Annotated in this window: 104 protein-coding genes, 7 tRNA genes and 2 pseudogenes; 44 read left to right on the forward strand and 69 right to left on the reverse strand. The window is 53.4% G+C overall.

Translation table 11 applies throughout. The annotated features are described in order from the left end of the window. Positions 1–512: 512 nt before the first annotated feature. Positions 513–758: a hypothetical protein gene (locus tag ACH0VJ_RS15565; protein ID WP_001537327.1), complete on the reverse strand. Its 246-nt coding sequence runs from the start codon at positions 756–758 to the stop codon at positions 513–515. Between the two features lie 199 nt (positions 759–957). Further along, positions 958–1,332, reverse strand: a pseudogene (locus tag ACH0VJ_RS15570) (ATP-binding protein); the annotation flags it as partial. 3 nt (positions 1,333–1,335) lie between these two features. On the opposite strand from ACH0VJ_RS15570, the pseudogene ACH0VJ_RS15575 reads away from it, so the two are divergent. Then, a pseudogene (locus tag ACH0VJ_RS15575) lies at positions 1,336–1,575 on the forward strand (efflux RND transporter permease subunit); the annotation flags it as partial. Between the two features lie 50 nt (positions 1,576–1,625). Here the strand turns inward: ACH0VJ_RS15575 and rclR are convergent. Beyond that, positions 1,626–2,480: a reactive chlorine-specific transcriptional regulator RclR gene (gene rclR, locus ACH0VJ_RS15580; RefSeq protein WP_000339622.1), complete on the reverse strand. Its 855-nt coding sequence runs from the start codon at positions 2,478–2,480 to the stop codon at positions 1,626–1,628. A gap of 215 nt (positions 2,481–2,695) precedes the next feature. Here rclR and rclA point away from each other — a divergent pair, with 215 nt between their 5' ends. The 3 genes from rclA (at position 2,696) to rclC (ending at position 4,987) form a co-directional block, all read left to right on the forward strand. Further along, positions 2,696–4,021 carry a reactive chlorine resistance oxidoreductase RclA gene (gene rclA / locus ACH0VJ_RS15585; RefSeq protein ID WP_000195930.1) on the forward strand — a complete coding sequence of 442 codons (1,326 nt, stop codon included), beginning with the start codon at positions 2,696–2,698 and terminating at the stop codon, positions 4,019–4,021. Positions 4,022–4,177: 156 nt separating this feature from the next. Then, positions 4,178–4,414, forward strand: coding sequence for a reactive chlorine resistance periplasmic protein RclB (gene rclB / locus ACH0VJ_RS15590; protein WP_000913122.1), 237 nt, complete (start codon positions 4,178–4,180; stop codon positions 4,412–4,414). Positions 4,415–4,426: 12 nt separating this feature from the next. After that, on the forward strand, positions 4,427–4,987 hold the full coding sequence (gene rclC, locus ACH0VJ_RS15595; RefSeq protein ID WP_000362180.1) for a reactive chlorine resistance membrane protein RclC: 561 nt from the start codon (positions 4,427–4,429) through the stop codon (positions 4,985–4,987). 78 nt (positions 4,988–5,065) lie between these two features. Here rclC and ACH0VJ_RS15600 read toward each other — a convergent pair whose 3' ends face one another. After that, the gene (locus ACH0VJ_RS15600; protein ID WP_001033455.1) at positions 5,066–6,241 is read right to left on the reverse strand and encodes a DnaJ family molecular chaperone; all 1,176 of its coding nucleotides are present in this window, start codon (positions 6,239–6,241) and stop codon (positions 5,066–5,068) included. A 325-nt stretch (positions 6,242–6,566) separates the two neighbouring features. On the opposite strand from ACH0VJ_RS15600, the gene pheP reads away from it, so the two are divergent. Further along, positions 6,567–7,961: a phenylalanine transporter gene (pheP, locus tag ACH0VJ_RS15605; RefSeq protein WP_000786288.1), complete on the forward strand. Its 1,395-nt coding sequence runs from the start codon at positions 6,567–6,569 to the stop codon at positions 7,959–7,961. A 41-nt stretch (positions 7,962–8,002) separates the two neighbouring features. Here pheP and ACH0VJ_RS15610 read toward each other — a convergent pair whose 3' ends face one another. Next, complete coding sequence (locus ACH0VJ_RS15610; RefSeq protein ID WP_001156973.1) at positions 8,003–9,250, reverse strand: mechanosensitive ion channel family protein; 1,248 nt, start codon at positions 9,248–9,250, stop codon at positions 8,003–8,005. Between the two features lie 310 nt (positions 9,251–9,560). Here ACH0VJ_RS15610 and ACH0VJ_RS15615 point away from each other — a divergent pair, with 310 nt between their 5' ends. Next, positions 9,561–11,531 carry an autotransporter domain-containing esterase gene (locus ACH0VJ_RS15615; RefSeq protein WP_000192427.1) on the forward strand — a complete coding sequence of 657 codons (1,971 nt, stop codon included), beginning with the start codon at positions 9,561–9,563 and terminating at the stop codon, positions 11,529–11,531. 265 nt (positions 11,532–11,796) lie between these two features. Here the strand turns inward: ACH0VJ_RS15615 and nfsB are convergent, their stop codons facing one another. The 3 genes from nfsB to ACH0VJ_RS15630 all read right to left on the reverse strand — a co-directional run bounded on the left by nfsB (position 11,797) and on the right by ACH0VJ_RS15630 (position 13,496). Further along, positions 11,797–12,450, reverse strand: coding sequence for an oxygen-insensitive NAD(P)H nitroreductase (gene nfsB / locus ACH0VJ_RS15620; protein ID WP_050948046.1), 654 nt, complete (start codon positions 12,448–12,450; stop codon positions 11,797–11,799). Positions 12,451–12,546: 96 nt separating this feature from the next. Further along, positions 12,547–12,915 carry an MmcQ/YjbR family DNA-binding protein gene (locus ACH0VJ_RS15625; protein ID WP_000348989.1) on the reverse strand — a complete coding sequence of 123 codons (369 nt, stop codon included), beginning with the start codon at positions 12,913–12,915 and terminating at the stop codon, positions 12,547–12,549. Beyond that, the gene (locus ACH0VJ_RS15630) at positions 12,915–13,496 is read right to left on the reverse strand and encodes a TetR/AcrR family transcriptional regulator (protein ID WP_000113609.1); all 582 of its coding nucleotides are present in this window, start codon (positions 13,494–13,496) and stop codon (positions 12,915–12,917) included. The genes ACH0VJ_RS15625 and ACH0VJ_RS15630 overlap by 1 nt, the downstream gene beginning before the upstream one ends. A gap of 288 nt (positions 13,497–13,784) precedes the next feature. On the opposite strand from ACH0VJ_RS15630, the gene ACH0VJ_RS15635 reads away from it, so the two are divergent. Continuing rightward, positions 13,785–14,126, forward strand: a complete 342-nt coding sequence (locus tag ACH0VJ_RS15635) for a RamA family antibiotic efflux transcriptional regulator (protein WP_000155633.1) — start codon at positions 13,785–13,787, stop codon at positions 14,124–14,126. 5 nt (positions 14,127–14,131) lie between these two features. Here the strand turns inward: ACH0VJ_RS15635 and ACH0VJ_RS15640 are convergent, their stop codons facing one another. From ACH0VJ_RS15640 to ACH0VJ_RS15655, 4 genes are all read right to left on the reverse strand, one after another. Then, positions 14,132–14,380 (reverse strand): DUF1158 family protein, encoded by a 249-nt coding sequence (locus tag ACH0VJ_RS15640; RefSeq protein ID WP_000682497.1) that lies wholly within the window; start codon positions 14,378–14,380, stop codon positions 14,132–14,134. A 66-nt stretch (positions 14,381–14,446) separates the two neighbouring features. Then, positions 14,447–15,565, reverse strand: a complete 1,119-nt coding sequence (locus ACH0VJ_RS15645; RefSeq protein ID WP_001196910.1) for a YbdK family carboxylate-amine ligase — start codon at positions 15,563–15,565, stop codon at positions 14,447–14,449. A gap of 11 nt (positions 15,566–15,576) precedes the next feature. Next, positions 15,577–16,281 (reverse strand): enterobactin synthase subunit EntD, encoded by a 705-nt coding sequence (entD, locus tag ACH0VJ_RS15650; RefSeq protein WP_023196645.1) that lies wholly within the window; start codon positions 16,279–16,281, stop codon positions 15,577–15,579. Between the two features lie 45 nt (positions 16,282–16,326). Continuing rightward, positions 16,327–18,582, reverse strand: a complete 2,256-nt coding sequence (locus tag ACH0VJ_RS15655) for a TonB-dependent siderophore receptor (protein WP_079833539.1) — start codon at positions 18,580–18,582, stop codon at positions 16,327–16,329. 188 nt (positions 18,583–18,770) lie between these two features. Here ACH0VJ_RS15655 and fes point away from each other — a divergent pair, with 188 nt between their 5' ends. From fes to wzz(fepE), 4 genes are all read left to right on the forward strand, one after another. Next, positions 18,771–19,985, forward strand: a complete 1,215-nt coding sequence (gene fes, locus ACH0VJ_RS15660; protein WP_000656599.1) for an enterochelin esterase — start codon at positions 18,771–18,773, stop codon at positions 19,983–19,985. A gap of 30 nt (positions 19,986–20,015) precedes the next feature. Continuing rightward, positions 20,016–20,234 (forward strand): MbtH family protein, encoded by a 219-nt coding sequence (locus ACH0VJ_RS15665; protein ID WP_000396006.1) that lies wholly within the window; start codon positions 20,016–20,018, stop codon positions 20,232–20,234. Next, positions 20,231–24,115: an enterobactin non-ribosomal peptide synthetase EntF gene (gene entF / locus ACH0VJ_RS15670; protein WP_000194141.1), complete on the forward strand. Its 3,885-nt coding sequence runs from the start codon at positions 20,231–20,233 to the stop codon at positions 24,113–24,115. Before ACH0VJ_RS15665 ends, entF begins: the two co-directional genes overlap by 4 nt. Positions 24,116–24,364: 249 nt before the next feature. After that, positions 24,365–25,501: an LPS O-antigen length regulator Wzz(fepE) gene (gene wzz(fepE) / locus ACH0VJ_RS15675; RefSeq protein ID WP_001139585.1), complete on the forward strand. Its 1,137-nt coding sequence runs from the start codon at positions 24,365–24,367 to the stop codon at positions 25,499–25,501. A gap of 53 nt (positions 25,502–25,554) precedes the next feature. Here the strand turns inward: wzz(fepE) and fepC are convergent, their stop codons facing one another. From fepC to fepD, 3 genes are read right to left on the reverse strand one after another with little or no spacing between them, the layout of a single operon-like run. After that, positions 25,555–26,349 (reverse strand): iron-enterobactin ABC transporter ATP-binding protein, encoded by a 795-nt coding sequence (fepC, locus tag ACH0VJ_RS15680; RefSeq protein WP_000140622.1) that lies wholly within the window; start codon positions 26,347–26,349, stop codon positions 25,555–25,557. Continuing rightward, positions 26,346–27,335, reverse strand: coding sequence for an iron-enterobactin ABC transporter permease (fepG, locus tag ACH0VJ_RS15685; RefSeq protein WP_000480064.1), 990 nt, complete (start codon positions 27,333–27,335; stop codon positions 26,346–26,348). Before fepG ends, fepC begins: the two co-directional genes overlap by 4 nt. Next, positions 27,335–28,342 carry a Fe(3+)-siderophore ABC transporter permease gene (fepD, locus tag ACH0VJ_RS15690; RefSeq protein WP_001277871.1) on the reverse strand — a complete coding sequence of 336 codons (1,008 nt, stop codon included), beginning with the start codon at positions 28,340–28,342 and terminating at the stop codon, positions 27,335–27,337. Before fepD ends, fepG begins: the two co-directional genes overlap by 1 nt. A gap of 110 nt (positions 28,343–28,452) precedes the next feature. Between fepD and entS the strand changes: the two genes are divergently transcribed. Beyond that, entirely contained in the window at positions 28,453–29,697 is a 1,245-nt protein-coding gene (entS, locus tag ACH0VJ_RS15695) for an enterobactin transporter EntS (protein ID WP_001081676.1), read from the forward strand. 62 nt (positions 29,698–29,759) lie between these two features. On the opposite strand, the gene fepB is transcribed toward entS, so the two are convergent. Continuing rightward, on the reverse strand, positions 29,760–30,716 hold the full coding sequence (fepB, locus tag ACH0VJ_RS15700) for a Fe2+-enterobactin ABC transporter substrate-binding protein (protein ID WP_001238993.1): 957 nt from the start codon (positions 30,714–30,716) through the stop codon (positions 29,760–29,762). 308 nt (positions 30,717–31,024) lie between these two features. Here fepB and entC point away from each other — a divergent pair, with 308 nt between their 5' ends. The 7 genes from entC (at position 31,025) to ACH0VJ_RS15735 (ending at position 38,411) form a co-directional block, all read left to right on the forward strand. Next, entirely contained in the window at positions 31,025–32,200 is a 1,176-nt protein-coding gene (gene entC / locus ACH0VJ_RS15705) for an isochorismate synthase EntC (protein WP_000367596.1), read from the forward strand. A gap of 9 nt (positions 32,201–32,209) precedes the next feature. Then, positions 32,210–33,820, forward strand: coding sequence for a (2,3-dihydroxybenzoyl)adenylate synthase EntE (entE, locus tag ACH0VJ_RS15710; RefSeq protein WP_001222450.1), 1,611 nt, complete (start codon positions 32,210–32,212; stop codon positions 33,818–33,820). 13 nt (positions 33,821–33,833) lie between these two features. Next, positions 33,834–34,691, forward strand: coding sequence for an isochorismatase (locus tag ACH0VJ_RS15715; RefSeq protein WP_001007166.1), 858 nt, complete (start codon positions 33,834–33,836; stop codon positions 34,689–34,691). Continuing rightward, complete coding sequence (entA, locus tag ACH0VJ_RS15720) at positions 34,691–35,446, forward strand: 2,3-dihydro-2,3-dihydroxybenzoate dehydrogenase EntA (RefSeq protein WP_000145519.1); 756 nt, start codon at positions 34,691–34,693, stop codon at positions 35,444–35,446. The genes ACH0VJ_RS15715 and entA overlap by 1 nt, the downstream gene beginning before the upstream one ends. 2 nt (positions 35,447–35,448) lie before the next feature. Beyond that, on the forward strand, positions 35,449–35,862 hold the full coding sequence (entH, locus tag ACH0VJ_RS15725) for a proofreading thioesterase EntH (RefSeq protein ID WP_000637966.1): 414 nt from the start codon (positions 35,449–35,451) through the stop codon (positions 35,860–35,862). A 182-nt stretch (positions 35,863–36,044) separates the two neighbouring features. Further along, complete coding sequence (gene cstA / locus ACH0VJ_RS15730; protein ID WP_023206869.1) at positions 36,045–38,150, forward strand: pyruvate/proton symporter CstA; 2,106 nt, start codon at positions 36,045–36,047, stop codon at positions 38,148–38,150. A 63-nt stretch (positions 38,151–38,213) separates the two neighbouring features. Then, positions 38,214–38,411, forward strand: coding sequence for a YbdD/YjiX family protein (locus ACH0VJ_RS15735; RefSeq protein WP_000460619.1), 198 nt, complete (start codon positions 38,214–38,216; stop codon positions 38,409–38,411). Positions 38,412–38,446: 35 nt separating this feature from the next. On the opposite strand, the gene ACH0VJ_RS15740 is transcribed toward ACH0VJ_RS15735, so the two are convergent. Further along, positions 38,447–39,535 carry an oxidoreductase gene (locus tag ACH0VJ_RS15740; protein ID WP_001016848.1) on the reverse strand — a complete coding sequence of 363 codons (1,089 nt, stop codon included), beginning with the start codon at positions 39,533–39,535 and terminating at the stop codon, positions 38,447–38,449. A gap of 126 nt (positions 39,536–39,661) precedes the next feature. On the opposite strand from ACH0VJ_RS15740, the gene ACH0VJ_RS15745 reads away from it, so the two are divergent. Beyond that, complete coding sequence (locus ACH0VJ_RS15745) at positions 39,662–40,822, forward strand: pyridoxal phosphate-dependent aminotransferase (protein WP_001245597.1); 1,161 nt, start codon at positions 39,662–39,664, stop codon at positions 40,820–40,822. On the opposite strand, the gene ACH0VJ_RS15750 is transcribed toward ACH0VJ_RS15745, so the two are convergent. The 4 genes from ACH0VJ_RS15750 to dsbG form a co-directional block, all read right to left on the reverse strand. After that, the gene (locus ACH0VJ_RS15750; protein ID WP_001164756.1) at positions 40,823–41,440 is read right to left on the reverse strand and encodes a ParB/RepB/Spo0J family partition protein; all 618 of its coding nucleotides are present in this window, start codon (positions 41,438–41,440) and stop codon (positions 40,823–40,825) included. Then, positions 41,413–42,648 carry a phosphoadenosine phosphosulfate reductase gene (locus ACH0VJ_RS15755; protein ID WP_000118144.1) on the reverse strand — a complete coding sequence of 412 codons (1,236 nt, stop codon included), beginning with the start codon at positions 42,646–42,648 and terminating at the stop codon, positions 41,413–41,415. The genes ACH0VJ_RS15750 and ACH0VJ_RS15755 overlap by 28 nt, the downstream gene beginning before the upstream one ends. Positions 42,649–42,813: 165 nt before the next feature. Further along, positions 42,814–43,716, reverse strand: a complete 903-nt coding sequence (locus ACH0VJ_RS15760; RefSeq protein WP_000002497.1) for a LysR family transcriptional regulator — start codon at positions 43,714–43,716, stop codon at positions 42,814–42,816. Between the two features lie 316 nt (positions 43,717–44,032). Further along, positions 44,033–44,779, reverse strand: a complete 747-nt coding sequence (gene dsbG, locus ACH0VJ_RS15765; protein ID WP_000597131.1) for a thiol:disulfide interchange protein DsbG — start codon at positions 44,777–44,779, stop codon at positions 44,033–44,035. 440 nt (positions 44,780–45,219) lie between these two features. Between dsbG and ahpC the strand changes: the two genes are divergently transcribed. The 6 genes from ahpC to ACH0VJ_RS15795 all read left to right on the forward strand — a co-directional run bounded on the left by ahpC (position 45,220) and on the right by ACH0VJ_RS15795 (position 52,075). Next, positions 45,220–45,783 carry an alkyl hydroperoxide reductase subunit C gene (gene ahpC / locus ACH0VJ_RS15770; protein ID WP_000052802.1) on the forward strand — a complete coding sequence of 188 codons (564 nt, stop codon included), beginning with the start codon at positions 45,220–45,222 and terminating at the stop codon, positions 45,781–45,783. A gap of 241 nt (positions 45,784–46,024) precedes the next feature. Continuing rightward, positions 46,025–47,590, forward strand: coding sequence for an alkyl hydroperoxide reductase subunit F (ahpF, locus tag ACH0VJ_RS15775; RefSeq protein WP_000887643.1), 1,566 nt, complete (start codon positions 46,025–46,027; stop codon positions 47,588–47,590). A 331-nt stretch (positions 47,591–47,921) separates the two neighbouring features. After that, a complete protein-coding gene (locus ACH0VJ_RS15780; RefSeq protein WP_000377433.1) occupies positions 47,922–48,482 on the forward strand; it encodes a molecular chaperone in 561 nt (186 codons plus the stop codon). After that, positions 48,475–50,754: a molybdopterin-dependent oxidoreductase gene (locus tag ACH0VJ_RS15785; protein WP_000064322.1), complete on the forward strand. Its 2,280-nt coding sequence runs from the start codon at positions 48,475–48,477 to the stop codon at positions 50,752–50,754. Before ACH0VJ_RS15780 ends, ACH0VJ_RS15785 begins: the two co-directional genes overlap by 8 nt. Beyond that, positions 50,751–51,308 carry a 4Fe-4S dicluster domain-containing protein gene (locus ACH0VJ_RS15790; protein ID WP_021000051.1) on the forward strand — a complete coding sequence of 186 codons (558 nt, stop codon included), beginning with the start codon at positions 50,751–50,753 and terminating at the stop codon, positions 51,306–51,308. The genes ACH0VJ_RS15785 and ACH0VJ_RS15790 overlap by 4 nt, the downstream gene beginning before the upstream one ends. After that, entirely contained in the window at positions 51,308–52,075 is a 768-nt protein-coding gene (locus tag ACH0VJ_RS15795; RefSeq protein WP_000417096.1) for a dimethyl sulfoxide reductase anchor subunit family protein, read from the forward strand. Before ACH0VJ_RS15790 ends, ACH0VJ_RS15795 begins: the two co-directional genes overlap by 1 nt. A 67-nt stretch (positions 52,076–52,142) precedes the next feature. Here ACH0VJ_RS15795 and uspG read toward each other — a convergent pair whose 3' ends face one another. Continuing rightward, positions 52,143–52,571 carry a universal stress protein UspG gene (gene uspG / locus ACH0VJ_RS15800; RefSeq protein WP_000278499.1) on the reverse strand — a complete coding sequence of 143 codons (429 nt, stop codon included), beginning with the start codon at positions 52,569–52,571 and terminating at the stop codon, positions 52,143–52,145. A gap of 222 nt (positions 52,572–52,793) precedes the next feature. Here uspG and ACH0VJ_RS15805 point away from each other — a divergent pair, with 222 nt between their 5' ends. Then, positions 52,794–54,032 carry a zinc-dependent alcohol dehydrogenase gene (locus ACH0VJ_RS15805; RefSeq protein ID WP_000646119.1) on the forward strand — a complete coding sequence of 413 codons (1,239 nt, stop codon included), beginning with the start codon at positions 52,794–52,796 and terminating at the stop codon, positions 54,030–54,032. Between the two features lie 82 nt (positions 54,033–54,114). On the opposite strand, the gene rnk is transcribed toward ACH0VJ_RS15805, so the two are convergent. The 9 genes from rnk to citC form a co-directional block, all read right to left on the reverse strand. Then, positions 54,115–54,525, reverse strand: coding sequence for a nucleoside diphosphate kinase regulator (rnk, locus tag ACH0VJ_RS15810; protein WP_000089748.1), 411 nt, complete (start codon positions 54,523–54,525; stop codon positions 54,115–54,117). A 234-nt stretch (positions 54,526–54,759) separates the two neighbouring features. Continuing rightward, a complete protein-coding gene (gene rna / locus ACH0VJ_RS15815; RefSeq protein WP_001092585.1) occupies positions 54,760–55,566 on the reverse strand; it encodes a ribonuclease I in 807 nt (268 codons plus the stop codon). A gap of 109 nt (positions 55,567–55,675) precedes the next feature. Further along, entirely contained in the window at positions 55,676–57,139 is a 1,464-nt protein-coding gene (gene citT, locus ACH0VJ_RS15820) for a citrate/succinate antiporter CitT (protein WP_000059028.1), read from the reverse strand. Positions 57,140–57,176: 37 nt separating this feature from the next. Next, on the reverse strand, positions 57,177–58,073 hold the full coding sequence (citG, locus tag ACH0VJ_RS15825; protein WP_000982655.1) for a triphosphoribosyl-dephospho-CoA synthase CitG: 897 nt from the start codon (positions 58,071–58,073) through the stop codon (positions 57,177–57,179). Then, positions 58,045–58,596: a citrate lyase holo-[acyl-carrier protein] synthase gene (citX, locus tag ACH0VJ_RS15830; RefSeq protein WP_001236072.1), complete on the reverse strand. Its 552-nt coding sequence runs from the start codon at positions 58,594–58,596 to the stop codon at positions 58,045–58,047. Before citX ends, citG begins: the two co-directional genes overlap by 29 nt. Before the next feature lie 3 nt (positions 58,597–58,599). Continuing rightward, the gene (gene citF, locus ACH0VJ_RS15835) at positions 58,600–60,129 is read right to left on the reverse strand and encodes a citrate lyase subunit alpha (protein ID WP_000192323.1); all 1,530 of its coding nucleotides are present in this window, start codon (positions 60,127–60,129) and stop codon (positions 58,600–58,602) included. 9 nt (positions 60,130–60,138) lie between these two features. Next, positions 60,139–61,047 carry a citrate (pro-3S)-lyase subunit beta gene (citE, locus tag ACH0VJ_RS15840; protein WP_000622358.1) on the reverse strand — a complete coding sequence of 303 codons (909 nt, stop codon included), beginning with the start codon at positions 61,045–61,047 and terminating at the stop codon, positions 60,139–60,141. Continuing rightward, positions 61,044–61,340, reverse strand: a complete 297-nt coding sequence (citD, locus tag ACH0VJ_RS15845; protein WP_000700679.1) for a citrate lyase acyl carrier protein — start codon at positions 61,338–61,340, stop codon at positions 61,044–61,046. The genes citE and citD overlap by 4 nt, the downstream gene beginning before the upstream one ends. Next, a complete protein-coding gene (gene citC, locus ACH0VJ_RS15850) occupies positions 61,337–62,413 on the reverse strand; it encodes a [citrate (pro-3S)-lyase] ligase (RefSeq protein WP_000467872.1) in 1,077 nt (358 codons plus the stop codon). The genes citD and citC overlap by 4 nt, the downstream gene beginning before the upstream one ends. 384 nt (positions 62,414–62,797) lie before the next feature. Here citC and dpiB point away from each other — a divergent pair, with 384 nt between their 5' ends. Together dpiB and dpiA are read left to right on the forward strand one after the other, a co-directional pair. Continuing rightward, complete coding sequence (gene dpiB / locus ACH0VJ_RS15855; RefSeq protein ID WP_000121817.1) at positions 62,798–64,459, forward strand: sensor histidine kinase DpiB; 1,662 nt, start codon at positions 62,798–62,800, stop codon at positions 64,457–64,459. Further along, complete coding sequence (dpiA, locus tag ACH0VJ_RS15860) at positions 64,428–65,108, forward strand: two-component response regulator DpiA (RefSeq protein ID WP_000138786.1); 681 nt, start codon at positions 64,428–64,430, stop codon at positions 65,106–65,108. Before dpiB ends, dpiA begins: the two co-directional genes overlap by 32 nt. A gap of 42 nt (positions 65,109–65,150) precedes the next feature. On the opposite strand, the gene dcuC is transcribed toward dpiA, so the two are convergent. Beyond that, on the reverse strand, positions 65,151–66,536 hold the full coding sequence (gene dcuC, locus ACH0VJ_RS15865; RefSeq protein WP_000958619.1) for an anaerobic C4-dicarboxylate transporter DcuC: 1,386 nt from the start codon (positions 66,534–66,536) through the stop codon (positions 65,151–65,153). A gap of 378 nt (positions 66,537–66,914) precedes the next feature. Here dcuC and pagP point away from each other — a divergent pair, with 378 nt between their 5' ends. Both pagP and cspE read left to right on the forward strand, forming a co-directional pair. Next, entirely contained in the window at positions 66,915–67,487 is a 573-nt protein-coding gene (gene pagP / locus ACH0VJ_RS15870) for a lipid IV(A) palmitoyltransferase PagP (protein ID WP_000289055.1), read from the forward strand. 187 nt (positions 67,488–67,674) lie between these two features. After that, on the forward strand, positions 67,675–67,884 hold the full coding sequence (gene cspE / locus ACH0VJ_RS15875; RefSeq protein WP_000034826.1) for a transcription antiterminator/RNA stability regulator CspE: 210 nt from the start codon (positions 67,675–67,677) through the stop codon (positions 67,882–67,884). A gap of 57 nt (positions 67,885–67,941) precedes the next feature. On the opposite strand, the gene crcB is transcribed toward cspE, so the two are convergent. Then, positions 67,942–68,325 (reverse strand): fluoride efflux transporter CrcB, encoded by a 384-nt coding sequence (gene crcB / locus ACH0VJ_RS15880; RefSeq protein ID WP_000939753.1) that lies wholly within the window; start codon positions 68,323–68,325, stop codon positions 67,942–67,944. 90 nt (positions 68,326–68,415) lie between these two features. On the opposite strand from crcB, the gene ACH0VJ_RS15885 reads away from it, so the two are divergent. Together ACH0VJ_RS15885 and tatE are read left to right on the forward strand one after the other, a co-directional pair. Further along, positions 68,416–69,204: a deaminated glutathione amidase gene (locus tag ACH0VJ_RS15885; protein ID WP_000495784.1), complete on the forward strand. Its 789-nt coding sequence runs from the start codon at positions 68,416–68,418 to the stop codon at positions 69,202–69,204. A gap of 128 nt (positions 69,205–69,332) precedes the next feature. Next, positions 69,333–69,536, forward strand: a complete 204-nt coding sequence (gene tatE, locus ACH0VJ_RS15890) for a twin-arginine translocase subunit TatE (protein WP_000503938.1) — start codon at positions 69,333–69,335, stop codon at positions 69,534–69,536. Positions 69,537–69,621: 85 nt separating this feature from the next. Here the strand turns inward: tatE and lipA are convergent, their stop codons facing one another. The 11 genes from lipA to ACH0VJ_RS15945 all read right to left on the reverse strand — a co-directional run bounded on the left by lipA (position 69,622) and on the right by ACH0VJ_RS15945 (position 80,427). Then, positions 69,622–70,587 (reverse strand): lipoyl synthase, encoded by a 966-nt coding sequence (gene lipA, locus ACH0VJ_RS15895; RefSeq protein WP_000042640.1) that lies wholly within the window; start codon positions 70,585–70,587, stop codon positions 69,622–69,624. 205 nt (positions 70,588–70,792) lie between these two features. After that, positions 70,793–71,746, reverse strand: a complete 954-nt coding sequence (locus ACH0VJ_RS15900; RefSeq protein WP_001282817.1) for a YbeF family transcriptional regulator — start codon at positions 71,744–71,746, stop codon at positions 70,793–70,795. 301 nt (positions 71,747–72,047) lie between these two features. Then, positions 72,048–72,689, reverse strand: coding sequence for a lipoyl(octanoyl) transferase LipB (lipB, locus tag ACH0VJ_RS15905; protein WP_000284009.1), 642 nt, complete (start codon positions 72,687–72,689; stop codon positions 72,048–72,050). A 99-nt stretch (positions 72,690–72,788) separates the two neighbouring features. After that, positions 72,789–73,052, reverse strand: a complete 264-nt coding sequence (gene ybeD, locus ACH0VJ_RS15910; protein WP_000850547.1) for a DUF493 family protein YbeD — start codon at positions 73,050–73,052, stop codon at positions 72,789–72,791. Between the two features lie 107 nt (positions 73,053–73,159). Further along, the gene (gene dacA / locus ACH0VJ_RS15915) at positions 73,160–74,371 is read right to left on the reverse strand and encodes a D-alanyl-D-alanine carboxypeptidase DacA (RefSeq protein WP_000858711.1); all 1,212 of its coding nucleotides are present in this window, start codon (positions 74,369–74,371) and stop codon (positions 73,160–73,162) included. Between the two features lie 139 nt (positions 74,372–74,510). Next, positions 74,511–75,644: an endolytic peptidoglycan transglycosylase RlpA gene (gene rlpA / locus ACH0VJ_RS15920; protein WP_001231305.1), complete on the reverse strand. Its 1,134-nt coding sequence runs from the start codon at positions 75,642–75,644 to the stop codon at positions 74,511–74,513. A gap of 10 nt (positions 75,645–75,654) precedes the next feature. Next, positions 75,655–76,767, reverse strand: a complete 1,113-nt coding sequence (gene mrdB, locus ACH0VJ_RS15925; protein WP_000131713.1) for a peptidoglycan glycosyltransferase MrdB — start codon at positions 76,765–76,767, stop codon at positions 75,655–75,657. A 2-nt stretch (positions 76,768–76,769) separates the two neighbouring features. Next, positions 76,770–78,671 (reverse strand): peptidoglycan DD-transpeptidase MrdA, encoded by a 1,902-nt coding sequence (mrdA, locus tag ACH0VJ_RS15930; protein ID WP_000828700.1) that lies wholly within the window; start codon positions 78,669–78,671, stop codon positions 76,770–76,772. A 30-nt stretch (positions 78,672–78,701) separates the two neighbouring features. Next, the gene (rlmH, locus tag ACH0VJ_RS15935; protein WP_000776107.1) at positions 78,702–79,169 is read right to left on the reverse strand and encodes a 23S rRNA (pseudouridine(1915)-N(3))-methyltransferase RlmH; all 468 of its coding nucleotides are present in this window, start codon (positions 79,167–79,169) and stop codon (positions 78,702–78,704) included. Between the two features lie 3 nt (positions 79,170–79,172). Further along, positions 79,173–79,490, reverse strand: a complete 318-nt coding sequence (gene rsfS, locus ACH0VJ_RS15940; RefSeq protein WP_001161670.1) for a ribosome silencing factor — start codon at positions 79,488–79,490, stop codon at positions 79,173–79,175. A 328-nt stretch (positions 79,491–79,818) separates the two neighbouring features. Then, positions 79,819–80,427, reverse strand: a complete 609-nt coding sequence (locus tag ACH0VJ_RS15945; protein WP_001241917.1) for an adenosylcobalamin/alpha-ribazole phosphatase — start codon at positions 80,425–80,427, stop codon at positions 79,819–79,821. 96 nt (positions 80,428–80,523) lie between these two features. Between ACH0VJ_RS15945 and cobD the strand changes: the two genes are divergently transcribed. Then, positions 80,524–81,618 (forward strand): threonine-phosphate decarboxylase CobD, encoded by a 1,095-nt coding sequence (gene cobD / locus ACH0VJ_RS15950; protein ID WP_001173254.1) that lies wholly within the window; start codon positions 80,524–80,526, stop codon positions 81,616–81,618. Here cobD and nadD read toward each other — a convergent pair. From nadD to leuS, 4 genes are read right to left on the reverse strand one after another with little or no spacing between them, the layout of a single operon-like run. Continuing rightward, the gene (gene nadD, locus ACH0VJ_RS15955) at positions 81,593–82,234 is read right to left on the reverse strand and encodes a nicotinate-nucleotide adenylyltransferase (protein WP_001537351.1); all 642 of its coding nucleotides are present in this window, start codon (positions 82,232–82,234) and stop codon (positions 81,593–81,595) included. The two genes, cobD and nadD, sit on opposite strands and share 26 nt — an antisense overlap. Position 82,235: 1 nt before the next feature. After that, positions 82,236–83,267, reverse strand: coding sequence for a DNA polymerase III subunit delta (gene holA / locus ACH0VJ_RS15960; RefSeq protein ID WP_000620491.1), 1,032 nt, complete (start codon positions 83,265–83,267; stop codon positions 82,236–82,238). Then, positions 83,267–83,857, reverse strand: coding sequence for an LPS assembly lipoprotein LptE (lptE, locus tag ACH0VJ_RS15965; protein ID WP_001269950.1), 591 nt, complete (start codon positions 83,855–83,857; stop codon positions 83,267–83,269). Before lptE ends, holA begins: the two co-directional genes overlap by 1 nt. Before the next feature lie 14 nt (positions 83,858–83,871). Further along, positions 83,872–86,454, reverse strand: coding sequence for a leucine--tRNA ligase (gene leuS / locus ACH0VJ_RS15970; protein ID WP_086048306.1), 2,583 nt, complete (start codon positions 86,452–86,454; stop codon positions 83,872–83,874). 236 nt (positions 86,455–86,690) lie between these two features. Between leuS and ACH0VJ_RS15975 the strand changes: the two genes are divergently transcribed. The 5 genes from ACH0VJ_RS15975 (at position 86,691) to ACH0VJ_RS15995 (ending at position 91,786) form a co-directional block, all read left to right on the forward strand. After that, on the forward strand, positions 86,691–87,032 hold the full coding sequence (locus tag ACH0VJ_RS15975) for a UxaA family hydrolase (protein ID WP_001574029.1): 342 nt from the start codon (positions 86,691–86,693) through the stop codon (positions 87,030–87,032). A gap of 16 nt (positions 87,033–87,048) precedes the next feature. After that, positions 87,049–88,221: a UxaA family hydrolase gene (locus tag ACH0VJ_RS15980; protein WP_001675440.1), complete on the forward strand. Its 1,173-nt coding sequence runs from the start codon at positions 87,049–87,051 to the stop codon at positions 88,219–88,221. A gap of 49 nt (positions 88,222–88,270) precedes the next feature. After that, a complete protein-coding gene (locus ACH0VJ_RS15985; RefSeq protein ID WP_000694477.1) occupies positions 88,271–89,224 on the forward strand; it encodes a 2-keto-3-deoxygluconate permease in 954 nt (317 codons plus the stop codon). 67 nt (positions 89,225–89,291) lie between these two features. Further along, complete coding sequence (locus tag ACH0VJ_RS15990; protein WP_001044172.1) at positions 89,292–91,220, forward strand: sigma-54-dependent Fis family transcriptional regulator; 1,929 nt, start codon at positions 89,292–89,294, stop codon at positions 91,218–91,220. Positions 91,221–91,312: 92 nt separating this feature from the next. After that, positions 91,313–91,786, forward strand: a complete 474-nt coding sequence (locus ACH0VJ_RS15995) for a zinc ribbon-containing protein (protein WP_001044885.1) — start codon at positions 91,313–91,315, stop codon at positions 91,784–91,786. 38 nt (positions 91,787–91,824) lie between these two features. On the opposite strand, the gene ACH0VJ_RS16000 is transcribed toward ACH0VJ_RS15995, so the two are convergent. Continuing rightward, complete coding sequence (locus tag ACH0VJ_RS16000; protein ID WP_001016638.1) at positions 91,825–92,820, reverse strand: tetratricopeptide repeat protein; 996 nt, start codon at positions 92,818–92,820, stop codon at positions 91,825–91,827. Between the two features lie 124 nt (positions 92,821–92,944). On the opposite strand from ACH0VJ_RS16000, the gene ACH0VJ_RS16005 reads away from it, so the two are divergent. From ACH0VJ_RS16005 to ACH0VJ_RS16020, 4 genes are read left to right on the forward strand one after another with little or no spacing between them, the layout of a single operon-like run. Then, positions 92,945–93,652 carry a DUF1266 domain-containing protein gene (locus ACH0VJ_RS16005; RefSeq protein WP_001531467.1) on the forward strand — a complete coding sequence of 236 codons (708 nt, stop codon included), beginning with the start codon at positions 92,945–92,947 and terminating at the stop codon, positions 93,650–93,652. After that, complete coding sequence (locus ACH0VJ_RS16010) at positions 93,649–95,082, forward strand: J domain-containing protein (protein ID WP_000845209.1); 1,434 nt, start codon at positions 93,649–93,651, stop codon at positions 95,080–95,082. The genes ACH0VJ_RS16005 and ACH0VJ_RS16010 overlap by 4 nt, the downstream gene beginning before the upstream one ends. Before the next feature lie 11 nt (positions 95,083–95,093). Then, entirely contained in the window at positions 95,094–95,789 is a 696-nt protein-coding gene (locus ACH0VJ_RS16015; protein WP_000356624.1) for a DUF1266 domain-containing protein, read from the forward strand. After that, positions 95,786–97,258 carry a J domain-containing protein gene (locus ACH0VJ_RS16020; protein WP_001017755.1) on the forward strand — a complete coding sequence of 491 codons (1,473 nt, stop codon included), beginning with the start codon at positions 95,786–95,788 and terminating at the stop codon, positions 97,256–97,258. Before ACH0VJ_RS16015 ends, ACH0VJ_RS16020 begins: the two co-directional genes overlap by 4 nt. A gap of 21 nt (positions 97,259–97,279) precedes the next feature. Here the strand turns inward: ACH0VJ_RS16020 and ACH0VJ_RS16025 are convergent, their stop codons facing one another. From ACH0VJ_RS16025 to miaB, 12 genes are all read right to left on the reverse strand, one after another. Continuing rightward, a complete protein-coding gene (locus ACH0VJ_RS16025; RefSeq protein ID WP_000368025.1) occupies positions 97,280–98,959 on the reverse strand; it encodes a molecular chaperone HscC in 1,680 nt (559 codons plus the stop codon). Between the two features lie 75 nt (positions 98,960–99,034). Continuing rightward, a complete protein-coding gene (locus ACH0VJ_RS16030; protein WP_000498894.1) occupies positions 99,035–100,273 on the reverse strand; it encodes a hypothetical protein in 1,239 nt (412 codons plus the stop codon). Between the two features lie 31 nt (positions 100,274–100,304). Then, positions 100,305–101,240 carry a pyrimidine-specific ribonucleoside hydrolase RihA gene (rihA, locus tag ACH0VJ_RS16035; RefSeq protein ID WP_001207422.1) on the reverse strand — a complete coding sequence of 312 codons (936 nt, stop codon included), beginning with the start codon at positions 101,238–101,240 and terminating at the stop codon, positions 100,305–100,307. A gap of 116 nt (positions 101,241–101,356) precedes the next feature. After that, positions 101,357–102,082 carry a glutamate/aspartate ABC transporter ATP-binding protein GltL gene (gene gltL / locus ACH0VJ_RS16040; RefSeq protein WP_000631369.1) on the reverse strand — a complete coding sequence of 242 codons (726 nt, stop codon included), beginning with the start codon at positions 102,080–102,082 and terminating at the stop codon, positions 101,357–101,359. Continuing rightward, positions 102,082–102,756 carry a glutamate/aspartate ABC transporter permease GltK gene (gltK, locus tag ACH0VJ_RS16045; protein ID WP_000272794.1) on the reverse strand — a complete coding sequence of 225 codons (675 nt, stop codon included), beginning with the start codon at positions 102,754–102,756 and terminating at the stop codon, positions 102,082–102,084. The genes gltL and gltK overlap by 1 nt, the downstream gene beginning before the upstream one ends. Then, a complete protein-coding gene (gltJ, locus tag ACH0VJ_RS16050; RefSeq protein WP_000020930.1) occupies positions 102,756–103,496 on the reverse strand; it encodes a glutamate/aspartate ABC transporter permease GltJ in 741 nt (246 codons plus the stop codon). Before gltJ ends, gltK begins: the two co-directional genes overlap by 1 nt. Before the next feature lie 159 nt (positions 103,497–103,655). Continuing rightward, complete coding sequence (locus tag ACH0VJ_RS16055) at positions 103,656–104,564, reverse strand: amino acid ABC transporter substrate-binding protein (RefSeq protein WP_001518176.1); 909 nt, start codon at positions 104,562–104,564, stop codon at positions 103,656–103,658. A gap of 354 nt (positions 104,565–104,918) precedes the next feature. Then, entirely contained in the window at positions 104,919–106,457 is a 1,539-nt protein-coding gene (lnt, locus tag ACH0VJ_RS16060) for an apolipoprotein N-acyltransferase (protein WP_001623116.1), read from the reverse strand. A 19-nt stretch (positions 106,458–106,476) separates the two neighbouring features. Further along, complete coding sequence (corC, locus tag ACH0VJ_RS16065; RefSeq protein ID WP_001278615.1) at positions 106,477–107,355, reverse strand: CNNM family magnesium/cobalt transport protein CorC; 879 nt, start codon at positions 107,353–107,355, stop codon at positions 106,477–106,479. Positions 107,356–107,512: 157 nt separating this feature from the next. After that, complete coding sequence (gene ybeY, locus ACH0VJ_RS16070) at positions 107,513–107,986, reverse strand: rRNA maturation RNase YbeY (RefSeq protein WP_000084477.1); 474 nt, start codon at positions 107,984–107,986, stop codon at positions 107,513–107,515. Next, a complete protein-coding gene (locus ACH0VJ_RS16075; RefSeq protein ID WP_001018045.1) occupies positions 107,983–109,029 on the reverse strand; it encodes a PhoH family protein in 1,047 nt (348 codons plus the stop codon). Before ACH0VJ_RS16075 ends, ybeY begins: the two co-directional genes overlap by 4 nt. A gap of 204 nt (positions 109,030–109,233) precedes the next feature. Continuing rightward, positions 109,234–110,658: a tRNA (N6-isopentenyl adenosine(37)-C2)-methylthiotransferase MiaB gene (gene miaB / locus ACH0VJ_RS16080; protein ID WP_001519200.1), complete on the reverse strand. Its 1,425-nt coding sequence runs from the start codon at positions 110,656–110,658 to the stop codon at positions 109,234–109,236. A 143-nt stretch (positions 110,659–110,801) separates the two neighbouring features. Between miaB and ubiF the strand changes: the two genes are divergently transcribed. After that, entirely contained in the window at positions 110,802–111,977 is a 1,176-nt protein-coding gene (gene ubiF / locus ACH0VJ_RS16085) for a 3-demethoxyubiquinol 3-hydroxylase (protein ID WP_000184634.1), read from the forward strand. A gap of 130 nt (positions 111,978–112,107) precedes the next feature. On the opposite strand, the gene ACH0VJ_RS16090 is transcribed toward ubiF, so the two are convergent. The 8 genes from ACH0VJ_RS16090 to asnB form a co-directional block, all read right to left on the reverse strand. After that, a tRNA-Gln gene (locus ACH0VJ_RS16090) sits at positions 112,108–112,182 on the reverse strand. Between the two features lie 43 nt (positions 112,183–112,225). After that, a tRNA-Gln gene (locus ACH0VJ_RS16095) sits at positions 112,226–112,300 on the reverse strand. A gap of 46 nt (positions 112,301–112,346) precedes the next feature. Continuing rightward, a tRNA-Met gene (locus ACH0VJ_RS16100) sits at positions 112,347–112,423 on the reverse strand. 15 nt (positions 112,424–112,438) lie between these two features. Further along, positions 112,439–112,513 (reverse strand) — tRNA-Gln (locus ACH0VJ_RS16105). A gap of 35 nt (positions 112,514–112,548) precedes the next feature. Continuing rightward, positions 112,549–112,623: transfer RNA gene (locus tag ACH0VJ_RS16110), tRNA-Gln, on the reverse strand. 23 nt (positions 112,624–112,646) lie between these two features. Continuing rightward, a tRNA-Leu gene (locus tag ACH0VJ_RS16115) sits at positions 112,647–112,731 on the reverse strand. 8 nt (positions 112,732–112,739) lie between these two features. Then, a tRNA-Met gene (locus ACH0VJ_RS16120) sits at positions 112,740–112,816 on the reverse strand. Between the two features lie 222 nt (positions 112,817–113,038). Next, positions 113,039–114,703, reverse strand: coding sequence for an asparagine synthase B (gene asnB, locus ACH0VJ_RS16125; protein WP_079833541.1), 1,665 nt, complete (start codon positions 114,701–114,703; stop codon positions 113,039–113,041). Between the last annotated feature and the right edge of the window lie 186 nt (positions 114,704–114,889).

Genomic DNA, 114,889 nt, shown 5'->3' on the forward strand with positions numbered 1-114,889 from the left:
AGCGTGTTAAGAACACCGATCGATGTGTACTTAGCGAATAACTTCAACATTATGAAAATCAGCGGATTCGGAAAGGTCTGGAGTGTAGCACTACAAATTGATTTGATCGATAAAGACGATCAATAATGTGATATTTGATAGTTTAAACTTATTGTTATATTATTAATTGATCGTTGTTACCGATCAATTGAGGCTACTGATTGCTGAGTGGGTTGGGACAAAAACGGTACACACAAAGCTTTGCATCGGCTTGCAAAGCTTTGCATGTTTTTCGAAGATGGGGCGAGTGAGCGCCGTGGTAATGGGATAACTTGTTGTTAGCTCAGGTAGTTCCAGGAACATCTAAGCCGTGTGTTGTTAGCTCAGGTAGTTCCAGGAACATCTAAGCCGTGGGTCGCAGGTTCGAATCCTGCAGGGCGCGCCATTTAACCTCTCAAAATTATGTTAATCCGTAAGCTTCTGCGGGGGCGACGTTGTGCCATCCGCAGTACGTGACGCTAATATGCAAATAACTAATTGTGTTTAATCTGTTTATGGTGCTCCTCAGCCTGGATCTCATGGGCGAAAGAATGGGCATTATTCATCGATTGATGGATGACCATTGCTTTTTCATAGTCGTCCATTTCAGAAAAGGGTGTCGCATTTTCCACAGGAGTCGGGGCGCTGGGTTTCTGTGTCTGAGCCATTTGCTGATGCGCGAAGGCGTCACCGTTATTCATCATTTCATGCGCCGTGGCGGATAATTGGTGGGATTCCATTTTCTCTGCGGTGTGTACGCCAGCTGAAATAAAAAAACGACAGCTAAAAGGGATGTAAACTTATTCATCTTATTTCTCCGGTGTGGGTTAAGAAGAGAAATAATAAAACAGTCATTGGGTCTGGCGCGTGACGGGATAATGACGATGATGTCAGATTATTTTGCTGTCTAGTGATAGCGCCTTTCACTATCGCTACAGTTCAACGGAGGTGTTTGGGTAATGTCAAAATAAAACGAGTAGCGCGCGTATCGGAGGTGACAGAAACTTTTCCCTGATGCGCAATGACGATGGATTTTACAATTGCCAGGCCTATACCGCTGCCTTCCCCTTTACGCTGGCGGGAGGGATCAATGCGATAAAAACAATCGAAAAGGCGCGGCAAATGTTCCGGCGCGATTGGCGTACCGGGGTTTTCAACAATAATATGTATCTGGTTGTCCGCTTCTTTTATCCGAAGAGTAATGGTTTTACCTGGCGGCGTATAGCGCATCGCATTAGAGAGCAAATTACTGATCGCTCTGCGCAGCATGATGGGATCGCCGGTGATTCAGCAGGCGCGGCCTTCAAAGCGCAAGCTCCCAACACCTTTTCGGCAGAAACACTCAATGAGGCGCTCTACCACGGGGCGGTGCTCCGGGTGCGGCCAAAAGCCATGACGGTAGCGGTGATTATCGCCGGTCTGCTACCTGTTTTATGGGGGACCGGCGCGGGTTCTGAGGTGATGAGCCGTATTACCGCGCCGTTGCTGTCGCTGTTCATCATTCCGGCAGTCTACAAGCTGATGTGGCTGCGCAGGCATCGTCGCCTTGCGGCATAACGTGTGCACCCCGCCTGCGGCGTCAAACTGCAGGCGGGTTCAGCACACGTTTATCGTCCGAGCGCGCTGACCCGTTTGCGGTACTCGCCTGGTGTACAACCGAATTCACGGACAAACGCTTTGTGAAAAGAAGATTCGCTCGCATAACCTACCGACTCGGCAATCACCATCACCGGCAGCGCTTCACGCGACAGGGTCTGGGCGGCGATTTGCAGACGCAGCGTTGTTAACACGGCTAAGGGCGTTGTAGCGGACACGTCGCGAAATAGCTGGGCGAAACTCGCCCGCGACATGTGTACCCGTTGCGCCAGCGTTTCGACCGTCCAGGGATGCGCCGGTGTTTCCAGCATGTGAAGGATCACGCGGCCCAGCCGGGGATGCAGCAATAAATTGAGCACGCTTTTCGCCGTGCCAGCCTGCGATAGCCAGTCGCGAACGGCGAGGGTAAACAGCGTGGCGCACTGCTGACTGTATAAGACATCAGCGCCGGGTAAATGGTGTTCTGACTCCTGCTGTAACAGCAAAATGGCGGCGTTAAGCCAGATACTGGCGGGGCTATGCGGCGGCGGGGCAAGACATAACACTTCCGGCAACGCGGTAAGGAAATAACGTGACGTCGTGTGCAGACGTAGACTACCGCACACGATATGTGTCGGTGCTTCGCCAGACTGGCGCAAACGGTGGGCGGAGTTTTGCGGCAGAATCACCACCTTTCCCGGCGTAAGCGTCATGGCGTCGCCGGTAGGCATTTCCAGTTGCGCTTCGCCCTGCGTAACGGTATGCCAGCGAATCACCGATAGCTCGCCAGCGGCGTGCGGCAACTGCCAGTCGCCGCCTAACGGGCAATTCTTGTCGATTGAGCCCTGAGGGGCGTTAAGCGTCAATAGCCGACTAAGCGCATCCATATAGACTCCAGAACAGATTCTTTTTCAAAAATAGGGATAACCATTTCTGTCTCTGATCACTATATTTCGGACTCAATGTCATTTCTACTCTTGTTTTTGCTAACCACCAATTTAGACGATAAGACAAAAAATGGCGCGTTGCGGATAACCCTGTCTTTTTTGACGTTATTTATACTTGTCCTGACAAACAGATGGTGATTTGGCGGAGAAAGAAGATGACACAGTATCAGGCGCTCATTATTGGTTTTGGCAAGGCAGGAAAAACGTTGGCGGCAACTCTGGCGAAGACGGGATGGCGCGTGGCGATTATCGAACAGTCCGCCAGTATGTTCGGCGGAACCTGCATCAACATTGGCTGTATTCCAACGAAAACGCTGGTGCATGATGCGGAACGTGAGGGCGATTTTTCTGTCGCCATGCAACGTAAAGCGGCGGTCGTAAATTTTTTACGCGACAAAAATTTTCATAATCTTGCCGACCTGGACAATGTCGATGTGATTGAGGGAAGGGCGGAGTTTATTGATAACCATACCTTACGGGTATTTCAGGCGGACGGCGAGCGGGTGTTACGGGGAGAAAAGATCTTTATTAATACTGGCGCAGAGTCGGTGATCCCGGCTATTACGGGCTTAACAACGACGGCAGGGGTGTTCGATAGCACCGGGCTACTCAGCCTGAGCCAGCGTCCGGCGCGGCTGGGGATTTTAGGCGGTGGTTATATTGGCCTTGAATTTGCCTCAATGTTCGCCAACTTTGGTACGAAGGTCACTATCTTTGAAGCAGCGCCGCAATTCCTGCCTCGTGAAGATCGGGATATCGCGCAGGCAATTACCCGTATTTTACAGGAAAAGGGCGTCGAGCTGATTTTAAACGCCAACGTACAGGCCGTATCCTCAAAGGAGGGCGCGGTACAAGTAGAAACGCCGGAAGGCGCGCATCTTGTGGATGCCCTGCTGGTGGCGTCGGGGCGAAAACCGGCGACGGCTGGCTTACAGTTGCAGAACGCCGGCGTGGCGGTGAACGAACGCGGCGGGATTATCGTGGATGATTACCTGCGTACCACGGCGGACAATATCTGGGCGATGGGCGACGTTACCGGTGGGTTGCAGTTTACCTATATTTCACTGGATGATTTTCGTATTGTACGCGACGGGTTATTGGGAGATGGCAAACGCAGTACCCGCGATCGCCAGAACGTTCCATACTCCGTCTTTATGACGCCGTCGCTCTCTCGTGTCGGGCTGACAGAAGAACAAGCGCGGGCAAGCGGCGCAACGGTGCAGGTGGTGACATTACCGGTGGCGGCGATCCCTCGCGCCCGTGTTATGAACGATACCCGTGGCGTACTAAAAGCGGTAGTGGACGTGAATACGCAGCGTATTGTAGGGGTGTCATTGTTATGCGTTGATTCTCATGAAATGATTAATATCGTTAAAACCGTTATGGATGCAGATTTACCTTATACGGTGTTACGCGACCAGATATTTACCCATCCTACAATGAGTGAGTCTTTAAACGATCTCTTCTCTCTCATTAAGTAAAACATAAATAACGTAGCCCTGTTAATCAGGGCTTTTTTTTGCCTGTCAGGCTATAAAAATACGCCAGAACAAATATGCTGGCGTCTGAAAGAAAAGGCTTTAGTCAGGCATAACGTATTATAACACCATTGAAATAACCCACGACTGGAAATCTCGATGTTAAAAATTACCACACTTATTGCTTCATTATTGGCTGCGCCGCTGGCATTTTCCGCCTCCGCCCAGCCGCTAACTGACGTTGAATATATCAGCGTTTCTGCGGTGTCAGCAACGCCGTCAATGCTTGAAGACGCTATTGCCAGACTGGCGCAAAGTAAACAGGCGTCGTCATGGAAAATTACGTCAATGCGTATTGATAATACGGGTTACGCCACTGCGATATTATATAAATAAGGAGAGCCTGAGATGGATAAATATCTTCGTCTGTTAAGTCAGGGGGATCGGCTGGGATTAACATTAATTCGCCTGAGTATCGCCATCGTTTTTATCTGGATTGGACTACTAAAATTTGTGCCCTATGAGGCAGACAGTATTACCCCGTTTGTGGCGAACAGCCCGTTTATGTCTTTTTTCTATGAACATCCGGAAGAATATCGTCAGCATCTGACTCATGAGGGCGAACTAAAACCGGAGGAACGCGCCTGGCAAACCGCCAATAATACGTATGCGTTTTCGGATGGTCTGGGCGTGGTGGAATTGATTATCGCGGCGCTGGTACTGGCTAACCCTGTCAGCCGTTGGTTAGGGCTGGCGGGCGGCGTGCTGGCATTCCTGACGCCATTTGTCACGCTGTCGTTTTTAATCACCACGCCGGAGGTCTGGGTTATGCCGCTGGGCGATGCGCATTATGGTTTTCCGTATTTATCGGGCGCCGGGCGGCTGGTATTAAAAGATACGTTAATGCTGGCAGGTGCGGTGATGATCATGGCGGACTCCGCCCGTTCGTTACTTTTACAGCGACAGTAGCGACCCTCTTACCCTCTTTATGCCGCGATTCGTCGGGTGGCGCTTGCGCCATCCGACAATGTGTTGATGAATGATGGACTACCCTGACAGAAGTTCCTGTTCCACCTGTTGAACCTGCGCCTCCAGCGTATTGCGAATTTCGGTTAGCGCCCGTTCCTGCTCGGAGAAATAGGCTTCCTTATCCGCAACGGAAGAGGCGAGCCGCCAGGCATTTTCCGTTTCCAGTTGCGTTATCTCTTTCAACAGCGCGTCGATTTGCGTGCGGAGCTGGAGTATTTTATGGCGCAGATGTTCCAGGTTATTGAGCCTGTCGCTTGCCATCATCGGTTCCAGACCGCTTTGCAACTGTGTCAGTAACGCGCGAATTGCCGCCAGATCGGCATTCTGCCGCGCCTGATTAAGCTGTACCATCATCTGGTGCGCTTTTTCTTTTAATTCATCGGCGACCACATCCGGGTGACACAGGCGGCTGGCCTGACGCCACAAACGTTTTAATTCACTGCGTTCGTCTGCCGACAAACGTTGATCGCGGGCGTAGCGGAATTGCGCTTCCTGCTGCTGCTCCCGATACTGGTGATAGTCCTGTTCCGCATTTTCCTGCGCCTGGCGGAATGCGCTGTCGTCCTGATGGGAAAAATCCGCTTCCAGCTCGCGAATTTCCGCCAGCAACGCGGTGATTAACTCCGTCTGCTGCTGGATTCGCTGACGGATGCCCACCGCTTCGCGCGAGGCGGCATTCAATCCTGTCCACTGCTGTTTTAGCGTTGCCAGTTGATCCACGGCCTGGGAAATAAATTGCAGGCAGGATTGATAATCCTTTTCCCGGCGTTTTATTTCGGCTTCTTGCTTACGCTGCATACTCACCGCGAGCTGTTTACGCAACTCCAGAATACGGCTCATCAACGGCCCGAGACGCAGATGATAGAGGTCGTTGAAATCGTCGAGGATTTGTACCCGCGCATTTCGTTTGTCAATCAGATCGCGAAGTTGGGCTTCAAGCGCTTTCAGCTCCAGTTTACTGGCGGCAATAGAGGGATCTTGCCACGTCGAGAGCGCCCGTTGAGCCTGTAGCCAGGCGGCGATCTCTTGCATGGCGTCACTGAATCGACGAGCTTCAATCGCCTGGGCAATCGCGCTGATTACGGCATCCTGCGGCTCATTTTTCAGGTAGATGAGCTGCTGACGGATAATCTCTTCGTCCTCAAGTTCGATGGCGCTTTTGATGATCTCTAAACGTTTGATGATCTTATTCATGACGTTGATGCCTGGCGTGGCTCAAAAACGGATAACAGATACCAGGTCTGATTCACCTTTTTGAAAATACTGAAAAAATACTAAATGTATTCTGTAGGGTGTCGTACTTTTCGTCCAGAGTTATTCACATATTTTATACTCGGCGTCTGTCACCCGTAACGTTCTATATCGGCGCGCACTCTTTTCTTTTTACTCCCCGCGACATCTTTTTTTACACGATAACGTTAACGTCCGGAGTTGAGCCTTGACAAACGATTGCGCCTTGCGGCAGCGAGAGCGAAATGTTAAAAGGTGCCCCTCAATAAAAACGATACAGGGGTAGGACGTGAAAAACGCGTCAACTGCATCCGGCGCCAGCGTGTCGGATGCCGCGTCGAAGAATGAACCGACGCTTCAGCGGGGGTTGCAAAACCGCCATATTCAGCTAATTGCGCTGGGCGGCGCCATTGGCACCGGACTGTTTCTGGGCATCGGCCCGGCGATTCAAATGGCGGGGCCGGCTGTTTTGTTGGGCTATGGCGTTGCCGGGATTATCGCTTTTCTCATTATGCGCCAGTTGGGTGAAATGGTCGTGGAAGAGCCGGTTTCCGGATCGTTTGCCCACTTCGCCTGGAAATATTGGGGGCCGTTTGCGGGCTTTTTGTCGGGCTGGAACTATTGGGTCATGTTTGTGCTGGTCGGGATGGCGGAGCTGACCGCGGCGGGCATCTATATGCAGTACTGGCTGCCTGACGTACCAACATGGGTATGGGCGGCGGCGTTTTTTATTATCATTAATGCCGTGAATCTGGTGAACGTTCGTCTGTATGGCGAAACGGAATTCTGGTTCGCGCTGATTAAAGTGCTGGCGATTATCGGCATGATAGGTTTTGGTCTGTGGCTGCTGTTCTCCGGCCACGGCGGCGAACATGCCAGCATTGATAACCTCTGGCGTTATAACGGTTTCTTCGCTACCGGTTGGCATGGTTTGCTTCTGTCGCTGGCGGTGATTATGTTTTCTTTTGGCGGACTGGAGCTGATCGGCATTACTGCGGCGGAAGCGCGCGATCCGCAAAAAAGCATCCCGAAAGCGGTGAATCAGGTGGTATACCGTATTTTGCTGTTCTACATCGGTTCGCTGGTGGTGTTGCTGGCGCTCTATCCATGGGTAGAGGTGAAATCCAATAGCAGCCCTTTTGTGATGATCTTCCATAACCTGGACAGTAATGTGGTGGCTTCGGCGCTGAATTTCGTTATCCTGGTCGCGTCGCTTTCGGTGTATAACAGCGGCGTTTATTCGAATAGCCGAATGCTGTTCGGCCTGTCCGTACAAGGCAACGCGCCGAAATTTTTAACCCGCGTAAGCCATCGCGGCGTACCGGTGAACTCGCTGATACTTTCCGGAGCGATTACCTCGCTGGTGGTGCTGATCAACTATCTGTTGCCGCAAAAAGCGTTTAGCCTGTTGATGGCGCTGGTTGTCGCGACGCTATTGCTAAACTGGATAATGATCTGTCTCGCGCATTTACGTTTTCGCGCGGCGATGCGTCGTAAAGGGCGCGAGACGCAATTTAAGGCGCTGTTCTATCCCGCCGGAAACTATTTGTGCATTGCGTTTCTGGCGCTGATTCTGGTGTTAATGTGTACGATGGACGATATGCGATTGTCGGCGATTTTGCTGCCGGTATGGATTGTATTTCTGTTTATCGCGTTTACAGTTTTACGCCGTAAGGCTCATTAACTTTTTTGCCCGATCCCATGCTCATGCGATCGGGCAATCCATTAATGCCGCAATGTCCCTGACAGCGCGCGAATATCGCTGCCGGTCGGCGTCTGATGAATACGCAAGCCAAACTCTTCCACCACGGCAAAAATATGGTCGAAAATATCGGCCTGAATGCTCTCATATTCCAGCCACACGACGGTATTGGTAAAGGCGTAGATCTCTATCGGCAAACCATGATCGTCAGGCGCCAGTTGGCGTACCATCAGCGTCATGTCTTTACGGATACGCGGATGGTGGCGTAAATATTCGTTCAGATAGGCGCGAAATGTCCCGATATTGGTCATTCGGCGGTGATTTAAGGCTGATTCCGGCGCATCCAGTTGTTTATTCCATTCATCGATTTCCTGATGACGGCTGGTAAGGTACGGCTTTAACAGTTGCGCGGTTAACAGCCGCTGTTTTTCATCATCATCCAGAAAATGGATACTGGTCGCGTCAATATTAATGCTGCGTTTAATCCGGCGTCCGCCGGACGCAGACATGCCGCTCCAGTTTTTGAATGAGTCGGAAACCAGCGACCAGGTGGGAATGGTGGTGATGGTATTATCCCAGTTGCGTACTTTTACCGTGGTTAAGCCAATATCAATGACCGCGCCATCTGCGCCATATTTCGGCATTTCCAGCCAGTCGCCTAGTTTGAGCATATCGTTGGCGGAAAGCTGGATACCGGCAACCAGGCCAAGAATCGGGTCTTTAAAGACCAGCATTAATACCGCGGCCATCGCGCCCAGCCCGCTGATTAAAATTGCTGGTGACTGGCCAATCAGCAGTGAGATCATCAGAATGCCGACGATAATTGCGCCGATGAGCTTAATACCCTGAAATATTCCTTTTAGCGGTAACTGAGAGGCGGCGGGCCATTTTTGCGATAGATTGAAAATCACGTCCAGCAAGGAAAATAACGACAGCAGGGCGTAGGTCATAATCCATAACTGCGCGCAGGTCGTCAGGATATCCGCTGCCTCACTGCCTTTTTGTAGCCAGAGCGCGGCCTGAATATTGACAATGATGCCTTGCAGCGTAAAAGCCAGACGATGGAATAATTTATTCTGGGTAATAATTTGCAGCCACAGGCGGGAACTGGCGATGGCGCGTTTTTCGAAAGCGCGCAGTACTATCCAGTGCAAAATAATATGCACGACAACTGCTGTCAGAAAAATAATACCAAATATCACCACCAGCGACGTGGTGTGATTCATTTCAATTCCCGCTAAATCTTCTACCCGGGATATCAATTCCTGCATAATCTCTCCTTTATAAACAGCAGCCTATGATGACTGCTGAATGGCATTTATGCAAATCAGGACGCCTGCGCTTCAGGCATAATCAGCAACAGACGGGTAAAAGCGCCTCTGGGGTTATCCATACGCTATATTTTATCCAGCGCCCTGTAAACGTCGTTATTTTACGCGGTTCCCTCTTTTTGAACAGGCGCCAGTCCGTCAACAATGAATGAAAACTTTTTAACCAGAATGTTTAAAACGATTGCAATATCTCTGTCGGATAATGATTAGCACCGTCGTACCTATCAACAATAACATTAAGGAACATCGGATGACCCAAAAGCGTACCCTGCTAAAATACGGCATACTCTCGCTGGCGCTGGCCGCGCCATTATCTGCCTGTGCGTTTGACTCTCTTACGGTGATTGGCGATAGCCTTAGCGATACCGGAAATAACGGTCGCTGGACCTGGGATAGTGGTCAAAATAAGCTCTACGACGAACAGTTGGCCGAACGATATGGGCTGGCATTAAGCCCTTCCAGCAATGGCGGTTCTAATTATGCCGCCGGCGGCGCGACGGCGACCCCGGAATTAAACCCGCAGGATAATACCGCCGATCAGGTACGGCAGTGGCTTGCCAAAACGGGGGGAAAAGCCGACCACAACGGTTTGTATATTCACTGGGTCGGCGGAAACGATCTGGCGGCGGCCATCGCGCAACCAACCATGGCACAGCAAATAGCCGGTAATAGCGCCACTAGCGCGGCGGCGCAGGTAGGGCTGTTACTGGATGCCGGCGCCGGGCTGGTCGTGGTGCCAAACGTACCGGATATTAGTGCGACGCCAATGCTTCTGGAGGCGGTAATCACCGCCGGGCTGGGCGCAGCGGCGCCCCCGGCGCTAAAAGCGGCGTTAGAGGCGCTGGCGGAGGGCGCTACGCCCGATTTCGCCAGTCGGCAACAGGCGATCCGCAAGGCGTTGCTGGCGGCGGCTGCAACGGTAAGCAGCAATCCGTTTATTCAGCAACTGCTCGTTGAACAACTGCTGGCGGGCTATGAAAAGGCGGCAGGGCAGGCGTCAGCTCTGACCGATTATTATAATCAGATGGAAGAGAAGGGGCTGGAGCAACACGGCGGCAATATAGCCCGTGCCGATATCAACGGCCTCTTTAAGGAAATTCTTGCCAACCCGCAGGCGTTTGGTCTGACAAATACCGTAGGTATGGCCTGCCCGCCGGGCGTATCCGCTTCGGCGTGCTCCTCGGCAATGCCAGGATTTAATGCGTCGCAGGACTATCTGTTTGCCGATCATTTACATCCCGGTCCGCAGGTCCATACCATTATTGCGCAATATATTCAGTCGATCATTGCCGCGCCGGTACAGGCGACATACCTGAACCAAAGCATTCAGTCGATGGCGCAAGGCAGTCGTACCACGCTTGACAGCCGTTATCAGCAGCTTCGCCAGGGGGAAAACCCTGTCGGTTCGCTGGGCATGTTCGGCGGATACAGCGGGGGATATCAACGTTATGATAATAATGAGGCCGACGGGAACGGTAATCATAATAATCTGACGGTTGGCGTCGATTATCAGCTTAACGAGCAGGTTCTGCTGGGAGGGCTGATAGCCGGTTCTCTGGATAAGCAACATCCTGACGATAATTATCGTTATGATGCCCGCGGTTTTCAGGCCGCCGTATTCAGCCATTTACGCGCCGGTCAGGCGTGGCTGGATAGCGATTTACACTTTCTGTCCGCTAAATTCAGTAACATTCAGCGCAGTATAACGCTCGGTGCGCTAAGACGGGTGGAAGAGGGCGAAACCAACGGTCGGCTGTGGGGCGCGAGGTTAACCAGCGGTTATGATTTTGTCATGGTGCCGTGGTTAACGACCGGACCGATGCTGCAATATGCATGGGATTACAGCCACGTTAATGGTTATAGCGAGAAGCTCAATACCAGTACATCAATGCGTTTTGGTGACCAAAACGCCCATTCGCAGGTGGGTAGCGCGGGTTGGCGTCTGGATCTTCGCCACAGCATCATTCACTCCTGGGCGCAGATTAATTATCGCCGTCAGTTTGGCGATGATACGTATGTGGCGAACGGCGGCCTTAAATCGACCGCTCTGACGTTTAGCCGCGACGGAAAAACGCAGGATAAAAACTGGGTTGATATCTCGATTGGCGCAGATTTTCCGCTGTCGGCAACGGTGTCCGCTTTCGCCGGGCTGTCGCAAACGGCAGGGTTAAGCGATGGCAATCAAACCCGTTATAACGTTGGGTTTAGCGCCCGATTTTGATGACACGCCAGGGAGGGCCAACTCCGTGGTGACAATATCGCCATCGTAGGCGCAAACCGGTGTCACGCCGTTTTCTCCTTCATCCAGATAGGGGTATCCAGATATGGCAAACGGCGTGCCAGTTTTAAATATTATTTATTTTCAATAGGTTGAGAGAGGGAGTTAACACTAGCGATGTAAAACCTGGCACTTCGCGCTATTAATCATTGGGGAACCTGGCAGAAAGGTGAAAAAAGCCGGACGGGCGTCCGGCTTAGGCAGGGGATTAAACTTCCGTCAGTGTGGTTTCAAGCGGCAGACGTGATTTCGGCAGCCCGGCGTTGAAATCCTCGACGCTATGATGGCCGACCGGCACCACGACCAGACTGGTATAGCCTTTTTCTTTCAGACCAAATTCAGCGTCGAGCACCTCGGCGTCGAAACCTTCAATGGGGACGGCGTCGAGACCCATCGCGGCGACGCCCAGCAGAAAGTTGCCGACGTTCAGATAAACCTGCTTCGCCATCCACTGGTGGTCATCTTTCAGCGAGACGCGGTGCATATCGGCGAAAAAGCGGCGACCTTTATCATTTGCCGCTTTAGCTTCCGGCGTAGCGAAACGGCCATCAGCATCTTCCTGATCGACGACGCGCTCAAGCCATGCGTCATCCATTGCGGTTTTGGCGCAGAAGACCACCACATGGGAGGCGTCCAGCATTTTGCGTTCGTTGAACGTGTAGTTTCCGGCAGCGGATTTTGCTACGCGCGCTTTGCCTTCTTCCGTACTGGCGACAATAAAGTGCCACGGCTGGGAATTGGTGCTGGAGGGGCTGTACTGTAGTAGTGTTTTTATTTTATCCGCTTCTTCGGCGGTCAGTTTTTTGCTGGGATCGAACGCCTTAGTGGAGTAGTGCTGTAAGGCGACAGAAACGATATCCATAAATGCTCCTGGTTGGTTTAGTACCCTTTTGTATCAGCAGGGTACCGGGTTATCGGTAAAAAGATAAGGGAGGAAAATGCGAAAACGGTTATTGCATCAGCGCGGTCGCAGGCGCAGTTGCTCTCTTTTAGGCAGCCCGTCTACGACCAGATTCCATGAGTCATTTATCAAATCGTTGAGTAGCGAGACGGTGATATCCTCGCCCGCATAGACTGAAATCCAGTGTTTCTTATTCATGTGATAGCCTGGCGCAATGCTGGGGTAAATTTGTTGATTTACCAGGGATTTTTGGGGATCCGACTTCAGGTTCACCACTGGACGGCAGTGATGTTCAGTGAACAGCATGAATATTTTGCCGCCGACTTTAAACACATCGTACTGTGGGCCGAAAGGCCAGCAGTGTTCGGTAAAAGGCAGTTCCAGCGCAAAGCGTTTTGCACAGGCGTGCAGTGTTTGACCGTCCATTATTGCTCCTCGCGAGTCAGCGCGCGCCACATGGCTTCGAATCCCAGCGCAATATATTCGCCAGCGCGAGCGGGATCGCGCGCGGCGAAATCCATTGTTGTTTCAGCCAGCGCCAGAAAAAGGCCGTCGCCGAAGGCGCGGTACTCATCCGACATAAATACCATCAAAACGGAACGATGACATAAATCGCGCAATTCGGGGAACATATCGTCGGCCCGTTGTTCCGTCTCTTTGGTGAGCTTTTCGCTGACGGCCAGTTGACGGATCGCCCGATGGCGCGCGGGATGGTTCAGACCCCAACTGATGTAACTGTTCCAGATAAAACGGGTCATCATTTTGGCATCGGTAATGGATCGATCCAGCTCCATTATCATTGACTGGCAGAGATCCTGCTTTAAATGCAAATACAACGTGTTAATCAGCTCATCTTTGGTCGCGAAATAGCGAAACAATGTTCCTTCTGCAACACCTGCGTTACGCGCAATCACCGCCGTTGAGGCGGCGATACCGGATTGCGCTATCGCCTGGGTTGCCGCTTCCAGTAATGCTTGTTTTTTGTCTTCACTCTTCGGACGAGCCACTACACGTTACCCTTATGTCTGGAAAAACATGATTGAATCATGCCCGTTGTCGCGTCGCAACGGTGAATGTCAACCTTTGAAAAGTACCTTGACGGCGTATCTTTGCTTTCTATAATGAGTGCTTACTCACTCATAATCAAGGGCTGCCGCATGAAGTGGTAGAAAAGCATATTGCAGGCTATGCGATAAGCCGTCTCACAATTTATGTGGTTATTACTATGCTTATTGCTGTTGCCGTAAATGTGCGGTGCGGGAGCCGCTGACGAGTTTGATAGAGGGGAGAGCACGATGACCATTTCCGCTCAGGTTATCGACACGATTGTCGAGTGGATTGATGATAATTTGAATCAGCCGTTACGTATTGATGATATTGCCCGTCATGCGGGGTATTCCAAGTGGCACCTGCAGCGCCTTTTTATGCAGTACAAAGGGGAGAGTCTGGGGCGCTACGTGCGTGAACGGAAGCTAAAACTGGCGGCGCGCGACCTGCGCGACACCGACCAGAAGGTGTATGATATTTGTCTCAAGTATGGTTTTGATTCGCAGCAAACCTTTACGCGCATTTTTACCCGCACGTTCAACCTGCCGCCAGGCGCTTATCGTAAAGAAAAGCATGGCCGTACGCATTGAAATGTTTAATCGGCCAGCGAAAACCAGCGCCGCCAGATAAAGCGAATAACATAATATTCCAGCGCGCCGAGCAAAAGAAACCATAAACAAAACAACAAAGTATAAAGCTGGTTGAGATCCATAAGATGAAAGATCCCGACCAGTTTTTGCGCCAGCGCAAGGCCGAGCGACGGGGCGGGCAGCAGCAGGCTGGAGAGCAACGCCATCAGCAAAATACCGGCAGCGGTCATCAATGATTCAAGCGGGTGTTTCATGGCTTTGTTAAACGTAAGTTAAAACGCCATTGTCCGGGATATCGCCTGGTAAGGCAAATATGCTGTCTATTGTCCCGCCCAGATTTCACAATGTTTTTGTACCAGGCCTATCAGCGATCCGCCGTCGGCAATAAACTCCCGCATATATTGCGCTTCGTTACCACCTTTTTTCACCTGCAGACGTAGCGCGTCAATGGCGCTGTCGGCGCCCAGCTTGCGCGCAGAGGGGGTAACGTTGTCCAGCAGACGCAGCGTATCATCTGCCAGGCGACGGCGGTCGCCGGTATAGACATCGGTTAGCACGCCCTCCAGACCATAGCGGCAAGCCTGAAAACGGTTGAATTTATATAACAGATAGTCTTGTTCCTGCGGTTTAAAGGGACGCTCGGTCAGCAGCCAGTGCGCGGTCGCCTGAATCAACCCTGCCATATTGATGGCATGATCAAGGGTGAGCGGCGTATCCATCACCCGAACTTCTACCGTGCCAAAGGCCGGGCTGGGGCGGATATCCCAGTGCAAATCTTTGATGCTGTCGATCATCGTGGTGTAAGACAGACGGCGAAATAGTCCGGCAAACTCTTGCCAGTTACTGACCCACGGCATGGGACCGTTATCGGGAAAAGCGGAAAAAATATTCAGGCGCGCGCAGGCAAAACGGGTGTCAGATCCTTGCATATAGGGAGACGCGGCGGAGAGCGCAATAAAGTGCGGCACAAAATGCGACAGCCCGTGTAAAAGATAAATCGCATCGTCGCCATTCGCGCAGCCGACATGGACATGCTGGCCGAAAACCGTCGCCTGTTGAATTAAGTAGCCGAAATTTTCCAGCGTGCGTTGATAGCGCTCATTATCACAGACCTCCTGACGCTGCCATTTTTGAAAAGGGTGCGTACCGCCGCCGCAAATGCCGAGATGGTGTTCCGACGCCGCCTGTAAAATAACGTGCTGCATGGCAGAAAGTTGGGCCGCCGCCTGGTCAATATCGCGGCAGACGCCCGTGGCCATCTCCAGCATACTTTCGGTGATATCGTGCTTAATTTCTCCCGCAGTAAGTTGGGGCTTAACGGCGTCGATCAGCGTAGAAGAGTCCTGACTTAAATCGTAGCCAGGTGGATTGATCACCTGCATCTCCAGCTCAATACCAAGCGTATAAGGTTCAGAAACGTGAAAATCATTCAGCGCCATAGCGATCTCATTTATCGGGGTATTGCGCTAAGTATAGAAGCGGGAGCGCTCCTGTCGTGGGGAAAGCGCGTTATTGCAGAAACAAGAGTAATAACGCTATTGCCACGTTGAAACCATTCTGTACGGACGGTACGTTCAGCCATCGTGGCGGCAAAGGCTGGCAGCAGATGTAACGAGATGTGCGTGGCGGTAAGCGAGGTAACTTTTGCGCTATCGAATCCCGGGAGCGTGACGCGGTCTGAAAAGGCTTTATAAACGCTCTCTTTGGCGGAGAAGGCCAGCGTCAGGGCAAGCGGAAAAGGGAGCGAGCTCGCCTGGAGAATTTGGCGCTCATCGCTATCAATAATGGACGGCGCCAGCTCTGTCGCCGTGTGCTGACTCATGATTTTTTCTATATCAATGCCAATACGCTGTCGGGATATGACGGCCAGCGCCGTTGTCGCACAGTGGCTGATGCTGCCAAATAGGCCGTCCGGCCATAGCGGCTGTCGCTTGTCGCCAATACCGGGCACTGTCCTGACGCCCACCTCGCGTAGCGCATGAACGGCGGCGATGCGGCCTGCCAGATGTTCAGCTTTACGCTTGCGTCCGACAGACCGGAGCCGATCGTGATGAGGCAGCCATAATAGGTCGTGTTCGTGAAAGCTGCTCGCATCAAAGTCGACGATATGCAGCCTGTGTCCGGCAAAGGGAAGGGGAAAATGAGATGTCAGCATCATTTTTGCCAATTCCCTCCCCGAATGAGGGAGGGAAGGTTGCCATCAGAAATGGGTATTAATGCTCATATACCACGTACGTCCCGGTTCGTTATAGGTGTACGCGCCAGCGCCCGCCATATAAGCGCCAGTTTGAGTATCCCTGACGGTTTGCGCGTTACCTTCACGCCACAGACGTTTGTCAAAGAGGTTATCCACGCCACCGGTCAGGCTGACATTTTTGGTCACGTCCCAGGTCGCGCTCAGGCCAACAATACTGTATGGGCTGACCGCTTGCTTATCTGTTCCGGTAACGGGGTTACCCTGATAATCATATTTCTTCGGCTCTTGTTTGCCGTACCAGGTGAAGGTCGATTGCAGAGAAACGTCCTGACGTACCTGCCAGCTCAGGGTTGAGTTAAGCGTGTACTGTGGAATAATCGACAGGCGTTCGCCGGTCTCTTTGTTTTTACTCTGCAGCATATACGTAACGTTATTCGTCCAGTTGACGGTGTCGCTAACCGGTACGTTTAACGTGCCTTCCAGACCTTCAACGACCGCTTTCGGCGCGTTCTCCCACTGATAAACATCCGTTTTGCCGTTGTTGATACGCTGCAACGGCACCGTACCCGCTTCAATCTTATTGCGGTAATCATTGCGGAACCAGGTGATGCCGGCCAGCCAGCCATCGCGTTTAAATTCCAGACCGATCTCTTTATTGATGCTGGTTTCGGCTTTCAGATCATCGTTACCCATCATATAGCAGCCGATGCCGGTACCCGCGCCAGTCGCGTAGCAACCCTGACCTTTACTGTACAAAATATAGTTTGGGTTAGTCTGGTACAGACTCGGGGCTTTATAAGCGCGGGCGATCCCCATTTTCAGAGTAAAGTCATCCCCCAGACCTTGCGACAGGTTCAGCGACGGGCTCCAGTTATCCCCCACAATACTGTGATGATCGAAACGTAGCCCCGGCGTCAGCATGGTGCTGTCGGTCAGTTCCATGTTGTTTTCAGCAAACAGAGAGAAAATTTCCGCTTTTGAATAGGGGCTACGATTGGTACTGCTGTAACCCGGGATATTTCCCCCCATAAAGGTTTGCGAGTTGGAGAGCTCGTCTTTCATACGCTGTTGGGCCCATTCGGTACCCAGCGTCAGGTTTTGATTTACCAGCAGATCGAAAGGAAGGCTCACTTCGCTGTGTAGGGTGACGTCATTCAAATCGGCATCGGCATATTTTTGCGATGCTTTGGGATCGAAAATTCCTTCGGTGCCGCCTGCCAGGCCTTCCGGCATCCGGGAGTTACGGGTATGTTCGTATTGCACCCAGTTACTGGTGGTTACGCCATTATCCCAGCCGCCGTTCCAGGTCAGAGAGTAGTTCTGCCGATAGAGGCGGTTCGTCTCTTTTCCGTAATTATCTTTCACCAGCTGGTTCGTATTGGTGTTCTGAGTATCGCCGGCATAGAGGTTGCCCTGGCGACTGTAACCGGCCTCCAGTTCCAGAGACTGAAGCGGAGCAAAATCCCAACGAACCACGCCGTTGATATCTTTGTTAATGACCCCCTCGCGTCCTGCCGGTAGCGTGTCGGCGTAACTCCCGGTACGTTCAGACTGATGCCCCTGGTTAATATTACGCGCATCAGCCTGCGTTTTGTCGAGGTTGCCATACAGACGGAAGCTGAAATCCCCGCCCAGCGGGCCGTTCAGGCTAAAGTTAGTACGTTTGGTCGCGCCTTCGTCTTTATGTTCCGGCGCGTTGAAATAGGTATTCCAGGAGCCGTGCCACTCGCTACCGCCTTTTTTGGTAATGATATTGACCACGCCACCCGCCGCGCCGTTACCGTAGCGTGCGGCGGCAGGGCCACGCAGCACTTCAATGCGTTCGATCATCTCCGGCGGCACCCACGCGGTATCGCCGCGGGTATCGCGTTCGCCGCGCCAGCCCAGGCGCACCGAGTTACGGCTGGTAACGGGTTTACCGTCTATCAGGATGAGGGTGTTTTCCGGCCCCATGCCGCGAATATCGATTTGGCGGTTATTCCCGCGCTGACCGCTGGTGGAGTTGCCGGTCAGGTTCACGCCCGGCATGGTGCGGATGATTTCTGACACGTCGCGCGCGGGCGGATTTTTGCGGATCTCATCGGCGGTGATGGTGGATACGCCTGGCGCCTGTAGGTTTTGCTGGGCAGCAGTCACCACGATGGTGTCTTCATTGGTGAGCGCAGCGCTATCGGTTTTGTCTTCCGCCATCACGGGCAGAGCGGCCCCGTAAATCCCTAAATTGACCAGTAAGGTCAGGGAATGAATCTTCTTGTTCATTGTATATCCTGCTTTTCTTTAGCCACATAAGCCAAAGCGCCCGTCAAAGGCATTGGCCGGGTGGTGAAATTGTGTTCGCGCGTCCCATAGCGCGACAATACGCTATTGCAAATGCAAATAGTTATCAATAATATTATCAATATATTTCACCTTTTATATACAAAATTCATAATAAACACAGGGTTATAATGAAAGAGGCGCTGGCAACGGGAAGTGAGGCCTGGTGGAGGACGAAAACCGGGCCGGAATGGATACGGGAAAAAGACGGAAATTATCGGGTCACTTTTTGGTGGCGCGACCCGCAGGGAAACGAAACACACTCCCCGATACGGCGTGTCTGGGTCTACATCACTGGCGTAACCGATCATCATCAAAACGCGCAGCCTCAGACGATGGCGCGTATTGCCGGAACGGATGTCTGGCGCTGGAGTACGGCGCTTAGCGCTAACTGGCGCGGCAGCTACTGTTTTATTCCTACCGAACGCGATGACGTTTTTGCCGCTTTTGCGCCGGGCGAAACGCCCGATCGGAACGCGCTGCGTGAAGGCTGGCGACAGCTATTACCGCAGGCGATTGCCGACCCGCTTAATTCGCGAAGCTGGCGGGGAGGACGTGGTCATGCGGTTTCAGCGCTGGAAATGCCGGGTGCGCCCCTTCAGCCGGGATGGGATCGTCCTGAAACGCCGTACTCGCCGCCTTTGATGATGCAGTGGCATAGCGAACGTCTGGGTAACTCCCGCCGCGTATGGATATTGACGACCGGAGACGAGGCGCCGGAGGAAAGACCGTTGGCTATTCTGCTGGACGGTCAATTCTGGGCGGAAAATATGCCCGTCTGGCCCGCACTCGCCTCGCTGACTCATCAACGCCTGCTTCCCGGTGCCGTCTATCTGCTGATTGACGCGATTGATACTCAACACCGCAGCCAGGAGTTGCCCTGCAATGCCGACTTCTGGCTGGCGGTGCAACAGGAACTGTTGCCGCAAGTCAGAGCCGTGACGCCTTTTAGCGATGATGCCGGGCGAACGGTGGTCGCCGGACAGAGTTTTGGCGGCCTGTCGGCGCTGTATGCCGGCCTGAACTGGCCGACGCGTTTTGGCTGTGTACTAAGCCAGTCAGGATCGTTCTGGTGGCCTCATCGCATCACCCCGCCGGAGGGGGAAGTCATTACCCGGCTGAAAACCGGCGCATTATGCGCGCGCGGACTGCGTATCGTACTGGAAGCCGGCGTGCGTGAGCCGATCGTGTTTCAGGCGAATCAGGCGCTTTATGCCCAACTGAATACTTCGCAGCAGTCCATTTTCTGGCGTCAGGTTGACGGCGGACACGATGCGCTTTGCTGGCGCGGCGGGCTAACGCAAGGGCTGATGCTGCTTTGGCAGCCGCTTATCGACACGCTTTAACCGGGCACATGTCCATGACAGGAGTTGAGTATGGAATTCAGTAATCCCTTCGATAATCCGCAGGGACAGTTTTACATCCTGCAAAATGCGCAGCGTCAATTCAGCCTTTGGCCAGCGGCATGTGCGCTTCCCGCAGGCTGGGACGTGGTATGCGAACCGCAATCGCAGGACGCGTGCCAGCAGTGGCTTAATACGCGCTGGACAACACTGAATCCGGCGCATTATGCCGATAAGCAGGAGGCGAAATGACGCAGCGTTTACCGTTAGTCGCCGCCCAGCCGGGGATCTGGATGGCGGAAAAACTCTCTGATTTACCCTCCGCCTGGAGCGTGGCGCACTATGTGGAACTGAACGGCGAGCTGGATGCCGCCTTGCTGGCAAAAGCGGTAGCGGTAGGGATGCAACAGGCGGATACGCTACGGATGCGTTTTACCGAAGAGAACGGCGAGGTCTGGCAATGGATAGATCCTGAGCACACCTTCGGCGAGCCCCCGCTTGCCGATTTACGCGACCATCCCGATCCGCATCACGCGGCGCTGGCGTTAATGCAGGCGGATTTACGGCAAAACCTGCGCGCAGATAGCGGTAAGCCGCTGGCGTTTCACCAGTTAATCCGCATTGATGATACCCGCTGGTATTGGTATCAGCGCTATCACCATTTGCTGGTGGATGGCTTTAGCTTCCCGGCGATAACTCGCCAGATTGCGGCGATTTATCGCGCCTGGCAGAGCGACGCTCCTACGCCGGAGTCGCCTTTTACCCCCTTTGCGGATGTGGTCGAGGAATATCAGCGCTATCGCCAGAGCGAGGCCTGGCAGCGTGACGGCGCCTTCTGGGCGCAGCAGCGCCGCGAGCTGCCGCCGCCGGCGTCAATGTCTGCCGCGCCGTTGCCGGGGCGGTCGGCGAGCGCGGATATTCTGCGTATGAAATTGAGCGCGCCGGCGGGGGCGTTTCGCCAACTGGCGGCGCACATGCCTGAGATACCGCGAGCGGATCTTGCCCTGGCGCTGGTGACGTTGTGGCTGGGACGATTATGCGGGCGAATGGATTATGCCGCCGGATTTATCTTTATGCGGCGGATGGGATCGGCGGCGTTAACGGCGACCGGGCCTGTCCTTAACGTGTTGCCGCTGGCGGTTAACCTTCATGCGACGGAAGATCTGCCAACGCTGGCGAAGCGTCTTGCGGCGCAGTTAAAGAAGATGCGCCGCCACCAGCGTTACGACGCCGAACAGATTGTACGCGATAGCGGGCGAGCCGCAGGGGAGACGCCGCTATTTGGCCCGGTGCTCAACATAAAAGTATTTGATTATCATCTGGATCTTCCTGGCATACAGGCGCAAACCCATACCCTGGCGACGGGGCCGGTTAACGATCTTGAACTGGCGCTTTTTCCGGATGAAAACGGCGGTCTGGATATTGAATTGCTGGCGAATGCGCAGCGTTACGATGACGCCACGCTCTCCCGCCATGCCTTACGGTTGATGGCGCTTATCACGCAGTTTGCGGATAACCCGGCGCTGCGCTGCGGCGATGCGCAAATGCTGCTGGCGGAAGAACAAACGCAATTAACACACCTTAATAATACGGCGGTAACGATTCCCGCCGCCACGCTTAGCGATTTGGTGGCGCAGCAGGCGCAAAAAACGCCAGAGGCTTCCGCGTTGGCAGATGCGCATTATCACTTTACCTACCGTGAAATGCGCGAACAGGTTGTAGCGCTGGCGTACGCGCTGCGGGAACGCGGCGTTCAGCCTGGCGATAGCGTGGCGGTGGCGTTGCCGCGGTCGGTTTTCCTGACCTTAGCGCTGCATGGCATTGTCGAGGCGGGCGCCGCCTGGCTGCCGCTGGATACCGGTTATCCTGACGATCGGCTGCGAATGATGCTGGAAGATGCGCAGCCGAAACTGTTAATTACGACTCAGGCGCAGCTGGCGCGCTTTCACGATATTCCGGGGATGGAATATTTGTGTTATAGCCAACCGCTACCGGTCAGTGACGCCACTCCGCTGGGGCTGTCGCTACCGCATCATACCGCTTACATCATTTTCACCTCTGGCTCGACGGGCAGGCCGAAAGGAGTGATGGTGGGACAAACGGCGATAGTCAACCGGTTGCTGTGGATGCAGGATCACTATCCGTTGACGGCGGATGATGTAGTAGCGCAAAAAACGCCGTGCAGTTTTGACGTCTCAGTATGGGAGTTTTTCTGGCCGTTTATCGCCGGGGCGAAACTGGTGATGGCTGAACCGGAAGCGCACCGCGACCCGCTCGCGATGCAACGGTTCTTTGCGCAATACGGCGTCACGACCACTCATTTTGTGCCGTCGATGCTGGCGGCCTTTATTGCCTCGCTCACGCCAGCGTCGGTGGGGAAAAGCTGCGCTTCCTTAAAGCGCGTTTTCTGTAGCGGCGAGGCCCTGCCGACGGCGCTGTGCCGCGAATGGGAGACGTTAACCAACGCGCCGCTACACAATCTGTACGGGCCAACGGAGGCCGCGGTGGATGTGAGCTGGTATCCGGCCTGTGGCGATGAGCTGGCGGCTGTTGACGGCAACAGCATCCCGATTGGTTATCCCGTCTGGAATACCGGTTTACGTATTCTTGATGCGCATATGCAGCCGGTGCCGCCGGGCGTGGCTGGCGATCTCTATCTTACCGGTATCCAACTGGCGCAGGGCTATCTGGGGCGTCCGGATCTTACCGCCAGCCGTTTTATCGCCGATCCTTTTGCGCCAGGCGAACGGATGTACCGTACCGGAGATGTGGCGCGCTGGCTGGATTCCGGCGCGGTGGAATACCTGGGGCGCAGCGACGATCAGCTCAAAATTCGGGGTCAACGTATTGAACTGGGCGAGATTGACCGCGTCATGCAAACGCTGCCGGATGTTGAACAGGCGGTAGCACATGCCTGCGTCTTTAATCAGGCGGCGGCGACGGGCGGGGATGCCCGGCAACTGGTCGGCTATCTGGTGTCGCACTCCGGTTTGCCGCTGGATTTACCGGCGCTGCAGGAAAAATTACGCCAAAAACTTCCCGCGCATATGGTGCCGGTTGTGTTGTTGCAACTTGCCGGTTTGCCGCTTAGCGCTAATGGCAAGCTGGATCGTAAAGCCCTGCCGCTGCCGGACCTGACGCCGCGCGTGAAAGGGCGTGCGCCGCAGTCCGCAACGGAGATTGCTGTCGCCGCGGCGTTTTCCCGCCTGCTGGGCTGTGAGATTAACGACGTTGAAAGTGATTTCTTTGCGCTGGGCGGACATTCGCTGCTGGCGATGAAACTGGCCGCGCAGCTAAGTCAGACGTTTAACCGTCAGGTGACGCCGGGGCAGGTGATGGTGGCGTCTGACGTGGCGCAGTTAAGTAAGCTGCTCGATACTGACGATGACGAACGCTCGCGCAATCTGGGGTTCGGGCCGCTGTTGCCGCTGCGTGAAAGCGATGGTCCAACGTTATTTTGTTTCCATCCGGCGTCGGGGTTCGCCTGGCAATTTAGCGTATTATCACGCTATCTCAGCCCGTCGTGGTCGATTATGGGGATTCAGTCGCCGCGCCCCGCTGGCCCTATGCAAACCGCAACCACCCTTGATGAGGTATGTGAACATCATCTGGCGACTTTGCTCGCCCGGCAGCCGCATGGCCCTTATTATTTATTAGGCTATTCGCTGGGCGGGACGCTGGCGCAAGGGATCGCCGCCCGGTTGTGCGCGCGCGGCGAAACCGTGGCGTTTTTGGGGTTACTGGACACCTGGCCGCCGGAAACGCAAAACTGGCGGGAAAAAGAGGCGAATGGCCTCAATCCGGACGTATTGGCGGAAATTGAACGTGAACGCGCTGCGTTTGTCGCCGCGCAGCAGGGAAATGCCTCCGACGCCTTATTTACCGCCATTGAAGGCAATTATGCGGATGCCGTCCGTTTGCTGACGACGGCGCATAGCGTACCGTTTGATGGACATGCTACGCTCTTTGTGGCGGATAAAACGGTGCCGGAAGGCGTATCGCCTGAACAGAGCTGGTCGCCGTGGATAGCTTCTTTGGCTATTTATCGCCAGCCGTGCGCGCATGTAGATATTATTTCTCCCTCCGCTTTTGAAACTATCGGGCCCATCATCAGCGAACTTATTAATAAATAACGGGCGTTGTTTCTGCCTTTAACAAATTAAATCCTGAAACCCATAATAATTACTAATTATTATGGGTTTTTTATTGCAACTATTAATTCTTTTAACATAAGTGATACATGCTACAGGCAAGTTTAATTCCGAATATTTAGCTTTTCGGGCACTGGCGCGTAAAGATTGTTTCGGATAATTCTGACTTGCTGTTAGAATCTCTGACAGGAATGTGTTCTTTCATTGGATAAAGTTTTCAGGTCATACGGCATGCCATCTCTTAATGTAAAACAAGAAAAAAATCAGTCATTTGCAGGTTACTCACTGCCGCCCGCCAACAGTCATGAAATCGATTTGTTTAGCCTTATAGAGGTGTTATGGCAGGCGAAACGTCGTATTCTTGCTACCGTTTTCGCCTTTGCGTGCGTGGGGTTGCTTCTGTCCTTTCTGCTGCCGCAAAAATGGACCAGCCAGGCGATTGTCACACCGGCGGAGTCGGTACAGTGGCAGGGGCTGGAGAGAACGTTGACCGCGCTGCGCGTGTTGGATATGGAGGTAAGCGTTGATCGGGGCAGCGTATTTAATCTGTTTATTAAAAAGTTTAGCTCGCCCTCGCTGCTGGAAGAATATCTTCGTTCTTCTCCGTATGTCATGGATCAATTAAAAGGCGCGCAAATAGACGAGCAGGATCTTCACCGGGCGATTGTCCTGCTGAGCGAAAAAATGAAAGCGGTGGACAGTAATGTCGGCAAGAAAAATGAAACGTCGTTATTCACGTCGTGGACGCTGAGTTTTACCGCGCCGACGCGGGAAGAAGCGCAAAAAGTGCTGGCTGGCTATATTCAGTACATCTCCGATATCGTCGTGAAAGAGACGCTGGAAAATATTCGTAACCAGCTGGAAATCAAAACCCGCTATGAGCAGGAAAAGCTGGCGATGGATCGGGTGCGTCTCAAAAATCAGCTTGATGCCAATATTCAACGTCTTCATTATTCGCTGGAAATCGCCAACGCCGCCGGTATTAAGAGACCGGTTTACAGCAATGGTCAGGCGGTAAAAGATGATCCGGATTTTTCTATTTCTCTCGGCGCGGATGGTATTTCCCGCAAACTGGAAATTGAAAAAGGGGTAACGGACGTGGCCGAGATCGACGGTGATTTGCGTAACCGTCAATACCATGTTGAACAACTGGCGGCAATGAATGTGAGCGACGTGAAGTTTACCCCGTTTAAATATCAACTGTCGCCGTCTCTGCCAGTGAAAAAAGATGGCCCGGGTAAAGCGGTCATTATTATCCTGGCGGCGTTGATTGGCGGTATGATGGCCTGCGGCGGCGTATTACTGCGTCACGCGATGGTCTCGCGTAAAATGGAAAACGCGCTGGCGATAGATGAACGGTTAGTCTGATTTACCCGAAAAGCCGGATAGCGATTATCCGGCTTTGTCATCTGTGTGAACGACTATCGCCGTCCCAGCGGTACTACCAGCGGCGTACCGGCAACCGGATCGTCGATAATCATACAGCGCAGCCCATAGATTTTTTCGATAAGCTCAGCGGTAACAATCTCTTTCGGCGCGCCCTGTGCGACAATGTTACCTTCGCGTAATGCAATCAAATGCGTGGCGTATCGGCAGGCCTGATTCAGGTCATGCAGGACGGCGGCGAGCGTATAGCCTTTTTCGCGGTTGAGATCGCTTAACAACTCCAGCAAATCAATTTGATGGCTAATATCCAGCCACGTTGTCGGCTCATCCAGCAGCATGATGGACGTTTCCTGCGCCAGCACCATGGCTATCCACGCCCGCTGACGTTGGCCGCCGGACAGAGTATCTACGCTTTGCGTCGCCAGTGAGGTGATACCTGTTGCACGCATGGCACTGGCGACGGCGTCGGCATCTTCCTTGCGCCAGCGGGTAAATAACGGCTGATGCGGATAACGCCCTCTGGCGACCAGCTCTTGTACGGTGATATCGCCCGGCGTAGTGGCGTTTTGCGCCAGCAATCCGATGCGCCGCGCCACCTCTTTACTGGCGTAACGCTGTATTTGTTCGCCATCCAGCCAGACATGGCCGTCAACAGGCGTCATCAGACGGCTTAGCGTGCGTAGCAACGTTGACTTGCCGCAGCCGTTAGGGCCGATGATAGCGGTAAAATGGCCGTCCGGAATCGAAACATTAAGGTTTTTTGCGACGGTATAGCTGCCATAACCCAGCGTTAACTGGTCGCCGCGCAAACGGGCTACGGATTCGGTCATTTTTTGCGGGACTCCTGAATTAACAAGACGATAAGGTAAATACCGCCGAGGCTGACGGTGACCACGCCCACTGGAAGCTGATAAGGCATAAACAGTTGCTGCGCGCACGCATCGGCGGCCAGTAGTAATAACGCGCCGCACAGCGCCGACTGGGTTAATCCCCAGCGCGCTGTGCCGCTAAGACGACGGGCGATGTGCGGCGCGACAAGGGCAATAAACGAGATGGGGCCAGCCAGTGCCGTTGCAGCAGCGGTGAGCGACACCGCCACCAGCATCAGCATCAGGCGTGACCGCTCCACGCTAACACCCAGCGCGCAGGCGCTGTCATCGCCCATCTCCAGCAGCCGCATACGACGCACCAGTAGCGCGGCGCCTGTCAGCATCACAATAATCAGCGGCGCCGAAGGCCAGGTTTTTGCCCATGTCAGACCGTTGAGCGACCCGGCGTTCCATAAGCCGGCGGTGAGCGCCGTTTCCAGCGACGCCTGCAACAGAAGCCAGGTATTAAAGGCGACTAACATCGCGCGGATGCCGATACCGATGATAATCAGCCGGAAAGTTTCAATCCCGTTACGCCAGGCGAGCAGCCAGACAATCAATGACGTGACGATACCGCCCGCCATTGCCGCCAGCGCGATCGCGGTAAGATGCTGGCCAAACAGGACCATTGCGACCAGTACGCCGCTCCAGGCGCCGGTATTAAAGCCCATCACATCAGGGCTGCCTAGCGGGTTACGCATCAACGACTGAAAAATCGCGCCACTGACGCCAAGCGCAGCGCCAATCAGTAGCGCCATTAATACGCGCGGTAGTCGCCATTCGGTTACGACAAGGGTGATGTTACGCGGCGCGTCGCCCAGCAGCGCGGCAATAATCTGCCCGGTCTCAAGGGGCACGGCACCGCTTTGCAGGCTCCATAAGCCAATGGCGAAGCAGCCAGCCGCCAGAAGCAGGCAGCTTACGATAAGCCGACGAGAAAGAAACATCACAGGCCGCCTCCGCTCGATTTACGGCGTACCAGAAAGATAAGTACTGGCGCGCCGATAAATGCACTGACGACCGATACCCGGAGTTCGCCCGGCACCAACAGACGACCAATAATATCGGCAAAAAGCAGCAGAGCAGGGGTTGCCAGTAGCGTCACTGGCAGCGACCAGCGGTGGTCTGCGCCCACCAGCCAACGCGCCATATGCGGCATCATCAGACCAATAAAGGCGATAGGGCCGACCAGCGCCGTTGCGCTGCCGCACAAGACGGTAATCGCCAGTAAACCGATAAGTTGGGTGCGCGCCACTTTACTCCCCAGCGCCGTCGCGGTATCGCTGCCGAGGCTCAGGCTGTTCAGCGCTCGGCTCAGAAATAGCGCCACGATCCCAGCGATAACCACGGGCGCGAGCGCGACTTTCAACGTTTGCAGGCTACGAATGTCCAGCGATCCCGCCTGCCAGAAGCGAAGCTGGTCATAGACTTCTGGATTTAACAGCGCGATGCCGCTGGTCAATCCTTCCAGTACCGCGCCAAGCGCCACGCCCGCCAGTGTCAGGCGGACCGGGCTTAACTGGCCGCCGCCCTGACTACCGGTGAAGGCGACAATCAGCGATGCGATAAGCGCGCCGCTAAATGCCATGAAAAGCTGTTCCAGCGGCGTGGAGAAACCAAACAGCGCCGCGCCCAGTACAATGGCGAAGCTGGCGCCGTTGTTAACGCCCAGAATCCCCGGGTCGGCGAGCGGGTTGCGAGTGAGAGTTTGCATGAGCGCCCCGGCGAGACCCAACGCGCCGCCTGCCAGTAATCCGGCCAGCGTACGCGGCAAACGCGCATCCATGACGATGGTGCAATCGGCGCTTTGGCACACGCCGGTGAACGCCTCCAGCACGGCGGCGGCGGGCAGCGGTTTCGCGCCAATGACCAGGCTTAAAACCGCGGCGAGACTCAGTAATAACAACAATCCGGGCACGGCAAACGCGCGCGTCACGGAAAACGAGCATGACATAGTAACTTCCCTGATAATGATAGTAATTATCGTTATCTATCTTATTTGGTTATGTTAGCATGTGCAGCCATTGAATGGATATTTAAAAAAACTCGCATTAAGGCGTTGTAATGAATCGACAATCCTGGCTGCTCAATCTCAGCCTGTTGAAGACGCACCCTGCATTTCGCGCAGTATTTCTGGCCCGTTTTATCTCTATTGTCTCGCTGGGGCTGCTTGGCGTGGCGGTTCCGGTACAGATCCAAATGATGACGCACTCCACCTGGCAGGTAGGACTGTCGGTAACGTTAACCGGCGGCACCATGTTTATTGGCTTAATGGTGGGCGGTGTGCTGGCCGATCGCTACGAACGTAAAAAGGTGATTCTGCTGGCGCGCGGTACTTGCGGTATTGGCTTTATTGGCCTGTGCGTAAACGCGCTGTTGCCGGAACCATCATTGCTGACGATATATCTCCTTGGCCTGTGGGACGGCTTTTTCGCGTCTCTGGGCGTGACCGCGTTACTGGCGGCGACGCCAGCGCTGGTCGGAAGAGAAAATCTGATGCAGGCCGGCGCGATTACCATGCTGACGGTACGTCTGGGATCGGTTATTTCCCCGATGTTGGGGGGCATATTGCTTGCCAGCGGCGGTGTAGCCTGGAACTATGGACTGGCGGCCGCCGGGACGTTTATTACGCTATTGCCGTTACTGACGCTGCCGCGACTGCCTGTTCCTCCGCAGCCGCGGGAAAATCCTTTTATCGCGTTACTGGCGGCATTTCGTTTTTTGCTCGCCAGTCCGCTTATCGGCGGTATTGCGCTGCTTGGCGGTCTGGTGACGATGGCAAGCGCGGTACGCGTCCTCTATCCGGCGCTGGCGATGAGCTGGCAGATGTCGGCGGCGCAAATCGGTTTGCTGTATGCGGCAATTCCGCTGGGGGCGGCCATTGGCGCGCTGACCAGCGGACAACTGGCGCATAGCGTTCGTCCGGGGCTCATTATGCTGGTTTCGACAGTCGGTTCTTTTCTGGCGGTGGGGCTGTTCGCCATCATGCCGGTCTGGATCGCAGGTGTTATCTGTCTGGCGCTGTTTGGCTGGCTTAGCGCCATCAGTTCGTTATTACAATACACCCTGCTGCAAACCCAGACGCCGGAAAATATGCTGGGGCGAATGAACGGCCTGTGGACCGCGCAAAACGTCACGGGAGACGCTATCGGCGCGGCGCTGTTAGGCGGTCTTGGCGCAATGATGACGCCGGTCGCTTCCGCGAGCGTGAGTGGATTCGGGCTGGTGATTATCGGTTTGCTGCTGCTGTTAGTGCTGGGCGAGCTACGTCGTTTTCGCCAGACGCCGCCGGTTAGCGATGCTGGCTGATAAAGAGGCGTTTATCCGACTGACAAAATCGGTCTGGTCAGTCGGATAAGACTCCGATAAGGCTAAAACAGGGCGGCCAGCCGGTTAAGCAACAACGTTGCGCTGTAATAATCCAGACGGAACGTCTCCGTACCCAGGGCATAGACGCGCTTATTTTGCACCGCTGGCAGGTGCGCCAGCAGCGGATTGGCGTAAAGGGCCGCGACATCGTTGTTGTCGCCGGCAAACAGGAAAAGAGATTCGCCGTTTAACCCGGCGGCCAGATTTTCACCGCCAAGCTGAATGATATCGTGGCGCTTACCCTGGCTTTTGCTGGTTTGCAGCCCTCGGGGCAATGTCGCCAGCGTAAAGCCTAACTGCGTCAATAGCTTGCCTTGTGCTGATTCTGGCGTCCACAGATTGGCGCTATGCGCGGCAGGGGTATATACCAGCGCGCTAACCGGCTGCGGCGGCAGGGCGATTCGCTGTTTAACCGTCGTCAGTTGCGCCTCAAATTCCGCTATTCGCGCGGCGGCCTGTTTCTCCTGGCCGGTGATCTCGCCAAGCTGCGTGAGCAAACTCTGCCAGCTTTTATCGTCATAATTGATGACGAGCGTCGGCGCGATAGCGGAGAGCTGATCGTAAAGCGCCAGCGCGGAGTCGCCGCCGGTGGCGCTAATCAAAATGAGATCCGGCATTTGCGCGGCGACCGTTTCGGCATTCGGTTCGCCGATATACAGCCGGGCGACATGGCGAGCCTTTGCTACGTCGCTCCACTGGCGCATGAACCCTTGATCGTCGGCAAAGCGGTTATTCGGCGTAGTGGCTCCGCTGGCGACGACGGGCGCATCAATCGCCAGCAGCGAGCCTGTTAACGTCACGCTGGTAGAGACGATACGCGCGGGTTTGTGGTCCAGAGTATGAACGCCGCGGCTGTCCTGGATTTGCCGGGGCCAACCGGCGTCCTGGGCTAAGGATATTCCTGAAATTGATAAACCAACCACTAAAAGCAGCCAACGATAAAAGGCGGGGAGTCTCACAATAGCGTCCTGTTATTAATAAAGTTAATGCTTCTCATTTTCATGTCAGCGGCAGCGAGATGCAAGCCTTAGTGCCATTTAACTCATGACCAGAGTTGACAGAGCGACGTTTTACTCTTAGGTTAGCGCACTAAAAATAGAAATAATAATCATTATTATACACAAAATCATTCAAGAAGCATCGCAACGGCAAGGGAAGAAATCCCCGCGGGCATAGATAACTGTGTGACCGGGGTTTCTGATCGCAGCCAACAAAGAGGCAGCTTGAAAGATGAAGTGTATATAAGCCTTTATCATTGGAGGATGATATGGATATGTCACTGGCCGAGGACGCTCAGGAGACAATGGCAACGCTTGCTCCCGATCGCTTTTTCTTCATGTCGCCGTATCGCAGTTTTACCACTTCCGGGTGCTTCGCCCGTTATACCGAGCCTGCGGTTGCCGGAGATTCGCCGGATAGCCCTTTCCAGCAGAAATTGCGCCAGCAGTTTGCCGAGGCCAAATCGCAGGGCATCGCCAACCCTATCCTGGTGGGGGCGATTCCCTTTGATACCCGCCAGCCGTCGTCGCTATTTATCCCGATGGCGTGGCAGTCCTTTTCCCGCCAGCAAAAGCAGCGCACGGCGCGTTATTTTACTGACCATCAGCCGCTGACGGTGACGGCACGAAAGGCGATTCCGGAGCAGGATGCTTTTGAAGCGATGGTCGCACGCGCGGCTATGCTGACCGCCACGCCAGACGTCGATAAAGTGGTGCTTTCCCGGCTGATAGATATCACCACTGATGTGGCGGTGGATAGCGGAGCATTGCTGGAGCGGCTGGTTGCGCAGAATCCAGTTAGTTACAACTTCCATGTACCACTGGCGGATGGCGGCGTTCTGCTGGGCGCCAGCCCCGAATTGCTGCTACGCAAGGAGGGCGAGCGGTTTAGTTCGCTGCCGTTAGCAGGCTCGGCACGCCGACAGCCCGATGACGTTCTGGATCGCGAGGCGGGAAACCGACTGCTGGCTTCACAAAAAGATCGGCATGAACATGAGCTGGTGACGCAGGCGATGAAGCAGATCCTGCGCGATCGCAGCACGGAACTGCAATTACCTTCCTCTCCGCAGTTAATCACCACGCCGACGCTATGGCATCTCGGTACGCCGTTTGAGGGTAAGGCCAACGCCGGAGAAAACGCGCTGACGCTGGCCTGTCTGCTGCATCCAACGCCTGCGTTAAGCGGTTTCCCTCATCAGGTCGCGAAAAAGCTGATTGCTGAACTGGAACCGTTCGATCGTGAACTGTTTGGCGGCATTGTCGGCTGGTGCGATGCCGAAGGAAACGGCGAGTGGGTAGTGACGATTCGTTGTGCGAAATTGCACGGTAATCAGGTGCGCCTGTTCGCTGGCGCCGGGATTGTCCCTGCCTCTTCGCCAGTCGGCGAGTGGCGGGAAACCGGCGTCAAGCTCTCTACGATGTTGAACGTTTTTGGACTGCATTAAGGAACGATGATGCGTATACCTTTCACCCGTTGGCCGGATGAATTTGCCCGCCGTTATCGTGAAAAAGGCTACTGGCAAGACGTGCCGTTGACCGATATTCTGACCCGCCACGCTGACAGCGACAAGACGGCGGTCATTGAAGGCGAGCGCGCATTCAGCTATCGCCAGCTCAACCAGGCCGCAGATAATCTGGCCTGCAGTTTACGCCGTCAGGGCATCAAACCTGGCGAAACCGCTCTGGTACAACTGGGGAATGTACCGGAACTGTATATCACCTTTTTCGCCCTGTTGAAGCTTGGCGTAGCGCCCGTTCTGGCGCTGTTTAGCCATCAACGTACCGAACTTAACGCCTATGCGATGCAGATCGCGCCGACGCTGGTGATTGCCGATCGCCAACATACGCTGTTCGCCGGGGAGGACTTTCTCAACACGTTTGTGGCTGAACACCGCTCTGTGCGGGTGGTGTTATTGCGCAACGACGACGGCGATCACAGCCTGGACGCGGCGATGCGGCAGGCGGCGGAAGATTTCACCGCCACGCCATCACCTGCTGACGAAGTGGCCTACTTTCAGCTTTCCGGCGGTACTACCGGCACGCCAAAGCTTATTCCCCGTACCCATAACGACTATTACTACAGCGTGCGCCGCAGCAATGAGATTTGCGGTTTCAACGAGGAGACGCGTTTTCTGTGCGCGATTCCCGCCGCGCATAACTACGCCATGAGTTCGCCGGGCGCGCTGGGCGTCTTTCTTGCCAAAGGAACGGTAGTGCTGGCGACCGATCCCAGCGCCACGCTCTGTTTCCCGCTGATCGAAAAACACCAGATTAATGCCACGGCGCTGGTGCCTCCCGCGGTCAGTCTATGGCTACAGGCTATCCAGGAGTGGGGCGGCAATGCGCCGCTGGCGTCATTAAGGTTATTGCAGGTTGGCGGCGCGCGGCTTTCTGCGACGCTGGCCGCCCGTATTCCGGCTGAAATTGGCTGTCAGTTGCAGCAGGTCTTCGGCATGGCGGAAGGGTTAGTGAACTATACCCGGCTGGACGATAGTCCGGAACGGATTATCAATACCCAGGGAAGACCCATGTGTCCGGACGACGAAGTGTGGGTGGCGGATGCTGACGGGAATCCAGTGCCGCCGGGCGAGATTGGTCGTCTGATGACGCGCGGCCCCTATACTTTTCGCGGCTATTTCAACAGTCCGCAACACAATGCCAGCGCCTTTGACGCCAACGGTTTTTACTGTTCCGGCGATCTGATCTCCATTGATCAAGACGGCTACATCACCGTTCACGGGCGTGAAAAAGATCAGATCAATCGGGGCGGCGAGAAGATAGCCGCCGAAGAGATAGAAAACCTGTTACTGCGCCACCCGGCGGTGATCCATGCGGCGCTGGTCAGCATGGAAGATGAACTGCTGGGGGAAAAAAGTTGCGCATATCTGGTGGTAAAAGAGCCGCTGCGAGCGGTACAGGTACGCCGTTTCCTGCGAGAGCAGGGCGTGGCGGAATTTAAATTACCGGATCGCGTGGAGTGCGTTGCGTCACTGCCGCTGACGCCGGTTGGTAAAGTCGATAAAAAACAATTACGCCAGCGGTTGGCGTCACGTTCACCGCTCTGAAGGAGAAAGAGAGATGGCAATCCCGAAACTACAGTCTTACGCGCTGCCCACCGCACTGGATATCCCGACCAACAAAGTGAACTGGGCATTTGAGCCGGAGCGCGCTGCGCTGCTCATCCACGATATGCAGGATTACTTTGTCAGCTTTTGGGGCCGCAACTGCCCAATGATGGACCAGGTGATTGCCAATATCGCCGCTCTGCGCCAGTACTGTAAGGAACATCATATCCCGGTCTATTACACCGCTCAGCCGAAAGAGCAAAGCGATGAAGATCGCGCGTTACTCAATGATATGTGGGGACCGGGACTGACGCGCTCTCCGGAACAGCAGAAGGTGGTAGAAGCCTTAACGCCGGATGAGGCGGATACGGTGCTGGTGAAGTGGCGCTATAGCGCGTTTCACCGCTCGCCGCTGGAACAGATGTTAAAAGATACCGGACGCAATCAGCTCATCATTACCGGCGTGTATGCGCATATTGGCTGTATGACCACCGCTACCGATGCGTTTATGCGCGACATTAAGCCGTTTATGGTGGCGGATGCGCTGGCGGATTTCAGCCGGGAAGAGCATCTGATGGCGCTGAACTATGTGGCGGGGCGTTCCGGTCGCGTCGTCATGACCGAGTCGCTGCTGCCGACGCCGGTTCCTGCCAGTAAAGCGGCGCTGCGGGCGTTGATTCTGCCGTTGCTGGATGAGACCGACGAGCCGCTGGATGATGAAAACCTGATTGATTATGGCCTGGATTCAGTACGCATGATGGGGCTGGCGGCGCGCTGGCGTAAAGTACACGGCGATATCGACTTCGTGATGCTGGCGAAAAACCCGACCATTGACGCCTGGTGGGCGCTGCTTTCTCGCGGGGTAGAGTAATGACCGGCTTTGATTTTTCAGACAAAACGGTATGGGTGACCGGGGCGGGGAAAGGGATCGGTTACGCGACGGCGCTGGCGTTTGTTGACGCCGGGGCGCGGGTGATCGGCTTCGATCGCGAATTTACGCAAGAGAATTATCCCTTTGCTACCGAAGTCATGGATGTGGCGGATGCCGCACAGGTTGCGCAGGTGTGCCAGCGTGTGTTGCAAAAAACGCCGCGGCTGGATGTGCTGGTCAACGCCGCCGGTATTTTGCGTATGGGAGCGACTGATGCGCTTAGCGTCGACGACTGGCAGCAGACATTTGCGGTCAATGTGGGCGGGGCATTTAACCTGTTTTCCCAGACGATGGCGCAGTTTCGCCGTCAGCAGGGAGGGGCGATTGTCACCGTAGCCTCAGATGCGGCGCATACGCCGCGTATCGGTATGAGCGCTTACGGCGCCTCTAAAGCGGCGCTGAAAAGCCTGGCGCTAACCGTAGGGCTGGAGCTGGCGGGCTGTGGGGTGCGCTGTAATGTGGTGTCGCCGGGCTCGACCAACACCGATATGCAGCGCACTTTATGGGTGAGTGAAGATGCCGAACAGCAGCGTATTCGCGGTTTCGGCGAACAGTTTAAGCTCGGCATACCGCTCGGTAAAATCGCCCGTCCGCAGGAGATAGCCAATACCATTTTGTTTCTTGCCTCCGATCTGGCCAGCCACATTACCTTGCAGGATATCGTGGTGGACGGCGGTTCAACATTGGGAGCCTGACGATGATCTGGAAACGGCATTTAACGCTGGATGAATTGAACGCTACCAGTCAGAACACGCTGGTGGCGCATCTGGGCATTGTTTACACCCGTCTGGGCGATGACGTGCTGGAGGCGGAAATGCCCGTCGATGCCCGCACTCATCAACCGTTTGGTCTGCTACACGGCGGCGCATCGGCAGCGCTGGCGGAGACGTTAGGATCAATGGCGGGTTATCTGATGACCCGCGACGGGCAGTGCGTGGTCGGGACCGAGTTAAACGCCACCCACCACCGCGCCGTCTCGCAGGGGAAAGTACGCGGCGTTTGCCTGCCGCTGCATCTGGGGCGGCAGAATCAAAGCTGGGAAATTACGCTCTTTGACGAGCAGGGGAGGCGCTGCTGCACCTGTCGCCTGGGAACGGCGGTAATGGGATAGTTCTGGCAAAGTAAAATGCAATTGCAGCATTAACGAAGATAAGGAAGTGATCTGGTTAACACTGTAATGTAAAAAATGGGTAACGATACGGTTTTATCATGTTGTTGTGTTGTTAATTACGGTAAAGGTGTTATAGAAACAAAATGTAACATCTCTCTGGAACACCCAAACGGACAACAACTATGAATAAATCAGGGAAATACCTCGTCTGGACAGCGCTCTCAGTATTGGGTGCGTTTGCCCTGGGCTATATTGCGTTAAATCGTGGGGAACAGATCAACGCGCTATGGATCGTGGTGGCGTCGGTCTGTGTCTATCTAATTGCGTATCGTTTTTATGGGCTCTATATCGCCAAAAAAGTGCTGGCGGTTGACCCAACGCGTATGACGCCCGCGGTACGTCATAATGATGGTCTGGATTATGTCCCGACCGATAAGAAAGTGCTGTTCGGTCACCATTTTGCTGCCATTGCTGGCGCAGGTCCGCTGGTCGGGCCGGTACTGGCGGCGCAGATGGGCTATCTGCCGGGGATGATCTGGCTGCTGGCGGGCGTTGTGCTGGCGGGAGCGGTGCAGGACTTTATGGTGCTGTTCGTCTCGACCCGACGCGATGGGCGTTCGCTTGGCGAGCTGGTTAAAGAGGAGATGGGCGCGACGGCAGGGGTGATCGCGCTGGTGGCCTGCTTTATGATCATGGTGATCATTCTGGCCGTCCTGGCGATGATCGTGGTGAAAGCGCTGACCCATAGCCCGTGGGGAACGTACACTGTCGCGTTCACCATTCCACTGGCGATTTTTATGGGCATCTACCTGCGTTATCTGCGTCCGGGGCGCATCGGCGAGGTGTCGGTCATTGGGCTGGTATTCCTTATTTTCGCTATTATTTCCGGCGGATGGGTGGCGGCAAGCCCAACCTGGGCGCCGTACTTTGATTTTACTGGCGTGCAGCTTACCTGGATGCTGGTGGGTTATGGTTTTGTCGCGGCGGTACTGCCGGTCTGGCTGCTGCTCGCGCCGCGTGATTACCTCTCTACCTTCCTGAAAATTGGTACGATTGTCGGTCTGGCGGTCGGGATTCTGATCATGCGTCCGACGCTGACTATGCCGGCGCTGACCAAATTTGTTGATGGTACCGGACCGGTCTGGACGGGCGACCTGTTCCCGTTCCTGTTTATTACCATCGCCTGCGGCGCGGTCTCCGGTTTCCATGCGCTCATCTCCTCCGGCACGACGCCGAAGATGTTGGCCAACGAAGGCCAGGCCTGCTTTATCGGCTACGGCGGGATGTTAATGGAATCTTTCGTCGCCATTATGGCGCTGGTCTCCGCCTGTATTATCGATCCGGGCGTTTACTTTGCGATGAATAGCCCTATGGCGGTACTGGCGCCAGCGGGGACAGCGGATGTCGTAGCTTCTGCCGCGCAGGTGGTCAGTAGTTGGGGGTTTGCTATCACGCCGGATACGTTACACCAGATTGCCAATGAAGTCGGCGAACAATCCATTATCTCCCGCGCAGGCGGTGCGCCAACGCTGGCGGTAGGGATGGCCTACATTTTACATGGCGCGTTGGGCGGCATGATGGATGTGGCGTTCTGGTATCACTTCGCCATTCTGTTTGAAGCGCTGTTTATTCTGACGGCGGTGGATGCGGGTACCCGTGCGGCGCGCTTTATGTTGCAGGATTTGTTGGGCGTAGTGTCGCCAGGGCTGAAACGTACCGATTCGCTGCCAGCGAACCTGCTTGCTACGGCATTGTGCGTGCTGGCGTGGGGGTATTTCCTCCATCAGGGCGTGGTCGATCCGTTGGGCGGTATTAACACCCTGTGGCCGCTGTTTGGCATCGCCAACCAGATGCTGGCGGGTATGGCGCTGATGCTTTGCGCCGTGGTACTGTTCAAAATGAAGCGTCAGCGTTATGCGTGGGTCGCGCTGGTGCCGACGGCCTGGCTGCTGATTTGTACGCTGACGGCGGGCTGGCAGAAAGCGTTTAGTCCGGATGCGAAAATCGGCTTCCTGGCCATTGCCAATAAGTTCCAGTCGATGATCGACAGCGGCAATATTCCGCCGCAGTACACCGAATCGCAGCTCGCGCAGTTGGTATTCAATAACCGTCTGGATGCCGGGCTAACCATCTTCTTTATGGTGGTGGTTGTGGTGCTGGCGGTCTTCTCTATTAAGACGGCGCTGGCCGCTCTGAAGATTGATAAACCGACGGCGAATGAAACGCCGTATGAGCCGATGCCGGAAAATGTGGATGAGATCGTGACGCAGGCGAAAGGCGCGCACTAATCTTTTTACATCAATAGCCCTCTCCAGAATAAGGAGAGGGCATTTGGATGACAGGTGACAACGATGTTCGATACGCTTTCGAAAGCCGGAAAATATCTGGGACAGGCCGCAAAAATGATGATTGGCGTGCCAGACTACGACAACTATGTTGAGCATATGCGCATAACGCATCCGGATCAGACGCCGATGACCTATGAAGAATTTTTCCGCGAGCGGCAGGATGCGCGCTATGGTGGAAAAGGCGGCGCGCGTTGCTGCTGAGGGTTGCCAGGCCTGATAAACGCAATGTCACCAGGCTATATTCTGAAAAATTCAACTTTTTCAAACGCCGCACGCAGGGTGTCTGGCGTTAACGTCACCGGTAAATAGTGGATGGATTCGACCGGGCGCAGGGTATGCGCGATTACCCTATCGATCTCGGCGGTGTTATGAATATCCACGTCCAGTTCGCTAAGCTTGGCCGGCAGATGAAATCGCCGGTACGCTGCAATCAATTGCGCCAGCACGTCATCTTGTCCCAGTAGCGCGCTTTGCACCAGAATGCCATAAGCCACTTTCGTTCCGTGCAGGAATTTTTCCGTTTGCGGCAGGACGGTCAGACCGTTGTGTACCGCATGGGCGGCGGCGACACGGGTATAGCGTTCTCCGAGGCCGCCGACCATACCGCCGCCAGCGATAATCGCATCCACCACGTCGCAAAATGCCTGGGTCAGCCGACGCTGCTGTTTATCCGCTAATGCTTGTTCGCTGCTGGTCAGCAGGAGATCGCGAATAGCGCACGCGCTGTTAATGCCCAGCCTTACGGTCAATGGCAACGTTTCAGGCTGCGGCGCAAGCACAACGGCTTCATACCATTTCGCCAGCGTATCGCCAATGCCAGCTAACAGATAGTCATCGGGCGCCTGCAGAATAATGCGCGGTTCGACCAGCACCAGAAAATTGGCATCATCAAAAATTTCGAACTGTAACGCCTGTCCCGCGTCGTTATACCAGACGGAAAGCGGTGTCCAGGCGGCGCAGGTTGCCGCGATTGTCGGGATAGCGACAAACGGCAGCGCCAGACGGCGGGCGAGCGCTTTGGCGGTATCGAGCAGCGCGCCGCCGCCGACGCCTATCACCACCTGACGATCGTCGTTGCAGGCGTGCGCCAGTTGGGCAACATGGCGTTCGCTACAATGGCCGGTAAACGGCAGATGCTTTGCGCCAGCACGTTCAAACGCTTCCGGCAGGTAAGGCCGGGCGGCGGCAATCGCGCGTTCGCCGTACACCCAAACGGCGTGGGAAAGCTGTTCCGGCGTGAAAAAGTCGGTCAGTCTTTCGAGGCTTCCTGCATGGGAAAAATAATTCGCCGGGCCGGTAACGACGCGGATCTCAGTGTGGTTCATGTTGTGTTGTCCTTAGGGTCTTCTCACCGTTGTTATTATATTTAGACATCTAAACGTCTTGATTGCCAAATACTAACACCCTGTGATAGTGTGTCAACAACCACATCACTGGCGGGTATGAAGATAATGAGAAATAACCCACTGATTCCAAAAAGCAAATTGCCAAATCTTGGTACCACGATTTTTACGCAAATGAGCGCGCTGGCGCAGAAACATCAGGCAATAAATTTATCGCAAGGCTTCCCTGATTTTGATGGTCCTCGTTATTTGCACGAGCGGTTGGCTTATCATGTCGCGCAGGGCGCGAATCAATATGCGCCGATGACGGGGGCGCAGGCGCTGCGGGAGGCCATTGCCGATAAAACGGCGGAAATATATGGTTATCGACCCGATGACGTCAGTGATATCACCGTCACAGCGGGCGCGACAGAAGCGCTGTATGCGGCGATTACCGCGCTGGTGCGGGCAGGGGATGAGGTTATCTGTTTCGATCCCAGTTACGACAGCTATGCCCCAGCCGTGGCGCTCTCCGGCGGCGTGTTAAAACGCATAGCGCTTACGCCGCCGCATTTTCGCGTCGACTGGCAGGCGTTTTCGGCGTTGCTTAGCGAGCGCACGCGACTGGTGATCCTCAATACGCCGCATAATCCCACCGCTACCGTCTGGCGTCAGGCGGATATCGAGGCGCTGTGGCAGGCTATCGGCGAGCGGGAAATTTATGTGTTAAGCGATGAAGTGTACGAACATATTTGTTTTGCCGTCGAAGGTCATGCCAGCGTATTGGCGCACCCTCAGTTACGAGAGCGGGCGGTTGCCGTTTCATCGTTTGGTAAAACCTTTCATATGACAGGATGGAAGATTGGTTACTGCGTTGCGCCTGCGGCCATTAGCGCCGAAATACGCAAAGTTCATCAGTACCTGACGTTTTGCGTCAATACGCCGGCGCAACTGGCGCTGGCGGATATGCTGCGCGCCGCGCCGGAACACTATCGCGCGTTACCCGATTTTTACCGGAAAAAACGCGATGTGCTGGTTAACGCGCTGGCGCAAAGCCGATTAAAAGTGCTGCCCTGTGAAGGTACCTATTTTCTGTTAATCGATTACAGCGCAGTGTCGACGCTAAATGACGTTGAGTTTTGTCAGTGGCTAACCGAAGAAGTCGGTGTCGCCGCTATTCCGCTCTCTGTCTTTTGCGCCGCCCCTTTCCCGCATCAGCTTATACGTTTATGTTTCGCTAAACAGGAATCAACGCTGCTGGCCGCCGCAGAGCGCCTGTGTAAACTGTAGTTATTTAACCGTCCACGCTCTGGAGAATCGACGGTCTGCAAAAAGCTCCTGCAGGCCGTTGATCTGTTTCAGGCGCAGGACTTCATCGGCGTCCATACCTAACTCCTGGCCGATTTTGCTCTCGTCCCAGCCTAGCAGAGAAAGTTCGCGCACGATTTCTGACATGGCGTGGATCTGGTGGCGCCCGCGCGCGCGGTTATGCCGAATGGTTGCCGCCATGCGTTCGTGACGTTCTCTGTCCAGACACGTTATCGGCAGGTAGCCTTTCAGACGCCTTTTCAGGGCCGCTTTTCCTTTGCCCAGCTCATGACGGTGAAAACCGTCCACAATCTCGTACTCCTCCGTATTGGCCTTTACCACCACGATCGGCTGAGTAAACCCATCTTGTTCAATCGATTTAAGCAGCAGTTTTTTCTCCGGCGGCGCAACGTTATTCGGGTTGTAGTCATTAGGTGAAATATGATCGTTTTTCACCCACAGGACACAATCGACAGGCTCATCGCGAAAAGGACTAACGCTATGTATCGCCATTCTAAATTCATTAATGGCGGCGATCCTCTCCTCTTCAGGCAGTTCAGAGAGAAAGTGAGTTATTTCGGTTGTGAGTCGGTGTTGCATAAGATCCCCCATTCCTGGCGTTTAGCTTTCATACGTTCGTTATAACGCTGGTAATTCTTAGGTTTTGTCGGACTGAATGACAGCGCCCGGCACCAGTAATCATTGTTCAGTAATACTTTGCAGATCCGTCGCCACGACGGAATATCGCGCGATCCGATATCGCCATGCTGCGTTTGTGGAATGGTGTGCATGCCTTTTTTCTTATACCACTGCAAATAAACGGCGATTTTATTACGGTAATGTTCGGCAGTGACTTCAGGCATACTGTGTAGCAGGAGCAGCGCGTACTCTTCCCAGTTAAGGTGATCGGGTTTTAAAATTTTCCGGTGGCCGTAAAAATGGCTGTCTTGTCCGGCGTATATTCCTCCGCTGAGTGCGCCGCTGACTCTGGCGCACATGGCCGCCCAGCGCTCAGGTTCGATAACATGATACAGCCATAACCCCTGTCGTTGTTCCGGGCCGAACGGTTCGCAAATACGCATGTAACGGGGCGGTACTCCAGCCTGATACATCAAATTATACAAAGGGTTACATGGTTTACCTGTTTTGGCGAACCAGGTCCAGATATCTGCGGTTTTCCAGTCATAGATGGGATAGATATACCAGGTGTGCCCCTTAGGGGCTAACGTGGTCCAGGGCTTATCGTCGGCAAAGCGCAGCTTATGCGAGTTAGCGATAGCGGCAAATCGGTTATAGGATTCGTCGGAACGAATACCGACCAGCATAGCGGCAGGACGTTTTTCTGAAAACCAGTCGGCAAAATCGCGAACGAACTGTTCAAAGGTCATGCCGTGTTGATAAAAGGAAAAAAAGGCCGGATCGGTAATCGCATCTTCTGGCGGTTGTCGTACCCAGTCGGTACCCGGCTGCCAACACTGCCACTCCGGCTGGTATTGTGAAAGGGAATTTTGTGTGGTTAAGGGTAATGCGACCCAATAAAAACGCTCAATAACGTCCGCGTAGTATTCACGTAACGATTCAATATAGGTGATGGTACAGGAGAATTGCGCTTCCCAGTCAATGAAGAGAACATGGATCTTTTTATTCATTTTGCGCGCCAACGTTGCCGTCAGGTGCAACATAAGTCCTGAATCTTTACCACCAGAAAATGAGACGCAGACCCGGGGTAAGGTTTCCAGGGTCCACATTATACGCTCTTGAGCCGCTTCCAGAACATTTTGCTCGAGCGGAACTTTATAAACCGACATCTCTGGATAGTCTCCGATGTGTTAACTACAGTATATTCGAAATAATTAACATAAAGGATAAGCAGATTAGATGAACTTGCAATGCTTTATTATATTTGTAAAATAAATATATTCCATAAACATATATATTAAATTTATATTAATATCCGTTATCTGACCTTCTTATTAATGTTTTTTTGTGATGTGCTCAATGAGCTCAGCAAATCCGCTATTATTCAGCGAAGCCCTATTATACATAAGATAGAATTGTATGGGAGCAATGGTAAAAGGTATGGTGACTTTTTTAAGTTTGATAGAGGAAGAGTAATAGTCAAAAAATGTTTGTGGTAAAAAACCAATAAGCTCCGTGGAGCTGATAGAGTTGGCGATGGTCATCAGCGATTTGCTTCTGAAACCAATTATTCTTTCCCCCAGCACATCATCCATAAGTGAATGATATTCTTTCATACCGGTTGCCCGGGAGACGAGTTGCGTAAATGACTCTTGTAGAATTTCGTCGATAGTGGCGGTGTCGCCTAGTCGGGGATGGTTTTCACTGCAAACCAGGATGCATTCTAGCCTATTAAAGTGAGTACAAACAATAGAACGATTATTCAGTGGGGCCATTGAAACCACAATATCTGCTTTGCGGTAGGCAAGCAGATCTTCAGGCAGTTCGTCAGTGGTCAAAATGTCGTGATGTTCAATTTCAACCTGTGGATCTTTGCGGATATATTTAACTAATTTCATCACATATTGGGTGATCAACAGCTGTGGGCTGTAGATAATAAATTTTTTCTTCAGGCTGGACTGATTCATTATATTAATAGTTTGTTCCAGGCTGTTAAGATTATTTTCTAAATGATAATGTAAATTAATGCCTGTTACGGTAGGCGTAATTCCTTTGCCTGAACGAATAAATAGAGGATCGTTGAATTGCGTGCGCAGGCGTTGCAATGACTGGCTTACGGCAGAAGGTGTAATATAGAGTGTTTCTGCTGCTTTGCTAATGCTTAAATGTTGATAGATACATTCAAATATAACCAACAAGTTAAGATCAAATTTTTTAAGGTCGTAAAGGTTAGCCATAGTATCTTCCCGGCATAATCATGGTATCTTTCATGATTATGACTTAATCTCAATAATTTACCAGAGTTATGTTTATTAAACTTAATGTAGAGTTTATTTAAACTAAAATACCACAGTTATGAATATTTTAGCGAGTAAATAATCACAGTAAAGGCGGACATAACGTACACTTTTATAATCACGCCGTTAGTCTAAAAAGGCTGTGCCGGATGACATGCTGGTCTGGCGTCGCGTTAATGCCGGGAGGAGGTTGGCCCGACAAACGCAGCGCTATCGGGCGGGGTACGGTTAAGCTTCTGCCTTGCTAATTTCTGCGTTAAGGCTGCCCCATCATGGCGTCCAGTTGCGCTTTTTCCGGTAAACCCACAACCTGTTGCAAAATCTTATCTTTATTCATGTAATAAATTGCTGGCGTCGCGTTAGCGCCAAGATCGTCCATTAACTGCTGATTCTGATTAATGACTTTCATCTGCGCCGGGGGGATGGACGCCGGAACCTCCAGCTTCATCTTTCCTGCGGAGGCTTCATAGTCATACCAGGTTTTCGCCGGGTCTTTCGCGGCTAAAATCGCTGCGGCTGTGGCCGGGCTTTCCGGTTTAATCACCCCGACCAGTAACGTACGTAATTGTACCTTGCCGGATTCGACCCACGGGCGAGCTTGCTGCCAAAACTGCTTACAATAGGGGCAGAAAGGGTCGGCGAAGACATACAGCACCACCGGCGCGTCTTTTTTACCGTCGAGTATCCATGACGCTTTTTCCATTTTCTGCCACATTTCTCGTCCGGCCGGCGCATAGATCTCTTTTTCTATCAGGGCGTTGCTAAGATTTTCACCTTTTTCATTATACATATAGCCGGAAATCGCGTGTTTGCCGTCCGGCGTCAGGTAAATCGTGACGCCCATATCCTGATACTTTCCGAGATAGCCCTTCATGCCCCCCGGCGCCTCGAAGGATTTCAGGATAGTTATGCCCTGTTTTTCAATGGCTTTAACTGGCGCAGGCAGTTCTTCCGCGTGGGAGAGAATGGGCAGCATAGCAAGCAGCAATGTACGTTTAATCATATTTTTTCCTTTTAAGATCAAAGCGAAAAGAGTATTAATGATGATGCCTATCACAGACATAGGTAAGAGCTGGCGTGCCGGGATTGCCCTTTCTATGCTGGGGTGATGTAATCCTTTTCGCTGTTACAGCCTTTGTTAAGGTAATGTAGAGCGCAACACTTAGCCAGCATATACGCTATGGATTTCGAGTTGCAGACAATACGTCTGTAATTTGCAAGACGAGTCGTACTGGCTCTGAAGTTACCTACGGGTAGTTCAGGTAATGGGGCCGCCTGTCAGGCGGCCTTTTTACTTTAGATGGCTGACAGGGCGCAGTGTTCACAATGTCGCCCGAATCGGGTTGTTAGTTAACGCTTATTGATTTGATAATGGAAACGCATTAGCCGAATCAGCAAAATTTCGTTAACTTACTCCTCAACGAAAACACGGAGGAAGTATAGATGTCCTTAATTAACACCAAAATCAAACCTTTCAAAAACCAGGCGTTCAAAAACGGTGAATTCATTGAAGTCACCGAGAAAGATACCGAAGGCCGCTGGAGCGTCTTCTTCTTCTACCCGGCCGATTTTACCTTTGTTTGCCCGACTGAACTGGGTGACGTTGCCGACCATTACGAAGAACTGCAGAAGCTGGGCGTAGACGTTTATTCCGTCTCAACCGATACTCACTTCACGCACAAAGCATGGCACAGCAGCTCTGAAACTATCGCAAAAATCAAATATGCGATGATCGGCGACCCGACTGGCGCCCTGACCCGTAACTTCGACAACATGCGTGAAGATGAAGGTCTGGCAGACCGTGCGACCTTTGTTGTTGACCCGCAGGGTATCATCCAGGCGATCGAAGTTACCGCTGAAGGTATCGGCCGTGACGCGTCTGACCTGCTGCGTAAAATTAAAGCAGCACAGTACGTTGCCGCTCACCCAGGCGAAGTATGCCCGGCGAAATGGAAAGAAGGCGAAGCGACTCTGGCTCCATCTTTAGACCTGGTCGGTAAAATCTAAATTTCCGTCGTCTTTCACGCCATAGCTGCGTTGGCGTCGCCTGCTCACCCCGGTCACTTACTTCAGTAAGCTCCCGGGGATTCTCAGGCTAGCCGCCTTACTCTGACGTGAAATACTTTGGAAATTGTTTCAGTCATGGGCGCACCCGCGCCCATTTCATTTCAGCACCATGACGCAAGTTGCATTAATGCAGTCCCGCGAAGTCGGCTTGCATGATGATGTTTTCAGAGAGGGAAGAAGAATGCTCGACACAAATATGAAAACCCAGCTCAGGGCTTACCTTGAGAAACTGACCAAACCTGTTGAGCTGATTGCCACGCTGGATGACAGCGCTAAATCGGCGGAAATCAAGGAACTGCTGGCTGAAATCGCCGAGCTGTCCGACAAAGTCACGTTTAAAGAAGACAATACTCTGCCGGTGCGTAAGCCGTCTTTCCTGATTACGAATCCAGGTTCTCAGCAGGGGCCGCGCTTTGCCGGTTCTCCGCTGGGCCACGAATTTACCTCGCTGGTTTTGGCGCTGCTGTGGACCGGCGGTCATCCGTCAAAAGAAGCGCAGTCGCTGCTGGAGCAGATTCGCGATATTGACGGCGATTTTGAATTCGAAACTTATTATTCACTCTCCTGTCATAACTGCCCGGACGTAGTGCAGGCGCTGAACCTGATGGCGGTGCTGAACCCGCGTATTAAACATACGGCAATTGATGGCGGCACCTTCCAGAACGAAATCACCGAACGTAACGTGATGGGCGTTCCGGCGGTATTTGTTAACGGTAAAGAGTTCGGCCAGGGACGTATGACTCTGACCGAGATTGTCGCTAAAGTGGATACTGGCGCAGAAAAACGCGCGGCGGAAGCGCTGAACAAACGCGATGCGTATGACGTACTGATTGTCGGCTCCGGCCCGGCGGGCGCGGCGGCAGCGGTCTACTCGGCGCGCAAAGGCATCCGTACCGGTCTGATGGGCGAGCGCTTCGGCGGTCAGGTGCTGGATACCGTGGATATCGAAAACTATATCTCGGTGCCGAAAACCGAAGGCCAGAAACTGGCGGGCGCGCTGAAAGCGCATGTCAGCGATTACGACGTTGACGTTATCGACAGCCAGAGCGCAAGTAAACTGGTTCCGGCCGCAACAGAAGGCGGCTTGCATCAGATTGAAACGGCGTCCGGCGCAGTATTGAAAGCGCGTAGTATCATCATCGCCACCGGCGCGAAATGGCGCAATATGAATGTGCCGGGCGAGGATCAGTATCGCACCAAAGGCGTCACCTATTGTCCGCACTGCGACGGTCCGTTATTTAAAGGGAAGCGTGTGGCGGTCATCGGCGGCGGCAACTCCGGCGTTGAAGCGGCTATCGATCTGGCAGGTATTGTAGAACATGTTACGTTGCTGGAGTTCGCGCCGGAGATGAAGGCGGATCAGGTGCTACAGGACAAAGTGCGTAGTCTGAAAAATGTCGATATCATTTTGAATGCGCAAACGACAGAAGTGAAGGGCGACGGTTCGAAAGTGGTGGGACTGGAGTATCGTGACCGTGTCAGCGGCGATATTCATAGCGTCGCGCTGGCAGGGATTTTTGTGCAGATTGGTCTGTTGCCGAATACCCACTGGCTGGAAGGCGCGCTTGAGCGTAACCGCATGGGCGAGATCATTATTGACGCCAAATGTGAAACCAGCGTTAAGGGCATCTTCGCCGCAGGCGATTGCACCACCGTTCCTTACAAACAGATTATCATCGCCACAGGCGAAGGGGCGAAAGCCTCGTTGAGCGCCTTTGATTATCTGATTCGCACCAAAATCGCATAAAAAGAAGTAAGCACACCTGCAAGGCCAGTTAACTGGCCATCGTAAATGGCCCGATAGTGTAAGCTATTCGGGCCTGCGGTGTTTATGCCTGGGGAACGCCACCGGGTAAAACACCTTCTTCATTATCAATACTCTGAAACCGTCTGTTAATAACAGACGGTTTTTTATTTCAACGGTCTTCTGTTTTTAAACTTTGAAACAATAAAAAAGCCTTCTACGGATTTAACTGGAATTTTTCTGTTTTTTATCAAAGAAAGATTAAGCGCTTCCGCTAACATGCCCATTCTTTTTTCTTGATTTATATTGCATTTGTATGTGAGGTTATTTATTCATGGATTCAATCTATGAATCACTGACGGAATTAGAAAAAACAGGGCTTACATTGCGTGATTTTTTTAATTCTCATGATAGTCATTCACTGAAATCTGCCTACGTGAGATTAAATCCCTCTGCTGCGGTAAACCTTACCGACCGGGCGTGGCTGGAAGCGGAGTATGACTTTAATGCGCTATTCGTCGGTCCTGGCAAGCTGCTGGCTGCGCCTTTCGCTTCAGTGTATCTGGAAGAGGATGCGCTGGTGATGGGAAAGGCGACGCTGGAGATACGGGAGTTTATGGCAGCGTTGGGATTATCGGTTAATCAGGAGAGCAATATCCCTGACGATCATATTTCCTGCGTGCTGGAATTGACCACACTATTACTGGCTAATACCCGGCAAACGTCACCATACCGCTCTACTCTCACTCAATATATCAATAACTATTTAACAAAGTGGGTGCCATTATATATCGAAAAAATAAAAACTCATGCACAAACGACCACGTTATATACGGTGGCGGACATCTTATTTTATTGGCTTGATGAATTAAAACGAGAGTATCAATATGAGTAATGAGACGGGACATCTGAACAGACGTTCTTTTTTAAAGGGGATAGTGGCACTGGGCGCCGTTGCGGCTTTACCCGGAGGATTACTGACCTCCCGATGCGCGCTTGCGCAGCCGCCTGTTCCCTTTAACCCTAAAACGTACAAAATTTATCGTAACGCGTGTCCGCGTAACTGCTATGACACCTGTAGCCTTAAGACGTGGGTAAAGGACGGGGTCATTACTTTCGTGGAAGGCGCGCCGGAATCAACATTTACTCACGGTACCCCTTGCGTCAAAGGGTTAAGCTATCCGCGCCGGGTTTATAGCCCCGATCGTATTAAATATCCCATGGCGCAGGACGTTCGCGGTAGCGGCAACTGGCGTCGCATCTCATGGGAAGAGGCGATGCAGCGCATTGCCGCCAAAATGCTGGAGATTAAGAAAAAAGACGGTTCTATGCTCGGTCTGGCGCTGACCAAATATTCCGGTAAGTTTGGCGTGCTGAACTATGCCGTTGAAGGGATGATGTCCTCGCTTGGCTACACCACCCGTTTTGCCGGTACGCCGTGCTGGCCTGCCGGTATCGACGCGCAAAACTACGACATGGGCGACATGTGGTGTAACGACCCGGAAGATATGGTGAAAGCGAAATACATCATTATCTGGGGCGCCAACCCGGCCTGGTGCTCAATGCACAGCATGAAGTACATCTATCAGGCGCGCGAGAAAGGGGCGAAGGTCGTGGTTATCGACCCGCTGCTGTCGCAGACTGCTGCCAAAGCCGATCTCTACCTGCGCGTACGGCCTGGCTCAGACGGTGCGCTGGCGCTGGGAATGGCGCGTCATCTGGTGGATAAAGGCCTGGTGGATCAGGATTTTGTTAACAACGATGCTCACGGCTATCCGGAATTTGAAGCCTATCTGCGTAGCCATGTAACCGTGGAGTGGGCGGCAGAAATCTGCGGCCTGTCTGCGGATGTCATTCGCCAGCTGGCGGAAGAGTTTACGGCGGTTAAGCCGGCCACGGTCTGGATTGGTTACGGGATGCAGCGTCATGTCAACGGCGGCGCCAACGTTCGCGCTATCGATGCCTTTGTCGCTATGTCCGGCAACATCGGTGTCGAAGGCGGCGGCGCGCGTTATGGCCATCTGCATACCTGGGGCTTTAACTATAACGCCATGCTGCAGAAGCCGCCGGTGGGCGCTATTGGCATACCGGGAGCGGCGGGCACCACCAGTGAATTCGGGGCTGCCGCTGGCAGCGACGCCGTGCAGTACTCCGATCGCTCTCTGAATATCAACCAGACGGCGCAGGGGATTCTGGAGGCCAACGATCCGCCGGTTCGTATGCTGTGGGTCGCCTGTAAAAACCCGTTTGCCCAGGATTTCGATCGCAGCAAGATGAAAAAAGCGTTTGAAAAACTGGAAATGGTGGTCTGCGCCGATCAGTTCTTCAACGAAACGGTGCAACACGCTGATATCGTGCTGCCCGTTACCACCGCGTTTGAAGAGTGGAACGTGGATGCTTCTTACTGGCACTACTGGCTTTCCATTAATCAGCCGGCGATTAAGCCGATGTATGAAGCAAAATGCGACCTTGAAATCGCTACCATGCTGTCGCGCACCATTAATAAGATGGCGCCGGGTTCCTGTACCTTCCCGCAAGAGTTCGATCACAAGCGTTGGCTGGATCAGGAGTTCAACGACGGAATGGCGAAAATGTTCGGCATATCTTCCTGGGACGATCTGCTGGACGGGCCGAAAAAAGCGATTCTGCCAAGCTCTGCCGCCTGGTACGACCGCAAATTCAAAACGCCGTCAGGCAAGTATGAATTTAAATCTGAACTGGCGGAGAAAAACGGCCATACCGCGCTGCCGGAATACAAACCGGAAGCCGAGAGCAAACTGCCGTTCCATCTGTTTACGCCGCACGTGCAGTTTGGCCTGCACTCGCAGTTTATCAACCTGGACTGGATGCAGGTGTTCTACCCGGAACCGTTCGTTTATATCCATCCTTCTTCCGCGAAGAAAAAGGGCATCAGTGAGAACGATCTGGTCAAAGTTTTCAATGGCACCGGTGAAGTTGAGCTGCGGGCAAAAGTCACCACCAACGTGCCGGAAGATTTTCTGGTGATGTATGAAGCGTGGTTCCCGAAACGGCAGTACAACGTGCAAAACGTCGTGGCCGATACGCCTGCTGATATGGGGCTGATGAAAACTGGCGCGCCGGGCGCCGCTATCCACAGTCAGTTTGCTGACGTTGTATTGATCGGTAAAGGGGAATCCGTAGCATGAGACGTGCGTTTTTAGTGAATAGCGATAAGTGCATCGGCTGCCGCGGCTGTGCTATGGCGTGTAAAAGCTTTAACCAACTGGAGCCGGATCGCTTCTGGCGCTACGTTTATCCGTTGGATAAAGACATCTATCCACATGAAGAGCGGGCGTTTTACTCGCTGGCCTGTAACCACTGCGAACATCCGGCCTGCGTCGCCGCCTGTCCGGTCGAAGCCTATACCAAACGTGAAGATGGCGTGGTGGTGCATAACCCTGAGCGCTGCATCGGCTGTAAAAACTGTATTCGTAACTGTCCTTATGGCGCGCCGCGTTTTAATGAAGAGACGCGTAAAGCGGAAAAATGCAGTATGTGCTACGAGCGTCTTGATATCGGTATGAATCCGGCGTGCGTAAACGCCTGTCCGGTGGGCGCCTTGTCGATTATCGATTTGGATGCCGATCCTGTGCCCGATACTGCGGTGCAGTATCCGCCAGGGTTCCCGCATATGCCACAGCTTAATCCAGGAACGCGCTTTATTCTGGCGCGCCAGCCTAAGCAGCCGGAGGACAAGTAATGGAAAAATATGAACTGCCGCTGGTGTTTTTTACGGTATTAAGCCAGATGTCTGTCGGGATGGCTTTGGTACTGACATGGCGTACGCTGCGTGGTGAAGTGGAAGGCCAGCGTTTCTATTGGTTGGCCACCGGGCTGGTGCTGGCATTGGCGTCTATTGCCGCGATTCTGCATCTGGCGCATCCCGATCGCGCTTATGATGCGCTGATTAACCTGCGACATGCCTGGTTAAGTCGGGAAATCCTTGGCGCCACGTTGTTTGGCGCAGCGGTCGGCGTAACGTTCCTGGCAAAGGGACATAAAGCGATGGCTCTTATCGCCTCCGTGTTCGGCGTGTTACTGGTGGCGGTGCAGGGGATGACCTACGCCGCGCCAGCGATGGTGGCTATCGCTAATGGGTTTACCATGCTGTTATTTTTTATTACGGTATGGGTCATGGGTTGCGCGGCGATTCCGCTGTTAAAACTCAGGCCTGCCGTTCCTGCGTTACGCCAGGGAATTGTGGTGTGTATCGCGGTACTTATCGCGGCGCCGCTGGTGTGGTTAAGCGGGGGAACGGTAATGCAGATGACGGCGCGTTCATGGTTGGCTTCACCGTTTTATCTGGCAAGCCTGGTCTGCCTTGCGCTCGCTTTTGTCGCCAGCCGTCACGGTGATTCGCGCCCGAAACTCCTGTTCGTCTTGTTATTCGTCGGCGTATTTCTGAGTCGGCTGGTCTTTTTTGGCGACACGGTGAGTACTATTGTGAATATCGGGCATTTGTACTAACGATGATGCAGTAAAAAGCCCTGCCAGGCGTGACCTGGCAGGGCGTGTCAGTTTTTAGCCGCCAGAGTTAACGCACAACCAATACCGGCAGCGTTGCATGGCGCACCACGCTTGAGGCGTTAGACCCCAACAGGTGTGTCGTGATGGACGGATTACGCGAACCGATTACCACGACATCCGCATCCAGTTCTTCGCCCATCTCATTGACGACATCGCGCACGCTACCAAAGCGAACATGCGTTTTAATTCGTGAAGGATCGATACTGAAGTGTCCCACCATCGTTTGCAGACGCGTTTCCGCCTCATGCTGTAAATGTTCTTCAAAGCGACGCACGTCGGCGGCAAAGCGGTGCAGACTCATGCTCGCGGACCCAGGCAGTACATGCAACAGATGAATGACGCCATCCTGTTGCGCCAGAAACTCAGCGTGGCGAATGGCTTTATCGCTAAGTTCCATTTCAAAAACATCAACCGGCATAATGATTGTCTTATACATACCCGTTACTCCCTGTTAATCAATACTGAATTTATTCAAGCATATAATAATGTTTCTTTCTGCTATTTGTCTGGCAATTTTAAATATTGCGGCAACCTGACGTTAAAAAAGTCGTGTATTTTCCAGGAAAAATCCTAAAGCCGCCTGTTTTGCCGGCAGTCTCTCCGGGATAGCTACCCTTTTATAGTCGAACGCAACATTCACCGTTACCCCGGAGGCTGCATGAAAGCATTGACGTATCACGGTCCACATCACGTAAAGGTTGAAAACGTACCCGATCCCGGCATTGAGCAGCCTGACGATATCATTTTGCGTGTTACCGCCACCGCGATTTGCGGATCTGATTTGCATCTCTATCGCGGCAAGATCCCACAGGTAAAACATGGCGATATTTTCGGCCATGAGTTTATGGGCGAGGTGGTGGAAACCGGACATGATGTAAAGAATATTCGGAAAGGGGATCGGGTCGTTATCCCGTTTGTCATTGCCTGTGGTGACTGCTTTTTCTGTCGGCTACAGCAATATTCAGCGTGTGAAAACACTAACGACGGACACGGCGCGGCGATGAATAAAAAACAGATCCCGCCACCGGCGGCGCTGTTTGGGTATAGCCATCTGTATGGCGGCGTTCCCGGCGGACAGGCCGAATATGTTCGCGTGCCAAAAGGTAATGTCGGTCCATTTAAGGTGCCGCCGCTGTTATCTGACGATAAAGCGCTGTTTCTTTCTGATATTTTGCCTACCGCCTGGCAGGCGGCAAAAAATGCTCAGATTCAGCAAGGTTCCAGCGTGGCGGTTTTTGGCGCAGGGCCGGTAGGATTACTGACTATCGCCTGTGCGCGACTGCTGGGCGCGGAGCAGATCTTCGTCGTTGATCACCATGCCTGGCGCCTGCGTTTCGCCGAAGAACGTTACGGCGCGATACCGATCAACTTCGATGATGAGAACGATCCGGCGGAAAAAATCATTGAGCAGACGGCAGGACACCGCGGCGTGGACGCGGTAATTGATGCCGTAGGCTTTGAAGCGAAAGGCAGCATGACGGAGACGGTGCTGACGAACCTTAAACTGGAAGGCAGCAGCGGCAAAGCGCTGCGACAATGTATCGCGGCGGTCAGACGCGGCGGCGTGGTCAGCGTGCCCGGCGTGTATGCCGGTTTTATTCACGGCTTTTTATTTGGCGACGCCTTTGATAAGGGGCTAACTTTTAAAATGGGTCAAACCCATGTTCACGCGTGGCTGGGGGAATTATTACCGCTTATTGAAAAAGGGTTGCTGAAGCCGGAGGAGATTGTCACGCACTATATGCCGTTTGAAGAGGCGGCGCGCGGCTACGAAATTTTCGAAAAACGCGAAGAAGAGTGCCGGAAGGTTATCCTGGTGCCGGGAGCTACGTCGGCACAAGCGGCGCAGAAACAGGCGACGGGAGTAGTCAACCCGATGCCAGGCGGCGTTGTCTGAAGCAGGCAGAAATGAAAGGGCTAACGGAAAGAGGATGCGCAGGCATCCTCTGTGTAAACGCATTAACGCTTATGCAGATGGTTTAACGCAGGAAGTCGCCCGCGGCTTCAGGCTGATATTCGAGTTCCAGCACTTCGAGATGGGTGGAGGCGCCGCCCGGCAGTTCCCAGTGAATGGTGTCGCCGACGCGCAGTCCCAGCAACGCCGCGCCGACGGGCGCCATTACCGAAAGCTGGGTACTGCTGTCCGTCATATTGGCGGGATACACCAGCGTCCGCACGCGTGTTTCACCATCGCTCAAATTGCGGAATTTAACGCGGCTGTTCATGGTGACGACATCGTTCGGCATCTCTTGTGGCGAACACATTTGCGCGCGATCCAGTTCGGCGTTGAGCGCGTCGGCAATCGGCAGATCCGCATACGCAGGCTGTTCCAGAAGACGATCAATACGTTCGGCGTCAAGGTCGTTAATGATAATAGTGGGTCTGGACATTTCTTACTCCATGTCATCGATACTGCGAGTAGTGCAGGTAAATGGTCCCAAAAGAAAACCCTCACCGTCTGGCGGCGAGGGTTTAACTCTCATGATGATACTGAGACTTACCCCGTCTTTGAAGTGATTTAGTTCACATTCGGGTAAATCCTCAAACGTCATAGCCCTGAGTGAATTTTAGTCTACATTCGGGCGTGTTCTCAAATGTGGCTACGGTTTTAAACCTCTGCTTCGTCAATAGCCGGCTTTATCGATAATAAACTGTTTCCCGCAGTTGCCGGGATGCGGTTGCGGCAGGAATGAGGCAGAGGAGAGCGGCGCGTTAATCATCGACGCCTTTAATGAAAACTGAATCTCTGTTAAATAGGCGGGATTGCCATGGCAGTTTACTTTAACGGCTTTGACATTATCCTGGCCCCACATTTGTGCGACGACGCTATCAAACTCAGCGCGGCTAACGGTTTTGCCGTAATTATCCGCCAGAAACTGCCCCAGCGCGCTGTCTTTTATCGCCTTATCCAGCCGTATCATGGTGCCGAAATAGGCATTGGGATCAAACCCGAAACAGGCGCCATGTTTGGCATATTCGTAGCGCTCCAGGCAGGAATTTCCCCCCGCGCCGGGCATCACTTCCTTAAGCGCTGCCGCGATGTCAGGCGAAAGTCCGGGGGCGGGGGCGGAGCATTTCCGGCTGGCCTTGACTTCAGGCAGATTCGGGATTGGCCGCGTCGCACAACCAAAGCGCTGCCAGCGTCTCTGGTCAACACCACGTGCGGCGATAGATTTGGGTAATCCAGGCCACAGGCCGTGGACGGTCAGAAAGTCTGCTTTGTTGGCTGGCTCTTTTTGCAGACGGCACTCATCGGGTTCCCGATGGCGGCGTTCATGCTGGCTTTGACAAAAACCGGTTTGCCAGGAAAGCGCCAGCACATAGTCAGTGAAATCACCGTACTGTTGCGCCTGAAGTTCGTCGGCGTTGGCGGCAAAAATTGGGGTTAAGAGGACAGCCAGCAGCGGACTGTAATGCCATATTGTGTTCATGATGAATTCGATAATTTATACACATTATGAATGTTACCCATTTAATCATAAAAAATGCCGCTCAGGTGAACCTGAACGGCATCATTTTTAACCTACGTTGGCGTAATGTTTAATTCCACATTGCCAGAATCGGCCAGCCCACCAGCAACAGCATCGCGATATAGATAACGCCAAAGATTGCGCCAAGCCGCCAGTAGTCTTTGGATTTCACGTAACCGCAGCCGTAGATAATCACACCAGGGCCGGTGGCATACGGCGTCAGACAGCCCATGATACCGATAGACAGCACCAGCAGAATACACAGTTGTTCCATCGGAACGCCCGGAATGCCTTTACCCACCGCCAGAATGACCGGCAGCATGGTCGCGGTGTGAGCGGAAAGGCTGGCGAACAGGTAGTGCGCGAAATAGAACACCAGTACCAGTACAATGACGGTTGCATCCGGCGAGAAACCTTCCAGATGTGTACTCATGGTATTGGCGAACCAGTCAATAAAGCCGGAGCGGGTTAAGCCATTAGCCATGACCACCAGCGTAGCGAGGTTCACCAGGGTGTTCCAGGCGCTGTTGTAGCGCGTAATGTCTTTCCACGGCACAACATGCAACGCCAGCATCAGCGAGACGGCCAGCAGACCCACGGCAGTGGCGTTGATGATTTTTCCACCAAAAACCCACAATCCTAAGCTAAGCAGCACCAGGCCAATCAGCGTCCACTCTTTGCGGGACAGACGCCCCATGTTTTTTAACTCGCCGCCAGCCCAGGCCGCGACTTCCGCACTGTGGGTCACTTCAGGTTTATAAAGCACATAGGAGAGCCACGGCGCAACGATCAGTAAAATAATCCCTACCGGCAGAAAGCTGAGAAACCACTGCAGCCAGCTAATCTGGACCCCGGCGATCTTGCTGACGAACTCCAGACCTAACACGTTTGGCGCCGCGCCAGTGACAAACATCGAAGAGCTCAGGCTGGTACTGATCACCATCATCCACATCAAATAACCGCCGATGCGGCGTGCGGAAGGATCGTTTGGAAACGATTTAAACAGTGGCGGCAGGTTCTTGATGACCGGGAAGACAGTCCCGCCGGTACGAGCCGTATTGGAGGGAGTAAACGGCGCCAGCAAAATATCGATAATGACAATCGCATAGCCGAGCGTCAGCGTGCGTTTACCCATGAATTTTACCAGAAACAGCGCAATGCGGCGCCCCAGCCCGGTCACTTCGTAGCCCAGCGCGAAAATAAACGCGCCGAAAACCAGCCAGACCGTGGTGCTGGAGAAACCGGCAAGCCCCCATTTCAGCGCCTGTTTACTGGCTTTAAACGCCGGATCGGCCAGTTCTGAAGCGTCAAATAGCAGGTAATTGCTGCCGATAACGCAAATGGTTACGGCGATAAAACTGATCGCTGTCGCCGGGATCGGCTCCAGGATCATACCGACAATCATCGCGACGAAAACCGCAAAATAGTGCCAGGCCTGCGGCGGCATACCATCTGGAACAGGAATTAGCAACATGACGCCCATCACCACTAATGGGGCCAACAACTTCCATATATTATCTTTGGATAAAGACATAAATGACTCTCCGGAAAGGATATTTTCTATAATTGTGTTAATGATTAACTTGCGAAATTTGCGCTAAAAACCAGGTCACGATCAGCAGATCGGCGCTACCGCCTGGGCTGAGATTGCGTTCAATGCATTGCTGATCGAACCGGTGGAGATAAACGAGATCGTCAGGCGTCCGTATGCCGCCCTGATGTAATAAGACCGCCGCCTGCTGCTGTAACCAGCGCAGACCGTCCGCCCCGCCGCGCGACGCGACGTTGGTATCGCCGTTAAGCGACATCAGCAGCAGTAAGGTATCAAGCAGCGCCAGTTCCGGATCGCGCCCCTGCGCCAGCAATGCGCGGTAGTGCGGTAACGCGTGGCGGATGACCAGCGGATAGCCCGCTTCCGCTTCGCCGCGCGCGCCAGTTAATCCCAGTTGCTGATACAGCCGCTGACCTGCGGTGAGCTGTAGGTTGTTCTGGCGCAGTTCGCGCGTGGTCAGGCCGCGGCAAAAATCGGCGGCGGTAGCGCAGAGTGTTTCTGCAGCGATCGGCTGGCGTAGCTGATACAGGCGGCCAATGGCGGCGCACAGTAACCCCAGCGAGAAAATGCTGCCTTTATGGGTATTGACGCCCGCCGTTGCGCGAAACATCGCTGCTTCACAGGCCATCCCCAATGGACGCAGGCCCGCCAGAACTGACTCTGGCGGCAGGCGCGTGCAGCTGGCGCCATATTCCATAAAGCGCGGCAGCCAGTGTCGAATCGCCTCCGCGCTGCGGTGAAAATCCGCCAGCGCCATATCTTTGTGCGCGCCGCAGTTTAGTCGGTCTACCAGACCGGGTTTTGGCGATAAATTTACCTCGGTCAGCATGGCGCGCCAGGCCAAATCGGCCCAGGCGTCATACAGCGACTGAGGCTGAATGGAGGCGTTAGTCGGGTTGGCGGGAATCGGCATCATGCAGCAGCGCCTCCATATGAATCAGTAAATCAGTCAGCGCGTGGGTTTTACCCCGCGCGCATTCAGCCGCGCTTTGCCCGCACAGCAGACAGCGGCGAGCGGGAAGCGCGAAATGGCGGCGGGAGAGTATTTCGCCTTCCGCCGTCAGGACATCGATATCCCACAGGCGCCCCAGTGGATAACGCTGTTCAAGCGCGATGGTCGCCTGTTTGAGCGCCTGAGCGGGCGCGTCAATCGCCAGCAGCCCTTCCGGCCCGCTGGCGGAAGCCAGTGCAGCCTGCTCCCGGATGGTCCAGCCATACTCTTCTGCCAGCGTGTGCAGGGCAGTCACGCCGTGATTAAAGATCCGGCGGGTTAACGCGCTGTCTTTCATCGGGCCTGGCGCCACCACGGTAAAGGAGACCAGTGGAGTGGCGTGGCGTGTTAGCCAGGCGCGCTGTCTTGCTTGTCTCTCATCCCGGCTGGCGAGCAGCTCAGGAATAGAAACGTCGTGACAGGTGGCGAGTTCAGGAAACAGGCGCATGGCTTATTCCTTCACCTGATGCACCACATCGATCACTGAACCGTCGCGATAACGCACGACAGCAATCACGCGGTCGGTGAATTCGATAGGGCGGGGCTGACCGGTAAGCAGTTGCGCGCGTTCGCGCAGCCACTCAATCGATACCACTTTCATTCCCGCTGCTTTCAGGCGTTCAGCCAGCTCCGGACGCGCCGGATTGACGGCGATACCGTGATCGGTGACCAGAATGTCAACGCTGGAGCCTGGTGTGACGCAGGTGGTGACGTTATCAACCAGCGTTGGGATGCGACCGCGCACCAGCGGCGCGACGATGATGGACAGCGCCGCCGCGACGGCGGTATCGCAGTGACCGCCGGACGCGCCGCGTAGAACGCCGTCGGAGCCGGTCAGCACGTTAACATTGAAGTGAGTGTCTACTTCCAGCGCGCTCAGTACCACCACGTCCAGACGGTCGACGGAAGCGCCTTTAGAGCCCCAGTTGGCGTACTGGTTAGCGCTGATTTCGATATGGTTCGGGTTGCGGGCCAAAGATTGCGCAGCGTTACGATCGAAGCTCTGCACGTCAAGCAGTTTGCGGATTAAGCCCTTTTCATGCAGGTCGACCATGGTGGCGGTGATACCGCCCAGCGCGAAATTAGCCACAATGTTGCGGCTACGCATTTTGTCTTCCAGGAAGCGGGTGACCGCCAGCGATGCGCCGCCGGTGCCGGTTTGCAGGGAGAAACCTTCGTTGAAGTAGCCGGAGTGAGCAATGACTTCCGCCGCGCTGCGGGCGATCAGCAGTTCACGCGGATTAGTGGTCATGCGGGTCGCGCCAGCGCCGATTTTGTTTGCATCACCGACTTCTTCGATTTGCACGATCAGATCAACCTGATCCTGGGCGATGCTTGCCGGGTTATGCGGATACGGCAGCAGTTGCTCCGTCAGCATCACGACCTGCTTCGCGCTGTCGGCATCCACCATCGCGTAGCCCAGTGAACCGCAACAGGCTTTGCCGGTATAACCGTTAGCATTACCGAATTCATCGCAGGAGGGCACGCCAAGAAACGCAACATCAATATTGAGTTCGCCGCTTTGTACCAGATGCACACGACCGCCGTGGGAGTGAATCTGAACCGGCTCAGCCAGCAGGCCGCGAGAAATTTCTTCCGCCAGCGGGCCGCGCAGGCCTGACGTGTAGATGCGGCTGACCACCCCGTTACGAATGTGTTCAACCAGCGGCGCATGGCAGTCGCTCAGCGAGCTGGAGGCCAGGGTCAGATTTTTGAAGCCCATCTTCGCGATGGTTTCCATCACCAGGTTAATCGTCAGATCGCCGCCGCGAAACGCGTGGTGAAAGGAAAGCGTCATGCCGTCGCGTAAACCGGAACGGCGGATGGCCTCTTCCAGGCTGGCGCACAGTTTGTGGTCGCGCGGTTTTTGCGCTTGTAGATCCAATTTTGCCGCACTTTGGTAAGCGCTCAGTTCGCTTTCAGCGTGACGGCTCCAGGCTGCTACGCGATCCTGGCGTTGAGATTCATTTTTCTGCGTCATTTTTTTGCCTTATTCTTCGCGAATACCGGAAAGTTCTGCACGGGAGAGCACCAGACGGGCGCGTTCAATCACCGGGCTGTCGACCATCTTGCCGTTAAGGGAAACGACGCCGAGACCTTCGCGGGCGGCGGCTTCTGCGGCTTCAACGACCAGACGCGCATGGGCGACCTCTTTACGCGTTGGCGCATAAAGGTTGTGCAGCAGTTCGATCTGGCGGGGGTTGATCAGTGACTTACCGTCAAAGCCCAACTGTTTAATGTGGGCGGCTTCTTGCAGGAAACCGGCTTCGTTGTTGGCGTCGGAATAGACGGTATCGAAGGCCTGAATGCCGGCGGAACGCGCGGCCTGCAAAATGGCGCAGCGGGCGAACAGCAGTTCGGTGCCTTCCGGAGAGCGTTCGGTGCGCAGGTTGCGAACATAGTCTTCCGCGCCCAGCGCAATCCCGATCAACCGTTCAGAGGCGTGGGCGATTTCTACCGCGCGGGTAATACCCAGCGGCGATTCCACGGCGGCTAACAGGCCGGTACTGCCCGGTTCGCGACCGCAGGCGTTTTCAATGCGCAGAATTTCGTTTTCGATATCAATGACGTCCTGCGCGGTGTCGGTTTTCGGTAAACGCACCACGTCCGCGCCGCCGCGCACGACCGCTTCCAGATCGTTGACGCCCCATTCGGAGTCCAGCGCATTCACGCGGACAATGGTTTCGACGTCACGGTAAAGCGGGTGTTGCAGCGCGTGATATACCAGACGGCGCGCCGCGTCTTTTTCGCGTAATGCAACGGAGTCTTCCAGGTCGAACATCAGCGCGTCGGCCGGATAGATAAACGAATTGCTCACCATCGCCGCGTTGGCGCCCGGTACGAATAACATACTGCGGCGGGTGCGGGTTTTACTTTGTTGCAGAGAGGCGGAAATCATTGGCGATCCTCCCAGGGCAGAGCGGCAATACCGCTGGCGCGCGCCAGTAGCGTTTCCAGTCGGGCGCGCAAAATGCAGTCCAGAGCGCCTTTATCATCGACGTTCAGTTGTACGCCGCGCACGTCGTAGCGAGAAAGCACCTCCAGGATGGTGGCGCGAATGGCCTCGCCAAACTGTTTTTCAACGCTACTGTTGATTTGCAGGTCAATATCCTGCGTATCGAGCGGCGCAATGCGTATCATCACATCGCCGGACTCAAGCGTGCCTGCGACGGCTAGCTGGTTTATTTTCATTTTTCACCTGTTGCTAAGACGGGGGACTTTTGACGGGCTGCCGCGCTGCCCGGATGGCGTTCGACCATGCCCTGCAAATAGCGCAGGGTGGCGTCGGGAACCAGCGGCGCGATAGCCGTGAGATCGTGTTTAACCAGCAGCTTGCGTACCCAGGAGGCGGATATCGGCGTCTCCTGGAAGCAAAGCCGCTCTATTTCCACCAGCGTAATGGGTGGGGCGGGAAGCGTTGGCGTCTCCAGCCAGAAACGCATATCAAGGTTGTACTGGGCGGTAACGGTGCAAAACGGCTCCGTACCGACAAAGCGGTGTGTGATGCCAAGCGCGGGCGCCAGATACTGGCGAAAAATCTTCAGGTCGATTTCGGTATAACAGTGATTAATGACGCTCTGCTCTTTAATGAAATAGCAGGGGAACGTCGCCCGAGAAATAATGTATTCGGAGCCGCGGTGAACGGTTAAGCGCGGGATATCGGTGGTCCCTTTAAGAACCAGATCGAGTCGGTCTTCATAGGGAAAGCGTGATGTATCTTCTTTGACCAGGAACAGATGCAGCCAGTCGCACTGTGCCGCCGCCTGTTGGATCAGATAGCGATGGCCGTGCGTGAAAGGATTGGCGTTCATCACAATACAGCCAATTTTCTTTCCCTCGTGACGCAATGTCGCCAGCGATTCCGCATACCGTTTCAACCGGGTCGCGCTATTTTCCATTAAGACCATCACGCCAGGGACGCTGGCTATCGTCGAAAAGCTGCACTGTTTAAACAGCGCTTCGTATTCCGTTTTGGTATAAATAAAAAGATGGGTGCAGTGCCGCTCCCAGGCGAGATTAATCAATTCCGTCGCCAGCGTTAACGCTAAGCCTTCGCCGCGTACTGATTCGCTAATGGCCACGCATTTAATGATATTTCCGGCAATACCGCCGCAGGCAATAAGACGGTCATCACGGCTGACGGTAATAAACACTTCTACAGTGGTATCGACGCTTAAATCATTCTCTTTGAGAAAGTGAGCGATCTCCGCCATTTTTTTATTTTCAGAGCGTTTTACCCGAGTGAATACATTATTGCCAAACATAGTAAGAAATATCCTGGTGATATGCTTGTTGCCACTTTTCTGTATATGTTGCGCTGTGTTGCAACTTGATAACTTTTTCTTTTCAGTCAGAGTGGGAGTATTTTTATGACGAGTTATTTATTTTTCTCTCTGACGTATACATCGTAAGGAGTATTTTGGTGGTAAATTTTGATTTATTTCACAAAGCGTTAGATGGTTTTTAAGTGTTTTATGGTTTTAAGTTTTTTAATTAATTTAATCGCCATTCCGGCGGTGGGTTTTAGTTGTTTAATTGATTTAATGTGGGGAATCTGTAACGATTGGTTTTTATATGCATCAAGATGCTGAAAACATTTTTATTACATTTGCGATAAATCTGAAGAGAAATGCCCATAAGGAACCTTAATGTCCTATCAGAAAAATAAAAAGCTGTTTCCTTTTTTTCGGCAACTCGCGTTTCCGTTACGTATTTTTCTGCTCATTCTGGTGGTTTCTGTTTTCATCGTGGCAGCGTTAGCACAATATTTGTCTGCCAGTTTCGAAGATTATCTGGCGTCCCATGTTCGTGATATGGCGATGAATCAGGCAAAAATTATTGCTTCTAACGACAGCATTATCGCTGCCGTAAAAAACCGGGACTATAAACGCCTGGCGATAATTGCGAATAAACTGCAGCGCGGGACGGATTTTGACTATGTGGTGATAGGCGATCGCCACTCGATCCGGCTTTACCATCCGAATCCGGAAAAAATCGGCTATCCCATGCAGTTTACGAAACCCGGCGCGCTGGAAAGAGGAGAAAGTTATTTCATTACCGGTAAGGGCTCAATAGGGATGGCGATGCGCGCCAAAACGCCTATCTTTGACAACAAAGGCAACGTGATCGGCGTTGTTTCAATTGGCTATCTGGTCAGTAAAATCGACTCCTGGCGGCTGGACTTCTTATTACCGATGGCGGGGGTTTTTGTCCTGTTGCTGGTGGTATTAATGCTGCTTTCCTGGTTTTTCGCCGCGCATATCCGCCGACAAATGCTGGGCATGGAGCCGAAACAGATTGCGCGCGTGGTACGCCAGCAGGAGGCGTTATTTAGCTCGGTTTATGAAGGGCTGATCGCCGTTGATCCGGAGGGACATATCACCGCGATTAACCGCAATGCGAGAAAAATGTTGGGGCTGCCGTCGCCGGGGCGTCAGTGGCTGGGCAAGCTGATAGCGGAAGTCGTCAATCCGGCAGACTTTTTTACCTGCCAGATCGCAGAAAGACGCCAGGACGTGATGGCCAACTTCAATGGCCTGAGCGTCATCGCTAATCGTGAGGCTATCCGTTCCGGCGAGGAGCTGCTGGGCGCTATTATTAGTTTTCGCAGCAAAGATGAAATCGCGACGTTGAACGCGCAGTTAACCCAGATTAAACAGTATGTTGAGAGTCTGCGCACGCTACGCCATGAGCACCTGAACTGGATGTCGACTCTGAACGGCCTGCTGCAAATGAAAGAGTATGATCGGGTCAGAGAGATGGTGCAGGGCGAATCGCAGGCGCAGCAGCAACTTATTGATAGTTTACGCGGCACCTTCGCCGATCGTCAGGTGGCCGGTTTGCTGTTTGGCAAAGTTCAGCGCGCGCGTGAACTGGGGCTCAAGATGGTGATTGTTCCCGGCAGCCAGCTACATCAACTGCCGGAGGGGCTGGATAGCACGGAGTTCGCCGCCATCGTCGGGAATCTGCTGGATAACGCGTTTGAGGCGAGTTTACGTACACAGGAAGGCGACAAGACCATCGAACTTTTCCTGAGCGACGAGGGCGACGAGGTGGTGATAGAGGTCGCCGACCAGGGCAGCGGCGTTCCTGAAGCGCTGCGGGAAAAAATTTTTGAGCAGGGCGTAAGTACCCGAACTGACGAACCCGGTGAGCATGGTATCGGGTTATATCTGATTGCAAGTTATGTGGGGCGCTGTGGCGGGGTCATTACGCTGGAAGACAATGATCCTTGTGGCACCTTATTTTCTTTATTCCTTCCGAAAGTGAAAAAAAACGATGACAGAACCATTAACCCTATTGATCGTTGAGGATGAAACGCTGCTGGCGGAGATGCACGCAGAATATATCCGCCATATTCCTGGCTTTAACCAGATATGGCTGGCGGGCAATCTGGCGCAGGCGAGAATGATGATTGACCGATTCAAACCTGGATTAATTCTGTTGGATAATTATCTGCCGGATGGGAAGGGGATTACGCTGCTGCATGAATTAATGCAGTCGCGCTATCCCGGCGGCGTCGTGTTTACGACCGCCGCCAGTGACATGGAGACGGTAGCGGAAGCGGTACGCAGCGGCGCGTTTGATTATCTGGTCAAACCTATTGCTTATGAACGTTTGGGACAGACGCTGACCCGCTATCAACAGCGCAGACGTATGCTGGCGAGCGCGGATAGCGCAAGCCAGAAGCAGATAGATGAAATGTTCAACGCCTATGCGCGCGGCGAACCGAAAGGGGATTTGCCGACCGGTATTGATGCCTTAACCCTTAATGCGGTGATGAAGCTGTTTGCCGATCCAACCGTACGCCATACGGCTGAAACGGTCGCGCAGGCCTTAACGATAAGCCGCACCACATCCCGACGCTACCTGGAATATTGCGCGAGTCGGCACCTGATTGTCGCAGAGATTATTCATGGCAAAGTGGGCAGGCCGCAGCGTATTTATCACGGCGGCTAAGCCCGGGTTAAGATGCCGGGGCGAGCCCCGGCTTACCGGCTATCAGCCGCCAGTAACGGCGGAAGAGGCGCCTGGCACCATAATTTCCGTGGCGATAATGACGATCAACAGACCGACGATGACCGGAACGGACGTGCGTTTCACCACTTCAAACGGTGATATTTTAGCCATCCCGGCGACAGCGACCACGACGCCGGAGACCGGAGAAATCGTGCGCCCCAGGTTTGAGGCTTGCAGCATTGGGATGGATAAATAGGCTGGGTTGATACCGGAGGAGTGCGCCAGTTTAGGGATCATCTCAACAAAGGCGTAAAAAGGCGCATTGCCTGAACCGGTGGTCATCGCGGCCAGCATGGTTAAAATCACTAAGACCAGCATCAGAATAATGCTGGCGGAGCCAAAAGAAGTGGCAATCGAGATCAGACTTTGGATAAAGCCAATGGTGCTCAGCCCCTGGGCGAAAACGCCCGCCGCGACCAGCAGCATCACAACGCCGGCAAACGCATCCGCCATGCCGCGATAAGCCACTTCCAGGCCGGAAAACACATTTTGCGTGTTGAAGCCGCGCACGAATTCCAGCACGGCGGCCAGCAGCATACAGATCACCAGAATGGTAATAATGTGCAACTGCGGCCCCCATTTACCGTCAAAAATCAGTACGCCGATAATGGGCGTGAACGGCAAAAGGGCATAAAACGCCGGGGCCGTGGTGGTAATTTCCGCCACGTCCAGCATCTCATGTGAAATGTTCTCTTTTTTATCCAGATAGCGTTGCCAGAAAAAGTGCGCAATCGCCATACCGATAATGGCGGCGATGGAAATCGGCAGCGTGGTTTTGAACGCGAAATCGATTAACGGCATCTCCGCCGCTTTTGCGGCTAAAACCACATCGCCAGACGTTGGCGAGAGGATGATGGCGGCCGGAGAGGCGCAAATAGCCGCCGCCGCGCCGCGGCTAATGCCGACGTTGACCATCACCGGGAAGAGAGTAGCCATGAGCAGTACGCCAAGCCCCGTCGCGGAAGAGACGGCCAGCGACATCAGGCAGGCGACAAAATAGGCAGCAATCATCAACAGGTAGGGCGAGTTTATGTACTGTAAAGGTTTCGACGCCAGCTTCACGACCATATCATTCGCGCCGATATGCGTCATATAGGCGGCAAAGCCGCATAGCATCATGATCATCATGCCAAGATCGCCGCCGCGACTCATAAGCAAAATTTTGATGTATTCAACAATATCTGTTGCGGTATAGCCGGTACTGGTTTCGCTGGCAGGTAATACCTTATGCCCCATCAGCGCGCTGATAATAAGCAGAACCAGACCGCCGACAAATAAAACGCCAGTGGCGGAATATCCCTTAATGATGTAGCGTGCTACACCCACAATAACGACGACTCCGATAAGGAGCTCTATAACTGTTAGCATTGTTTCCCCTGTCTTATCGACACCCAGAGTAAAAATAAGAACCACAAAAGTGGTATAAAAATGTACCGAATAAAGGATGGCGCCTTACTGATTAAAATCACGGCGCGGTTATTTTTTCATGTCATCACTAAAGATGAAATATGTTTATACGAATTTTCTGTAGCGCTATAAGTATTAATTTATTGTTATTTTATTGTTTTATTTGTTGTGCTTTGTTTTGTGTTTTTTGTGAAAGCTTATTAAGGAGCGCGTGACGGTTCTGAGTGCTAAATCAAACGCCGTTAACCCGATACTCTCTCAGATTATTCTCTGTTTATAGTTTGTTAAGATTTTATTCAGGTTAATGTTGTTATTATCACAGTCGAATTTTTGAACGGTATGTATGTTGCGATGATCATCAGAAAGTATTTTCTTATTATTGCTCTCCTTGTTATGCCATGGCTGGCTATTCCTTCAGTCTCTGCGGCGGATAAAGGGTGGTTTAACACGTTTACCGATAACGTCGCAGAAACGTGGCGACAGCCTGAGCATTATGATTTGTATGTCCCCGCCATTACCTGGCATGCGCGCTTTGCCTACGATAAAGAGAAAACGGATCGCTATAACGAGCGGCCGTGGGGCGTTGGTTTTGGTCAGTCGCGCTGGGACGATAAAGGCAACTGGCATGGCCTCTATATGATGGCCTTTAAAGATTCATTTAACAAATGGGAACCCATAGGCGGTTATGGCTGGGAAAAAACCTGGCGACCGCTGGAAGACGATAATTTTCGTCTGGGACTGGGCTTTACCGCAGGCGTTACCGCGCGCGACAACTGGAATTATATTCCCATCCCTGTGCTGTTGCCTTTAGCGTCGATAGGCTATGGGCCCGCTACCTTTCAGATGACCTACATTCCGGGTTCGTATAACAACGGAAACGTCTATTTCGCCTGGATGCGTTTCCAGTTTTGATGGGGAAGGGCATGCTTCAGTTGTGAATTAAAAAGTCTTAAAAAACAATAAGTAGCTAGAGTTAGCTAAAAATTAACGCGATATTTATCACTTTTTCGCAAAGTTCGACTGGACAAAATGCATCACAATTGTTGTACTGGTATCCGACACAGCATTTGTGTCTATTTTTCATGTAAAGGTAATTTTGATGTCTAAGATTAAAGGTAACGTTAAGTGGTTTAATGAATCCAAAGGATTCGGTTTCATTACTCCGGAAGATGGCAGCAAAGACGTGTTCGTACACTTCTCTGCAATCCAGACCAATGGTTTTAAAACTCTGGCTGAAGGTCAGCGCGTAGAGTTCGAAATCACTAACGGTGCCAAAGGCCCTTCCGCTGCAAACGTAACTGCTCTGTAAGCATACGTCCGACAGCAAGATTTCAAAACCCGCCTTTTCGGCGGGTTTTTTTTGCGCTTAACGCGCCGCTGCGGCGGAAAATAGCCAGAATGCCAGCGCCGTCATGGCAAACGAACCCAACAGGTTAATCAGCACATTCAGCAGCGCCCAGCCAAAGCGCCCCTCTTGCAGCAAGAATACCACTTCGGCAGAAAAAGTAGAAAAGGTCGTCAGGCCGCCGCAAAAGCCGGTCGTAATGAGCACTTTCCACATCGGATCGATATGTGTCATGCGGTTAAACCAGGCGAACCCCATGCCGATAATAAACGCGCCAAGCAAATTTGCTGTTAGCGTACCGATGGGAATCGCCTGATGAAGCGGATTAAAACGCATACTTAGCATCCACCGGGCTACGCTCCCCGTTCCACCGCCGATAAAAACTGCTAAAAGAAGCTGTAACACTGCCGAATCCTTTATTTAATTGCTATACAAGAGGAGTGTAACGCCGAACACGCATAATTGGCGAGTCCTGACAGAGGTGTGGGAGGGGATATGTTCGTTGCAGCCGGGCAGTTTGTGGTGAGTTCTGTATGGGAAGAGAATGCGCAAGTTTGCGTTTCGTTAATGGCTCAGGCGGCGGGCCGCGGCGTATCGCTTCTGGTGTTGCCTGAGGGGATATTAGCGCGAAATGACATCGACCTTGACCTGCCGATTCGCGCCGCGCAGCCGCTGGATGGCGCGTTTATGACGCGGCTTCAGGAAGAAAGCGCTCATAATAATATGACGACGATATTCACTGTCCTTGTCCCGTCAACGCCCGGACGGGCGGTTAATATGCTGGTGGCGCTACGGGCAGGTCACATTGTCGCACGTTACGCGAAGCTGCATCTCTATGATGCGTTTTCGATGCAAGAATCCCAAAGTATTGATGCCGGAACCGCTATCGCGCCTGTGCTGGACGTGGAGGGGGTTAAGGTGGGGCTTATGACCTGTTATGACCTGCGCTTTCCGGACATGGCGCTAGCGCTGGCTTTACAGGGGGCTGACGTACTGGCGCTGCCGACGGGCTGGGTTCGCGGCCCGTTGAAAGAGCAGCAGTGGTCGACGCTGCTGGCGGCGAGAGCGCTGGATACCACCTGCTATATGATTGCGGCCGGGGAGTGTGGTAATCGTAATATTGGTCAAAGTCGTATTATCGATCCGTTGGGGGTAACGATAGCCGCGGCAGCCGATCGTCCGGCGCTGATCGTCGCGGAAATATTCAGAGAACGAATAGACCAGGTGCGGGAGCAACTTCCTCTTTTGCAGCAACGACGATTTGCGCCACCGCAATTATTATGATGTTTTTTTACGCAAAGCTTGATTCACCTTGTTACAGATTGCTATTGTGTGCGCGCGTCGAAAGACCGTTAATATTCTCAGGTTAATCCGGCGCGTTACGCAGCCTGTTTTTAGTGAAGAAGGTATCTATGGGTGAGATTAGTATTACCAAACTGCTGGTGGTTGCCGCACTGGTTGTTCTGCTGTTTGGTACCAAGAAGTTACGTACGCTGGGCGGAGACCTGGGCACGGCGATTAAAGGATTCAAGAAAGCAATGAACGATGAAGACGCGGGCGTTAAGAAAGACGTCGACGGTAGCGTTCAGGCTGAAAAACTCTCGCACAAAGAGTAATAGCGCGATGCGCTTGCTCCGCAGAGTAAAAAAACCGGCAAGTTGCCGGTTTTTTTTGCCTGAAATGTAAGCGTCTATTACACGATCATTTCACTTCCATGCCTTTGGCCTGGAGATCAGCATGGTACGAAGAACGTACAAAGGGGCCACAGGCGGCATGGGTAAAGCCCATCGCCAGAGCTTCCGCTTTCATCTCGTCAAACTCTTCCGGGCTGACATAACGCTGTACCGGCAGGTGATGGCGGCTTGGCTGTAGATACTGACCAAGCGTCAGCATGGTAACGCCGTGACGGCGTAAGTCGCGCATAACCTCAATGATTTCCGCATTGGTTTCGCCTAAGCCCACCATCAGACCCGATTTTGTCGGAATTTCCGGGTGTGCTTCTTTGAAGCGTTCCAGTAATTTTAGCGACCAGTTGTAATCGGCGCCCGGACGAACCTGGCGGTAAATACGCGGCACGTTTTCCAGGTTGTGGTTAAACACATCCGGCGGCGTCGCGTTAAGGATATCCAGCGCGCGATCCATACGTCCACGGAAGTCTGGCACCAGGGTCTCTATTTTTATCTCCGGGCTTTTGGCGCGGATGGCGGTGATGCAGTCAGCAAAGTGCTGGGCGCCGCCGTCACGCAGATCGTCACGGTCGACAGAGGTGATGACCACATAGCGTAGCGCCATGTCGGCGATCGTTTGCGCCAGTTTCTGCGGCTCTTCCGCATCCGGCGCAACGGGGCGGCCATGGGCGACATCACAGAACGGACAGCGGCGAGTGCAAATGGCGCCAAGGATCATAAACGTAGCGGTACCGTGGTTGAAACATTCAGCCAGGTTTGGGCAAGACGCTTCCTCGCAGACAGAATGCAGGCCATTTTTGCGCATTGCGGCTTTGATGCCCTGGATACGGGTAGAATCCGCCGGAAGTTTTATTTTCATCCATTCCGGTTTACGTAGTAGAGCGTCGCGCTCTGTGACCACATTTTTAACCGGGATAAGAGCCATCTTATCGGCATCGCGGTATTTTACACCGCGTTCCATCACAATGGGTTTACTCATAGCGTGCGTGTTCCAGTTGCGAATAACGAAGGAAAGCGTTTCAATTCAAGGGAAAGTTGTATTTATCAACTATTTTTGAATTTGTGACACGCAGTATATCATTGATAAGGGCCATAAAGCAGCCTGACAGCCCGGCAAAATGTAAAATAGTTGTTGTTTTGTGCTGTTTGCCCATATCTTCCGTGACCTGAATGCAACATTTTTGTCAGAACGCCTCACGGATGATATCAATGACGTTCTCCAGCACCGGATCGCGCAGACTCAGTTTATTGTAATGCAGCGAGAACTCGACCTGTTCACTATTCACCGGCGCGTAGGGAAGGCGTTCAAGCGGCCAGCAACGGCTAAATAAGTCGTAGAAGCGGGTGGGCATCAGTCCCAGCAGATCGCTGCTGGCGATCAGCGAGGCAATGGTAAAAATATTGTAGCTGCTAAAACTGATTTGCTGATCGGGAAATGTCTCCTGCAGTCGCTGGCGCAGCAGGGAAAGATGTTGTCCCTCCAGCATCAGAAAGGTGTGATCCGCGCTGTTCAGTCTCTCTTCAGTAATGGCGTTCGCCAGACACGGGTGATGCTGGCGGCAGACAATCTCAAGCGTATCGCTAAACAGGACGTGATGCTGGATGCTCCGGTTGTTATAGCTATGGGTATTGATAATGAGATCGGTCTGAAACTGACTAAGCTGGCTTTCGGCATCGTCTACCGGAATGTTGCGCAGCAAAAGCTGAGGATAACGCGGCCTGATGGCCTGGTAAATAATCGGCATCACTAGCGCGCCGACCGAAGGCGTCGTGCCAATTGTAATGGTACGCTGCTTATCATAGCTGCCCGTAAGATCCAGGGCGCCAAGAATAGATTCCAGCCCCTGGCTGATGTATTCGTGCAGATGCGTAGCATACGTCGTGGGCGTTACGCCCTGGCCTTTGCGAATAAACAGCGGATCGGGAAATATAGTCCGTAATTTTTGAATGGACTGGCTGATGGCTGACGGCGTCAGGTTAAGAATTTTCGCTGCATTGACGATCCCTTTATGGACATATACGGCCTCGAAAATCGTCAACAGATTGAGGTCAATATTTCTCAGTGTTCTGAAAATTTGCGGTTTGTCTTGTAGGTGTTGATCGGCCGGTTGTCTTTCTGCCTGATTATTATCACTCACGCTCTGGCTCCGAATTCATTCGTATTATGAATAATAGATGAAATAGTATATTTTGCATTTATGAGTTGGTTTTAAAATTACTCTTATGAATGTATTTTTAGTCATTTCAATAAGATAAGTAACAGCAAGGCCGGGATTTTGTTCACGGAAAATTCCTCATCATGAGGACTGAAGAGGCCATGCCGCCTGGCGGCTACAGCAGGGATATAACGAAAATATAGAAAGCGGGGGGAGAAGTAAAGCATTCAAATCATATATGATTAATGACCCATAAATTTCTTGGGCCATTATATTTTACGCATTAAGCAGCAATATATTCATACGGTGGATTATTTAGCAGAGCTAAAATATTCGCCAGCAAGCGGGGCGCAATATTATCCGTGGTAGCGTCTTCCTTCCACTGCGTTATTTTAGCCATTTCCATGCCGGCATAACCACACGGGTTGATACGCAGGAAAGGAGAAAGATCCATGTTAACGTTTAGCGCTAAACCGTGGAATGAGCAGCCGCGACGGATACGTAAACCCAGCGAGCAGATTTTCTTTTCACCCACGTAGACGCCCGGCGCATCGGCGCGCGGATGCGCCTCAATACCAATTTCAGCCAGCGTATTCACCACGGTCTGTTCAAGTAGGGTGACTAAATCACGCACGCCCAGTTTACGTCGTTTCAGGTTAAGTAAAACGTACATTACCTGTTGGCCCGGACCATGATAGGTCACCTGTCCTCCACGATCGCTCTGCACAACGGGAATATCGCCAGGCATCAATATATGTTCCGCTTTACCGGCCTGGCCCTGGGTAAACACCGGGTAATGCTCAACCAACCAGATTTCATCATGGCTGTTTTCATCGCGCATATCGGTAAAGTTATGCATGGCCTGAGAGATAGCTTCATAGGGCTGAAGGCCGAGCTGGCGGACAAGGATTTTATCCTGATACAAAACGGCATCTCCGTAGAGAATGAAAAAAGAGAGGAAAGTATATCACAGCGGGGGAGGCGGGGAGTTACCCGGATAAGACCGGGTAACCGTCTGGATGTATTACAATACCATTCGCACGATATCAATATTGCCCAGTTCTTCGTACAACGTTTCAACCTGTTCAATATGGGTGGCATTAATGGTGATAGAGACCGAGTGGTAGTTGCCTTTGCTGCTCGGTTTTACCGTCGGAGAGTAATCACCAGGCGCATGGCGCTGTACCACTTCAACCACCTGATCAACCAGCTCAGGTAACGCCTGCCCCATTACTTTGTAAGTAAATGGCGTAGGGAATTCAAGCAGTTCGTTAAGTTTGGTTTTCATGTCAGCTCCGGCATTACGTAAAAAAATAACAACTCCCGCCACAGGGCGGGAGTTTTACTGATGCATAGTATATGGGGACGAAAATCACACTTTCAAGCGTTCGATTTTTATCCAAACCAGTGATGGAACATTAATTTAATGTAATCAATGATTTTACCGAAGAAGTTCCCTTCCGGGATCTCTTGCAGTACGACCAGCGGACGCTGCTCGATGGTTTTACCGTCCAACTGGAAGTTGATGGTGCCGACCACCTGGTTTTTCTGCAGCGGCGCGTGCAGTTCTGCGGTATTCAGTACATAGCTCGCTTTCAAATCTTTCATGCGACCGCGAGGGATCGTCAGGTAAACGTCTTTATCGACGCCCAGCGAGGCGCGATCGGTATTACCAAACCAGGCGGGTTCAGAGGCGAACTCTTTACCAGCCTTCAGCGGATTAACGGTTTCAAAGAAACGGAAGCCCCACGTCAGCAGTTTTTTGCTTTCTGTTTCACGGCCTTTATAGGTCCGTCCGCCCATCACGGCGGAAATCAATCGCATCTGGCCTTCGGTTGCGGAAGCGACCAGATTATAGCCCGCTTTGCTGGTATGGCCGGTTTTGATGCCGTCCACATTCAGGCTGTTATCCCACAGCAGACCGTTACGGTTTAACTGGCGAATGCCGTTAAAGGTGAACTCTTTTTCTTTATAAACTGCATATTCGTTAGGCACATCGCGAATTAACGCCTGACCAATCAGCGCCATATCGCGAGCTGAACTGTATTGTCCGTCGGCGTCCAGGCCGTGTACGGTCTGGAAGTGGGTATTTTTCAGCCCCAACGCGTTCACATAGCTGTTCATCAGCCCGACGAAAGCATCCTGGCTACCGGCGGCGAAATCAGCCATCGCCACACAGGCGTCATTGCCGGATTGCAGATTGATGCCGCGTATCAACTGAGAGACCGGTACCTGCATTCCCGGCTTGAGGAACATCAGCGAGGAACCTTTAAATACCGGATTGCCGGTGGCCCAGGCGTCATTACCGACGGTAACCAGGTCGGTTTCTTTAAATTTACCCGCTTTCATTGCCTGTCCGATGACGTAACTGGTCATCATCTTTGTCAGACTGGCCGGGTCGCGACGTTCGTCGGCGTTTTGTTCCGCCAGAACTTTGCCGGAGTTGTAGTCGATCAGGATGTAGGATTCCGCATCGATCTGCGGAACGCCCGGGATCATAGTTTTGATATTCAGGTCATCGGCATGTGCGGTTGAGATAAAAGCGGCACAAAGCGCCGTGGTGAGCGCCATGCGCTGCATAAAACGAGCGGAAAAAGTGGTCTTCATGGTCTGAACTACGACGTCCGTGATGAAATTAAAAAAAGAGCCCTACTATAGCAAAAGCATAACTGGCAGGCATCTGACTTTCCGCGTGACTTTGTTAATGTCATTTACAGAAATTGACAGTACAGATACCTGCGATCGGTTACTGCGCGCTGGCGATAAAGGACTGTAATTGTGCTTCTGTTTGCAAACGTTGCTGTAACGCGCTGGCTTCGGCTTTACTGGCAAAAGGCCCCAGTTGAATACGCCAGACCGCGCCGTTTTGTATTACGCGTCCTGGTACGCTGAACTGCTGGCTTAAACGCTGTTGGTACTGCTGCGCACGCGTTTGATCGCTGACGGCGCCGACCTGGACGACGAAACGAGCGCTCGCCGCGGCGGCAGGCGCGCTCACCGGGGCAGATACCGGGGCCGCGGCAGCAGGCGCGCTTACCGGCGTCGCAGTCGCTGGAGCCGTCACCGGCGCGGAAACCGGCGCTGTCTGTGGTGTCGGCGTCGGTTCATTACTCTCCAGCACGCCAGGCGCCAGCGTAGTCGGCGCGCCGAGGAAGCCGCTACTGCTCACCGGCGCACCGGTGGTATCGTCACTTTTCAACGTGGAATTACTGACCGGAAGAACGTCGCCTTGCGGTTGCGCAGGCGCTGAAGAGGCGCTTCCCATTCCGCCGCTTAAATCAGGGCGCGGGGGCAGAGCGTAGGTCTGTTTCGCCACCGTCGTACAGGCCATCCCCGGGCCGGAGAGCGAACCATCCGGCGCCACGATAATGGGGTCAATCCGTACTTTAGTATTATTCGAGGTATTCAGACGATCCGCCGCTGCGCGGGACAGGGAGATGACCCGATCGGTGCCATAGGGGCCGCGATCGTTAATACGCACGACGATCATGCGACCGTTGGCCAGATTGGTGATTCGCGCATAGCTGGGGATAGGCAGTGTCGGATGGGCGGCGGTAAGCTGCATCGGATCGAACATCTCCCCGGAGGCGGTTAAATTACTGCCGGGTTCCGCATCATAAATAGCGGCCAGGCCAGCCTGGCTAAAGCGGGACGGGTCCTGAACGATTTTATAACTTTTACCGTCACGCTGATAATCCTGGTTTGCGGTCGGATTCAGAGGTTCATAACGCGGTTCCGCTCCGCTGATTTCCACAGTCGGACCATTACATACCGCAGGTTGCGGCGCGACGGTGGTTTGCTGCTGACCGCCGTCATTAGTACATGCCGCGAGTAGTACTATCCCTGCCGCGACGCAGATTACAGGCAACTGCTTACGCATTGCGCACCCCTTATACGCTTTTCGACAACATTTTTCTGTGGGTGTGGATCGACATCACAATCCCGAACCCGGCCATCAGCACAATCAGTGCGGAGCCCCCGTAGCTGACCAGGGGTAAAGGTACTCCAACCACAGGCAGAATACCGCTCACCATACCAATATTTACGAAGACATAAACGAATAATATTAACATTAATCCGCCAGCCATCACGCGACCAAATGTAGTTTGCGCTCTGGCGGCAATCCACAGACCGCGCATTATTAGCAAAATATAGAGCGCGAGCAGAATCAGGATGCCCACCAGACCGAGCTCTTCCGCCAGTACCGCGAAAATAAAGTCGGTATGGCGTTCGGGTAAAAACTCCAGCTGCGACTGGGTGCCGTGGAGCCAGCCTTTACCGCGCAGGCCGCCTGAGCCAATGGCGATTTTAGACTGAATAATATGATAGCCCGCGCCCAGCGGATCGGTCTCCGGATCAAGGAGCATCATGACGCGCTGGCGTTGGTAATCGTGCATCAGGAAAAACCACAAAATAGGAATAAATGCAGCGATCAATACAATGGCGACCCCAATTAAGCGCCAGCTCAGGCCAGACAAAAATAGGACAAAGAGACCGGAAAGGGCGACCAGAATAGACGTCCCCAGGTCCGGCTGGGCGGCGACCAGCAGGGTAGGCATAAAGATTAATACCAGGGCGATGGCGGTATTTTTCAGCGAGGGCGGGCAGACGTCGCGGTTAATAAAGCGGGCGACCATCAGCGGCACGGCGATTTTGGCTATTTCCGAAGGCTGAAAGCGAACGATTCCCAGATCGAGCCAGCGCTGCGCGCCTTTGGATATTGCGCCGAAGGCATCAACGGCGACCAGCAAAATGATACAAATGATATAAAGATAGGGCGCCCAGCCTTCATACACGCGCGGCGGGATCTGCGCCATCACCACCATGACCACCAGCCCCATCGCAATCTGACCGATTTTACGCTCCATCATGCCGATGTCCTGGCCGCTGGCGCTCCAGATGACCAATGCGCTGTAAACCAGTAACGCCAGCAGAATAAGTAGCATCGTGGGATCGATATGAATTTTATCCCAGAAGGTTTTTTTGTTCGGATTATCCGTCATGATTATTGGTCCTCCGCCGCTGCAACCACCGGGTTTTCCGCAGGCAAATGGGTGTTGTTGTCGCCCAGCATGATGTGATCAAGGATTTGGCGCATGATCGTGCCTACTGCCGGGCCTGCGCCGCCGTTTTCAAGGATGATCGCGACGGCGACCTGAGGATTGTTATACGGCGCAAAGGCGGTCATCAATTTATGGTCGCGCAGGCGCTCGGCGATTTTATGCGCATTGTACGTTTCGTTGGCCTTCAGGCCAAAGACCTGCGCGGTGCCCGACTTCGCCGCGATTTTATAGGGCGCGCTGGCAAAATATTTATGCGCCGTGCCGTTAGGGCGGTTGGCGACGCCATACATGCCATCTTTCGCAATTTCCCAGTAGCCGGAGTGAATATCGCCCACCGGCGGCTCATGCGGCTGTACCCACGGCACCTGTTTACCGTTTTCCGCGGTGCTCATTAACAGGTGCGGGACTTTAACTACACCGTCGTTAATAAGGATCATCAGCGCCTTACTCATCTGAATCGGCGTTGCCGTCCAGTAGCCCTGGCCGATGCCCACCGGAATCGTATCGCCCTGATACCACGGTTTTTTAAAGCGTTTCTGTTTCCACTCGCGGGTCGGCATATTACCAGAGCGCTCTTCTGCGAGATCAATTCCGGTATAGTGACCATAGCCGAACTTACCCATCCATTCTGACAGGCGATCGATCCCCATGTCATAGGCCACCTGATAGAAGAAGGTATCCGCCGACTCTTCAAGGGATTTGGTGATATTCAGATGCCCGTGGCCCCATTTTTTCCAGTCGCGATAACGTTTCTCAGACCCCGGCAACTGCCACCAGCCAGGGTCGAAAAGACTGGTGTTACGGGTGATGACGCCAGCGCTTAACGCCGATACGGCGACGTAAGGCTTAACGGTAGAAGCGGGTGGGTAGACACCCTGAGTCGCGCGGTTCACTAATGGCGTGTTCGGGTCGTTAAGCAGCCCGGAGTAATCTTTGCTGGAGATGCCGTCCACGAAAAGGTTAGGGTCGTAACTTGGCATGGAGACCAGCGACAGCACGCCGCCGGTACGCGGATCGGTGACAATCACCGCCGCGCGACTGCCTGCCAGCAGCGTTTCAATATACTGCTGGAGCTTGAGATCCAGCGTCAGGTAGATATCGTGTCCGGCCTGCGGCGGCACCTCTTTAAGCTGGCGAATAACGCGGCCGCGGTTGTTGACTTCAACCTCTTCATAACCGGTTTGCCCATGCAGAATATCTTCATAGTAGCGCTCAATGCCCAGCTTGCCGATGTCATGGGTGGCGGCGTAGTTCGCCAGTTTGTTTTCTCTGTCGAGACGCTCGACGTCTTTATCATTGATTTTCGATACGTAGCCGATAACGTGGGTCAGCGCCGATCCGTATGGATAATAGCGGCGTTTATAGCCTTTGACTTCGACGCCCGGAAAACGGTACTGGTTGACAGCAAAGCGCGCGACCTGAACTTCCGTCAGGTTTGTTTTCACCGGAATAGAAGTAAAGCGATGGGATCGGGCGCGCTCTTTTTTAAAGGCGGCGATATCGTCGTCGTTTAAATCGACCACACTGCGTAGCGCATCCAGCGTTTGCTGAACGTTATCCACCTTTTCCGGCATCATTTCAATCTGATAGATAGTGCGGTTCAGCGCAAGGGGAATGCCGTTACGGTCGTAGATTATCCCGCGGCTTGGCGCAATTGGCACCAGCTTGATACGGTTTTCGTTCGAGCGGGTCTGGTAATCGGTAAAACGGAGAATTTGCAGATTATACAAATTGGCGATCAGTACGCCGGTCAGCAGCAAAATACCCAAAAAGGCGACCAGCGCCCGACGCACAAACAGTGCGGACTCAGCCGTATAGTCACGAAAAGAATTTTGTCGTTTCATCCGCTGCTTAATCTTCTCAAGACTTCACGATCACTCACGGTGATAAGGGTGGTTGGTTGTGATGCTCCACGCCCGGTACAAACTCTCCGCGACCAGAACCCGAACCAGCGGGTGAGGGAGCGTTAACGCCGAGAGCGACCAGCTCTGTTCCGCTGCCGCTTTGCAGGCGGGAGATAATCCTTCCGGGCCGCCAATCAGCAAACTGACGTCGCGCCCGTCCTGTTTCCAGCGCTCCAGCTCATTGGCTAACTGCGGCGTATCCCACGGCTTGCCTGGAATATCCAGGGTAACAATGCGATTCTTACCGGCGGCGGCCAGCATCTGCTCGCCCTCTTTGTCGAGAATGCGTTTGATATCCGCGTTCTTGCCGCGTTTGCCCGCAGGGATTTCGATCAGCTCAAAGGGCATATCTTTCGGAAAACGGCGCAGGTATTCCGTAAATCCCGTTTGAACCCAGTCGGGCATCTTCGTGCCGACAGCGACAAGTTGCAGCTTCACGCATTAACTCCAGAGTTTTTCCAGTTCATACAGGCGGCGACTTTCTTCCTGCATGACATGCACAATCACATCGCCCAGATCGACGACAATCCAGTCAGCCGCATTTTCGCCTTCGACGCCTAACGGCAGCATACCGGCCGCGCGCGACGACTGCACCACGTGGTCGGCAATAGACATAACGTGACGGCTGGAGGTGCCGGTACAAATAATCATACAGTCGGTGATACTGGATTTACCCTGAACATCTAAGGCGATGATGTCCTGACCTTTCAGGTCATCAATTTTGTCGATAACAAAATCCTGGAGTGCTTTACCCTGCAAGTTTTCCCCCTGGGTGAATAATTGCGTTATAACGATAGAAAAAAGGCCAACAGGCTGGACCGGTAAGGCGTTGCGAGTTAACGCTAACCTTCCGGCGGGACGCCGTGTAGTATACCTGAATTAGCAGCGATACCGGGACTTATGTCGCCGGATCGGCGTTTAAAACCAGATTATCATCCCATCCCACGTCACAGAAAGCATCGCCATTTTTGTAAAACAATTTCTGCAAAGCTCTGCAAGGTGAAAAAAGCCTGGCTGCGGAGAATAACAGCCTGTCGGGGGCTGTCAATGGGCGAAACCGCTGCGGCGAGAAAAAACGGAAAATTCATCACTCAGGCCGCCAGACGGCACGACTATTTAATACTTTCAGGGTGGCGAACCCTTCGCATATGTCGATTGCGCTCCAGCATCCCTGTTCTACCCGGAAATGCCATAGCGAGGCGGCGGGCATTGCGAGCAGACGGGCAATCAACAGGCTGAGTACGCCCTGATGGCTGACGATCAGCAGGTTCTGGCAATCGCTGAACGCGTCGAGTCGCGAGATAAAGCGCTCTACGCGCCGGGTAAAAGCCTGAAAACCCTCGCCATTGGTCGGAACCGCATTCTGCCAGTCCGTACACCAGGCGGCATAGCTTTCGGCATCTTCATGGGTGAGGTCGCGGTGATGGCGCATTTCCCAGTCGCCGAAGTACATCTCATTAAGCTCAGGTAAGATGTGTTGCAGCGTATCCCGGCCCTCCAGTACGAGCCGGGCGGTATGGCGCGCGCGCTCCAGCTCGCTGCATAACACCCGGTCAAATGGCGCGTGGCGCAATAAAGTATGTAGCGTTTTCGCCTGGCCAATCCCTTTTTCCGTTAACGGCGTGGGAGCATGTCCGCTATACAACCCGGCGACATTGGCCTCGGTTTCGCCATGACGCACCAGCCACAATCGCATGGTATTCCTCATGAGGTTAAATGCGCAAAACATGATAATGCCCCTGATTGCGCAACGTTTTTTTCACTAAAATAGCGTTTTTTGGCCGGAGGCATAATGGCGTTATTCAACAGCGCGCATGGCGGTAATATTCGGGAAGCCGCGACGGTGTTGGGCATCTCGCCTGACCAGTTACTGGATTTTAGCGCAAACATTAATCCGCTGGGTATGCCTGTCAGCGTGAAACGCGCGCTTATCGACAATCTGGACTGCATTGAGCGCTACCCGGACGCTGATTATTTTCATTTGCACCAGGCGCTGGCGCGTCATCATCAGGTGCCGGCATCGTGGATACTGGCGGGAAATGGCGAGACGGAGTCAATCTTTACCGTGGCGAGCGGTCTTAAACCGCGTCGTGCAATGATTGTCACGCCAGGTTTCGCGGAGTATGGCCGGGCGCTGGCGCAAAGTGGCTGTGAAATTCGTCGCTGGTCTCTACGCGAAGCGGATGGCTGGCAGCTTACCGATGCCATTCTTGAGGCGTTGACGCCCGATCTGGACTGCCTGTTTCTGTGTACGCCCAATAATCCTACCGGCCTGCTGCCGGAGCGGCCGTTATTACAGGCCATTGCCGATCGCTGCAAATCGCTGAACATTAACCTGATCCTGGATGAAGCGTTTATCGATTTTATTCCGCATGAGACGGGCTTTATTCCTGCTCTTAAAGATAATCCGCATATCTGGGTGCTGCGTTCGCTGACCAAATTTTATGCCATTCCCGGCCTGCGGTTGGGATATCTCGTCAATAGCGATGACGCGGCGATGGCGCGGATGCGTCGCCAACAAATGCCGTGGTCGGTTAACGCGCTGGCGGCGCTTGCCGGTGAGGTAGCGTTACAGGATAGCGCCTGGCAACAGGCGACCTGGCATTGGTTACGGGAGGAGGGCGCCCGGTTTTATCAGGCGCTTTGTCAGCTCCCCCTGCTGACGGTTTATCCCGGGCGGGCAAACTATCTGTTGTTACGCTGTGAGCGAGAGGATATTGACCTACAGCGACGGTTGCTGACGCAGCGGATTTTAATCCGTAGCTGCGCTAACTACCCGGGGCTGGACAGCCGCTATTATCGTGTGGCGATACGCAGCGCTGCGGAAAATGAGCGTCTGCTGTCGGCGCTGCGCAATGTGCTTACCGGTATAGCCCCTGCTGATTGATGTAGTTCAGCACGTTTTCCGGCAACAGATCGTCGCAGGACTCGCCTTTTTCCAGCCGTTCGCGGATGAGGGTTGCGGAGATATTAAGCCAGGGCGTTTCCGCCAGGTAAATTTTACCGGCTGGCAACTGGTGCAGATCGTCCGGCGTATGGGTCAGATGCTGTTCCAGCCACTGCTGGTGTTGCGCCTGCGTCATTTCAAGGGGATAGCCCGGACGACGACAAACGATCAGGTGAGTGTTATCAAGGATGGTGTCGTAATCATGCCAGGTGGGGAAGTTAAGCAGCGAGTCCTGGCCGATAATAAACGCCAGCGGCGCTTCGGAACCCTGTTCTTCGCGCCATGCTTTCAGCGTTTGCGCAGTGTAAGAGGGCGCGTTTCGCTGTAGCTCGCGTTCATCCAGCGTAAAAAGCGGCTTATCGGCGATAGCCAGCTCCAGCATATATTTACGCTGCGCGCTGGAGGCTTCCGGCTGGGGGCGATGCGGCGGCACATTGTTAGGCATAATAATCACCCGCGATAAGCCGATCAGATTCGCCAGCGTTTCAACAGGTTTAAGATGTCCATAATGCACCGGATCAAAGGTGCCGCCGAATAAAGCCTGTAACGATTTCATATCACCCATCAATAAATACGTCTGCCAGCGCCTTATGGCAGAGCAGGAGCGACAGCCCTTCAAGATCTGCCCATACCGACTGACCATAATCCTGTTTGAGCGTAATTTCTGTACGCGTCAATAACTGCACGGCCTGGCGAAGCTGCGCAGGATGGAGACGCTGCAACGCGTCGCCGATCATGGGGCGACGGTTTTGCCAGACCCGGTGTTTATCAAACAGCGCGCGTAACGGCGTATGCGCGGACTGACGTTTGAGATTTACCAGTAGCAGCAGCTCTCGCTGGAGGGTCCGCAGCAGAATAACCGGTTCGCTGCCTTCAAGGCGTAGCTGTTGCAGAATATGCAGCGCGCGTTTGCTTTTCCCCATCAGTAACGCATCCACCCAGTGGAAAGGGGTAAAGTGGGCGGCGTCATTGACAGCCTGCTCCACGCGAGGAAGCGTTAACTTACCGTCAGGCCAAAGCAGCGACAGCCGTTCCAGCGCCTGCGCCAGCGCCAACAGATTGCCCTCATAGCAATAGCACAGCAGTTGGTTCGCGGCGTCATCCAGTTGCAAATTCTGTGCTTTCGCTCTGGCGGCCACCCAGCGGGGAAGCTGCGCCTGCTCCGGCGTCTGACAACTGACCTGAACGCTACGGTCTGCCAGCGCGGTATACCAGGCGGCGTTTTCCTGCGCTTTGGTGAGCTTGTTTCCGCGTACTATTAATAACAAGTCGTCATGCAGCAGCTCGCTCAGCGTGGCGAGTTGCTCATTCATTGCCGCGTTAGGCCCGTTTTCCGGCAGTTGCAGCACCAGCGTTTGACGGCTGGCGAACAGACTCATCGCCTGGCAAAGTGAGAAAAGCGATCCCCAGTCGGTACTGGGATCGAGAGTAAAAGCGTGGTGCTCTTCGAAGCCTTGCGACGCAGCCGCCAGACGAATAGCGTCCTGACTTTCCTGCAGCAGCAGCGGATCGTTGCCCAATAGCAGATATGCCGCACGCAGCCCTTCGTTGAGCTGCGCGCGGAGTTGTTCAGGATACAACCTGATCATTAGTTACTCAGCGTAGTGGAGACGCGTGCTGGCGTAGAGGCGGGCGCCGCCGTCTCATTGTCGGCGGTAGCCTCCTCTTTCGTCGCCTGAATATCCGCCGCGCGGACGCTGGTCAGCTTGCGAATCAGCTGTTCAGCGGCTTTGTCGTACATCTCCTGAACGATCATGGCCTGCTCGTTATCCTTCGCCAACGCCATCTGCGGGTTATCGAAGAACGAACGGTACACTTTCGTGCTGATAGGATAGATGTCATGGCCCGGAATCAATACCGAGGCATTGACGGTCATTACCATCTGATATTCCGCCGTCTGGCCATCCTGGAACACTGACGCCGTATCCTGCGAAATAGTCACCGTTCCAAGCCGCAGAGACGGAACGTCTTTGCGCGTTGTGTCTTTATCAAGCAGGTTTACGTTATTCAGCCGTAACTGATTACGTACCGCACGACTTAGCGGACCGTTCGGATCGCCGGAATCGAGGATCATCGTTTTCATTGAAGCCGGAACCTGCGTAGTGCTACGCAGATGCCAGCCGCATCCGGCGGTGACCAGCACCGCCAGAGATAACAACAGTGTTACCAGATATCGCACGCTTCCTCCCGCGCTTAGCCAACAACCAGATTGAGGAGTTTACCCGGAACGTAAATCACTTTACGCACGGTAACGCCATCAAGATATTTTGCCACCAGATGTTCCTGGCCTGCACGTTCACGCACCTGTTCTTCGGTGGCATCCACCGCAACGGTGATCTTACCGCGAACTTTACCGTTAACCTGCACGACAACCAGCGTGGTGTTTTCCACCATTGCCTGCTCGTCGGCAACCGGCCACGGCGCGTTGTCGATATCACCTTCGCCGCCCAGTTCCTGCCACAAGGTAAAGCAGACGTGCGGGGTGAACGGGTTAAGCATACGCACGACGGCCTGCAGCGCTTCCTGAAGCAGTGCGCGGTCTTGTTCGCCTTCCTGCGGGGCTTTCGCCAGTTTGTTCATCAACTCCATGATCGCCGCAATGGCGGTGTTGAACGTCTGACGGCGGCCGATATCATCGGTCACTTTGGCAATGGTTTTATGCACATCGCGACGCAGCGCTTTTTGATCTTCGCTCAGCGCATCGACGTTCAGCGCCGCGACAGGACCTTTAGCGGTGTGTTCGTAAACCAGCTTCCAGACGCGTTTAATAAAGCGGTTTGCGCCTTCTACGCCGGACTCCTGCCATTCCAGAGTCATATCCGCCGGAGAAGCGAACATCATAAACAGGCGTACCGTGTCCGCGCCATAACGTTCAACCATTACCTGCGGGTCGATACCGTTATTTTTCGACTTGGACATTTTACTCATGCCAGTGTAGACCAGCTCATGACCCGCTGCGTCTTTTGCTTTGACGATGCGGCCTTTTTCATCGCGCTCGACGATAGCGTCAACTGGCGAAACCCAGTTACGTTCGCCGTTCTCGCCGACATAATAGAACGCATCCGCCAGTACCATGCCCTGGCACAGCAACTGTTTAGCCGGCTCGTCAGAGGTGACCATGCCCGCATCGCGCATCAGCTTATGGAAGAAGCGGAAGTAGAGCAGGTGCATGATGGCATGTTCAATACCGCCGATGTAGATGTCGACTGGCAGCCAGTAGTTTGCCGCTTTCGAATCCAGCATTCCTTCCTGATACTGCGGGCAGGTGTAACGCGCGTAGTACCATGACGATTCCATAAAGGTGTCGAAGGTGTCGGTTTCACGCAGCGCCGGCATACCGTTAACGGTAGTTTTCGCCCACTCAGGATCGGCCTTGATCGGGCTGGTGATGCCGTCCATGACGACATCTTCCGGCAAAATAACCGGCAGTTGATCTTCCGGCGTCGGCAGCACGGTGCCATCTTCCAGGGTGACCATCGGGATCGGCGCGCCCCAGTAACGCTGACGGGAAACGCCCCAGTCACGCAGACGATAGTTCACTTTACGTTCGCCGACGCCTTTTTCCGCCAGTTTATCGGCAATGGCGTTAAACGCCGCTTCAAAGGCCAGACCGTCGAACTCGCCGGAGTTAAACAGCACGCCTTTTTCGGTCAGCGCCTGTTCGGAAAGATCCGGCTCGGAACCGTCAGCGGCCAGAATCACCGGCTTGATGGTCAAACCATATTTGGAGGCAAATTCGTAGTCGCGCTGATCGTGACCCGGAACGGCCATCACCGCGCCAGTGCCGTACTCCATCAGGACAAAGTTTGCCGCCCAGACCGGGATCTCTTCGCCAGTTAACGGATGAATCGCTTTATAGCCGGTGTCGACGCCTTTTTTCTCCATGGTCGCCATTTCGGCTTCGGCCACTTTGGTGTTACGGCATTCGTCGATGAACGCCGCCAGCTCGGCGTTGTTCGCCGCCGCTTTTTGCGCCAGCGGATGACCGGCGGCCACCGACAGGTAGGTGGCGCCCATAAAGGTATCCGGACGGGTGGTATAGACGGTCAGCGTGTTATCGTAACCCTTCACATCGAAGGTGATTTCCACGCCTTCAGAGCGGCCAATCCAGTTGCGCTGCATCGTTTTTACGGTATCAGGCCAGTGGTCCAGCTTATCCAGATCGCGCAACAGCTCGTCTGCGTAAGCGGTGATTTTGATAAACCACTGTGGGATCTCTTTACGCTCAACTTTGGTGTCGCAGCGCCAGCAGCAGCCGTCGATCACCTGTTCGTTGGCGAGAACGGTCTGATCGTTCGGGCACCAGTTAACGGCAGAAGTCTTCTTGTACACCAGGCCTTTTTTATACAGCTCGGTGAAGAACTTCTGTTCCCAACGGTAGTATTCCGGGGTGCAGGTCGCGATTTCACGGCTCCAGTCATAGCCAAAACCCAGCGTTTTGAGCTGGTTTTTCATGTACGCGATGTTGTCGTACGTCCACGGCGCCGGCGCGGTGTTGTTCTTCACCGCCGCGCCTTCCGCCGGCAGGCCGAAGGCGTCCCAGCCGATTGGCTGCAGCACGTTTTTGCCCAGCATACGCTGGTAGCGGGCAACCACGTCGCCGATGGTGTAGTTACGTACGTGGCCCATGTGTAGTCGGCCAGAAGGATAGGGAAGCATCGACAGGCAGTAATACTTCTCTTTGCTCTCGTCTTCGGTCACTTCAAATGTGCGCTTCTCATCCCAGTGAAGCTGTACTTTGGATTCTATCTCTTCCGGGCGGTATTGCTCTTGCATGGCAGCCAGTAGTCCTGTTTTCGATACAGCTACAAATGTAGCTTTAGAGGTGGTGTTTAGATCCGCATAGCATAGCCCAAACACGCACGTCAAAACAGGGGGTAGAACATTTGTCGCGCCAGGCGTCCGTGAGGAGGTGACGCAAAATGCGACACGACTGAGGCAAATTACCGCAGTTCCTGTCACCGCCAGATCGGCCCATAAAAATAAAGTCATATAAAACATACAATTAAAAAATGGCACGCCTTTTGATTAGGGAGGACAGGACTAAAGCAAAGGAGTTAATCGTGAAAAAAAATGCAGTGGTGATTCACCCTCAGGATTGCGTCGCGACGGCTATTACGGCGCTCAAGGCCGGCGAAACCGCCACAATGTTCATTGGCGAACGCGAGATAAGCGTTGTGTTACATCAGGATGTGCCATTTGGCCACAAATTCGCCATCTGCGATGTGCCTTTTCATGGCGAAGTTTATAAATATGGCGAATCTATTGGCCGCGCCACTCAGGAAATAAAAAGTGGCGACTATGTGCACGTCCACAATGTGGAAAGCGAACGCGGACGTGGTGACTGGAAATAATATAAAACAAGGGAAAATGATTATGAGCAATGAGACTTTTTTGGGTTTCCGCCGCCCTGACGGCCGTTTTGGCATCCGTAATTATGTACTGATTTTACCTACCAGCGTTTGTGCGAATAAAGTTGCCCGGGATATTGCCCGGCAGGTAAAAGGCGCGACATGGGTGAATAACGATTTTGGCTGCTGCCAGGTAGCAGGCGATGCGCGTCTGACGGAAAAGACATTGATTAATGTGGCGAATAATCCCAACGTCGGCGCTATTGTGGTTGTGGGCTTAGGCTGTGAAGGCGCGGAGCCGCTGCGCATCGCAGAAGAGATTACCGCATTTGGCAAACCGACCTCCTGCATCACCATTCAGGAAGAGGGCGGCACGCTTAAATGTCAGGCTCGGGGGATTTCGCTGGCCCGCGACTATGCGCAACAACTCTCCATGCAAAAACCGCAGCAAGCACCGGTTAGCGAGCTGCTGCTGGCGATGGAGTGCGGCGGGTCAGATACGACATCGGGGCTGGCGTCTAACCCTTCCTGCGGGGTCGCCTCGGATAAGCTGATACGCTGCGGCGGAAGCTCAATTCTTTCTGAAACGACGGAATTTATTGGCGCCGAGCATGTGATGGCGAAACGCGCGGTGACGCCGGAGGTTGGTCAACAGCTTATTGATTTAGTGGTCGGCTGCGAGGCGCGAGCAAAAGCGCTGGGCGAGGATATTCGCGGGGGACAGCCGACGCCGGGCAATATTAAAGGCGGGTTGACTACCATTGAAGAAAAATCGTTAGGCTGTATGCATAAAGCAGGTCATGCGCCGTTACAGGGCGTCCTGGAATATGCCGATAGTCCAACGCATCCGGGCCTGTGGATTATGGATACCCCGGGGCAGGATATTGAATCTATTTCCGGCATGGTGGCGGGTGGAGCGCAGATCGTTATTTTTACTACCGGGCGCGGAACGCCTGCCGGTAACCCAATAGCGCCGGTAATAAAAATTACGGGTAATAAAGCAACGTGGGAAATGATGCAGGACAATATTGATATTGATGTGTCCGCCATTATGTCTGGCGAGGCTTCTATTACACAAATGGGCGAGGAAATTTATCAGGAAATTTTACGTGTCGCGAATGGGAAAACGACTAAATCAGAAGATTTAGGTCATAACGAATTCTCTATTTATAAGATCGCGCCGACGTTCTGATATCAAATCGGGCAGCACAAGCTGTCCGGTTATCTCCTGGGAATAAGCTATGAAAATTAAAAAAACACTGGAACGTTTTCCTGGTGGTATGATGGTTGTACCGCTAATCATCGGCGCATTGTTTAAAACCTTTGCCCCGGAGGCGCTGGAAATAGGCGGTTTTGTCACTTCTATTTCGCATGGCGCAATGGCGATTTTAGGCATGTTTTTAGTCTGTATGGGCGCGGATATCCAGTTTAAAGCCGCGCCGAAAGCGCTGAAAAAAGGCGCTGCGATCACCTTTGCGAAATTTGCCAGCGGCGTGATTATTGGCATTCTGGTCGGAAAATTTTGCGGCCCGGATGGGTTATTAGGTCTGTCGGCTTTAGCGATTATTTCGGCGATGACCAACTCGAACAGTGGGTTATATGCCGCGTTGGTGGGGGAGTACGGCGATGAAACCGACGGCGGCGCGATTGCGGTAATATCGTTGAACGATGGTCCCTTTTTCACCATGCTGGCGTTAGGGTCGGCAGGCATGGTGTCGATACCCTTTATGAATCTGGTGGCGGTTATTATTCCCATTATCATTGGCATGATTTTGGGTAATCTGGATGAGGACATGCGCAAGTTTCTTAAACAGGGCAGCGTGGTAACGATTCCCTTTTTTGCCTTTGGGTTAGGATACGGTATTGATTTCGCACGACTTATCACGGCAGGCTCTTCAGGCATTTTACTGGGACTCATGACGGTGGCGATTGGCGGATTTTTTAATATTTTCGCCGATCGTCTGACGGGAGGCAGCGGCGTGGCAGGCGCGGCGGTATCCACCACCTCTGGCAACGCCGTCGCGACGCCAGCGGCAATCGCGCTGCTCGATCCGCATTTTACTGACCTGGCGTCGACGGCGGCGGCGCAGGTGGCGGCCTCGACGATTATTACCGCTCTGTGCGCCCCCTTCCTGACCGTATGGATAAAAAAACGCTACGATCGTAAACTGAACCCAGCCGCCGCAGGCGGTTAGCGTTTCGGCGGAAAATAAATCACGACGGGCGGTCTCGCCCGTTCATAAACCAACAGGATGGTGAGTGATGAATAAGACGAAAGATATAGCCGCATCTCCTCTCTGTTTTGTCTCTCCTTATCCGCAACTGGCAAAGGCTGCCGAGGCGCTGGTCGCGCAGTTGGATTACGCCGTCACTATTCATCAAACGACGCTTAATCGTATCCTGGATGAGCTACCTTTATTAGAGTCCCGTGGGCACCAGGTACTGATTAGTCGTGGCGGCTGTGCGGAAATATTAAAAAAGCACAGTAAATTACCGGTAGTCGAAATTAAAATGTCCGGCTACGACATTCTTGATGCGCTTATCCCTTTTAAAGGACAAAAAGGCACTGTCGGTATTGTCGGCTTTTCCAGTGTGATCAAAGGATGCGCGCGCGTAGCGGAACAGTTAAATATTAACTATAAAATTTTTACCTTACAGGGAAATGATAAAGAAACGATTTCTTGCCTGAAGCAACAATTAGCGTCCACGCCATTAGATTGCATTGTTGGCGATACCGTTTGTCAGGATTATTTTTCACCGCTGGGCTCGCAATTCCGTTTACTTGATTCCAGCCCCGCCTCAATAACCGAAGCTCTGGAAGAAGCCAGCTCATTATATCTGGCTTTTCGCAGCCAATTACTCGAGCGTCATCATCTGCAGCTGATTCTCGATCAGTTTGATAAAGCTGTTATCACGCTTGATGATACCGGCGCGTTACTGCATTATAATAAATATGCGAGCCAACTTTTTAAAATTAACGCCTCCGGTGAAATTTATGACGCGTCTTTTCTGAAACAGGTATTGCTCCAGGAGCGGCATACATTACGTGAGGGAAAAACCGTCAGCGCGAAAGTCGTCGATACGCCGCAAGGCGCGATGGTGGTTAATCTGTATCCGGTATTTGCGGCCAGACAGTTAAGCCGGGTAGTGTTGACGATGCAAACCGTCTCCAGTTTACAGGGGGCGGAACATCATGTTCGCCGCCAGGAACTGTCTCGCCGCGGCTTGAGCGCCCGCTATCATTTCGACGATCTGCTTACCGAAAACCCGGAAATGCTGCGTCGTCTGGCGATCATTAAAAATTATGCCGGTACGGACGCGACTATCTTAATTAATGGCGAAAGCGGGACGGGAAAAGAGGTGCTGGCGCAAAGTATTCATAATGCCAGCCAACGCGTCAACGGCCCGTTTGTCGCCATTAACTGCGGCGCGATGGCCCCTCAGATTCTGGAGAGCGAACTCTTTGGCTATGTCGCCGGCGCATTTACCGGCGCGTCGCCGAAAGGCAAAATAGGCCTGTTTGAATTAGCGCACCACGGTACCATTTTTCTGGATGAGATTAGCGAGCTGGATAAACCGCTACAGACGCGCTTATTACGGGTATTGCAGGAGCGGCAGATTATGCGGCTGGGCTCAGACCAGATGATACCTGTTGATATTCGCGTGATTGCGGCGACCAATCAGACGTTAACGAAGCTCATTGCGGACGGGACATTTCGCGAAGATCTTTATTATCGGCTTAACGTATTAAAAGTAACCACTATCCCGCTACGCAAACGTCCGGAGGATATCAAAGCCATCGGCCTGTCGCTGCTTACTAGTTTCAGCCAGCATTATAAACGCCCGGCACTAACGTTAACCCCGGCGCTGTGGCAAGAGCTTCAGCGCTTCGCCTGGCCCGGAAACGTCAGGCAGTTAAGCAATATTATCGAACGGCTGGTACTCTCTATTGATCACTCCCCGGCAACGCTGGATGAGGGTCGCCTCTTGCTGGACGATCTGGAAGAGGGGAGCCGACGCGAGCCAACTACCTGCCACGACTGCCAGATGCTGGCTGGCGATTATAAAACGATTCGCCTGCGTATTTTGAGAAAATTATTAGAGGCGGAAAGGGATAATAAATCGTTAGTGGCGAAACGGTTAAATGTCGATCGTACCTCGCTGACGCGCTGGATACGCGAGTCGGCCTGACAAGAATTTACAGACTCTGTGGGCAGCCTTGCAAAGCGTAACGCAAATAACGTCTATTATTATAGGCAGTTAACGATCCAAGAGGTGAAGTGATGAACAAGGTTGCTCAATATTACCGTGAACTGGTGGCCTCATTAAGCGAGCGTTTACGCAATGGCGAGCGCGACATTGATGCGCTGGTGGAGCAGGCGCGCCAGCGCGTGATGCAAACAGGGGAGTTAACGCGAACCGAGGTGGACGAACTGACGCGCGCTGTCAGACGCGATCTGGAAGAGTTCGCCATGAGCTACGAAGAGAGCCAGGAAGATAGCGTCTTCTTGCGGGTGATTAAAGAGAGTCTCTGGCAGGAACTGGCGGACATTACCGACAAAACCCAGCTGGAATGGCGTGAAGTCTTCCAGGATTTGAATCACCACGGCGTGTATCACAGTGGCGAAGTGGTGGGATTGGGGAATCTGGTGTGCGAGAAGTGCCACTATCATCTGGCGGTGTACACGCCGGATGTGTTGCCGCTCTGCCCGAAGTGTGGCCACGATCAGTTTCAGCGCAGGCCGTTTGAGCCGTAAGGTTTATTATCGTGAGCGGACGGGGACCGTCCGCCATGTTAAGCATTCAACTGTGCCTCTAGTTGGCGAATCTCTTCGTCGACGTCCCATTTGCCCGTGGGCTGTGCTTTTTTGAACCAGTAGAGCGCTTGTTGTAGGTCTTGTGCGGTACCGTATCCATCTCTGTACATGCATCCGAGGTTGTACCAGCCCGATGGATTGTTACATTCTGCTGATTTGTGGAACCATTCCAGTGCTAGCGAATAATTTTGCTCGACGCCATGACCGCATTTGTACATCCAGCCGATACTGTTATAGGCATCATCGTCACCCTGGTCTGCCGCTTTTCGAAACCAGTATATTGCCTGCTGGTAATCTTGTTTGATACCTTTTCCGATGTAATAACAATAGCCCATCTGATATTGCGAGTAGCTGCTCTCTTGTAGCGCGCTCTTCTTGTACCAAAGGGCGGCAAGGGATAAATTTTTTCGACATCCTTTCCCATTGCCATACATATACGCCAGTCTTTCCTGGCTGGCGCAATGGCCTTGTAATGCTGCCTGTTTAAACCAGTAGAGTGCCTGTGTATCATTTTGCTCTACGCCAGTTCCTGAATGATACATTCTCCCGAGATTATATTGCGCAAGGTTGTGGCTCTGTTCTGCTCCTTTGCGATACCAGGCAACGGCCTGGGCATAATCTGGCGCCATCCCGGTTTCTCCTTCCTGAACCCAGCCTAATGTGTTGAAAGCGTGGCGGTGTCCTTGCTGTGCGGCTTTTTCTGACCAGAATAAAGCCAGCGTATTATCTTTCATGTCGGTAGGCGTGTCTTTGTATCGTAAGCCGAGCCAATATTGCGCCTCGCAATGCCCTTGCTCGGCCGCCTGCTGTAGCCAATAAAAAGAGAGCTTATCCTCTTCGCTGCCATCTATACGTTCGTCATTATATAAACGGCCTAATATATATTGAGCTTCACTATTTCCTGACTGCGCCAGTTCGGTTAATTGTGCTAAAGATACGTTGTCGCAGGAATGACTGGTTATGGAATGATTCATTTTTTAATTTATCCCGCCATTGTTTTTTAGATTAATAATATATTGCGATTTGGCTTTGTTGTACTCTATTTTAGTTTTCAATTGCGTTTTTATTTGTGGTGTGAATATATTTTGGCGATTTATTATGGATAAAGAATCACAATATTTACTCTTTGCACTTTCCTCGCCGATGGAAGTATTGAACGAGGACTGTTTACCTTCACATTCGTCACCGAAAATGTATATAGGGATAAAACGTTTCGATCTTGAATCGTCGTGGGGTATTGAAAATCGTGATGAACTGCTTCAGACCATTTCCCGCATGACGGATGACGGTCATGCCACGCAACTGGAATGGCTATATCGCCGCTGGTTTAGGTATGCGCCGCAGGAGTGGCAGGAGTATACCGACGCGCTGGACGAGGGAGATCGCATTTATGCCCGATTCGTCGCCGATACCGCCGTGTGTTGCGGCGAAGGTGGTATTCGCAGTTGGGATTATGTGCGGATGGGATTTCTCTGCCGCATGGGCGTGCTCAATGAATGGCTGACGGAAGAGGAGAGCCTGTGGCTGCAGTCGCGGATACAGCTTCGCGCGCTCAGCTATTATTCCGGCTGGTTGCCGTATTTCAGCGCTTATTACACCGGGCGTTTGTACTGGCAGTTACGGAATGGCGATAACCTACCGTTACTACGCGAGACATTCGCCCGTAAGGAGTTTGACGACGCGGGGCGACGTATGATGAATAAGCTGATCGCAGGGAAGGACAGTTTTTACGCCACGCTGCCGTGGCGCTACTTGCCCCATTACCCTGAATGCCCGGACACGCTTCAGGAGGTGAGCGATCTATGAAAACCTGTTGGCAAGTCCTTGGCATTGAGGCCACCACGGATACCGACGCCATTCGTCAGGCTTATCTGGCGCTGCTGCCGTCATTTCACCCGGAAACCGATCCGCAGGGTTTTAAGCAATTGCGAGAAGCTTATGAATACGCATTGCGGTTTACGAAATCTCCCGCCATAACGATGGTTGAAGAGGATCCCGATACCCCGTGGGTGAATTATCTCAGGGAGATATTCGGTGATTTGCTGGCGGATGGCGAACGGCGCTTTCAGCCGCAGGCATGGCAGGAGTTTATCCAACAGATCAATAAATTATCGATTTCACAGGTCGAAAAATCGCGCTGGTGGCTGTGCGCTATCGCGATGAAGACCTTTCCTATTTCGTACTCGTGTCTGAAACTGCTGTCAGATCGCCTGGCCTGGGAACAGGGGAGTGATAATCGAGATGTCGATGCCGAGGAGGTGGAGGATCTTTTGTTTGAAATCCGCCGTGGCGACCTGTTTGATTATTCGCTATTGCTGCATTTGCCAGTGGCGGTACAAAACCAGACCATTGCTTTTTATGATGCCCTGGACAACACCTTTTTCGAGCATCCTCTCTATTTCGCCCAACTTATGGCGCAGCACGGCGCCTGGATTATCCCGGACAATCTACGCTTTCAACGACGTCTGTTACGCTGGTTCAGCACCTTGCATCTTGGCATTGCGGAGCTGCTGCCTGTCGCCCTGGCATGGCAGAAAGCCGAACCCGATAACGCAACGCCGGGTTATTACTACTTAGCCCAGCGCGTATTTTGCGGTGAAGGCGATAGCCTGCTGCCAGAACTTTACGCGCAGTGGTGGGCGCATCCTTCTACCCAGCTTGACGATCTGTTGCTGCGCTGGTGCCGTCAGCATCGACCGGACTTTTTCCCGCTGCTGGTGATGGCGGTTGAGGGGCGTGAGCAGGTGGATATTAACGCTGAACAGCTGCTGTATATTCCCGGCTCAAGCGCGCGTACCTGCTTGCTGTGGGCCGAGGCGCTGCACAGCGGCGCATTATCGCCGCTAAGCAAAAGTTTTATTGCGCGGCGTTTGAATTATGGCGCGCCAGCGGTGAGTGAGGCGCATAGCCAGCATCCATACTGGCTGTTGTATCAGGTGGCGGATAGCCTGGCGTGCGCCGAGGAGCCGTCAGCGGCATTGTTACAGAGTCTGGTAACGAAGCTTGATGCGCCGGATATCTGCCCGTTGGAAGCGCTGGTTATTCGCGGGTTGCTGGGGCGGGCTGCGGCTGTCGCCACACCGTGTGAAGCTGTAGTCGCAGATGAAGAACCGGTGACGACGGTGACTTCGCCGAGTACGGAGGAATCTGGCGGCGGCTTTGGCCTCTGGCAGGTGATTAAAATCATTTTATTTATTGGCGTTGTCGGCCATGTATTACGCCAGTTTATGCATTAGGGATATCGAATATGGACAAGGAAGAACAATATTTACTTTTTGCGCTCTCCACGCCGATGGAGGTGCTATATATCGGCAATGAGCCTTCGCATACCTCTCCAGCAATGTATACCGGAATTCCTGCTGTCGATCTCTCCGATTCATGGGGGATTGATAACCGTGAAGATCTTATTCAAACCATCTATCGGATGACGGACGATGGTCATGCGGCAGATTTGGCTCCCTTTTATATCCGCTGGTTTACGCTATCTCCTCGTCAATGGCGCGAATTTACCGCGCAGTTTGGCGAGCAGGGCCAGATTTATGCGCGATTTGTTGCCGAAACCGCACTATGCTGCGGGCGCGGAGGCATTAAAGCCTGGGACTATGTGCGTATGGGGTTTTTATGCCGGATGGGGGTGTTGAATCAATGGCTGACGGAAGAGGAAAGCCTGTGGCTGCAATCGCGTATCTATGCGCGGGCGTACTATTTTTACGACGGTTGGACGCAATATTTTGCCGCCTATTCGTTGGGTCGGCTGTACTGGCAGGCTAAAGGGGACACCATACAGGCATATTTCGCTCACCTAAAGTACGACGCTTCAGGCGCGCGGATGTTTAATGAACTGGCCTCTACGACAGAGAGTTATTATGCGCAGCTACCGTGGCGTCCGCTCAACGAACAACCGACATGCCCGGAAACGCTTAAAGGAGTGAGCGATTTATGAATATCTGTTGGGAAATCCTGGGCATTGAACCTACCACCGATCTGGAATGTATCCGTCAGGCTTATCTTGCCCTGTTGCCCTCATTCCACCCTGAGAGCGATCCGCAGGGTTTTAAGCGATTGCGCCAGGCCTATGAAGAAGCGCAGCACTGGGCCGCCTCGCCTGCGGAGGACGCAAAAACGGAAGAGGTGGGCGACGAACATGAAATACTGGTGGCGTTCAGGGAATTGCTGGCATCAGAGCGCGATCGCTTTCAGCCCTCGGCATGGCAGAAATTTATTCAGCAATTGAACCAGTGTTCAATGGATGAGATAGATAAGCTGCGCTGGCAGTTGTGCGACATCGCCATGAAAACGGAAACGATCTCGCTGTCTTGCCTGGCATTGTTGGCGCAGCGTCTGAACTGGCAGCCGCAGGAAGCAGACGATGATGCTGAGGGAGAAGAGCTGGAAGCATTTCTGGAGACCGTAAAGCGGGGCGATGCGTTTGATCTGCTAAGTCTGGCCAAATTGCCTCTTGTTGTTCAAGACCAAACTGACGCCTATTTTTTTAAGCTTGAGCGTATCTGGCGCTTTTATCCCGAACATTTTGCCGACGCTCTGCAGGTTCAGGGAGCCTGGATAATTCCCGATGATAAACAGCTGCATCGTAAACTATTACACTGGTTTAGCGCCGAGCAGTGGGGCATGGCCGAACTGGTCGATATTGCTCGTCGCTGGCAGGCCGCGGAGCCGGATAACGAAGATGCGCACTATTACCTGTGCAAACAGCGTTTGCTCTGCGGTGAAGGGGAAAGCTTGTTGGCCGATCTTTGCGATTTCTGGCAGCGTTACCCCTCCACGCAGGCGGACGACCTGTTGCTGGGCTGGTGCCGCCAGCACCGGCCTGATTTCTTCCCGCTGGCGGTGATGGCGGTCGAAGCGCGCTGTATGGCGGATGCCGAATATGTGCCCGGTGAAAGTGCGCGCACGCGTTTACTGTGGGCCGACATTTTGCACAGCGGTAGGTTATCACCGCTGGGGCGTTCATTTGTTGACTCCCTGTTTTATAAGCGAAAAGCGATGGCGTGGGCAAATTCACGGCTGAGTACCCAGGGGGAACCCGAAACGCCGCTGTTGGATCTGTACCGGACGGCGGAGCAGGTGGTGCTGGAAGCGTTTCCCAAAGAAAAGCCCTTTTTCCGCCTGCTGATCCGGCTGGAGGAGGGGCAAGCCTGTCCGCTGGAGGCGCTGATAACACAGGCATTGTCATCTAAAATCGCCATGAAGCCAGGCGATATTCGTGACAAAAAGGAGCTGGCGGAAGAGCTCAGGCTGGCGGCTGAGAAAGAAGAGAAAAAATTGTCTTCTGAAGCGAAAACCGAAGCACCCCGTCAGGCGGAATCTGGCGGGGTGATGAAAATCATGAAGATTGTCGGTTTGATCGCGTTGATTGTCTGCGCGTTAAATCGATTCTTCCATTTTTTCTGAACAGGGGCAGTGAAAGCGCCGTTACGGCGCTTTCGGCTCGTCAATACCCAGATATTCACAGGCGCGACGGCGCACGTCATCGACGCGCTGCATATCATTAGACAGCAGGGCCGCGTCGAAATCGGTAATAATCTCCCCCAGCATTTCGCGCTCATCGCCTAACGCGCGTGACCACTGCTCCTCTAACTGTGCTTTAAACGTCCGGTTAATCAGCATATCGCGGGGATAAATTTTCAGCGCCAGCAGCCGCTCGCGGCTGGCGTCGATTTGCTGCGTCGTCAGTGAGGTGGCATTGTGACTGATGATTCTGGATTCACTCTTGCCGTCTTCCAGCAGCACGTCAACTTCCAGCAGACCATTAATATCGTAGCTAAAACGAATATCAATGGCCTGAATGTGCCCGTTCGGCTTCAGCATGACGTCAAAAGAATCAATCAGGATATTATTTTTCACCTTGTGACTTTCGCCCTGGTATACCCTGACGCAAATAGAGTCCTGCTCAGGGTGCATGGTGGAGTACGTTTCCACTTTTGACACCGGAACGGTGGTATTGCGTTCAATGATGGGCGAGAAGATACCAGGCACGCCCTGTCGGTTGACTTCCACGCCCAGCGAGTAGGGGCAGATATCTGTGAGGATCACCTCTTCAACGTCTTCATGGCGCAGGCGACAGGCGGCCTGAGTTGCGGCGCCAAGCGCCACGATGGTGCTGGGATCGTAACTTTGATAGGGCAATTTACCGAATAAGCGCACCGCGATGCGTTGCACCAGCGGCATCTGTGACGCGCCGCCGACCAGCACCAGGCTGTCAATTTGCTCCGGTTTGAGTCGGGAGTCGCGCAGCGCCTGCTCAATGGGCGTGCGCAGCCGATTGAGCAACGGTAGCCACAGGGCTTCCAGCTCATCGTCATAAAACGTGCTTTCCAGCGCGCGCTCCTGATAAAGCCAGCTCATGCGCAGCGGGGAGCCGCTGGCGCATTTTGCGGCTTCAACACAGGCATACAGCGCAGCCAGATCGCTATCCGTCAGCGCTGATTTATCGAGGTTCCAGCGTTTCAGCACTTCATCAAGCAACAAATGCGTGAAATCTTCGCCGCCGAGGTAGTTATCGCCAGCGGAGGCGTGAACTTCGATAATCGGCGTAGCGTATTCCAGAACGGTCACATCAAAGGTTCCGCCCCCCAGATCGAAAACCAGCGAACGGCTGTTTTGCTGCGTATGCAGGCCATAAGCCATTGCCGCCGCCGTGGGTTCATTGATCAAGCGCACGGCGTTTAACCCCGCAAGCTCAGCGGCAAGGCGTGTATGCTTACGCTGCTCATCGCTGAAATAAGCCGGAACCGAGATCACGACGTCCTTGATTGGCTGCTGAAGGTAGTCTTCCGCATCTTCTTTCAGCGAGCGTAACACCAGCGAAGATAATTCCGGCGCATTAAACGACTCTTCACCCAAATGCCAGTGAGTATTACTGCCCATTGCGCGTTTAAATAAGGCAGCGGTTTTATCTGGATGAGATGTTTTACGAGCTGCGGCAGGTTTTCCCACCAGAATTTGTTTATTTTCATCCATACTAATTATGGATGGTGTTAAATATTCACCAAATTTATTAGGTATTAATTGTGCGGCTCCGTCTTGCCAGACGGCGATTAAACTATTAGTGGTGCCGAGATCGATACCAATCGCTAACGTTGCATTATCCATTGCGTTTAATTTATCGGGAAAGAGAGTTCATAGAATAAAGAACACCACCCTCTGGCGTGGTGATCTTTATCAATGTCATGCCTGGCGAAAGTATTCATCCATAATATTCGTTAATTCCGGGCGCTCGCCGTCATCATTGATGGCGAAATCGAGGAAAAAAGCATCGGCCTGTGGCGTGCGTTTCTGGGCCAGTAAACGAAACGCCAGCGGGTAGTGGCAAGCATAACCGGGTGCGCGAGTCAGAAAACGGATAAAATCAATCAACAAGGGAGAATGGGTATAAAACAGCGCGCGTAACAGTACGGCGGGAAATCCCTCTTCGGTGATCCCTTGCGCCATGATTTTGTTGAGGCCGGCCTCGCTCAGATCGCCTGCGGCAATAATATCTGCGCAGGCCGCAAGATCGGGATAATGCGTTGCGCAGTTAGCCAATGCGTTCGGCCAGTTGACGTGGGTATAACGTCCGTCATGGCGAGTAAAGTAATCCTCCCAAAGGGATGGCGGTAGTTTTTCGTACTGTATTTTCAGGGGGATGCGGCGCTGAAACTGGGCTTCTTCCAGGCGCTCGCCGTCATAAAATCGCAGGTATTGCTGCCGCGTCTCGTAGCATGTCATCGCCACCGGCTGGCTGATGACCCAGGTTTTCACGGGCCGGCCTTCCAGCGCGGCGGCGGTGGCTTTATGGTGACCATCAAGCAGGACGCAAAGCCAGCTGTCATTCATATGCCAGGCCAGCGCGTGGCTCTCTGGCTTATCGCGATAATACCCGGCGCGTTGTGGGTTAAATCGCGATGGGGGCTGGCCTGGCAGTAAAAAACAGGGTTCGCCGGACTGGTAGTGATAGTCCACGTCAGCAATCCACCGCCCTGTGGTCGCGGGATTCGGTTGTTTTTCGTTACCCACCGCCCAGAAAAAATGTCCGTTGCCATCTGTGGGATAAAGTTCGCGTTCTTCCAGCCGGTAATAGCCATCGGCAAAGAGCGAAAACAGCGGCGTCAGGGCGGTAAATGCTTCGTTCAACCCGACTCCTGGCTGATTCCACTCGGCAAGTGAGGATAAAAACTCCGCGGCGCCTTCATCATCATTGCTAAAACCGGCATAAACAAATTCTGCGCAGGTTGGGCACCAGGCTTCAGTGTAAAAACGAATCAGCGGCGAGCCATGCCAGGAAAGCGTATGAATACCGGCGTCAGAGTCGGGATCGTGGATAACGCTGGGACGAAGCAATGCTTTTCCGTTACGTACTGAAAACGTTATATGGGCTACATCGTGCTGTAGCATGCTGATTTCAGGTCTATTGTTACGCCAAAACATCGCTGTTCATCCCTGGATTCTACTTTGCGCTTTATGCGTAGTATTGCAGCCGTTCCGCCAGCAAATCGACAAATCCCTGGCGGTCTACATCGACCATCACCGTCGCATTCGGCTTATTCCCCGTCAGGAAATAATAATCCACCACCGTCATCCCCTGGGTGTATTTCCCCTGGGTTTCCACGCCAACCCAACGCTCAACGGTGGTGAAAATCTCGGGCTTGAGCAGCCAGGCGATGGTGCACGGGTCGTGCAGCGGTGCGCCGACAAATCCCCATTTTTCGTCTTTGTGGTACTCCATAAAGAAGTCCAGCAGTTCGGCGACGATGGTGGAAATCGGGTTGCCGATGGCGCGAAAGCGTTCGATATCGGCGGCGTGAATCTGTGCCTTATGAGTGACGTCCAGCCCGGCCATCACCACCGGAATGCCTGACTGGAAGACAATTTCTGCCGCTTCCGGGTCGACGTAAATATTAAATTCCGCAGCGGGCGTCCAGTTACCCAGCGCCATCGCGCCGCCCATGATCACAATGCGGGCGATTTTCGTATGCAGTTCCGGATGGCTATTCAGCAGCAGCGCCACGTTGGTCTGTGGGCCAGTGGAGACGATGGTGACCGGTTGTGCGCTCTCGCGCAGCGTTTTTGCCATCAGCTCAACGGCAGTGCCGCTTTGCGGGGCGAATGACGGTTCGGGCAGCGCCGGGCCGTCGAGGCCGCTTTCGCCGTGAACGTTATCGGCGATAATCAGTTCGCGCATGAGAGGTTTCACCGCGCCGCCCGCCACCGGAATATCCGGGCGTTTGAGCAGTGTCAGCATCCGCAGCACGTTGCGCAGGGTCTTCTCCGGCGTCTGGTTGCCGGCGGAAGAGGTGATCGCTTTCACTTCCAGTTCAGGGGAGGCGAGGGCGAGAACGAGGGCGATCGCGTCATCATGACCCGGATCGCAATCAATAATAATGGGCAGTGCCATTGTGGCTCCTTGTAAGCGGTACTTTGTGACAAGGTTAACGCCCGGCTGGATACGTTTCGAGAAGCGAAGCGGTAAAGCGTGAGATAGCGCGCACTCTGACATGCGCGCCGGGAAGATTAGTGCAGGATTTTCGCAAGGAAGTCTTTTGCGCGATCGGAACTGGGGTTAGCGAAGAACTCCTCTTTTGGCGAATCTTCGACGATTTTACCTTCATCCATAAAGATCACCCGGTTAGCCACTTTACGGGCAAAGCCCATTTCGTGCGTCACCACCATCATGGTCATCCCTTCGTTCGCCAGTTCGACCATCACGTCCAGCACCTCGTTGATCATTTCCGGATCGAGCGCGGAAGTCGGTTCATCGAATAACATGGCAATGGGGTCCATACATAGCGCGCGGGCGATCGCCACGCGCTGCTGCTGGCCGCCGGAAAGCTGCGCCGGGAACTTGTTGGCATGTGCAGACAGGCCAACGCGCTCCAACAGCTTCAGGCCTTTATCGCGGGCGGCGGCCTTATCGCGTTTCAGCACTTTCACCTGCGCCAGCGTCAGGTTTTCGATGATCGACAGGTGGGGAAACAGCTCGAAGTGTTGGAATACCATGCCCACGCGGGAACGCAGTTTCGCCAGATCGGTTTTTTTGTCGTTCACAATAATGCCGTTAACGGTAATTTCGCCTTTTTGCACCGGCTCCAGACCATTGACGGTCTTAATCAGCGTGGATTTACCGGAACCCGATGGCCCGCAGACTACCACCACCTCACCTTTTTTCACTTCTGTTGAACAATCGGTCAGCACCTGAAAGTGACCATACCATTTTGAAACATTTTTCAGGGTAATCATTAAACTGTCCTTTTCTTCAAATAGCTGACCAGCAACGACGCGCTCAGGCTGATAACAAAATAAACGGCGCCGGCGAACAGAATCATTTCGACCTGAGTACCGTCACGCTCGCCGATAGTCGACGCGGTGCGGAAGAAGTCCGCCAGGCTGAGTACATAAACTAAAGAGGTGTCCTGAAATAGCACGATGCCCTGCGTAAGCAACAGCGGCACCATCGCCCGAAACGCCTGCGGCAGAATAATGAGCTTCATCGACTGCCAGTGGGTCATCCCCAGCGCCAGCGCGGCGCTGGACTGCCCGCGGGAAATACTTTGAATACCGGCGCGAATAATCTCGGAATAGTAGGCCGCTTCAAACATGGAGAATGCCACCATCGCGGAGATCAGGCGGATATCGGTTTTCGGCGATAGTCCCAGCACGTTTTGCAGAAAGCCGGGTACAATCAGATAGAACCACAGCAAGACCATCACCAACGGGATGGAACGGAAAACGTTAACATACGCTTTAGCAAACCAGGCGATAGGGGCAAAGCTTGAGAGGCGCATGACGGCCAGAATGGTTCCCCAGACTATCCCCACGATAACGGCGGTGACGGTGATCTTCAGCGTGATGACCAACCCGGCCAGTAGGTAAGGCAGTGAGGGGATAATCGAACTCCAGTCAAATTCGTACATTATTTGCTCCCCACGTTGCCCGGCAGGCGGACTTTGCGTTCAACCAGGCTCATGACCAGCATGATAACGGCGTTAATCAGCACATAGGCCAGCGTAATGGCGGTGAAGGATTCCCAGGCGTGCGCCGAGTAATCCAACAGTTTGCCTGCCTGCGCCGCCATATCCACCAGGCCGATGGTTGAGGCAATAGCCGAGTTTTTCACCAGGTTCATCATCTCTGACGTCATTGGCGGTACGATAACGCGATAGGCATTCGGCAGCAGGACATAGCGATAAGCCTGCGGCAGCGTTAGCCCCATCGCCAACGCCGCGTTCTTCTGCCCGCGAGGCAGAGACTGAATCGCGGCGCGCACCTGTTCGCAAACGCGGGCGGCGGTAAACAGTCCCAGACAGATCATTGAGGAGAGGAAAAACTGAATATTGGGATCGAGTTCCGCCTTAAACCACATGCCAAGATCTTCCGGCAACAGTTCAGGCACCACCAGGTACCAGGTGAAGAATTGCACGATCAGCGGCACATTACGGAACAGTTCTACGTACAACGTGCCCAGTCCGGAGAGGAAACGGTTGGGAACGGTACGTAAAATGCCGAAAATAGATCCTACCAGGAAAGCGATAATCCAGGCGGTAATTGAAAGGGCGACGGTGACCTGAAAACCACTCCATAGCCAGCCGAGATAGGTGGTATTGCCGAAGGGGGCTTCCTGTAAAAAAATACCCCAGTTCCAGTCTATTGACATACATCTACTCCGAAAAAAAAGGGTAGCAGCGCTACCCTCGAAGATTGTTGCCCGGCGATTTGCGGCTTCAGGCCCGATGGGGAACGACCATCAGGCTTATAGTCTGTCCGTGCTGAGCGACAATCGAGAGGACAGGAGTCCCGTCCCATTTAGTTTTAGTTAGTTAAGCGCTTTATCATTCGGTGCTTTGAACAGGGCTTTCATCTCGTCAGACAACTCGAAATTCATGTTCAGGTTTTTCGGTGGGATCGGATTTTTAAACCACTTATCAAACCACTTTTCCGCTTCGCCGGAGGTTTGCGCCTGGGCGATGGTATCGTCCATCAGCTTTTTAAACTCAGGGTCGTTTTTACGCAGCATACAGCCGTAGGCTTCCTGGGACTGCGGTTTACCGACAATCTCCCAGTTATCCGGTTTCTTGGCTTTGGCGCGCTCGCCGGCCAGCAGCGCGTCATCCATCATAAAGGCGACGGCGCGACCGCTTTCCAGGGTGCGGAACGAGTCACCGTGGTCTTTCGCGCTAATAATACGCATCCCCATCTTTTGCTCTTCGTTAAGCTTATGCAGCAGAATTTCAGAGGTCGTCCCGGAGGTGACGACGACCGCTTTGCCTTTCAGATCCGGGAAATCTTTAATATCGCCGCCTTTTTTAGTCAGCAGTCGCGTCCCGACGACGAAAATCGTATCGGAGAAGGCGGCCTGTTTCTGGCGCTCAAGGTTGTTAGTCGTTGAACCACATTCAAAATCGAAGGTTCCGTTTTGCAACAGCGGAATACGGTTTTGCGAGGTGATCGGGATCAGCTTCACCTGCAGATCGGGCTTGTTAAGTTTCTTTTTTACCGCTTCCACAATGGCGTTGGAGTAGTCCTGGGAATAGCCGACCACTTTCTGCTGGTTGTCGTAATAAGAAAAGGGCACAGAAGATTCGCGATGCCCGACGACGATCACGCCATTTTTAGCGATCTTGTCCAGGGTGCTACCAGCGGCAGGCGCGCCATCTTCTGCGTGCGCAAGGCCCGCAGACAGTCCCATGACCAGCATTGCTGTGGTTAGCTTACGTAATTGCATATCCAACTCCTTTATCATCTGCGCCGTCGACGCATTGATAGCTATTGTGATGTTGTTATTGCCTGCAACTTGCGCGTGCAGTGTTATGTGTGTTTGTTAACATTTAGTGTGGCTTGTTGTAAATATTTTGCTGCGATATTGTTTATTTTTGCGAAGTGCGCCGCACCGTTCAGAGGCAAAAATCCTACATTGCACCGTTCAGGTGCTACCGATGATCGATTTTGGTGCGACCAGGTTGCACAAGCAGCCAGAACAGGTTTGCCATGTTTAACAAAGCAATAGACGTGCCAGAATGAGGGAAAAAGGAGGATTTTCAGGCCGGATAAATGAAGCGCTATCCGGCCTGGGGAGAGATTATTTCCGTCGTTGTCGCAGACTCATCACTACCGCGCCAAAAGCAAACAGCGCGGTCAGTACCCATAGCGGCCAGTTGCCGGTACGGGCATAGGGAGTTAAACCCGTGGTTGGCGTGACATTGGTGGTCAGTACCTGGCGTGTGAACTGAGGGATCATCGCCTGAATCTCGCCCTGAGGGCCAATCACCGCCGTAATACCGTTATTAGTACTGCGCAGCAACGGACGCGCCAGCTCCAGCGAACGCATCCGCGCCATCTGGAAATGTTGCCACGGGCCAATGGACTTACCAAACCAGGCGTCGTTAGAAATCGTCAGCAGATAGTCGGTGTCCGGGCGGAAGTTATCCCGCACCTGTTCGCCAAGAATAATTTCATAGCAGATTGCCGCCGTCAGCTTATAGTCGTGCGCATGTAACTGCGGCTGGATATAAGGGCCGCGGCTAAAGGAGGACATGGGCAGATCGAAGAACGGCGCCAGCGGACGCAGGATAGACTCCAGCGGAACGAACTCGCCAAAGGGCACAAGGTGATTTTTATTGTAGCGATTGGGCGAGTCATAACTGTATGGATTATCCTTGCCCAACGTAATAATCGTATTGTAGGTGTCGTATCGATTCTGTTTATTGAGACGCGCATCGACAATACCGGTGATCAGCGTGCTATTTTTTTCGCGTAACATCTCGTCCAGCGAACGAAGGAAAGGCTGCTGATTGATTTCGAGATCCGGAATCGCCGACTCAGGCCAGATAATAATCTGTGATTTGCCTAACTCTGGGCGAGTTTCGTTGAGATAAATTTTTAGCGTATTCAGTAGCTGGTTTTCGTCCCACTTCAGCGACTGCGGAATATCGCCCTGCACCAGCGATACCTGGGTCGCTTTGGTAGGTTCCAGCGTAAACCACTGGATATAACGTAGCGGAAAGGGCAAAGCAAACAGAATCACGGCGACAGCCAGCGGACGCCAGTTCCGCGTCGCCAGTGCCAGCGCTAACAGGCCGCTGACCATCATCAGCAGGAAGTTGATCGCTTCGACGCCCATTACCGGCGCCAGGCCTTTTAGCGGGCCGTCGACCTGACTATAGCCAAATTGCAGCCAGGGGAAGCCGGTCAGCACCCAGCCGCGTAAAAATTCGGTGATTTGCCATATTGCAGGCGCGGCGATAGCGACGCGCAGCCAGTTGGTTTTTGGCCACAGGCGCGACAAAATCCCGGCAAACAGTCCGGTATACAGCGAGAGATAAGCTGCAAGCAGCACCACCAGAAAAACGTTAACCGGGCCCGGCATGCCGCCAAACTGCGCGATACTGACATAAACCCAGTTAATCCCGCTACCGAAAAGTCCGAGTCCCCAGCAATAGCCGATGGCGGCAGACTGGAGCGGGCGGCGATTAAACGTTAAGGCCTGCAGCCCGATAAGCGACACTATCGCTGCGGGCCAGACGTCATACGGAGAGAAAGCCAGTGTTCCGCAGGCGCCGAATAATAACGCCAGCAGCAGGCGAATACGCTGGCGTTCAATTAACGAGGCAAATGCCATTTTTAGTCCACTATTGCTGTTATTCGTCCAGTTTTGGCTGGGGCGAGTCATCCGGGATCCTGACATGCACCTGAATAATACGACGACTATCGGCCATCGCCACTTTGAACTGGTAACCATCAATGTCAATGGTTTCGCCGCGGGCCGGTAAATGGCCGAACGCCTGCATCACCAGCCCGCCGATGGTATCGACCTCTTCATCGCTGAAGTGGGTGCCGAAAGCGTCATTGAAGTCTTCAATCGACGCCAGCGCGCGAATCGTCCAGGTATGGCGGCTAAGCTGACGGAAGTCGATATCGTCTTCTTCGTCATACTCATCTTCAATTTCACCGACAATCAGTTCGAGGATGTCTTCGATAGTCACAAGGCCGGAAACGCCGCCAAACTCATCGATAACGATGGCCATATGGTAGCGCTGGGAGCGGAATTCCTTGAGCATACGGTCAACCCGTTTGCTTTCCGGTACGACAACCGCGGTGCGTAACACTTTGTCCATGCTGAAGGCTTCGGCATCGCTGCGCATAAACGGCAGCAAATCTTTGGCCATCAGAATCCCTTCAATGTGATCTTTATCTTCGCTGATCACCGGAAAACGCGAGTGGGCGGACTCGATGATAACATCGAGACATTCGTCCAGCGTCTGGTTGCGTTTCAGGGTAATCATCTGGGAGCGCGGGATCATAATATCGCGAACGCGCTGGTCGGCGATGTCCATTACGCCTTCGAGCATATCGCGCGTATCTTCATCGATAAGCTCGTTCTGCCCGGAATCACGGATCAGCGCCAGCAACTCATCACGGTTTTTAGGTTCACCGTGGAAAAGCTGGCTGAGTAGCAGGGAAAAAAATCCCTTTTTACTGTTTACTGTGTCACTACTGTGTGAATTGTCGTCGCTCATGGCGTCGTATGGGTTCTCATGTTAGTTAATACAAAGCTCGTCATGCGTATACTCAGCTGTGACGGCATGTTTTGCCTGATGGCGCTACGCTTATCAGACCTACAAAAGGCATGAATGTAGGCCGGATAAGGCGCAAGCGCCGCCATCCGGCAAGCTACTATTCTGCAATCTTCTCGGCAATGTACGGATCCTCATAGCCCATAGCAAGCATAATCTCCGTTTCGAGAGACTCCATCTCTTCCGCTTCGTCATCGTCGATATGATCGTAACCCAGCAAATGCAGGCTACCGTGTACGACCATGTGCGCCCAGTGCGCCTCCAGCGGCTTGCTCTGTTCCTGCGCTTCCTGCTCCACGACCTGACGGCAAATAATCAGATCGCCCAGTAGCGGCATTTCAATGCCGGGGGGCGCTTCAAACGGGAAGGAGAGAACATTAGTGGGTTTATCTTTCCCGCGGTACGTCAAATTAAGGTCGTGGCTTTCGGCCTCATCCACCAGACGGATTGTGACTTCCGCCTCTTCCTGAAACTGCGGAATAACGCCGTCCAGCCAGCGTTGAAACTGAGCTTCATCCGGCAGGCCCGCGTGGTTTTCACAGGCCAACTGTAAATCGAGGATCACCTGGCTCATTTCTGTTCCTGCTCCTGGGCTTCACGCTTACGCTCTGCCGCCAACGCCGCTTTGCGTTTTTGTTCGGCCTCTTCCCAGGCTTCATAGGCGTTAACAATGCGGGCAACGACCGGATGGCGCACCACGTCTTCGCTGTGGAAGAAGTTGAAACTGATTTCATCGACTTCCGCCAGCACTTCAATGGCATGACGCAAGCCGGATTTGGTGTTGCGTGGCAGGTCAATCTGCGTCACGTCGCCGGTGATCACCGCTTTCGAGTTAAAGCCGATACGCGTCAGGAACATCTTCATTTGTTCGATAGTGGTGTTCTGGCTTTCATCCAGAATGATAAAGGCGTCGTTTAATGTGCGTCCGCGCATATAGGCCAGCGGCGCGACTTCAATCACATTGCGCTCAATCAGCTTCTCGACTTTTTCAAAGCCGAGCATTTCGAACAGCGCGTCATACAGCGGACGCAGGTACGGGTCCACCTTCTGACTTAAATCGCCTGGCAGAAAGCCGAGTTTTTCGCCCGCTTCCACCGCCGGACGGGTCAGTAGAATACGGCGAATCTCCTGGCGCTCCAGGGCGTCTACCGCAGCGGCGACCGCAAGATAAGTTTTACCGGTACCCGCCGGGCCGACGCCAAAGGTAATATCATGATCGAGAATATTGGCGATGTACTGCGCCTGGTTCGGGGTACGCGGTTTAATCACGCCGCGCTTGGTTTTGATATTAATAGCTTTGCCATAGTCAGGCACGCTTTCCGCGCTCTGTTCCAGCACCCGCGCTTCTTTGATCGCCAGATGAATTTGTTCCGGTTCGATATCCTGAGTCTGGCCGCGCATCGGTGCGGTATCGACATACAGACTTCGCAAAATATCTGTCGCCGCGGTCACGCAAATCGGACGACCGGTCAGTTTAAAGTGATTGTCACGGCGGTTGATTTCAATACCGAGACGACGTTCGAGCTGTTTAATATTGTCATCAAACGGCCCGCAAAGGCTCAACAGACGGGCGTTGTCTGCGGGCTCAAGGGTAATTTCGCGAGTGTCTATATTCAAACTGTTCCTCTTGTGTCTGTATCGCCGGACGCTGAACATTTACCGGCATCTAAGGAAATTATTCACGCCATAGGGAAAAGGCGCAAGCATTGCAATGAAGATGGGGATGAAGAGGGAAAATTGCAAGGCCCGTCGGGCGACAGGCCATGACCAGGAAGCCCGACAGGCGTAGCGCCATCGGGCATTATTGCCTTTCCTGCAGGATTAAGGCTGGTAGAATCCTACGCCCAGCTCATTTTCTTTACGGGTACGGGCAATGACGGACTCCGGCGTTTCGGCGACGCGCAGACCCATTTCATCTTCGGTACGCACCACTTTTCCGCGCAGGGAGTTCGGATAGACGTCAGTAATTTCCACATCGACAAACTTACCAATCATCTCCGGCGTGCCTTCAAAGTTCACCACCCGATTGTTTTCGGTACGGCCAGACAGTTCCATAATGTTTTTACGTGACGTGCCTTCCACCAGAATGCGCTGTGTCGTGCCGAGCATACGGCGGCTCCATGCCATCGCCTGCTGGTTGATACGCTCTTGCAGAATATACAGACGCTGCTTCTTCTCTTCTTCCGGTACGTCATCAACCATATCGGCAGCCGGCGTTCCCGGACGCGCAGAGAAGATAAAGCTGTAGCTCATATCAAAGTTGACGTCAGCGATAAGCTTCATGGTTTTTTCGAAATCATCGGTAGTTTCGCCTGGGAAACCGACGATAAAGTCAGAGCTTATCTGAATGTCCGGCCGCGCCGCGCGCAGTTTACGGATGATTGCTTTATATTCCAGCGCAGTGTGGGTGCGCCCCATCAGATTCAACACGCGATCGGAACCGCTCTGTACCGGCAGATGCAGGAAACTGACCAGCTCCGGCGTATCGCGGTACACCTCGATAATATCGTCGGTGAACTCAATCGGATGGCTGGTGGTAAAGCGAATACGGTCAATGCCGTCGATGGCGGCAACCAGACGCAGCAGATCGGCAAAGGTACCGGTGGTGCCGTCGTAGTTTTCTCCGCGCCAGGCGTTAACGTTCTGGCCCAGCAGGTTGACCTCACGCACGCCCTGCGCCGCTAGCTGGGCGATTTCGAACAGGATATCGTCTGAGGGACGGCTGACTTCTTCACCGCGGGTATACGGTACCACGCAGTAAGTACAATATTTATTGCAGCCTTCCATGATAGAAACGAAAGCGGTCGGGCCTTCGGCGCGCGGTTCCGGCAAACGGTCGAACTTCTCGATTTCCGGGAAGCTGATATCGACCACCGGGCTGCGGTCGCCACGCACGGAGTTAATCATCTCCGGCAGGCGGTGTAAGGTTTGCGGGCCAAAAATAATGTCGACGTAATGGGCGCGTTGACGAATGTGCTCGCCTTCCTGGGAAGCCACGCAGCCGCCGACGCCGATAATCAGATCGGGATTTTTCTCTTTTAACAGTCTCCAGCGACCTAATTGATGGAAGACTTTTTCCTGAGCCTTCTCGCGGATTGAGCAGGTATTCAACAGCAGCACATCCGCCTCTTCCGCCACGTCGGTCAGTTGATAGCCGTGGGTGGCGTCCAGCAGATCGGCCATCTTCGATGAATCGTACTCGTTCATCTGACAGCCCCAGGTTTTAATATGGAGTTTTTTAGTCATCGACTTGCTCTTGCGAAATAGTGGCTGAAAAGCAGGGCGCATAGTGTAATGCTTTGGCGCGGTTGTGACCAGTATGACTGACGTCAGCCCTAATGGGTAAAAAATCCTGTAAACTTGTCTAAAACGTAACAGGATGAATGACCATGACAAATCAACCAACGGAAATTGCCATTGTCGGCGGGGGAATGGTCGGCGGCGCGCTGGCGCTGGGTCTGGCGCAGCAAGGGTTTACGGTGATGGTAATAGAACATGCCGCGCCTGCGCCGTTTGTGGCGGACAGCCAGCCTGACGTGCGGATTTCGGCCATTAGCGCGGCATCCGTGGCGCTGCTCAAGGGACTGGGCGTTTGGGAGGCGGTGCAGGGGATGCGTAGCCATCCTTATCGGCGACTGGAGACCTGGGAGTGGGAAAACGCCCATGTGGTGTTCGACGCCGCTGAACTCAAGCTGCCGCTGTTAGGCTATATGGTAGAGAACAACGTCCTGCAACAGGCGCTATGGCAGGCGCTGGAAGCGCACCCCGGCGTGACGCTGCGCGTTCCGGCTTCACTGGCGGCATTGCAACGCCGCCACGATGGTTATGCGCTGGAACTGGCCGACGGCGAATGGGTAACGCCGAAGTTAGTGATTGGCGCCGACGGCGCGAATTCGCAGGTTCGGCAAATGGCGGGAATTGGCATTCATGCCTGGCAATATGCGCAGTCGTGTATGCTTATCACCGTCAAGTGTGAAAATGCGCCAGGCGACAGCACCTGGCAGCAGTTTACGCCAACGGGGCCGCGCGCTTTTTTGCCGCTGTTCGACGATTGGGCGTCGCTGGTGTGGTATGACGCTCCGGCACGTATTCGCCAGCTGCAGGGTTTATCGATGACGCAATTGCAGGTGGAAATTAACCAGCACTTTCCGGCGCGTCTGGGGGCGGTGATGCCTGTCGCGGCGGGCGCGTTTCCGCTAACCCGTCGTCACGCGTTGCAGTATGCGCAACCGGGGCTGGCGCTGGTAGGCGACGCGGCGCATACCATTCATCCGCTGGCCGGGCAGGGCGTCAACCTGGGGTATCGGGATGTTGATGCGTTGATTGATGTGCTGGCGAGTGCCCGTAGCTATGGCGAGTCCTGGGCCAGCCATTCGGTGTTGAAACGCTATCAGACGCGGCGCATGGCAGATAATTTTATGATGCAAAGTGGAATGGATCTGTTTTATGCCGGGTTCAGCAATGAACTGCCGCCGCTGCGTATTTTACGCAATATGGGGCTGATGGCGGCGCAGCGCGCAGGCGTGCTAAAACGTCAGGCGCTGAAGTATGCGTTGGGGTTGTAGTTTGTGTTATGCCGGGTGGCGGATACCTTACCCGGCCTGTATTCGCCCGTAGGCCTGATAAGCGTAGCGCCATCAGGCAGTCCGAATTGCCAGAAAAGCAAAAAGCTCGCCGAAGCGAGCTTTTTAAAGGTGGCTGGGGTACGAGGATTCGAACCTCGGAATGCCGGAATCAGAATCCGGTGCCTTACCGCTTGGCGATACCCCAATTGTCGTACTTCTTGCGCTCATTAGCAGAGCGTCTTTAAAACTGGCTGGGGTACGAGGATTCGAACCTCGGAATGCCGGAATCAGAATCCGGTGCCTTACCGCTTGGCGATACCCCAACAAATTATTTTCGAACCGGTCGAATACCTCGACGTGTTCTGAATATGGTGGCTACGACGGGATTCGAACCTGTGACCCCATCATTATGAGTGATGTGCTCTAACCAACTGAGCTACGTAGCCAGATGATTTCTTCGATGGCTGGGGTACCTGGATTCGAACCAGGGAATGCCGGTATCAAAAACCGGTGCCTTACCGCTTGGCGATACCCCAATACCGTCGCGGTGAACCGCAAACTCGAAGAAATATGGCTGGGGTACCTGGATTCGAACCAGGGAATGCCGGTATCAAAAACCGGTGCCTTACCGCTTGGCGATACCCCATCCGTACAACGCTTATCGGTGAATGGTGCGGGAGGCGAGACTTGAACTCGCACACCTTGCGGCGCCAGAACCTAAATCTGGTGCGTCTACCAATTTCGCCACTCCCGCAAAAAAGATGGTGGCTACGACGGGATTCGAACCTGTGACCCCATCATTATGAGTGATGTGCTCTAACCAACTGAGCTACGTAGCCATCTTTTTTTCGCGTTACCTTATCAGCGTTGCGGGGCGCATTATGCGTATTGAGCCTTGAAGCGTCAACCTCTTTTTCATCGAAAAACGTCGGAAAGTGTCTGTTTGGTTAGGTTGCGAACAGCGTGGCGCAATATTCGGCAATTATTGGTTATTAATCGTTTTTCCGAAAGTGGTTTGCTATAAAAAAAGAGCCACTAAGGGCTCTTTCGTCATCGTTAATTTACTGGTACGCCGACTGATGCACGCCGACCGCGCGGCCTGACGGGTCATCCATCGTTTTGAATGCTTCATCCCACTCAATGGCTTTGGCGGAAGAACAGGCCACGGACGGGCCGCCGGGTACGCATTCCGCCGCGCTCGGCACCGGGAACAATTCTTCAAAAATTTCCCGGTACAAGTACGCCTCTTTAGACGACGGCGTGTTGTATGGAAAGCGGAAGCGGGCGGTTTCCAGTTGTTGATCGGAAATCTGTTTCGCCGCCACTTCTTTCAGCGTATCGATCCAGCTGTAGCCTACGCCGTCAGAGAACTGCTCTTTCTGACGCCACGCGACGCTTGCTGGCAGATAAGACTCGAAGCACTCGCGCAGCACGTGTTTTTCCATCTTGCCGTTGCCGCACATTTTATCCTGTGGGTTGATACGCATCGCCACGTCGAGGAATTTTTTATCCAGGAACGGTACGCGCGCTTCCACGCCCCAGGCGGACATCGCTTTGTTGGCGCGGGCGCAGTCATACATATGCAGCGCCTGTAGCTTACGGACCGTCTCTTCATGTAACTCTTTGGCGTTCGGCGCTTTATGGAAGTACAGGTAGCCGCCAAACACCTCATCGGAACCTTCGCCGGAGAGCACCATTTTGATGCCCATCGCTTTGATCTTACGCGACATCAGATACATTGGCGTTGAGGCGCGGATAGTGGTCACGTCATAGGTTTCAATGTGATAGATAACATCACGAATGGCATCAAGGCCTTCCTGCACGGTGAAGTGAATTTCATGGTGCACGGTGCCGAGGTGGTTAGCCACTTCCTGGGCCGCCTTCAGGTCAGGCGAACCTTCCAGACCGACCGCAAAAGAGTGCAACTGTGGCCACCAGGCTTCGGAGCGCTCCTGATCTTCGACGCGACGGGCGGCGAATTTTTTGGTGATTGCCGAAATAACCGACGAGTCCAGACCGCCGGAGAGCAGCACGCCATAGGGCACGTCGGACATCAGGTGGCTTTTCACGGATTCTTCCAGCGCCTGGCGCAGCGCGTTTTTGTCGGTGACGTTGTCTTTTACCGCATCGTAATCGAACCAGTCGCGCTGATAGTACTGACGAATTTCGCCGTCTTTGCTCCACAGGTAGCTGCCCGCCGGGAACTCTTTAATGGTGCGGCAGACCGGGGTCAGCGCTTTCATTTCTGACGCTACGTAGAAGTTGCCGAATTCGTCATAGCCCATATAGAGCGGAATAATACCGATATGGTCACGACCAATCAGATAAGCGTCTTTTTCGCTGTTATACAGGGCGAAGGCGAACATCCCCTGTAAATCGTCAAGGAAATCCGGCCCTTTTTCCTGATATAGCGCGAGAATAACTTCGCAGTCGGAGCCTGTCTGGAACGCGTAACGATCGCCATACTCCGCGCGTAACGTTTGATGGTTATAAATTTCACCGTTCACCGCCAGTACGTGGGTTTTTCTGGCGTTATACAGGGGCTGGGCGCCAGCGTTAACATCAACAATCGACAAGCGTTCATGTGCGAGAATCGCGTTATCGCAAGCGTAGATGCCGGACCAGTCCGGGCCGCGATGGCGCATCAGGCGTGACAGTTCAAGGGCTTTTTTACGCAGTTCCGCTGCATCTGTTTTGATATCGAATACGCCGAAAATAGAACACATAGCCTTCTCCGTTAATCTGTTGCGTCGTACTTTTTGTATTTGCTTGACTAAAAAATGCCGCAAAGGCGTGGAAGGCGCAAGGGGATTACGGTCTGAAAAATGAAAAATGCAATCGTCATTGTTGATTAGTGAAAAATGATTACGTATTGCGCGGATTTATTGATGGATCTTCAGTTTTATCGTGGT

It is taken from the genome of Salmonella sp. 2020_1459, from assembly GCF_043847915.1.
GTDB lineage: Bacteria > Pseudomonadota > Gammaproteobacteria > Enterobacterales > Enterobacteriaceae > Salmonella > Salmonella enterica.

Bases quoted from the DNA above. Each gene is read 5' to 3' on its own strand.
- uspG (WP_000278499.1), bottom strand. From the start codon at position 52,571: ATGTATAAGACAATCATTATGCCGGTTGATGTTTTTGAAATGGAACTT.
- citC (WP_000467872.1), bottom strand. From the start codon at position 62,413: ATGTTTGGCAATAATGTATTCACTCGGGTAAAACGCTCTGAAAATAAA.
- citE (WP_000622358.1), bottom strand. From the start codon at position 61,047: ATGATTTCCGCCTCTCTGCAACAAAGTAAAACCCGCACCCGCCGCAGT.
- fepG (WP_000480064.1), bottom strand. From the start codon at position 27,335: ATGTTTCTTTCTCGTCGGCTTATCGTAAGCTGCCTGCTTCTGGCGGCT.
- nadD (WP_001537351.1), bottom strand. From the start codon at position 82,234: ATGAAATCGTTACAGGCTTTATTCGGCGGCACCTTTGATCCGGTGCAT.
- dpiB (WP_000121817.1), top strand. From the start codon at position 62,798: ATGTCCTATCAGAAAAATAAAAAGCTGTTTCCTTTTTTTCGGCAACTC.
- gltK (WP_000272794.1), bottom strand. From the start codon at position 102,756: ATGTACGAATTTGACTGGAGTTCGATTATCCCCTCACTGCCTTACCTA.
- cstA (WP_023206869.1), top strand. From the start codon at position 36,045: ATGAATAAATCAGGGAAATACCTCGTCTGGACAGCGCTCTCAGTATTG.
- rclC (WP_000362180.1), top strand. From the start codon at position 4,427: ATGGATAAATATCTTCGTCTGTTAAGTCAGGGGGATCGGCTGGGATTA.
- citD (WP_000700679.1), bottom strand. From the start codon at position 61,340: ATGAAAATAAACCAGCTAGCCGTCGCAGGCACGCTTGAGTCCGGCGAT.
- miaB (WP_001519200.1), bottom strand. From the start codon at position 110,658: ATGACTAAAAAACTCCATATTAAAACCTGGGGCTGTCAGATGAACGAG.
- ACH0VJ_RS16055 (WP_001518176.1), bottom strand. From the start codon at position 104,564: ATGCAATTACGTAAGCTAACCACAGCAATGCTGGTCATGGGACTGTCT.
- ACH0VJ_RS15740 (WP_001016848.1), bottom strand. From the start codon at position 39,535: ATGAACCACACTGAGATCCGCGTCGTTACCGGCCCGGCGAATTATTTT.
- ACH0VJ_RS16025 (WP_000368025.1), bottom strand. From the start codon at position 98,959: ATGGATAATGCAACGTTAGCGATTGGTATCGATCTCGGCACCACTAAT.
- ahpF (WP_000887643.1), top strand. From the start codon at position 46,025: ATGCTCGACACAAATATGAAAACCCAGCTCAGGGCTTACCTTGAGAAA.
- tatE (WP_000503938.1), top strand. From the start codon at position 69,333: ATGGGTGAGATTAGTATTACCAAACTGCTGGTGGTTGCCGCACTGGTT.
- ACH0VJ_RS15785 (WP_000064322.1), top strand. From the start codon at position 48,475: ATGAGTAATGAGACGGGACATCTGAACAGACGTTCTTTTTTAAAGGGG.
- citF (WP_000192323.1), bottom strand. From the start codon at position 60,129: ATGACGCAGAAAAATGAATCTCAACGCCAGGATCGCGTAGCAGCCTGG.
- ubiF (WP_000184634.1), top strand. From the start codon at position 110,802: ATGACAAATCAACCAACGGAAATTGCCATTGTCGGCGGGGGAATGGTC.
- ybeD (WP_000850547.1), bottom strand. From the start codon at position 73,052: ATGAAAACCAAACTTAACGAACTGCTTGAATTCCCTACGCCATTTACT.
- fepD (WP_001277871.1), bottom strand. From the start codon at position 28,342: ATGTCATGCTCGTTTTCCGTGACGCGCGCGTTTGCCGTGCCCGGATTG.
- entA (WP_000145519.1), top strand. From the start codon at position 34,691: ATGACCGGCTTTGATTTTTCAGACAAAACGGTATGGGTGACCGGGGCG.
- holA (WP_000620491.1), bottom strand. From the start codon at position 83,267: ATGATCAGGTTGTATCCTGAACAACTCCGCGCGCAGCTCAACGAAGGG.
- fes (WP_000656599.1), top strand. From the start codon at position 18,771: ATGAAAGAGGCGCTGGCAACGGGAAGTGAGGCCTGGTGGAGGACGAAA.
- gltL (WP_000631369.1), bottom strand. From the start codon at position 102,082: ATGATTACCCTGAAAAATGTTTCAAAATGGTATGGTCACTTTCAGGTG.
- ACH0VJ_RS15985 (WP_000694477.1), top strand. From the start codon at position 88,271: ATGAAAATTAAAAAAACACTGGAACGTTTTCCTGGTGGTATGATGGTT.
- rihA (WP_001207422.1), bottom strand. From the start codon at position 101,240: ATGGCACTGCCCATTATTATTGATTGCGATCCGGGTCATGATGACGCG.
- ACH0VJ_RS15565 (WP_001537327.1), bottom strand. From the start codon at position 758: ATGGAATCCCACCAATTATCCGCCACGGCGCATGAAATGATGAATAAC.
- entD (WP_023196645.1), bottom strand. From the start codon at position 16,281: ATGCTGACATCTCATTTTCCCCTTCCCTTTGCCGGACACAGGCTGCAT.
- ACH0VJ_RS15805 (WP_000646119.1), top strand. From the start codon at position 52,794: ATGAAAGCATTGACGTATCACGGTCCACATCACGTAAAGGTTGAAAAC.
- ACH0VJ_RS15780 (WP_000377433.1), top strand. From the start codon at position 47,922: ATGGATTCAATCTATGAATCACTGACGGAATTAGAAAAAACAGGGCTT.
- dacA (WP_000858711.1), bottom strand. From the start codon at position 74,371: ATGAAGACCACTTTTTCCGCTCGTTTTATGCAGCGCATGGCGCTCACC.
- pagP (WP_000289055.1), top strand. From the start codon at position 66,915: ATGTATGTTGCGATGATCATCAGAAAGTATTTTCTTATTATTGCTCTC.
- rclA (WP_000195930.1), top strand. From the start codon at position 2,696: ATGACACAGTATCAGGCGCTCATTATTGGTTTTGGCAAGGCAGGAAAA.
- ahpC (WP_000052802.1), top strand. From the start codon at position 45,220: ATGTCCTTAATTAACACCAAAATCAAACCTTTCAAAAACCAGGCGTTC.
- entC (WP_000367596.1), top strand. From the start codon at position 31,025: ATGGATATGTCACTGGCCGAGGACGCTCAGGAGACAATGGCAACGCTT.
- ACH0VJ_RS15625 (WP_000348989.1), bottom strand. From the start codon at position 12,915: ATGGACGGTCAAACACTGCACGCCTGTGCAAAACGCTTTGCGCTGGAA.
- ACH0VJ_RS15995 (WP_001044885.1), top strand. From the start codon at position 91,313: ATGAACAAGGTTGCTCAATATTACCGTGAACTGGTGGCCTCATTAAGC.
- ACH0VJ_RS15945 (WP_001241917.1), bottom strand. From the start codon at position 80,427: ATGCGATTGTGGCTGGTGCGTCATGGCGAAACCGAGGCCAATGTCGCC.
- ACH0VJ_RS15715 (WP_001007166.1), top strand. From the start codon at position 33,834: ATGGCAATCCCGAAACTACAGTCTTACGCGCTGCCCACCGCACTGGAT.
- ybeY (WP_000084477.1), bottom strand. From the start codon at position 107,986: ATGAGCCAGGTGATCCTCGATTTACAGTTGGCCTGTGAAAACCACGCG.
- ACH0VJ_RS15645 (WP_001196910.1), bottom strand. From the start codon at position 15,565: ATGGCGCTGAATGATTTTCACGTTTCTGAACCTTATACGCTTGGTATT.
- ACH0VJ_RS16020 (WP_001017755.1), top strand. From the start codon at position 95,786: ATGAATATCTGTTGGGAAATCCTGGGCATTGAACCTACCACCGATCTG.
- dpiA (WP_000138786.1), top strand. From the start codon at position 64,428: ATGACAGAACCATTAACCCTATTGATCGTTGAGGATGAAACGCTGCTG.
- citX (WP_001236072.1), bottom strand. From the start codon at position 58,596: ATGCGCCTGTTTCCTGAACTCGCCACCTGTCACGACGTTTCTATTCCT.
- ACH0VJ_RS15755 (WP_000118144.1), bottom strand. From the start codon at position 42,648: ATGTCGGTTTATAAAGTTCCGCTCGAGCAAAATGTTCTGGAAGCGGCT.
- entF (WP_000194141.1), top strand. From the start codon at position 20,231: ATGACGCAGCGTTTACCGTTAGTCGCCGCCCAGCCGGGGATCTGGATG.
- fepC (WP_000140622.1), bottom strand. From the start codon at position 26,349: ATGACCGAATCCGTAGCCCGTTTGCGCGGCGACCAGTTAACGCTGGGT.
- ACH0VJ_RS15745 (WP_001245597.1), top strand. From the start codon at position 39,662: ATGAGAAATAACCCACTGATTCCAAAAAGCAAATTGCCAAATCTTGGT.
- ACH0VJ_RS16005 (WP_001531467.1), top strand. From the start codon at position 92,945: ATGGATAAAGAATCACAATATTTACTCTTTGCACTTTCCTCGCCGATG.
- ACH0VJ_RS15655 (WP_079833539.1), bottom strand. From the start codon at position 18,582: ATGAACAAGAAGATTCATTCCCTGACCTTACTGGTCAATTTAGGGATT.
- entH (WP_000637966.1), top strand. From the start codon at position 35,449: ATGATCTGGAAACGGCATTTAACGCTGGATGAATTGAACGCTACCAGT.
- ACH0VJ_RS15600 (WP_001033455.1), bottom strand. From the start codon at position 6,241: ATGAATAAGATCATCAAACGTTTAGAGATCATCAAAAGCGCCATCGAA.
- ACH0VJ_RS15735 (WP_000460619.1), top strand. From the start codon at position 38,214: ATGTTCGATACGCTTTCGAAAGCCGGAAAATATCTGGGACAGGCCGCA.
- ACH0VJ_RS15615 (WP_000192427.1), top strand. From the start codon at position 9,561: ATGACCCAAAAGCGTACCCTGCTAAAATACGGCATACTCTCGCTGGCG.
- leuS (WP_086048306.1), bottom strand. From the start codon at position 86,454: ATGCAAGAGCAATACCGCCCGGAAGAGATAGAATCCAAAGTACAGCTT.
- rclR (WP_000339622.1), bottom strand. From the start codon at position 2,480: ATGGATGCGCTTAGTCGGCTATTGACGCTTAACGCCCCTCAGGGCTCA.
- ACH0VJ_RS15990 (WP_001044172.1), top strand. From the start codon at position 89,292: ATGAATAAGACGAAAGATATAGCCGCATCTCCTCTCTGTTTTGTCTCT.
- ACH0VJ_RS16010 (WP_000845209.1), top strand. From the start codon at position 93,649: ATGAAAACCTGTTGGCAAGTCCTTGGCATTGAGGCCACCACGGATACC.
- ACH0VJ_RS15750 (WP_001164756.1), bottom strand. From the start codon at position 41,440: ATGCAACACCGACTCACAACCGAAATAACTCACTTTCTCTCTGAACTG.
- gltJ (WP_000020930.1), bottom strand. From the start codon at position 103,496: ATGTCAATAGACTGGAACTGGGGTATTTTTTTACAGGAAGCCCCCTTC.
- mrdB (WP_000131713.1), bottom strand. From the start codon at position 76,767: ATGACGGATAATCCGAACAAAAAAACCTTCTGGGATAAAATTCATATC.
- mrdA (WP_000828700.1), bottom strand. From the start codon at position 78,671: ATGAAACGACAAAATTCTTTTCGTGACTATACGGCTGAGTCCGCACTG.
- ACH0VJ_RS15640 (WP_000682497.1), bottom strand. From the start codon at position 14,380: ATGAAACACCCGCTTGAATCATTGATGACCGCTGCCGGTATTTTGCTG.
- rclB (WP_000913122.1), top strand. From the start codon at position 4,178: ATGTTAAAAATTACCACACTTATTGCTTCATTATTGGCTGCGCCGCTG.
- nfsB (WP_050948046.1), bottom strand. From the start codon at position 12,450: ATGGATATCGTTTCTGTCGCCTTACAGCACTACTCCACTAAGGCGTTC.
- asnB (WP_079833541.1), bottom strand. From the start codon at position 114,703: ATGTGTTCTATTTTCGGCGTATTCGATATCAAAACAGATGCAGCGGAA.
- ACH0VJ_RS16000 (WP_001016638.1), bottom strand. From the start codon at position 92,820: ATGAATCATTCCATAACCAGTCATTCCTGCGACAACGTATCTTTAGCA.
- rnk (WP_000089748.1), bottom strand. From the start codon at position 54,525: ATGTCCAGACCCACTATTATCATTAACGACCTTGACGCCGAACGTATT.
- ACH0VJ_RS15980 (WP_001675440.1), top strand. From the start codon at position 87,049: ATGATTATGAGCAATGAGACTTTTTTGGGTTTCCGCCGCCCTGACGGC.
- dcuC (WP_000958619.1), bottom strand. From the start codon at position 66,536: ATGCTAACAGTTATAGAGCTCCTTATCGGAGTCGTCGTTATTGTGGGT.
- corC (WP_001278615.1), bottom strand. From the start codon at position 107,355: ATGAGCGACGACAATTCACACAGTAGTGACACAGTAAACAGTAAAAAG.
- ACH0VJ_RS15790 (WP_021000051.1), top strand. From the start codon at position 50,751: ATGAGACGTGCGTTTTTAGTGAATAGCGATAAGTGCATCGGCTGCCGC.
- citG (WP_000982655.1), bottom strand. From the start codon at position 58,073: ATGATGCCGATTCCCGCCAACCCGACTAACGCCTCCATTCAGCCTCAG.
- ACH0VJ_RS15760 (WP_000002497.1), bottom strand. From the start codon at position 43,716: ATGGCTAACCTTTACGACCTTAAAAAATTTGATCTTAACTTGTTGGTT.
- lipA (WP_000042640.1), bottom strand. From the start codon at position 70,587: ATGAGTAAACCCATTGTGATGGAACGCGGTGTAAAATACCGCGATGCC.
- rlpA (WP_001231305.1), bottom strand. From the start codon at position 75,644: ATGCGTAAGCAGTTGCCTGTAATCTGCGTCGCGGCAGGGATAGTACTA.
- ACH0VJ_RS15795 (WP_000417096.1), top strand. From the start codon at position 51,308: ATGGAAAAATATGAACTGCCGCTGGTGTTTTTTACGGTATTAAGCCAG.
- ACH0VJ_RS15885 (WP_000495784.1), top strand. From the start codon at position 68,416: ATGTTCGTTGCAGCCGGGCAGTTTGTGGTGAGTTCTGTATGGGAAGAG.
- ACH0VJ_RS15610 (WP_001156973.1), bottom strand. From the start codon at position 9,250: ATGCAGGAATTGATATCCCGGGTAGAAGATTTAGCGGGAATTGAAATG.
- ACH0VJ_RS16015 (WP_000356624.1), top strand. From the start codon at position 95,094: ATGGACAAGGAAGAACAATATTTACTTTTTGCGCTCTCCACGCCGATG.
- entS (WP_001081676.1), top strand. From the start codon at position 28,453: ATGAATCGACAATCCTGGCTGCTCAATCTCAGCCTGTTGAAGACGCAC.
- ACH0VJ_RS15635 (WP_000155633.1), top strand. From the start codon at position 13,785: ATGACCATTTCCGCTCAGGTTATCGACACGATTGTCGAGTGGATTGAT.
- ACH0VJ_RS16030 (WP_000498894.1), bottom strand. From the start codon at position 100,273: ATGTTTTGGCGTAACAATAGACCTGAAATCAGCATGCTACAGCACGAT.
- rna (WP_001092585.1), bottom strand. From the start codon at position 55,566: ATGAACACAATATGGCATTACAGTCCGCTGCTGGCTGTCCTCTTAACC.
- cspE (WP_000034826.1), top strand. From the start codon at position 67,675: ATGTCTAAGATTAAAGGTAACGTTAAGTGGTTTAATGAATCCAAAGGA.
- citT (WP_000059028.1), bottom strand. From the start codon at position 57,139: ATGTCTTTATCCAAAGATAATATATGGAAGTTGTTGGCCCCATTAGTG.
- dsbG (WP_000597131.1), bottom strand. From the start codon at position 44,779: ATGATTAAACGTACATTGCTGCTTGCTATGCTGCCCATTCTCTCCCAC.
- ACH0VJ_RS15665 (WP_000396006.1), top strand. From the start codon at position 20,016: ATGGAATTCAGTAATCCCTTCGATAATCCGCAGGGACAGTTTTACATC.
- lnt (WP_001623116.1), bottom strand. From the start codon at position 106,457: ATGGCATTTGCCTCGTTAATTGAACGCCAGCGTATTCGCCTGCTGCTG.
- cobD (WP_001173254.1), top strand. From the start codon at position 80,524: ATGGCGTTATTCAACAGCGCGCATGGCGGTAATATTCGGGAAGCCGCG.
- ACH0VJ_RS15975 (WP_001574029.1), top strand. From the start codon at position 86,691: ATGGCACGCCTTTTGATTAGGGAGGACAGGACTAAAGCAAAGGAGTTA.
- entE (WP_001222450.1), top strand. From the start codon at position 32,210: ATGCGTATACCTTTCACCCGTTGGCCGGATGAATTTGCCCGCCGTTAT.